General features: G+C 34.2%; 96 protein-coding genes, 4 pseudogenes and 1 riboswitch (1 of these 101 running past the window's edge). Of the genes and pseudogenes, 21 read left to right on the top strand and 79 right to left on the bottom strand.

Translation table 11 applies throughout. The annotated features are described in order from the left end of the window. From ACIGHG_RS18345 to ACIGHG_RS18315, 7 genes are all read right to left on the bottom strand, one after another. A protein-coding gene (locus ACIGHG_RS18345) for a tetratricopeptide repeat protein (RefSeq protein WP_396549781.1) crosses the window boundary here: on the bottom strand, positions 1-1,307 show its 5' portion. It extends 1,222 nt beyond the left edge of the window; the window shows 1,307 of its 2,529 coding nt (coding positions 1-1,307); it begins with the start codon at positions 1,305-1,307; its stop codon lies beyond the left edge, outside the window. A 166-nt stretch (positions 1,308-1,473) separates the two neighbouring features. Further along, entirely contained in the window at positions 1,474-1,779 is a 306-nt protein-coding gene (locus tag ACIGHG_RS18340) for a hypothetical protein (RefSeq protein WP_396549779.1), read from the bottom strand. Between the two features lie 3 nt (positions 1,780-1,782). Beyond that, entirely contained in the window at positions 1,783-2,046 is a 264-nt protein-coding gene (locus ACIGHG_RS18335) for an ArsR/SmtB family transcription factor (RefSeq protein ID WP_396549812.1), read from the bottom strand. 180 nt (positions 2,047-2,226) lie between these two features. Next, positions 2,227-2,949, bottom strand: a complete 723-nt coding sequence (locus ACIGHG_RS18330; RefSeq protein ID WP_396549811.1) for a hypothetical protein — start codon at positions 2,947-2,949, stop codon at positions 2,227-2,229. A 105-nt stretch (positions 2,950-3,054) separates the two neighbouring features. Further along, entirely contained in the window at positions 3,055-3,504 is a 450-nt protein-coding gene (locus tag ACIGHG_RS18325) for a hypothetical protein (RefSeq protein ID WP_396549777.1), read from the bottom strand. 297 nt (positions 3,505-3,801) lie between these two features. Next, positions 3,802-5,970, bottom strand: a complete 2,169-nt coding sequence (locus ACIGHG_RS18320; protein ID WP_396549776.1) for a DNA topoisomerase III — start codon at positions 5,968-5,970, stop codon at positions 3,802-3,804. 251 nt (positions 5,971-6,221) lie between these two features. After that, the gene (locus ACIGHG_RS18315; RefSeq protein ID WP_396549774.1) at positions 6,222-7,505 is read right to left on the bottom strand and encodes an aminopeptidase P family protein; all 1,284 of its coding nucleotides are present in this window, start codon (positions 7,503-7,505) and stop codon (positions 6,222-6,224) included. A gap of 339 nt (positions 7,506-7,844) precedes the next feature. Here ACIGHG_RS18315 and ric point away from each other — a divergent pair, with 339 nt between their 5' ends. Continuing rightward, positions 7,845-8,552, top strand: a complete 708-nt coding sequence (gene ric / locus ACIGHG_RS18310) for an iron-sulfur cluster repair di-iron protein (protein WP_396549772.1) — start codon at positions 7,845-7,847, stop codon at positions 8,550-8,552. A gap of 329 nt (positions 8,553-8,881) precedes the next feature. Beyond that, a complete protein-coding gene (locus tag ACIGHG_RS18305; RefSeq protein ID WP_396549770.1) occupies positions 8,882-9,571 on the top strand; it encodes a Crp/Fnr family transcriptional regulator in 690 nt (229 codons plus the stop codon). A gap of 421 nt (positions 9,572-9,992) precedes the next feature. Here the strand turns inward: ACIGHG_RS18305 and ACIGHG_RS18300 are convergent, their stop codons facing one another. The 21 genes from ACIGHG_RS18300 to ACIGHG_RS18200 form a co-directional block, all read right to left on the bottom strand. After that, positions 9,993-10,307, bottom strand: coding sequence for a DUF3892 domain-containing protein (locus tag ACIGHG_RS18300; protein WP_396549768.1), 315 nt, complete (start codon positions 10,305-10,307; stop codon positions 9,993-9,995). Between the two features lie 388 nt (positions 10,308-10,695). Continuing rightward, positions 10,696-11,550, bottom strand: coding sequence for an alpha/beta fold macrolide esterase (mle, locus tag ACIGHG_RS18295; RefSeq protein ID WP_336473955.1), 855 nt, complete (start codon positions 11,548-11,550; stop codon positions 10,696-10,698). A gap of 712 nt (positions 11,551-12,262) precedes the next feature. Next, positions 12,263-13,735: a protein adenylyltransferase SelO gene (locus ACIGHG_RS18290; RefSeq protein WP_336474009.1), complete on the bottom strand. Its 1,473-nt coding sequence runs from the start codon at positions 13,733-13,735 to the stop codon at positions 12,263-12,265. Positions 13,736-14,106: 371 nt separating this feature from the next. Next, entirely contained in the window at positions 14,107-15,195 is a 1,089-nt protein-coding gene (gene nheC / locus ACIGHG_RS18285) for a non-hemolytic enterotoxin subunit C (protein ID WP_336473956.1), read from the bottom strand. A gap of 276 nt (positions 15,196-15,471) precedes the next feature. Next, complete coding sequence (gene nheB, locus ACIGHG_RS18280) at positions 15,472-16,599, bottom strand: non-hemolytic enterotoxin subunit B (RefSeq protein WP_336474010.1); 1,128 nt, start codon at positions 16,597-16,599, stop codon at positions 15,472-15,474. A gap of 59 nt (positions 16,600-16,658) precedes the next feature. Then, complete coding sequence (nheA, locus tag ACIGHG_RS18275; protein WP_336473957.1) at positions 16,659-17,819, bottom strand: non-hemolytic enterotoxin subunit A; 1,161 nt, start codon at positions 17,817-17,819, stop codon at positions 16,659-16,661. An 819-nt stretch (positions 17,820-18,638) separates the two neighbouring features. Then, the gene (locus ACIGHG_RS18270) at positions 18,639-19,034 is read right to left on the bottom strand and encodes a cytidine deaminase (RefSeq protein WP_336473958.1); all 396 of its coding nucleotides are present in this window, start codon (positions 19,032-19,034) and stop codon (positions 18,639-18,641) included. A gap of 39 nt (positions 19,035-19,073) precedes the next feature. Next, positions 19,074-20,375 (bottom strand): pyrimidine-nucleoside phosphorylase, encoded by a 1,302-nt coding sequence (locus ACIGHG_RS18265; RefSeq protein WP_336473959.1) that lies wholly within the window; start codon positions 20,373-20,375, stop codon positions 19,074-19,076. A 55-nt stretch (positions 20,376-20,430) separates the two neighbouring features. Beyond that, the gene (locus tag ACIGHG_RS18260; protein WP_336473960.1) at positions 20,431-21,612 is read right to left on the bottom strand and encodes a NupC/NupG family nucleoside CNT transporter; all 1,182 of its coding nucleotides are present in this window, start codon (positions 21,610-21,612) and stop codon (positions 20,431-20,433) included. Positions 21,613-21,729: 117 nt separating this feature from the next. Continuing rightward, positions 21,730-22,401: a deoxyribose-phosphate aldolase gene (gene deoC, locus ACIGHG_RS18255; RefSeq protein ID WP_336473961.1), complete on the bottom strand. Its 672-nt coding sequence runs from the start codon at positions 22,399-22,401 to the stop codon at positions 21,730-21,732. Positions 22,402-22,535: 134 nt separating this feature from the next. After that, positions 22,536-23,483 carry a DNA-binding transcriptional repressor DeoR gene (locus ACIGHG_RS18250; RefSeq protein WP_336473962.1) on the bottom strand — a complete coding sequence of 316 codons (948 nt, stop codon included), beginning with the start codon at positions 23,481-23,483 and terminating at the stop codon, positions 22,536-22,538. 233 nt (positions 23,484-23,716) lie between these two features. Then, a complete protein-coding gene (locus ACIGHG_RS18245; RefSeq protein WP_336473963.1) occupies positions 23,717-23,998 on the bottom strand; it encodes a YciI family protein in 282 nt (93 codons plus the stop codon). 149 nt (positions 23,999-24,147) lie between these two features. Continuing rightward, positions 24,148-25,053, bottom strand: coding sequence for a branched-chain amino acid ABC transporter permease (locus ACIGHG_RS18240; RefSeq protein WP_336474011.1), 906 nt, complete (start codon positions 25,051-25,053; stop codon positions 24,148-24,150). Positions 25,054-25,153: 100 nt separating this feature from the next. Next, positions 25,154-26,014: a branched-chain amino acid ABC transporter permease gene (locus ACIGHG_RS18235; RefSeq protein ID WP_396549809.1), complete on the bottom strand. Its 861-nt coding sequence runs from the start codon at positions 26,012-26,014 to the stop codon at positions 25,154-25,156. Positions 26,015-26,190: 176 nt separating this feature from the next. After that, positions 26,191-26,895: a branched-chain amino acid ABC transporter ATP-binding protein gene (locus ACIGHG_RS18230; protein ID WP_090912042.1), complete on the bottom strand. Its 705-nt coding sequence runs from the start codon at positions 26,893-26,895 to the stop codon at positions 26,191-26,193. Then, the gene (locus ACIGHG_RS18225; RefSeq protein ID WP_336473965.1) at positions 26,873-27,646 is read right to left on the bottom strand and encodes an ABC transporter ATP-binding protein; all 774 of its coding nucleotides are present in this window, start codon (positions 27,644-27,646) and stop codon (positions 26,873-26,875) included. Before ACIGHG_RS18225 ends, ACIGHG_RS18230 begins: the two co-directional genes overlap by 23 nt. Before the next feature lie 233 nt (positions 27,647-27,879). Beyond that, a complete protein-coding gene (locus ACIGHG_RS18220) occupies positions 27,880-29,097 on the bottom strand; it encodes a substrate-binding domain-containing protein (RefSeq protein WP_336474012.1) in 1,218 nt (405 codons plus the stop codon). A gap of 266 nt (positions 29,098-29,363) precedes the next feature. Continuing rightward, the gene (locus ACIGHG_RS18215; protein ID WP_396549763.1) at positions 29,364-30,287 is read right to left on the bottom strand and encodes a CobW family GTP-binding protein; all 924 of its coding nucleotides are present in this window, start codon (positions 30,285-30,287) and stop codon (positions 29,364-29,366) included. A 431-nt stretch (positions 30,288-30,718) separates the two neighbouring features. Continuing rightward, positions 30,719-30,922: a copper chaperone CopZ gene (gene copZ, locus ACIGHG_RS18210; RefSeq protein WP_336473967.1), complete on the bottom strand. Its 204-nt coding sequence runs from the start codon at positions 30,920-30,922 to the stop codon at positions 30,719-30,721. A gap of 24 nt (positions 30,923-30,946) precedes the next feature. Then, the gene (locus ACIGHG_RS18205; RefSeq protein WP_396549760.1) at positions 30,947-33,343 is read right to left on the bottom strand and encodes a heavy metal translocating P-type ATPase; all 2,397 of its coding nucleotides are present in this window, start codon (positions 33,341-33,343) and stop codon (positions 30,947-30,949) included. 11 nt (positions 33,344-33,354) lie between these two features. Beyond that, on the bottom strand, positions 33,355-33,666 hold the full coding sequence (locus ACIGHG_RS18200; protein WP_336473969.1) for a metal-sensing transcriptional repressor: 312 nt from the start codon (positions 33,664-33,666) through the stop codon (positions 33,355-33,357). 212 nt (positions 33,667-33,878) lie between these two features. Here ACIGHG_RS18200 and ACIGHG_RS18195 point away from each other — a divergent pair, with 212 nt between their 5' ends. Beyond that, entirely contained in the window at positions 33,879-34,103 is a 225-nt protein-coding gene (locus ACIGHG_RS18195; protein WP_336473970.1) for a hypothetical protein, read from the top strand. Between the two features lie 997 nt (positions 34,104-35,100). Here the strand turns inward: ACIGHG_RS18195 and ACIGHG_RS18190 are convergent. From ACIGHG_RS18190 to ACIGHG_RS18180, 3 genes are all read right to left on the bottom strand, one after another. Then, positions 35,101-35,799, bottom strand: a complete 699-nt coding sequence (locus ACIGHG_RS18190) for an ABC transporter ATP-binding protein (RefSeq protein ID WP_396549758.1) — start codon at positions 35,797-35,799, stop codon at positions 35,101-35,103. Further along, on the bottom strand, positions 35,799-36,863 hold the full coding sequence (locus ACIGHG_RS18185) for an ABC transporter permease (protein ID WP_396549756.1): 1,065 nt from the start codon (positions 36,861-36,863) through the stop codon (positions 35,799-35,801). Before ACIGHG_RS18185 ends, ACIGHG_RS18190 begins: the two co-directional genes overlap by 1 nt. Positions 36,864-37,431: 568 nt before the next feature. Continuing rightward, entirely contained in the window at positions 37,432-37,635 is a 204-nt protein-coding gene (locus ACIGHG_RS18180; protein ID WP_336474014.1) for a hypothetical protein, read from the bottom strand. A gap of 97 nt (positions 37,636-37,732) precedes the next feature. Here ACIGHG_RS18180 and ACIGHG_RS18175 point away from each other — a divergent pair. Both ACIGHG_RS18175 and ACIGHG_RS18170 read left to right on the top strand, forming a co-directional pair. Beyond that, positions 37,733-37,954: pseudogene (locus tag ACIGHG_RS18175) on the top strand (sensor histidine kinase); the annotation flags it as partial. 508 nt (positions 37,955-38,462) lie between these two features. Continuing rightward, positions 38,463-39,758 carry an Nramp family divalent metal transporter gene (locus tag ACIGHG_RS18170; RefSeq protein ID WP_396549755.1) on the top strand — a complete coding sequence of 432 codons (1,296 nt, stop codon included), beginning with the start codon at positions 38,463-38,465 and terminating at the stop codon, positions 39,756-39,758. Positions 39,759-40,134: 376 nt separating this feature from the next. Here the strand turns inward: ACIGHG_RS18170 and ACIGHG_RS18165 are convergent, their stop codons facing one another. The 9 genes from ACIGHG_RS18165 to ACIGHG_RS18125 form a co-directional block, all read right to left on the bottom strand. Next, positions 40,135-41,064 (bottom strand): patatin-like phospholipase family protein, encoded by a 930-nt coding sequence (locus tag ACIGHG_RS18165; protein WP_090912066.1) that lies wholly within the window; start codon positions 41,062-41,064, stop codon positions 40,135-40,137. A gap of 826 nt (positions 41,065-41,890) precedes the next feature. Further along, entirely contained in the window at positions 41,891-42,793 is a 903-nt protein-coding gene (locus ACIGHG_RS18160; protein ID WP_336473974.1) for a M23 family metallopeptidase, read from the bottom strand. A gap of 84 nt (positions 42,794-42,877) precedes the next feature. Next, positions 42,878-43,948 (bottom strand): sensor histidine kinase, encoded by a 1,071-nt coding sequence (locus tag ACIGHG_RS18155; protein ID WP_461781911.1) that lies wholly within the window; start codon positions 43,946-43,948, stop codon positions 42,878-42,880. Continuing rightward, positions 43,938-44,636, bottom strand: coding sequence for a response regulator transcription factor (locus ACIGHG_RS18150; RefSeq protein WP_336473975.1), 699 nt, complete (start codon positions 44,634-44,636; stop codon positions 43,938-43,940). The genes ACIGHG_RS18155 and ACIGHG_RS18150 overlap by 11 nt, the downstream gene beginning before the upstream one ends. A 351-nt stretch (positions 44,637-44,987) precedes the next feature. Then, positions 44,988-46,622, bottom strand: a complete 1,635-nt coding sequence (locus ACIGHG_RS18145; protein WP_336473976.1) for a peptide ABC transporter substrate-binding protein — start codon at positions 46,620-46,622, stop codon at positions 44,988-44,990. A gap of 157 nt (positions 46,623-46,779) precedes the next feature. Next, complete coding sequence (locus ACIGHG_RS18140; RefSeq protein ID WP_396549751.1) at positions 46,780-48,087, bottom strand: bifunctional S-methyl-5'-thioadenosine deaminase/S-adenosylhomocysteine deaminase; 1,308 nt, start codon at positions 48,085-48,087, stop codon at positions 46,780-46,782. A 111-nt stretch (positions 48,088-48,198) separates the two neighbouring features. Then, complete coding sequence (locus ACIGHG_RS18135) at positions 48,199-48,546, bottom strand: YunG family protein (RefSeq protein ID WP_396549749.1); 348 nt, start codon at positions 48,544-48,546, stop codon at positions 48,199-48,201. A 50-nt stretch (positions 48,547-48,596) separates the two neighbouring features. Next, positions 48,597-49,043 carry a GNAT family N-acetyltransferase gene (locus ACIGHG_RS18130; protein WP_396549747.1) on the bottom strand — a complete coding sequence of 149 codons (447 nt, stop codon included), beginning with the start codon at positions 49,041-49,043 and terminating at the stop codon, positions 48,597-48,599. 255 nt (positions 49,044-49,298) lie between these two features. Next, on the bottom strand, positions 49,299-50,222 hold the full coding sequence (locus ACIGHG_RS18125) for an alpha/beta fold hydrolase (protein WP_396549745.1): 924 nt from the start codon (positions 50,220-50,222) through the stop codon (positions 49,299-49,301). Between the two features lie 217 nt (positions 50,223-50,439). Between ACIGHG_RS18125 and ACIGHG_RS18120 the strand changes: the two genes are divergently transcribed. Beyond that, a complete protein-coding gene (locus ACIGHG_RS18120) occupies positions 50,440-51,201 on the top strand; it encodes a DODA-type extradiol aromatic ring-opening family dioxygenase (RefSeq protein WP_396549743.1) in 762 nt (253 codons plus the stop codon). A gap of 450 nt (positions 51,202-51,651) precedes the next feature. Here ACIGHG_RS18120 and ACIGHG_RS18115 read toward each other — a convergent pair whose 3' ends face one another. Continuing rightward, positions 51,652-52,356, bottom strand: coding sequence for a CPBP family intramembrane glutamic endopeptidase (locus ACIGHG_RS18115; protein ID WP_035434439.1), 705 nt, complete (start codon positions 52,354-52,356; stop codon positions 51,652-51,654). A gap of 311 nt (positions 52,357-52,667) precedes the next feature. Next, the gene (locus tag ACIGHG_RS18110) at positions 52,668-53,591 is read right to left on the bottom strand and encodes a GNAT family N-acetyltransferase (RefSeq protein WP_396549806.1); all 924 of its coding nucleotides are present in this window, start codon (positions 53,589-53,591) and stop codon (positions 52,668-52,670) included. A 393-nt stretch (positions 53,592-53,984) separates the two neighbouring features. Between ACIGHG_RS18110 and ACIGHG_RS18105 the strand changes: the two genes are divergently transcribed. Next, a complete protein-coding gene (locus tag ACIGHG_RS18105; protein WP_396549741.1) occupies positions 53,985-55,118 on the top strand; it encodes a CapA family protein in 1,134 nt (377 codons plus the stop codon). Positions 55,119-55,210: 92 nt separating this feature from the next. Beyond that, on the top strand, positions 55,211-55,747 hold the full coding sequence (gene msrA / locus ACIGHG_RS18100) for a peptide-methionine (S)-S-oxide reductase MsrA (protein WP_336473984.1): 537 nt from the start codon (positions 55,211-55,213) through the stop codon (positions 55,745-55,747). Positions 55,748-55,818: 71 nt separating this feature from the next. On the opposite strand, the gene ACIGHG_RS18095 is transcribed toward msrA, so the two are convergent. The 3 genes from ACIGHG_RS18095 to ACIGHG_RS18085 form a co-directional block, all read right to left on the bottom strand. Further along, positions 55,819-56,457: a FusB/FusC family EF-G-binding protein gene (locus ACIGHG_RS18095; protein ID WP_336473985.1), complete on the bottom strand. Its 639-nt coding sequence runs from the start codon at positions 56,455-56,457 to the stop codon at positions 55,819-55,821. A 145-nt stretch (positions 56,458-56,602) separates the two neighbouring features. Continuing rightward, positions 56,603-56,866 (bottom strand): CD3324 family protein, encoded by a 264-nt coding sequence (locus tag ACIGHG_RS18090; RefSeq protein ID WP_090912094.1) that lies wholly within the window; start codon positions 56,864-56,866, stop codon positions 56,603-56,605. A gap of 106 nt (positions 56,867-56,972) precedes the next feature. Beyond that, positions 56,973-57,149: a hypothetical protein gene (locus ACIGHG_RS18085; RefSeq protein ID WP_170857684.1), complete on the bottom strand. Its 177-nt coding sequence runs from the start codon at positions 57,147-57,149 to the stop codon at positions 56,973-56,975. 183 nt (positions 57,150-57,332) lie between these two features. On the opposite strand from ACIGHG_RS18085, the gene ACIGHG_RS18080 reads away from it, so the two are divergent. Continuing rightward, the gene (locus ACIGHG_RS18080; RefSeq protein WP_090912096.1) at positions 57,333-58,967 is read left to right on the top strand and encodes a putative polysaccharide biosynthesis protein; all 1,635 of its coding nucleotides are present in this window, start codon (positions 57,333-57,335) and stop codon (positions 58,965-58,967) included. A gap of 51 nt (positions 58,968-59,018) precedes the next feature. Here the strand turns inward: ACIGHG_RS18080 and ACIGHG_RS18075 are convergent, their stop codons facing one another. Continuing rightward, the gene (locus ACIGHG_RS18075) at positions 59,019-60,236 is read right to left on the bottom strand and encodes an MFS transporter (protein WP_336473986.1); all 1,218 of its coding nucleotides are present in this window, start codon (positions 60,234-60,236) and stop codon (positions 59,019-59,021) included. A 258-nt stretch (positions 60,237-60,494) separates the two neighbouring features. Here ACIGHG_RS18075 and ACIGHG_RS18070 point away from each other — a divergent pair, with 258 nt between their 5' ends. Beyond that, a complete protein-coding gene (locus ACIGHG_RS18070) occupies positions 60,495-61,055 on the top strand; it encodes a GNAT family N-acetyltransferase (RefSeq protein WP_336473987.1) in 561 nt (186 codons plus the stop codon). A gap of 60 nt (positions 61,056-61,115) precedes the next feature. Here the strand turns inward: ACIGHG_RS18070 and hflX are convergent, their stop codons facing one another. The 5 genes from hflX to ACIGHG_RS18045 all read right to left on the bottom strand — a co-directional run bounded on the left by hflX (position 61,116) and on the right by ACIGHG_RS18045 (position 66,361). Beyond that, on the bottom strand, positions 61,116-62,378 hold the full coding sequence (hflX, locus tag ACIGHG_RS18065) for a GTPase HflX (protein ID WP_336473988.1): 1,263 nt from the start codon (positions 62,376-62,378) through the stop codon (positions 61,116-61,118). A 480-nt stretch (positions 62,379-62,858) separates the two neighbouring features. Further along, the gene (locus ACIGHG_RS18060) at positions 62,859-63,410 is read right to left on the bottom strand and encodes a cobalamin biosynthesis protein CbiN (protein ID WP_336473989.1); all 552 of its coding nucleotides are present in this window, start codon (positions 63,408-63,410) and stop codon (positions 62,859-62,861) included. A 235-nt stretch (positions 63,411-63,645) separates the two neighbouring features. Then, positions 63,646-64,440 (bottom strand): polyphosphate kinase 2 family protein, encoded by a 795-nt coding sequence (locus ACIGHG_RS18055; RefSeq protein WP_396549736.1) that lies wholly within the window; start codon positions 64,438-64,440, stop codon positions 63,646-63,648. Positions 64,441-64,691: 251 nt separating this feature from the next. Next, entirely contained in the window at positions 64,692-65,801 is a 1,110-nt protein-coding gene (locus ACIGHG_RS18050; protein WP_396549734.1) for a DUF4179 domain-containing protein, read from the bottom strand. Then, positions 65,786-66,361 (bottom strand): RNA polymerase sigma factor, encoded by a 576-nt coding sequence (locus tag ACIGHG_RS18045; RefSeq protein ID WP_336473992.1) that lies wholly within the window; start codon positions 66,359-66,361, stop codon positions 65,786-65,788. The genes ACIGHG_RS18050 and ACIGHG_RS18045 overlap by 16 nt, the downstream gene beginning before the upstream one ends. Positions 66,362-66,856: 495 nt before the next feature. Between ACIGHG_RS18045 and ACIGHG_RS18040 the strand changes: the two genes are divergently transcribed. Next, positions 66,857-68,680, top strand: coding sequence for an APC family permease (locus tag ACIGHG_RS18040; RefSeq protein ID WP_336473993.1), 1,824 nt, complete (start codon positions 66,857-66,859; stop codon positions 68,678-68,680). Positions 68,681-68,762: 82 nt separating this feature from the next. On the opposite strand, the pseudogene ACIGHG_RS18035 reads toward ACIGHG_RS18040, so the two are convergent. Next, positions 68,763-69,053: pseudogene (locus tag ACIGHG_RS18035) on the bottom strand (protein kinase); the annotation flags it as partial. Between the two features lie 319 nt (positions 69,054-69,372). On the opposite strand from ACIGHG_RS18035, the gene ACIGHG_RS18030 reads away from it, so the two are divergent. Further along, on the top strand, positions 69,373-69,774 hold the full coding sequence (locus ACIGHG_RS18030) for an SMI1/KNR4 family protein (protein ID WP_396549732.1): 402 nt from the start codon (positions 69,373-69,375) through the stop codon (positions 69,772-69,774). Positions 69,775-69,919: 145 nt separating this feature from the next. Here ACIGHG_RS18030 and ACIGHG_RS18025 read toward each other — a convergent pair whose 3' ends face one another. The 4 genes from ACIGHG_RS18025 to ACIGHG_RS18010 all read right to left on the bottom strand — a co-directional run bounded on the left by ACIGHG_RS18025 (position 69,920) and on the right by ACIGHG_RS18010 (position 73,322). Then, positions 69,920-71,194: an MFS transporter gene (locus tag ACIGHG_RS18025; RefSeq protein WP_396549730.1), complete on the bottom strand. Its 1,275-nt coding sequence runs from the start codon at positions 71,192-71,194 to the stop codon at positions 69,920-69,922. 147 nt (positions 71,195-71,341) lie between these two features. Then, positions 71,342-71,503: a hypothetical protein gene (locus tag ACIGHG_RS18020; RefSeq protein ID WP_396549728.1), complete on the bottom strand. Its 162-nt coding sequence runs from the start codon at positions 71,501-71,503 to the stop codon at positions 71,342-71,344. 122 nt (positions 71,504-71,625) lie between these two features. Beyond that, on the bottom strand, positions 71,626-72,204 hold the full coding sequence (locus ACIGHG_RS18015; RefSeq protein ID WP_090912117.1) for a GNAT family N-acetyltransferase: 579 nt from the start codon (positions 72,202-72,204) through the stop codon (positions 71,626-71,628). 569 nt (positions 72,205-72,773) lie between these two features. After that, complete coding sequence (locus tag ACIGHG_RS18010) at positions 72,774-73,322, bottom strand: DUF4241 domain-containing protein (protein ID WP_336474003.1); 549 nt, start codon at positions 73,320-73,322, stop codon at positions 72,774-72,776. 237 nt (positions 73,323-73,559) lie between these two features. On the opposite strand from ACIGHG_RS18010, the gene ACIGHG_RS18005 reads away from it, so the two are divergent. Continuing rightward, the gene (locus tag ACIGHG_RS18005; RefSeq protein WP_396549726.1) at positions 73,560-74,033 is read left to right on the top strand and encodes a hypothetical protein; all 474 of its coding nucleotides are present in this window, start codon (positions 73,560-73,562) and stop codon (positions 74,031-74,033) included. 264 nt (positions 74,034-74,297) lie between these two features. Here the strand turns inward: ACIGHG_RS18005 and ACIGHG_RS18000 are convergent, their stop codons facing one another. From ACIGHG_RS18000 to ACIGHG_RS17990, 3 genes are all read right to left on the bottom strand, one after another. Continuing rightward, positions 74,298-74,810, bottom strand: a complete 513-nt coding sequence (locus tag ACIGHG_RS18000; protein ID WP_302847784.1) for a GNAT family N-acetyltransferase — start codon at positions 74,808-74,810, stop codon at positions 74,298-74,300. A gap of 343 nt (positions 74,811-75,153) precedes the next feature. Next, positions 75,154-76,191 (bottom strand): SDR family oxidoreductase, encoded by a 1,038-nt coding sequence (locus tag ACIGHG_RS17995; RefSeq protein WP_396549723.1) that lies wholly within the window; start codon positions 76,189-76,191, stop codon positions 75,154-75,156. 218 nt (positions 76,192-76,409) lie between these two features. Beyond that, positions 76,410-76,781: a hypothetical protein gene (locus ACIGHG_RS17990; RefSeq protein WP_396549721.1), complete on the bottom strand. Its 372-nt coding sequence runs from the start codon at positions 76,779-76,781 to the stop codon at positions 76,410-76,412. Between the two features lie 501 nt (positions 76,782-77,282). Here ACIGHG_RS17990 and ACIGHG_RS17985 point away from each other — a divergent pair. Beyond that, positions 77,283-77,828: a 2'-5' RNA ligase family protein gene (locus ACIGHG_RS17985; RefSeq protein WP_336471796.1), complete on the top strand. Its 546-nt coding sequence runs from the start codon at positions 77,283-77,285 to the stop codon at positions 77,826-77,828. 67 nt (positions 77,829-77,895) lie between these two features. Here ACIGHG_RS17985 and ACIGHG_RS17980 read toward each other — a convergent pair whose 3' ends face one another. The 6 genes from ACIGHG_RS17980 to ACIGHG_RS17955 all read right to left on the bottom strand — a co-directional run bounded on the left by ACIGHG_RS17980 (position 77,896) and on the right by ACIGHG_RS17955 (position 84,266). Beyond that, the gene (locus ACIGHG_RS17980) at positions 77,896-78,324 is read right to left on the bottom strand and encodes a response regulator transcription factor (RefSeq protein ID WP_396549804.1); all 429 of its coding nucleotides are present in this window, start codon (positions 78,322-78,324) and stop codon (positions 77,896-77,898) included. Between the two features lie 254 nt (positions 78,325-78,578). Further along, positions 78,579-80,552 (bottom strand): ABC transporter permease, encoded by a 1,974-nt coding sequence (locus tag ACIGHG_RS17975; protein WP_396549719.1) that lies wholly within the window; start codon positions 80,550-80,552, stop codon positions 78,579-78,581. 20 nt (positions 80,553-80,572) lie between these two features. Beyond that, positions 80,573-81,322, bottom strand: coding sequence for an ABC transporter ATP-binding protein (locus ACIGHG_RS17970; protein WP_396549717.1), 750 nt, complete (start codon positions 81,320-81,322; stop codon positions 80,573-80,575). Between the two features lie 284 nt (positions 81,323-81,606). Beyond that, complete coding sequence (locus ACIGHG_RS17965) at positions 81,607-82,620, bottom strand: sensor histidine kinase (protein ID WP_396549715.1); 1,014 nt, start codon at positions 82,618-82,620, stop codon at positions 81,607-81,609. Continuing rightward, entirely contained in the window at positions 82,607-83,275 is a 669-nt protein-coding gene (locus ACIGHG_RS17960; RefSeq protein ID WP_396549713.1) for a response regulator transcription factor, read from the bottom strand. Before ACIGHG_RS17960 ends, ACIGHG_RS17965 begins: the two co-directional genes overlap by 14 nt. A gap of 133 nt (positions 83,276-83,408) precedes the next feature. Continuing rightward, positions 83,409-84,266 (bottom strand): LysR family transcriptional regulator, encoded by an 858-nt coding sequence (locus tag ACIGHG_RS17955; protein ID WP_396549711.1) that lies wholly within the window; start codon positions 84,264-84,266, stop codon positions 83,409-83,411. 111 nt (positions 84,267-84,377) lie between these two features. On the opposite strand from ACIGHG_RS17955, the gene ACIGHG_RS17950 reads away from it, so the two are divergent. Next, a complete protein-coding gene (locus ACIGHG_RS17950) occupies positions 84,378-85,625 on the top strand; it encodes an MFS transporter (RefSeq protein ID WP_396549709.1) in 1,248 nt (415 codons plus the stop codon). A 184-nt stretch (positions 85,626-85,809) separates the two neighbouring features. Beyond that, a complete protein-coding gene (locus ACIGHG_RS17945) occupies positions 85,810-86,757 on the top strand; it encodes a phosphotransferase enzyme family protein (RefSeq protein ID WP_396549707.1) in 948 nt (315 codons plus the stop codon). Between the two features lie 164 nt (positions 86,758-86,921). Here the strand turns inward: ACIGHG_RS17945 and ACIGHG_RS17940 are convergent, their stop codons facing one another. Together ACIGHG_RS17940 and ACIGHG_RS17935 are read right to left on the bottom strand one after the other, a co-directional pair. Next, a complete protein-coding gene (locus ACIGHG_RS17940) occupies positions 86,922-87,500 on the bottom strand; it encodes a cysteine hydrolase family protein (protein WP_396549705.1) in 579 nt (192 codons plus the stop codon). A 181-nt stretch (positions 87,501-87,681) separates the two neighbouring features. After that, the gene (locus ACIGHG_RS17935) at positions 87,682-91,050 is read right to left on the bottom strand and encodes a trifunctional glycoside hydrolase family 18/polysaccharide deacetylase/glycosyltransferase family 2 protein (RefSeq protein WP_396549704.1); all 3,369 of its coding nucleotides are present in this window, start codon (positions 91,048-91,050) and stop codon (positions 87,682-87,684) included. A 388-nt stretch (positions 91,051-91,438) separates the two neighbouring features. On the opposite strand from ACIGHG_RS17935, the gene ACIGHG_RS17930 reads away from it, so the two are divergent. Beyond that, positions 91,439-91,894, top strand: a complete 456-nt coding sequence (locus ACIGHG_RS17930) for a GNAT family N-acetyltransferase (protein WP_090912146.1) — start codon at positions 91,439-91,441, stop codon at positions 91,892-91,894. 386 nt (positions 91,895-92,280) lie between these two features. Here ACIGHG_RS17930 and ACIGHG_RS17925 read toward each other — a convergent pair whose 3' ends face one another. From ACIGHG_RS17925 to ACIGHG_RS17900, 6 genes and pseudogenes are all read right to left on the bottom strand, one after another. Beyond that, positions 92,281-93,081, bottom strand: a complete 801-nt coding sequence (locus ACIGHG_RS17925; RefSeq protein WP_336471792.1) for an ABC transporter permease — start codon at positions 93,079-93,081, stop codon at positions 92,281-92,283. A gap of 5 nt (positions 93,082-93,086) precedes the next feature. Then, positions 93,087-93,848, bottom strand: coding sequence for an ABC transporter permease (locus ACIGHG_RS17920; RefSeq protein ID WP_336471791.1), 762 nt, complete (start codon positions 93,846-93,848; stop codon positions 93,087-93,089). Between the two features lies 1 nt (position 93,849). Then, complete coding sequence (locus ACIGHG_RS17915; protein ID WP_396549701.1) at positions 93,850-94,878, bottom strand: ABC transporter ATP-binding protein; 1,029 nt, start codon at positions 94,876-94,878, stop codon at positions 93,850-93,852. Positions 94,879-95,491: 613 nt separating this feature from the next. Beyond that, positions 95,492-98,197, bottom strand: a complete 2,706-nt coding sequence (gene mgtA / locus ACIGHG_RS17910; protein WP_396549802.1) for a magnesium-translocating P-type ATPase — start codon at positions 98,195-98,197, stop codon at positions 95,492-95,494. A gap of 426 nt (positions 98,198-98,623) precedes the next feature. Beyond that, a pseudogene (locus ACIGHG_RS17905) lies at positions 98,624-99,652 on the bottom strand (GH25 family lysozyme); the annotation flags it as partial. A gap of 321 nt (positions 99,653-99,973) precedes the next feature. Further along, positions 99,974-101,206 (bottom strand): annotated as a pseudogene (locus ACIGHG_RS17900) (GW domain-containing glycosaminoglycan-binding protein); the annotation flags it as partial. Positions 101,207-102,293: 1,087 nt separating this feature from the next. Between ACIGHG_RS17900 and ACIGHG_RS17895 the strand changes: the two are divergent. From ACIGHG_RS17895 to ACIGHG_RS17885, 3 genes are all read left to right on the top strand, one after another. Then, positions 102,294-102,872 (top strand): DUF2087 domain-containing protein, encoded by a 579-nt coding sequence (locus tag ACIGHG_RS17895; RefSeq protein ID WP_396549699.1) that lies wholly within the window; start codon positions 102,294-102,296, stop codon positions 102,870-102,872. Between the two features lie 83 nt (positions 102,873-102,955). Then, the gene (locus tag ACIGHG_RS17890) at positions 102,956-104,161 is read left to right on the top strand and encodes an MFS transporter (RefSeq protein WP_396549697.1); all 1,206 of its coding nucleotides are present in this window, start codon (positions 102,956-102,958) and stop codon (positions 104,159-104,161) included. Between the two features lie 218 nt (positions 104,162-104,379). After that, on the top strand, positions 104,380-105,099 hold the full coding sequence (locus tag ACIGHG_RS17885) for an MIP/aquaporin family protein (protein ID WP_336471786.1): 720 nt from the start codon (positions 104,380-104,382) through the stop codon (positions 105,097-105,099). 310 nt (positions 105,100-105,409) lie between these two features. On the opposite strand, the gene ACIGHG_RS17880 is transcribed toward ACIGHG_RS17885, so the two are convergent. The 6 genes from ACIGHG_RS17880 to ACIGHG_RS17855 form a co-directional block, all read right to left on the bottom strand. After that, positions 105,410-106,804 (bottom strand): PepSY-associated TM helix domain-containing protein, encoded by a 1,395-nt coding sequence (locus tag ACIGHG_RS17880; RefSeq protein ID WP_396549695.1) that lies wholly within the window; start codon positions 106,802-106,804, stop codon positions 105,410-105,412. 452 nt (positions 106,805-107,256) lie between these two features. Then, the gene (locus tag ACIGHG_RS17875; protein ID WP_396549693.1) at positions 107,257-109,122 is read right to left on the bottom strand and encodes an FtsX-like permease family protein; all 1,866 of its coding nucleotides are present in this window, start codon (positions 109,120-109,122) and stop codon (positions 107,257-107,259) included. Between the two features lie 12 nt (positions 109,123-109,134). Next, entirely contained in the window at positions 109,135-109,902 is a 768-nt protein-coding gene (locus tag ACIGHG_RS17870) for an ABC transporter ATP-binding protein (RefSeq protein ID WP_090912165.1), read from the bottom strand. A 322-nt stretch (positions 109,903-110,224) separates the two neighbouring features. Continuing rightward, complete coding sequence (locus ACIGHG_RS17865; protein WP_396549691.1) at positions 110,225-111,853, bottom strand: YndJ family protein; 1,629 nt, start codon at positions 111,851-111,853, stop codon at positions 110,225-110,227. Beyond that, on the bottom strand, positions 111,841-112,470 hold the full coding sequence (locus ACIGHG_RS17860; protein WP_396549689.1) for a DUF4166 domain-containing protein: 630 nt from the start codon (positions 112,468-112,470) through the stop codon (positions 111,841-111,843). Before ACIGHG_RS17860 ends, ACIGHG_RS17865 begins: the two co-directional genes overlap by 13 nt. A 4-nt stretch (positions 112,471-112,474) precedes the next feature. Beyond that, positions 112,475-113,383, bottom strand: a complete 909-nt coding sequence (locus tag ACIGHG_RS17855; protein ID WP_396549688.1) for a DoxX-like family protein — start codon at positions 113,381-113,383, stop codon at positions 112,475-112,477. A 189-nt stretch (positions 113,384-113,572) separates the two neighbouring features. Continuing rightward, a riboswitch (Lysine riboswitch) is annotated at positions 113,573-113,760 on the top strand. Positions 113,761-113,986: 226 nt separating this feature from the next. Here ACIGHG_RS17855 and ACIGHG_RS17850 point away from each other — a divergent pair. Then, positions 113,987-115,216, top strand: a complete 1,230-nt coding sequence (locus tag ACIGHG_RS17850) for an aspartate kinase (RefSeq protein ID WP_336471780.1) — start codon at positions 113,987-113,989, stop codon at positions 115,214-115,216. The last annotated feature ends 127 nt before the right edge of the window (positions 115,217-115,343 follow it).

The following is a 115,343-nucleotide window of genomic DNA, read 5'->3' as shown; positions in this document are numbered from 1 at the left end:
TACTTGGACTTGAGAAGTCGTTTAAATTTTTCGCTAGTATACCCTTCTCCCCCCATTATAGGACTTTTAAAAGATATATTTATAAGATTTTTATCAATAACTTCTAAGTTTTTGCTTGTCTTATATACTTTTTTTCCATTTTCAACTAATAATACCCCGTTACTTGATTCATTTTCTTTTACTGTTATTAGTTGGATATTATATTTAGATAATCCTTTAAAATCAATCCTAAACAAAATATAATCGTTTAATTGAGTCCAATTTATTTTCCCTAAACCATAAATCATTTCATGATCGGAAATTAAATAAAGATCATTTTCATTATTGGTCAATTCAAGTAATTTTCTAATCAACTTTGCATCATTTAATGCAATTAAATCATCAGATTGAAACCTAATAGTATAGTCAACAAGATTTACATTACTTTTTAACACTTTACTACTAAAAAATAAGATCGATCCAAATGGGCTTTTTCCTTCATACGTATGATTTGAAATATCATCTATTTTTTCTAACATATTATTAATATAATACTGATTATTCAATTCATTATTAAATATAAGTTGTATTTCTTTAAGCTCGCTCTTTTTAAGTAATATTTCTTGTAATTTTCCAAAATAGAGTCTCGTTATCCTTCTATTAAACTGTATACAGTCTTCATTATACTTTTTATTTATTGTATAATTTTTACCTACGTTTAAAGTATTATTTTTATTCTCAACAAAATAATCAATAAAAAAATAATCTAAAGCCATTCTTAAAAAGCTTAAGTCCGGGGTATTGTAAAATAAGTCAATTACTTCTAGATCTACATTTCTAATTTCAATTATATAATTTACAGTCCCGATTACTTTACCCACCCTGATATTAAAACTATTCATATACAAAATTCTTGAATTATCTTCATGAATGTATGTTGATTTCGTATTAACCTCTTCAACATCAATTAAATTTATATTATCTTGAAATTCAGTCAATTCATTTCTTGAACTCAATTTTTTTTGCTGATTGCAATAATTTTTAAATTCCGTCCTAATTTGTTTGTCCTTAAAAGTAACATCTAATCCCAATTCATTAAATACATATGTCAACTCATTAAGATTTTCCTGACTAATCTCTGTCTCATAATTATTATTAAATGATAGGGTTTTTTTCACTCTTAATATTTCTTTACAACTGTTGTTATTATCTAATACTATAGAATAAATCTTTAAGTCCAATTTTTTATCAAGCATTTTTAATATTTCATTAAGCTGAATGTAAACTAGTTTATTTAATGTTTCTATACCTTTAAAAAATGAAGCCATTTCTAATTCTCCCTTTTTTCATCAAATGAAGACCCTTATTAACCTCAGAGTCCCTCTCTTCTATTCTTCATTAATAATCCTATAACAGGTATATTATAACAAATCATCTTTTCTTGATATGTAAAAAATGGTTAATTCTTTATGTCAAAAATTTTCCTTCTATTGTTTAATTTACGTTTCTTAAAGTATTTATTTTGTGCGAGTAGTGTTTCTTATCTATAAAACTAACTACATCTATACCTTCACAAAAATCTAAATTTCCATCTACCACATTACTACCAACAAAAGAAAAACACTTTAAATTTTTTAATTTTTGTATAAAGCATATCGTTGGTATATCCCCACAATCAAGTAAACGTAGCACCTCTAAGGACTCTAAATATTGAATATCACAAAAATGTTCTATATTTTTACACTTCTCAATTTGTAAATTAACTAACTTTCCACTTACATATTTTAAATCCTCTATCAAAAATTATGACATAGGACGAAAGATGCAGCATAACTGTTCAGATAATAGTGCATCAACTTCTTTTTTATTGATGTCATAATAACTCCAAGTTCCTTTTGTAATAAGATTAGCATCACGTAAAAGCTTCAAATGATATGAAAGCTTGGATTGTGTTAACCCAAGAATATCTGTTAGATCACATACACAAGTTTCTTCGTGTTGGCATAATTCGTACAAAATGTGTAGTCTTTTTTGATCTGCCAGTGCTTTGAACTTCTTTTCATATATTTCAAAAGACTGGGCAGTTTATTCACTATACAATATTATTTTTTTCATGATGGTTTCCCTTCATCAATTTTTTTGATTTATTAGTTGTAAAAGTATTAATATATAAAATAAATTAAAAAGACATTTACTAAAATCATCCGTAAATGTCTTTTTGTGATTAAGTTTACATTATTGAATTATTTATGAAACACAACTACTCACTAGATTTATAAATTGGCCAATCTTAATAGCAAGTTGAGAACCACTTTCCACCGCTGAATTAATGTCCTTCAGAGCTGTTGTTGTTCTTCTAAGAAGAGAGGGTTTCGGTGTCTGACCTTCTTCGATATTCTGTACCACTTCTCCAACAAAATCAATCGCATCTTCTTGTACGTCTTTGTTTTCCATAGAAGTTCCTTTTAAAAGCTCGATTAGTTCTTGAGCTACTTTTTGGAGATCCTTACCTTCATCTTGGTTATTTGTTTGATGAGCTTCAATATTCCCTTGCTCTGCATAGTTAAATTGTCCCACATTACCTTGAATTAATACTTTTGCATTCGGTTTTTCATCAATTCCCAATTCAATTGCCATCTCCTCTAAATAATCTGTAATATGATTTACTAAAAGTCTTACAACCTGATAATTAAATTCACGTACTTGATCTGAAAATCTTGCTCCTTTATAGAAAGCATACCCAAATGTTAATTGATGATAATCATTGAAGTGCACCGTTGCATATTTTAAAAGTTGATAAATAAAGCTGATTTCTTCATTATTATCAATAGGAATATCATACTTTGAACCATATGTCTTTAATCCTATAATTTCCTCTATATTATAATCTTGTGTATGACATTTACGTATAAAGTCATAAATAATAGGTTCACCTTCAATATATGTAATAAACTTTTTAGCCAATCTCATAGTCTCATGTACATCACTTGCATTCAACAAATCTCCAGAGACTCTTCTAAAACTTTTAGATAGAATTTTAAATTTTTTAATAGGAATAAGAACCGCCGTTTCCAACTAATTCACCCCACAGTATGGACAAAATGGAGAATGTCCTGCTTTAGTTAGTATAGTTAACTTGGCTTTTCTATCACAACATAAGAACATCACTTCATCTAAATCATCTTTTTCATATAATGCTCTTGGCTGTTTTGTTGTCATTGGTTTTCCAGCTTTAAATTTCACGCCTTTACTTCCTTTAAAAGACTTTTCTAATCCTTTGAATAGATCATTTACTGCTTGTGCCATTTCATTCTCTGCTAATATCATTGCATTTTCCTTAATATCCTCAGTGCAGTATGTAGAAATTGGACTAGGAATGCCACAACTAGGACAAAATAATTCAATAACATCGTCTTCTTGTACTTCATCAGCCCTTAATTTAAATTCTTCCCTACAAAATGAACACTTAAAAGATGAGAATCCAGTTAGGTCACTTTGTTTAGAGATTCTAAATTTTTTAATCATTACAACAACTCCTTTATTTATTGATGCATTTTTTTATTTTACATACAAATATATTCAAAAAAACGTTTAAATTCATAACTTGTATACTCTTTCAAATTGTGGTTTAAAGTTAAGCCTACTAATAACAATAACTAATTCATAACAAAACTCTAACCATTATTATTTCTTCAAGATTCTCTTAAATCCCTTTTTATATCACAATAAAAAAGCATGCATAAAATTGTCATGCTTTTTTGTATTTTTGCCTAGTAAAGAACTTTATTGCTTAGTAAAGAACTTTTTTCTTTTTTGACATATTTATTTCTCAAACACAAAGTTTATCTTCTCATCTTTCCACTCTAACTTTGCATCAAATGCCTTATCATTTTTCTTAAACCCTTTAATTAAATCCGTCTGTTCACTATTCAATAACTTCTTCATATTCTTTTGTGAGATTGTCTTTCCTAATATCTTTTTCGAAATTGTAAAATCACACTTTGTTGTAGAATAATTCGAGCATCCATAAAAAGTGGACTTATCAACTACATCTCCATCACACTTTTTACATTTCCCAACTTTTGTACCCATTGATGATTTCTTTTTAGAACCTGGTTTACCTTGGAATTTTGTAAGATCAAATTGTTGAAAATCCCATCCTCCGCTTTGTTCTTTTGCATCATCAATAAGTTTTAGTGTAAGTTTCTTTGTTTGTTCCATAAACACACTTGGAGATGCAATTCCATCTCCAATTTCATCTAATCTTTGTTCCCATTTGGCTGTCATCTCTGGCGAAGCTAAAATACTATCACCAATGGCATCTATTAAAAGTTTCCCCTTGTCGGTGGCTGATACTTGGTTCTTCTTAACCTCAATATATTTACGATCTTTTAAAACACCTATAATACCAGCTCGAGTTGCTTCTGTTCCTAGACCCTCCGTCTTATTTAGCACCTTAGTTAACTCTTCATTATCTAAATATTTACCGGCCGTTTTCATTAACGTAATAAGTTGTCCTTCTGTATATCGCTTAGGTGGTTGTGTTTTCCCCTCTTTTACCGTTATTTCTTGAACTACCCCTTGTTCTCCCTTTTCTAACGAAGGCAAATCTTGTTCGTCCTCATCTTTATTTTTTTCTTTCTTATTACCAAAAATCACCTTACGCCAACCAGATTGAATTTCTTCTTTCCCCTTAGATATAAACGTTGCTCTACCGTCAACTAATGTATTAACTGTTGTATAATCAAAAATTGCTTTATCGTAGTGTGCAGCAAGTAATCGTCTAATAACTAAATCATATATTTTTTGTTCTTCTCCAGATAATCTTGAAGGATCCGTTACTTGTTCAGTTGGAATGATAGCGTAATGATCTGTTACTTTTTTCTCATTTACGTAACGTTTATTTTCCATAACTGAAGAAAAAGGTAATGGAAAGAATGAACTATATGCCTCAATATTACTTATTTTCTGTAGAATATCTGGAAACATTGATGCTTCTTCTTTGGTCACAAAACTTGAATCCGAACGAGGATAAGAAATAATTCCTTTGATATACAACTTTTGAGCAATATCTAACGTTTGTTGTGGTGAATATTTAAAGCGTTTATTGGCCTCAGCTTGTAGCGAAGAGAGATTAAATAAAAATGGTGGCTGAAATTCCTTTCTTTCCTTTTCAAGCTCATGAACTTCAGCATCTTTTCCTTTACAAAATTGTGCAATTTTATGAGCCATCGCTGCTTCTTTTATTCTCGAGTCATTATCTTTATGCCATTTACCCATATAGACTTTATCATCCATATTAAATGTGGCATTAACCTCCCAAAAAGGTTCAGACTTAAAGTTCTCAATTTCCTTTTCGCGTTTAACAATTAAAGCAAGCGTCGGTGTTTGAACTCGCCCTGTTGAAAACACATCTGAAATACCTTTTTGTTGCAGTAAAAGTGTATATGCACGAGAAGCATTCATGCCAACCAGCCAATCTGCACAGGAACGACTATACGCTTCATAGTAAAGATTTCGAGTCTCTTTTTCATCTAACAAATTTCTAAATCCATTTGTAACTGCATTTTGAGTCAATGAAGATATCCACAAACGCTTCATCGGTTTATTATTTCTACACAACATCAACGTTAACCTAATAATAGCTTCCCCTTCTCTTTCGGCGTCTCCCGCTATTATAATTTCATTAACTTCATTATGATGTACTAATTCCTTGACTATGTTAAATTGCTTCCATTTTGATTTTGTAACTCTATGATTAAATTTTTCTGGAATAATGGGTAAAGTATTTAAACTCCACTTTTTCCACTTTGGATCATATTCCTCAGGTGGAACCAATTCACATAAATGTCCAACTGCCCAGCTTAAAAATGCTCCTTTAGGAAACACATCATTTGGAGCAATTTCAATATATCCATTTCTTTTTTTATGTGAAAAAGGTGCTGCCAGTTTGGCACCCTGATCTGGTTTTTCAGCTAGTATTAATTTCATTTTAAAACTCCCTATCTAAATTCCAGTATAGCTTCTATAATATCTCTTCAATTTTCATATAAACGCTTTACAGCCTTCACAAATTTCCACATAAAGGGATAACCTACAATTTTGTATACTCTACTATAGACTCCTAATATTATACGCTTAATTTTAACACCTTCACAATAGGAACTCATTATATAACATATTACTTAAAATTCTAAAACAATATGAAAAAGACGCCACAAATTAGGCGCCTTCGTTTCTTCTTATTTTGCAACAATCTGTCTATCCTTCACATTTGGATTGTGTACTCCCATGAAATCCTCAATCTCTTCAACCGTTCTGATTATGTCTTTTGACAGGTTTTCATATCCTTCTTCGGTAACAAGGATATCATCTTCGATACGAATTCCAATCGCCTCTTCTTCAATATACAAGCCCGGTTCCACTGTAATAACCATGCCTGCCTCGAGTACTCTGTCTTTGTACGAACCTACATCATGAGTATCCAAACCGAGGAAATGGCTCACTCCATGATAATAATAGTTGGAGAGTTCCGAGTTTTCTTGGATTAAACCAATTTTCTTACACTCTTCTGCAAGCACCTTTTTCGTATGCTCATTTAATGCAGAGAATTGTAATCCCGGTTTCACAAGCTCAATTGTTTCCCTCAATGCCTTTAGCACAATATTGTAAATCTGTTTTTGGCGATTCGAAAATGTTCCGTTCACTGGGAACGTATAGCTGATATCAGCATTGTAATAATCCTTCTGAGCGCCAAGATCAAGCAGCACTAAGTCACCTTTATTAATTTTAGAATCATTGTCCTCATAATGCAGCACGGTTGCATTTTTGCCACTTGCCAAAATCGTATTGAATGCATGATGTTTAATACCAGATGACTTTAGCGTAAAATCAAAATGAGCTTCTAATTCATATTCCATCATACCCTCTTTGGCATGTTTGAGCACATTATAAATGCCCTCTTTTGTAACCATAATTGCTTCCTTTATCTTTTCAATCTCTTCCTCAGTTTTAAATACTCGTAATTCACAAATATTTGGATAAACGTTACCGATTGAAAGGTGTGGATAATGTTCTCTTACATGCTTAGCAAATGCTAACATCCGTGTCTCTGTCCCTGCCCACTCTCGGCGTTCCAAATCTAAATATACGTGTTTCACATGTTCTGTAAAAAACGTTCGTGCTATTGATGATTCGAAACTTTCTAAGTATACAATCGTTTTTATACCAGAAATGGTTTGTGCTTCTTCTTTTGAAACCGTTTTGCCTACCCATTTTTCAAGAATTGGATCCGCTTTTTCGATGAAAAGCGTTTCTTCTACTGTATCGCCTACCTTTTTTAACACAAAAATAAGATTCGGTTCATCAATACCGGTCATATAATAGAAGTTTCGGTTTGGCACAAATTTATAATGGTCATCGGCTGATTTATAAGGTGCCTGCCCAGCAAATAGAATGGTAACAGATTCATCCGGCAATGTTTCCACTAATCTTTTTCGATTTCGAGTAAAAAATGGTTGCTTCATAACAATCCCCCTTAAGTTCTATAAATTCCCTTTAAGCTGACTATCTAGTTTATTTAATTGTATTATTGTTATAATTTTCCGTCAATTATTTCAGAAACATTAGTGCCATAACGCTCTATCACAATATCGTTATTTACAGTCTTTTCTATATAATTGATTGTTCAGCACAGGTTATTTCAAATTATTAACTCACTTCCTAATGGAGGAATCTTACCGTTATTATACAAACAACGTATGGTGAATTTCACAGGTTATCAGTGAGATATATCACTACATAAACTTAAATTTATTGCTATTTTTAATCTAGATACAAAATTTAAACTTTATGGAGGCATTCATATGGAACATGTATTTACTGAGACTTCTGTGATTGGTGATATTGTTACGAAATTCCCAAAAGCAAGTGACCTTTTCAAATCATATAGAATAGATTTTTGTTGTGGAGGTAACAGACCACTTATCGATGCAATTCGTGAGAGAAATTTATCGGTAGAAGAGGTTATAACAAACTTAAATACTCTTTATTATGAAACAAAAGTATTAAATGAAGCAAAAATTGACTGGACAATCGCCTCTTATAGTGAATTAATTGACTATATTGTGAATAAACATCATCGCTATTTAAACGAAGAATTGCCACAGTTAAGTCCATATGTGACAAAAGTATTACGCGTTCATGGATCAGCACAGCCTCATTTAGCTAAAATTCACAAGCTATTCCATGAACTAAAAACAGAATTAGAACAGCATATAATTAAAGAAGAAACAGAAGATTTTCCGTTGATTTTAGCATTTGAGCAAAATCCAACTGATGAAAATTATACGAAATTACGCAAAGTGGTAGAACTACTGGAAAGTGAACATAGTCATGCTGGTGATATTTTGAAAGAACTTCGTAATATTACGAATGATTTTACTCCTCCAGAAGGAGCTTGCGGTACGTATCGCCTTGTCTATCAACGACTTGCGGTTCTTGAATCCGATTTATTCCAGCACATTCATTTAGAAAATAATATTTTATTCCCTCGTGCAATTGCGAAGGCTTAAGTACAAAAAAGTAAATCAATAGATATCAAATTAAGGCCCAAAACCAACATTTTTGAGCTTGAACAAACAAAAAATTTCTTAAATAGAAACCGCTTATACGTAAAAAATAGAACATAAGCACTATTTGCTCATGTTCTATTTCTTATGTATTTTTCTATTACTGATGAAAGTTTCACTTTATCTTCTCTAAGATCAGTTTTTCTCTTCCTCCTGTAAAGTTGAAAAACGATTCATTTTATCATTAATATGACTTTTTTCACTGCTATAATTAAAAAATTGGTATAAGTTAAATATAGAAATTTGTCTAGAATTATTAAGGAGTTGTATATATGAAAGCAAAAATGATAAAAAAACATTTACAGGAGGTTCCTCTCTTTAAAGAACTTTCAGAAGAAGAACTTCAGCCTATTGTAGATATTTCACAATTACGAATGTATAAGGCAAAATCATTTGTATTTATGCAGGGCGACATACTTGACCGCGTGTTTTTTATCCACTCTGGCAAAGTGAAAATTCAAAAAACAGATGCAGCTGGAAAAGAACAAATTGTTTCTGTGCTTCAAGCTGGAGAAATGTTTCCTCACGCTGGCTTTTTCCAAAAAGGTACCTTCCCAGCACATGCTGAAATACTTGAGACTGCACAATTGATCGTTACTCCAATCGCTGATTTCGAGAAAATTTTGATTCAGCATCCTGAATTATGTATTAAAATGTTTAAGGTTCTTGGAGAAAAAATTGTGGATCTTCAGAACAGATTAGAAGAACAAATCCTTCACGATACTTACGAACAAATTATTATGTTATTACTCCGTTTATGTAAGTCAAATGGTGTAAAAATGAATAACAAATATACATTAACGTCCCAGTTTACGAACCGGGAACTCGCCAATATGATTGGCACATCAAGAGAAACGATTAGTCGCACAATTAATCAGTTAAAAAGAAGAAATTTGATTGCTATTGATGAAAATGGTTATTTCATTATCATTCCAGAAAAATTAAAAGCAGAAATCATCTAATTACATAGTACACCTAACACCCTACTTTTTTCTCTATGTTACATCGTTATTGAGAATTAATATGAATAATTCCCGAGGTAGAGGTAAGGACAAAAATGATTGATTTCAGGAAAACAAGTTTGACATTGGTGTAGCTTTAAAATAAAGTTTGATTAAAAATATTGTGTTAACCCGTATTCTATGGTAAATAAAAAGCATCCATTTTGAAAAAAGTTTGATCAAAATGGATGCTTTTTCAGCAGGTTTATATTTCGGTTTTTTAAAAAAGTTTGATTATTTTCTTCCTGTGTTACTCCACAATCGCATCCTATAATTGAATAACTGATGGTTTTCTTACAGCAAGTTTACGAAGATCACACTAAATTAGTAAAGTAAAGAAGAGAATATCCAAATTAACATTCTCTTCTTTAGGTTTACCCGTTTAAAAAGAAGGTAAGTTATCTAAGTTATTTTCTTTAATACCATCAGGTTCACTACGTATAATATCCCTGCCATACTTATGAAATACGTCCACATGAGCTAACTTCCCTGATTTTGCTTCATCAAGAGCAGTAATATAATCTAATTCTCTTCCACTACTTGTTTTAAAAGCAATAATATCATCCTCATCATTTTTACGAACTGCAACAATTTGTTCTACTCCTGAATCGACTTCCTCAACTGCTTCCAATTGAGCTTGGTCTTCCCCTTGTTGTAAGTATTCATTATAAATTTTTTGAAAGTCTTTTTTATCCATAAAACCCACCTCCAAAATATTTTATTAGTATATTCGGAAGCTATTAGTTTTATGTACTATAATCCTTAACAAAATGTATTGTTTTTACAGTTTTTCATACTTCCATTCCATAAATGCGAACCTAATCCAGCCTTTCAGCTCTTATTCAATATAGTGGCCAATACATAAAGATCGAGCACAATTCTGACTACAGAATTGCGTCCGATTATTGAATAATAAAAATATAAAATTAATAAAATGAAATGGTCATACTTCTTCACTCAAAGACTATCGTGCACTTGGAAATTCCAAAGCATTTTTTAATTAAAAGAAGGGTTACAATCGGAACCAATCGAATATGTAACCCTTCTTGAATTTTCTGTTATGAAGTTTGTTATGCTACGTGAACTTACTTGACTGACGTATGGCTTGAAATAGCGTTAATTATTTTATCCCAATCATCAAAGTGAATTTCATGCCCAGTCCCTTCAAGAGTTAGTAACGATGCATTTGGAAGTTCTTTGGCAAGTGCTAAACCATGCTCATAGGGAAGGATTGTATCTTCTGTACCATGAATCACCAATGATGGAACCTTTATTTCTTTAATTTTACCTTCATAATAATCATTGCCTACAAGTGTTGCGTGATTAAACATACTGAGTAAATTATTTGCTCGTTTAAAATCTTGTGTTGTTAGTTCACGAGCTCTTTTTTCATCAAAGGTATGATGTGAACCACAGAGCATTTTTGCACCTTCAACCAAGTAGTTAATAATTGATTCTTCATCTGACCAATCTAATGTAGCCCCCTTGGCATGATAAGCTAGTAAGCTCTCATCCATTTCTGGTAATCCTCGGTCGTTATCATCGGAACCAAAAAGACTTGATGAAATTAAAGTCATGCTTAAAACTCTCTGAGGATTATGAAATGCAACAACTTGAGCAATCATACCACCCAATGACATTCCGACAATGTGGGCTTGATTAATATTGTAGGCATCTATAACCCCTGTAGCATCATTAGCCATGTCTACTACTGTATAATTTGAAGTCCCAGGCTCATAAGTTATGGAGCGTCCTACATCTCGATTATCATATCGAATAACATACCTTCCTGTATCGGCTAATTTTTGACAGAATTCTTTGTCCCAATAAACCATTGAATTCGTAGCTCCATTTATCAATAAGACTGCTGGTTTAGATGGATTTCCAAAACTCTCTGTACATATATTAATTCCGTTAATTTCAAATATCTTTTCACTCATGATTTGTTCCCCATTTCATTCGAATTTGGTAAATTTGAATGAGGCACACTCAAATAAACCTACTCATTTTATCAAAAAATGAATGGGCATAAATGAAATGTACCTGAAATTAACGGAAACGGATGAACTTAATAATCATGATTTGCACTCTCCTATAAGAAATAAGGGTTTTTATACCAAATTAAATTATAACATGATTCTTATTATTGTGCATTGCCCACATGAGCTTCCAATAATAATTATTCAACAATCTGGCCCTTTAACGGAACAACTTTATGTCACTCAATAATTCCTTAATCCATCTTTCATCCCGCTACTTTAGGGCAGTAAGACCCCCACCTCAAGATTCAGAGAAAGCAAAGAAGATAGGTGGGGGATAACTGCCCATAAGAGCCCGATTGGTTCAGCTAACCATCAGTGGAGGATGACGAAAACCTCCACTGATGGAAGTTTCACTTTATTCAGATGTTCTTTTTCTTTTAGTCATAAAAACACCCCTTCAGACAAAAGTATCCAAAAGGGTAAAGCTTCGCGACTTTATTTAAAATCAACAATTGGGTATTTTAAAGTATCGGCTTGCTTAATACGAGATATGATTTCTACTAAAAAGGAAGAAATGATAACCTAAAAAACGCTACCTCAACTAATGAAGTAGCATTTTTTGTACAAATCATAAACTATATTGTAGAAATCAGTACCCCTAATACTTCTATCATGTACCACAATATGTTTGGTAAGGACAGGCTGAAGGTTCAGGTAGCGCCGCATACTCCTCCTGTTCAGTGGAGTGCGCGTAAGGATTTGAAAGAACATTAAGAAGACGATCCATCACACTATAATCCCCATGCTCCGCTGCAGCTTCTAATGCTTCTTCTACCCTGTGGTTCCGAGGGATTATCGCAGGATTGCTTTTTCGCATCAATAAATGTGAGGAAGCTTTCGATTCTTCTTGTCTACCTAGTCTTTCCTGCCATCTTACATGCCACTCTGCAAACTCTGTAGTCTCAAACAAAGCCATGTCCCCGAGCTTATCAAAAGTTAACGCACGGAAGGTATTTGTATAGTCCGCACGATACTTCTGCATGATAGCAAGAAGATCTTCAATAAGGGCTTGATCCTGTACTTCTTCGTTAAATATCCCTAATTTCGCTCTCATTCCAGCAAGCCAGTTTGATTGATATAACTTATTAAAATTTAAAATTGCATTTTGAGCCATTTCCATTGATTTTGCATAATCACTATGCAATAGCGGTAATAAAGATTCAGCTAACCTTGCAAGATTCCATCCGCCAATATATGGCTGGTTTCCATAAGCATAGCGACCTTGAATATCAATGGAACTGAATACTGTTTCTGGATCATAAGTATCCATGAAGGCGCAAGGACCGTAATCAATTGTTTCTCCGCTTATAGTCATATTATCAGTATTCATTACTCCGTGAATAAAACCAACTAGTTGCCATTTCGCAATCAAGGAAGCTTGACGCTTAATTACTTCCTCAAGCAAGAAAAGATAGCGATTTTCAGCTACATCACCGCCTGGATAATGTCGATCTAGTGTATAGTCAGCTAACATTTGGAGTTCTTCAATAGTCACCCACTGAGCAGCATACTGAAAAGTGCCAACGCGCAGATGACTTGCAGCCACACGAACGAGAATTGCACCAGGCAGTTCCGTTTCACGAATGATTGACTCACCAGTTGTCACTACTGCCAGACTGCGGGTAGTAGCAATTCCAAGCGCATGCATTGCTTCGCTAATAATATATTCGCGTAACATTGGTCCTAATGCTGCTCGTCCATCTCCCCTGCGGGAGTATGGCGTTCGACCAGAACCTTTCAGATGGATATCAAATCTTTCATCTAAAGGAGTAATCTGCTCACCAAGTAGTAAAGCTCTACCGTCCCCTAACCTGTTAAAATGACCAAATTGATGACCTGCATATGCTTGAGCAAGAGGAAACGCACCTTCGGGAATCTGGTTTCCTGCCAGTACTGCTACCCCTTCGTCACTTTCAAGATCCTCGGCATTCAATCCCAATGATGTTGCCAACGAATGATTGAGAATAATCAATTTCGGTGAGCGAACAGGCGTTGGACTGAGACCCGAAAAAAACGATTTCGGTAGACGGGCATAACTGTTATCAAAGTTCCATCCTGTTTCTATTCTTTCTTTCTTCGTCATCGTATCACCGTCTCTTCTTTTATCATTTATACTTAATACAAAATTGAAATGGGATGTTAATTGTATTTCTACACCAATACAAAGCAATCCCCTATAATGTCTACTTCTTCCATTTTATTATACTCTTTCTACAGAAATAAGGAGAAAACAAATCATGTTTTATTCTGCATTACCATAATTTACATATATAAATTTAAATAAGTTTATGTTTTTACAAATAGATTTGGATATTGAAATACATCTCTATAAAAAAACATACAACCTTACCAACAAATACAAGGTTGTATGTTTTTAATATTATTTACATGTATTCAGGTGCAATCCGGTGCCATTTGTATAATTCGTTCTTCTGGTGGGTCTACTTTTATAATCTATTCTCCTTGTACAATCTTAGCACCTTCATATAATTTATCCGCATAATTTTTAAGGTCTTGCCAATTATCCTTCGCTGTATCCAGATCTGCTGTTATCATAAGAGCAAGCAGGTCTGGGCTAATTTGGTCAACACTTTTAAGCAATGATTTATATTTGACCCCGATTACATCCCACTGAGTCTTTATATTTTCAAGAGCAGTAACAGCTGTACCAACTGTTGCAGCCATATGTTCCGTTTTATTTTTGGCATCAGTCAAAATAACTACTTCTGCCTCTGCTCCAGAAATTCTGGACTTTAATTGTTCTATTTCTTGTTGTGCAGATGCGATATTCTTGTCAGTAGTGACAATCAATGGTATACCAATCGGAGGCATAAATACAGATAAAGCTATATAGCCACCACGTTTATCATAGTTTTCTTTAATTGTATTATTACAATTCTCAATTCGTTGTTGTAGAAGCGGAATACCAGCGTTCGTACTTTCTAGAATATTCTCCAATTGATTGAAATCTTCTTTGAAATTTCTTGTATTTTCTGCTATTTCACCTTGAAAATTTTTCAGTTTTTCTAACAGTACATCTAATTTTTGACTATTATACAAAATACTATTGTACAAATTTTCTAGTTCATATTTTAATTTCTCTGTATCTTTTTGCTCTATAGCAGTTAGTAAAAGCTTATAACTTGCTTGAAACGTATCATTATAACTTACAATATTCTGATGCGTGTACATAATACGAGTTTTAAAATACATGAACCAAAAATCGGCATTCTCTATTGCATCCCGTTGATGCTTAATCATGTTTGCTTGTAAATCACCATTTATAGAACTTATTTTACTTAAATCTGTCAGCTGTTGATTACTGATTGTATTGGCATATGAATCCATTGTAAGGATATTTGCCACCATTTTTCCCATTACTTCTTTAAATTCACCAGGACCAAGGGAATAGTTCTTCAAACTTTCTTGCTGTTGGGACACAGTTTGTTCTGCTGCCAAAGTATGAAGTGGAATTACATTACTCGCTGCCATTCCCGTAATGATTGTTGACAAAATAATTTTCTTATATAAATTCTTATTCATCTTTTTCACCTACTCTTTCACATGCATCACATATTTTATTAAATTCATAAGCTTCTATTCTTTACTTCAAATGAATTATGATTATTGCAAATAAAACAACATATTAAAATAGAGGTTCTCATACTTTCTTATTCTATAATCTTTATTAAGTTTCATAACTATATAGGAAGTCTCCTGCTCAAACTTGAACAGGAGACTCACATTATATGTTCTTCAAAAAGGAAACTCAGTATATTATATTTTTCATTACTTCGGCAATTTCTTGAAGTAATATTATTATTTCAAGAAAGAAATCTCACTACTTTGAATATTTTCAGCATACTTTCTAATCTGCTCCCAATGATCCTTCGCTGTATCCAGATCTGCTGTTATATCCATAGCAAGGAATTCTGGGTCAACAGCTTTAGCACTCTTAATCAATGCGTCATATTTTGTTCCCATTCCATCCCACGCAGTCTTTATATTTTCAAGAGAAACAATAGCTTTATCAATTGTATCTGTTAAATTTTTAATATCACTTTGCACTATCGTTAACCTAGCTGACTGTAGTTGCGCCATTGAAATATTTTGTGTTAGCGTTATAATTTCTTCTTGTGCCTTGATTATCTGCTGCTGCGATGAAACTACTCCGTATATCCCGCCTCCTAATATAGGTGCACCAAAGGGCGCAAAAGGTGAAAGAACTAAATATGCACCAGCAGCAGTTGCAACCGACGATGCAATATAAATTTTGTTATTCTCATCGATTACTGCTTTATTTGTTTCGATTTGTTTCTGAAACAGTGGAATTCCAGCTTCTTGACCAGTTAAAATATTTACGATTTCTTCAGCATTCCCTTTTAAATTTTGTGTATCTTTTTCTAATTTGCCGCGAAAGCTTTTTAAATCCTCCACTAATTTGGTCACTTGATCTTTATTCTGTGAAACTTCACCATTCAACTTTGTAAGCAAAGCTGTTAGTTTGACTGGATCATTTTTATATTGTAATAAATAACGAGAATAATTTTGGAATTTTGTATCATAACTGATAATATTTTGATTCGTCGTAACTATCCCTGATTTCAAATTATTTAACCAGTATGTTGCATTTTCTCTAGTAAGATTTTGGTTGGCTTTAATGTCTGTTTTTAACTTATCGCCAACTGAAGGTAAACCATCCAAATTAATATCTGCTTGTTTAAGAATAGTTAAAGCATACAGGTCCATTACCAACATATTGGATTTAGTGTCCTTCATCGCATGATCAAGCCCTGTTGGTCCAAGGTAATAACTAGGGTATTTAAGGTCTTGATTTGCATAAATAGGTGCTGGTTCCTCTGCCGAGGCATATGATGGCATAATGCCACCCGCTACGATTGTTGCTATTAATGTAGATAAAGCCATTACTTTATAAGGTTTTTTCATCACATTTTTCTCTCCTCATATGATATTGTTAAGAATTATAGTTCTTCATTCTACAAATTTCATCCTGTTACTTTTATTTTTGTAACACTCTCTTGATATTCCGTTGTTTGTTTTTTCAATTCATCCGTAAACTGTTTGAGTTCTTTTAATCGTGCTTGTAATGAATTAGAATCTATTTTCGCATCAGTATTAAGACTTGTCCCCGTTTCAGTCACTATGTTATTAAAGGTGTCCCAACTACTTACTAGATTGTCAAAACTCTGAGTTTGCTTTTTAACTGTTCTTGTAAGGTTATTTAATTGCTGCTCAATAAGTGTCATTTGAGTTGCTTGCACTTCAATATTCGCTAAATTTTGTACCAATTGAATTAGTTTCTGTTGCTTCTGAGCAATAGCTTTATTCAGTTCTGTTACTTTATCATTTGTAAGTTGTCCATATTGGTTATAAACTGCTTCCAAATTAGACACGTCTACAGTTTTATCCTTAACTCCATCTTTCAAAATATTAATAATCGACTTTGTAATATTTAAAGAGCCGTCTAGATTTTCTTTTGGTAGAGCTAGAAGTTTTTCAAAATCTTCTTGAATGTCTGCATTAAGGTGTCCAATTTCCGTTCTGAATTTTTCAATGTCTCCGTTTGAACCCTTATAAGATTCAAACGCTCTGCTAACTTTACTAGAAAAATTATTACTATCTTCAACCAATTCGTTTTTAGAATAGTTTAAGTCTTCTGAAGTTATTTTCATATTATACTGAATTCTTTGCACGTCACCTTGAAGTAAATTAAAAATACGTACAAATAATGCCTTTGCTTCCGAATCTTCATTCATTTTTCCAGCTAGTTCAACTAATTTATTGTAATAATTTGTAAATCTCATTTCGAAACTCTGTATGTCTTGATTTACAACGAATAATTTGTGGTTATTTACATCCAGGTAGTCTCGAACATGGTTTCTTACAGTACCTTGATCAGTTGTTATTCCATATATAGTATTTACATCAAGGTCTGGTTGCTGTAATATGATTAGCCCATATCCTTGAATTAATGGCGTCTGTGATCCTAATGTCGTAATCGAATTTGATAACCTATCCATAGCAGGTCCAAGTATACTACTTGGTTGTAAATAAGTTGTCTTACTTTCTGCGAAAGTATTTACAGGCACGAAACAACTGGTAGATACTGCTGTAGCTAATAACCCTGCTACTAACGTTTTTTTCATAGTAATTCCTCCTATCAATTGGTGTTTTTTGATAAAAGAGTTAGACTAATTTTTAAATGTTTCATTTTTATTTCTATGAAAACTAGTCTTAAAACTTTTTATCGTTATAGATTGTTACAAAGATGTTAATTGTGGGAATCTGATTACAGATTATAAATACTTGTACATAATGCCCTACTATAAACTTATTCCCTAAGAAGTTACATAAAAGACACGTCGAAGTTAAACTTGATTTTGTCTCTCATACACTGTAACGATCTTATGCCCTTATTAAAACATTATGTTTTTACCAAGTAAATCATAAAATTTTGTTTATCACCAAATTGTTATTTAATATTAAGATAATAAAATTTAATAATAATTATATTAATAAAAATGTTGTAAACCTATTTATTATGAGAGTTATTAATTTTCATTTGATATTTCTATTAAAATTATAGTTATTATAATTTAATAAAGGTTTTTATTTCCATAAAAATGTTTTTGATATAACAAAATACTATTCTGTATAAAGGTTCCCTATATTTGGGTATGTAAAATTGCATAAAAATAGGGCGTAATTTACACTGTAATAATCTATTTTTTCACAGAATAATTATTTATATTATTATTTTGAAAGCAATGAATATATAAACTTACCACTAAAGGAACTAGTTTATTATGAAGAATGCCTCACCATTTTGATAACCCGTTAATACAAAATAAAGCGAAGCTATGAAAATACAAAAACCCCGAACCATAGACTTTTAAGCGTCCACGACTCGAGGTATAGTTTAATTAGAAAAAAATTTCGTTTATAATTTTCAAATCATACAATACTTATTTTAAATCATCTATCGAAAATGCACCTGGCAACAATTGTTCAACTGTTACTTCTTTTTCATCGCCTTTTTGATTCGTCAATAATACTGGCATTTGCGGATCACAAAATTCTGCAATAACTTGTCTGCAAGCTCCGCATGGTGAAATAGGTCCATCCGTATTACCTGTGATCACCAAATAACTGAAATCACGTTCTCCTTCTGACACTGCTTTAAATATCGCTGTTCTCTCGGCACAATTACATAAACCATAAGATGCATTTTCTATGTTACAACCTGTATAAATTTTACCATCTTTCGTAACGAGTGCCGCTCCAACAGGGAACTTTGAATACGGAATATAAGCTTTTGATAACATCTTTGTAGCTTCTTCAATATATTTTTGTTTATCCATATCATTTCCTCCTCAAAGTAAATGCGATTCTATTTAGTATTAATCAGTGATAACAGTATGGATTAATTTTGGAGCTTCAGCTTTTTCTGAAATAGAAATATTTTCATAGATTTTCGCTTTTACCTCTTCAACATCTTCACGATTTGCATAAATCGTAACTAATGGCTCCCCTTCTTTTACAGCGTCACCAACTTTTTTACGTAACATTAAGCCAACAGCTAAGTCAATTTCATCTTCTTTTGTTGCTCGCCCTGCACCTAGAAGCATCGCAGCAATACCAAATTCGTCTGCAACAATGTTAGATACAACACCTGAAGTTCTAGCTGGAACATCAATTACATATTTCGCTTGTGGTAATTTTTCTGGCTGATCAACAATCGAACTGTCTCCGCCTTGATTACTTAAGAATTGTTTGAACTTTTCAATTGCTTTTCCATTTTTCATGACTTCTTTCAACATTTCACGTGCTTCTTCTAACGTATTTGCTTTTTTAGCAAGTACAACCATTTGACTTCCTAATACTAGTACCAATTCTGTTAAATCTGCTGGCCCTTCTCCTTTTAATGTATCAATTGCTTCTTTCACTTCAAGCGCATTACCAATTGCAAAGCCAAGAGGTTGTGACATATCAGAGATAACAGCCATTGTTTGACGACCAACATTGTTTCCGATTCGCACCATTGCATGAGCTAATTCAATTGCATCTTCTTCTGTTTTCATAAATGCACCGGCACCTGTTTTTACATCAAGGACAATTGCATCAGCACCAGCTGCGATTTTTTTACTCATAATAGAACTTGCGATTAATGGAATTGAGTTTACCGTTCCTGTCACATCACGCAAAGCATATATTTTTTTATCAGCAGGTGTTAAATTTCCAGTTTGTCCAATAACTGCAACTTTATCACGGTTTACGATGTCAATGAATTGTTCTTTCGTAATTTCAACATGGAAACCTTCTACTGCTTCTAATTTATCAATTGTTCCACCTGTATGTCCTAAACCGCGCCCAGACATTTTCGCAACAGGTACATCTAAAGCTGCCACTAACGGCCCTAAAACTAATGTTGTTGTATCACCAACACCGCCAGTTGAATGTTTATCTACTTTAACCCCTTCAATCTCTGATAAATCAATCGTTTCTCCAGATTCAACCATTGCCATTGTTAAATCTGCACGTTCACGGTCAGACATATCTTGGAAAAAGATAGCCATCGCCAGTGCACTCACTTGATAATCAGGAATTGTTCCATCTGTATATCCTTTAATAAAAAATTGAATTTCTTCTGTTGTTAGTTCTTTACCGTCACGTTTTTTCGCAATGATATCTACCATTCTCATCTTGATCACCAATCCTTTTTATTTTTAATTATTAAAAATAAATCCTGTTAAACTCTTAATATATTAAGCCAACAATAGCCGCTGATAAAAAGCTTACTAGTGTTGCCCCGAACAGTAATTTCAAACCAAATCTTGCGACAACATTTCCTTGTTTTTCATGTAAACTTTTAACAGCCCCAGCGATAATGCCGATAGAAGAAAAGTTTGCAAACGAAACAAGAAATACTGACAAGATAGCAGTTGTTCTTCCTGTAAAATGAAAATTTCCTTGAGCTAAATTTGTCATTGCTACAAATTCATTCGATACAAGTTTTGTTGCCATAATACTACCAGCGTCAACAGCTTCATGCCATGGAATCCCTACAATAAAAGCAAATGGGGCAAATACATATCCAAGAATTTCTTGGAATGAGATTCCGATTGCTCCTTTAAAAATAGCATTAATGAAAGTGATTAAAGCAACGAATCCAATTAGCATAGCAGCTACTGTAATCGCAACTTTAAAACCATCTATTATATATTCCCCTAACACTTCAAAAAAGGTTTTTTTCTCTTCTTCTTGTACTTCTAAAATGTCTTCTTCCTCAGTAACCTCATAAGGATTAATAATAGAAGCAATAATAAATCCGCCAAACAAGTTCAGCACTAAAGCGGTTACAACATACTCCGGTTTTAATAACACCATATATGATCCCACTATAGACATAGACACCGTTGACATCGCAGACGCACATAGAGTATATAATCTTCTTTCACTCAATAAGCCTAACTGTTTCTTAACAGAAATGAATACCTCTGATTGTCCTAAAATCGCTGAAGCTACAGCGTTATATGATTCAAGCTTTCCCATTCCATTTACTTTACTTAAAACGAGACCTATGTATTTCACAATGAATGGCAATACCTTAATATGTTGTAAAATACCAATTAAAGCTGAGATAAATACAATTGGCATTAATACACCTAAAAAGAATGAAAACTCATTTTTATTTACTAAACCGCCAAATACAAAATTGACACCATCAGCAGCGTACTTTAACAATTGTCCAAATCCGTCTGCGATACCGCTTATTAGGATGTTCCCTGCACTTGTATTTAATAGCAAAAACCCTAAAATAAACTGCAGAACAATCATCGTTACAATAGGACGGAATTTCACTTTACTTCGATTATTACTAGCAAGCCATGCGATACCTAAAATAATAATGAGACCTAGAATACCAATTATGTACTTCATAACATTCTCCCTCCTTTTCGTATCCGCTTACATATTTTGTTTTATTAAAGTTACAGCAATAGATACACTATGCTTTTTCAACAATCTGTGTATCTATTACTTGCAACTGTTTATCGATTAATAATTACCTGTACCGCCATTTGTGTCATTTAGCACAATTGCAACACTAGCACTTGCTCCAATTCTAGAAGCACCAGCTTCCACCATTTTTTCTGCATCTTCTCTTGTACGAACTCCACCAGATGCTTTTACACCAACGTTTTCCCCAACAGTTTTGCGCATTAATGCAATATCTTCCGCAGTTGCTCCGCCAGTTGAGAATCCAGTTGAAGTTTTTACAAAATCAGCACCAGCTTTTACAGCTAATTCACATGCACGAACTTTTTCTTCATCTGTTAATAAGCAAGTTTCAATAATAACTTTTACAAGTGCTTTTCCTTTTGCAGCTTGCACAACTTCATAAATATCCTTTTCCACGAATTCATTATCTCCATCTTTTAAAGCACCGACATTGATTACCATGTCTACTTCAGTTGCACCTTTTGCAATTACATCTTTTGTTTCAAATACTTTTGTTTCAGTTGTATTCGCACCTAAAGGGAAACCAATTACTGTGCAAACATCTACATCATGTCCTGCTAATTCTTCAGCTGCTAATTTCACCCATGTAGGATTAATACAAACAGAAGCGAAATTATATTTCTTTGCTTCTTCTAAAACTTTTAAAACATCTTCTTTCGTCGTATCCGGTTTCAAGATTGTATGATCAATTAATTTTGCAATGTTCATGTTCTTCACTCCTTATATCTTTTAACACCTTCATTCTAACTCTTGTTTGAACAAATGTAAACATACTTTTGAAATTTTGTTCATAACTCTAAAAAAAAGATCTCTCAAATGAATTTTTGAGAGATCTCTTGTTCCTAATCTTTTTGATAATGCAACAATTCTTTTGCGGTATGTTGATCAATAATTAGCACATTCGCATATCCGCCTCTTAACGCACCGTCGATTGCCTTTACTTTTCTAGCCCCTCCTGCAACTAGAATTGAACGCTCTTTTAAGCGCAGTTCCTCTAAATCAATGCCAATTGTACGTTTATTTATTTCTTCACTACAAATATTCCCATTTCCATCAAAGAAACGTGAACAAATGTCACCAACTGCTTTTGCTTTTAATATGTTCATCTCATTTTGATTTAAGTAGCCTAATCGGAATAATAAAGCCTCGTCCCTAACAGTTCCGACAGTAAAAATAGCTATATTAGCTTGTTTTCCCATCTCAATAATATGATGAATATGTCTATCTTGCTCTACTAATTCCTTTGTAACTGCATTATCAAATATTACTGGAAGTGGGAGGTTTCTTGGAGTTGTTTGGAAGGCATCTGCAAATAAGGTTATTGTTTCATTCGCATACGTATTTACACTTGAATGGCTAATGCCTCCTTTTAATTGGACAACTTCCACCCCCTTCACATGCTGAGGAATAATTTTTCTAGAAACTTCATACATAGTCGTCCCCCAGCTCACACCAACAATATCACCATTTGTAACTGTCTTCTCCATATACTCAGCAGCATACTTACTAATATACTCCGTAATGGCCGTGTACTCTGGTACAGGGGAAAATACGACATGCGCTTCTAATAAATTATATTTTTCTTTAAGTAGGTTACCTACATTATCTAAATCAGCAAATGGATCCGCTATATGAATTTGAACAAACCCTTTTTCTTTCGCATATTTTAACAGTCTTGAAATGGTTGGTCTGGAGATATTCAATTTATTAGCAATTTCTTGTTGACTATAATCGGACTGGTAATATAACCTTGCAACTTCAACGCTCAATTGTTGTTTTTCTTTATCCATATTCGTTATTTCTATACCCCTTCCAAACTTATTCTATCTTAATGGCATCATAACATTTCATGTTGTAAAATTCGACTATCTAAAGTTAGAAATAAATATACCTCTTATCACTACAAAAATCCAAAACCGCGCTTTTATGTCACTTCATTATTTTAGTTTAAATATGTTAAATTCAAAATAAAAAACATGCAACTGCACCATTAAGAATACAATTGCATGTTTCTACTACATTACTAAAATTTCTTTGAAACTAGACGCCATGGGTGAACATTGGCATGAAATATCTTATTAGAAACAGCAGGATCATAACTCGCTAACTCTTTAGCTTCTTCAAGACTCTCCACTTCCACGATAATCAGACCTCCTGTATCATCCATGAACGGACCTCCAGCTATCACCTTTTCCTTTCTGTGCTGGGTCCAATATACTTTATGTTCTTCTAAATCCTGTTCCCAAATGTGTTTTCCTTTCTCCCAATTTTCTCCTTGTGTAAACAAAATAGCAAAATAGTTCATTTTTATACGCTCCTCTATTATTAGAGTAAATTTAAGAACACGTTAGAAGATGAGTTCTTCGAATTCCCTAGATGCGTTTGTAAGTTATTCATATTGGTTCTTTAATTATTAACACCGTGTCCAAATGTCTAATTACATTTTTAATTATATTAAGCACCATGCTCGATTTGCTTCTTTATTTTTTTCTTATGTCGTTTCCAGTTCACCAGTTTCCTAACTGTACCTAACATACCTGTTGGAAGCCCTAATAAGACAATGATATACAATAAACCAAGAAAAATTGTCCATCGTTCAAAGATTGGATACTGCGCAGCAAGCTCTGACAAATAGTATTTCAACGATTCAATGATTCCTGCCCCTATTATCCCCCCTACTAATGTCCCAATGCCACCAATTGTTGTCATTAATAAGGCATTCAATGTCATGTCAATTGAGAAAACGGTCGTATTTACAAAGCGAAGTGTAATAACAAATAAGGCGCCGCTCACAGATGCTACAATTCCAGCTACAACACTCGCAATTACTTTATAGTGAAGAATTTTATAACCAAGTGCTTCCACACGTTGTTCATTTTGCGAAATCGCTTTCAATACTTTTCCAATTGAAGATTTCGTAAACAATTGTAGTAATAAAAAAATAATCACTAAACTTATTAATGTAATATAGTAAAATGTGAAGCGATCTCGAAATATATCAGGTACACGGAATGTAAAACCATCTCCCCCATGCGTGACGGTTCTCCACTTTTCAGCGAGCACAAAGAATAATTGAGAAATTGCAAGTGTTAGCATCGCATAAAAATGACTTTTTAATCGTAAGGAAAGCATACCAATTATATAACTAATAACCGCTGATAAAGTGACTGCTACTATAATCCCTATTAAAAAACTTGATATCGATGCCTCTTGTCGATCGAATAAGAGTGCGACACAATAAGCGCCAATTCCAAAGAACATACAATGTCCAAATGAAACAATTCCCGTATAACCTAATAGAATATCAAAGCTCATCGCGAATATTGCGAAGATGAAAATTTGTGTAAACAAGATTAACATACTCCTTGAATCGTTTAAAAAAGGAAATATGATAAAAAAGAAAAGAACTGCACCCCCAAAATACAAACTAATTCGATTAGATAATGTGTTCATAACAATCTCACCCCTTTTCACCAACAATTCCTGTCGGCTTAACTAATAAGACGACTAACAGCATCAACATGTTTATCGCAAGCGATAAATCAGGGACATAATACGCTGTAAAAGCTCCTGCTAATCCAACGATTAAGGATGCGATTACCGAGCCTTGTACACTACCTAATCCACCAATGATTACAACGATAAAAGCTAAAATAGCATACTGCATCCCCATTTCGGCAAAAATAACGCCCGAATATGGCGCGAGAAGAAACCCACCTAACGCCGCCATTCCAGCTCCTAATAAAAATACGAAAGAAAAGATGGCCTTCACATTAATTCCAAGCGCTTGAACCATCTCTTTATCCATTACACCCGCACGAATCATAAGCCCAATTTTCGTTTTCCGAAGTAACAATACAAATCCGATGTAAACCAATAAACCGATTACAATAACAAATAAGCGATACTTGATTAATATGATTCCATCAAATGTAAAACTTCCTTGTAACCAATTCGGTAATTTAGCTCCTATCGGATTTGGTCCCCAAAATACTTTTATACACTCACTCAACACGAGCATGCCACCAAGTGTAACGAGCAGCTGACGAACATGATTTCCATAAACAGGACGAATGAGAAATCTTTCTAATATCAAGCCAAGGAACATACCAACTACAATCGCACCAAGTAATGCAAACATGAAACTACCTGTTACTTGAAACAACCACACCCCAGTAAAGGCGCCCCATGCAAATAGCCCGCCATGAGCGAAATTAAGAACGTCCATTAAACCGAAAATAAGTGTTAAGCCAGATGCTAATAAAAAAATAAGTACACCTGTCGAAACACCATTTACAAATAAATTAACTAACACATCCACGTTTTTCACCTCTCCCATATAAAGTGAAACTTCCATCAGTGGGGGTTTTCTTCATCCCCCACTGATGGTTAGTTGAACGAATCGGGCTTTTACGGACAGTTATCCCCCACCTATCTTCTTCGCGCTTCTCAAAATCTTGAGGTGGGGTCTTACTGTCCATTAATGCGGGATAAAGGTTAAGAAATCCCTAAATATTTATGACACGTTTCCTTATTTTCCTTCAGCTCACTCATCGGACCATTATGCACAATTTTCCCATTATCCATAATGTAAAAATAATCACCAATTTGACTGGCCATCATAAAGTTTTGTTCGACAAGTAAAACAGTTGTTTTTTCCTTCATTTTCAAAATTGAGATCATCAACTTCTCGATCATGATTGGTGACAAACCTTTACTAGGCTCATCAATAAGCAGTAGTCCTTCGCCATTAATGTAGGCTCTTGCGATAGCGAGCATTTGCTTTTGTCCTCCACTTAATAACCCACTCTTTTTCTGCCAAAATTGTTTTAAGTCTGGAAAAAGATCCAGCATCCATTCCACTTTTTCATCTGTTTCTTCATTTTTTTTCGTTTGAGCAAGAGCAAATGTTTCTTCAACCGTTAAGTCGTAAAATATCCCTTGATTTTCCGGTACATACCCCATACCTTTTCGCGAAACCATATGTGTTGATAGCCCGTTTACTTTCTCACCGCCAAAATAAACAGCTCCGTTAGAAATTGTATGAAATCCCATTATAGAGCGCAGCGTTGTCGTTTTCCCTGCTCCATTTCTTCCAAATAAAACTGTAATTGTCCCTTCCTCTACTCCAAAAGAAACACCTTGTAAAATATGAAACTGATCTAAATATGTTTCGATATTATCCACTTTTAATAGTGTCACTGTATAATCCCCCTAAATAGGCAGTCTGCACACGTTCATCCTTCATAATCTCTTCTGGTAATCCTTCAGCTAATAACTCTCCCTGAAATAACACAACGAGATGATCAGATAAACGAAGAACCATATCCATTTTGTGCTCAATTAATACAATCGTTTTTTTACGATCATTTTTTATATTTTCAATCACTTGTAGAATAGCGGGAACTTCTTCAATAGAAATACCAGCTGTCGGTTCATCTAACAACAACAGATCAGTTTTTAGTGCTAAAAGCATTGCAAGTTCCAATTTTCTCTTTTCTCCATGAGCTAAATCTTTTGCAAGTACTTCTTCCTTTTCATTCAGCAACACAGCCTCAAGTAAATGGCGTGCTTCTTCTTGTTGCTGCTTATATCGAGAAGGCCGCGGGAAGAAACGATAATAATCTTTCGCATAAGACTGTACACCGAGCCGAACATTTTCAAGAACCGTTAATTCTGGAAAAATGTTTGTAAGCTGAAAAGAACGTCCCATACCAAGACTTGTTCGATCTGGAATCGATAGTTTTGTAATGTCACGTTCCTTAAAATAAATCTCTCCTTTTGTCGGAGAAAGTTGACCACTTAACAAATTAAAAAGGGTGGTTTTTCCTGCTCCATTTGGCCCGATAATGGAAATAAACTTTCCTTTTGATATCACCAAATTTACATCTTTAATAACATGATGTTCTCCAAACGAAACATAAAGATTGCGAGTCTCTAACAATTTCTCCACATTATGTCCTCCTCACAAAGGATTCCTGTATATATAAATACAAATTGAAAAAATGACATAAAAAACCCTCAGTGGATGTTTCATTCATCACTCAGAGATATACTAGCTATTATCTCCCATATTTCTTCTTTTCCTCTAAATCTTACACAAGATAAGAAGCTATCCATTCCTTTATAATCAATTGACTCTACTAGATAATTTGTATATCTCTGATTTTTTTCTAATTATTCTGATTATTTATTACGAATTGGCGGTTCTGTTTCTGTCATTTTTAATTCCCGCTCTAAAACTGGAACCGGATAATCGATCCCATCTTGTTTTTTCAATGTAATCGAATAAAGCGTTTGCAAAGCTTGATGATCTTTCGCACGGAATTTCATTATACCTTTTGGTGTTTCAAATTCCATTCCTTCCATTTTCTTAATGAGCGTATCGACATCAGTATCACCTTTTGTTTTCTTTAAGGCCTCAACGATTGAAATAGCAGCTGACATCCCACCAGCTGTAAACAAGTCTGGAACAGCACCATGAAATCGTTTTTTATGTTCTTCTACTAACCAATCATTTACTTTATTTTTTGGAAGCGTATGATAATACACTGAAAATCCTTGCATGCCAACTAACACATCCATCGTTTTTAACGCTGAAATATCAGGTGCACCCGTTGAAATTTTAATGCCTTGCTGCTCCACATTCATATCTTTTAATTGCTTCCATGGGGAATTTGAACCTGCCCAAACAATAAATAAATAATCTGGTTTTGAGCTTATAATATTTTGAATATTTGCCGTAAAATCAGTAGAGTTCGCATCAGCATATTGCTCATTTACAATGTTTGCGCCTAACTTCTTTGCTGCATCTTTAAATGCCGCAATCCCTTCTCTTCCGAATGCATTGTCTTGTGCTAGCGTCGCAATCTTTACATCTTTCTTAGCAATTGATGCTGCACCAGCAATTGCATCTTGAGATGAATTTCGTCCTGTTCTAAAAATATATTTATTCCAGTTCTTTCCCGTAATACTATCAGCTACAGCTGGCTCAACAACCATTATTTTTTCATATTCTTCAGCCAATGGTAAAACTGCTAACGTATCACTTGAACTAGATGAACCTACTAAAAAATCTACTTTATCTTCTTCTAATAGTTTCGTAGCCTTCTTAACAGCCACATCTGCTTTTGTTTCCGTATCTTCTACAACAAACTTAATCTTTTTCCCTTCTACTTTTCCTGTTCCACCTGTTGCATAATCCAAGCCAAGTTCAAATCCATTTACTGTTTGCTTTCCATACGATTCAAGCGGTCCAGTTAACGAGGCAAGAACACCTACCTTAACTGTTTCCTCATTATTTGTACTTGCTTTCTTGCCAGAGCACCCAGCTGACACAAGCAGTGAACCAAGTATACAACCTGTACACACCATCTTTAGCCACTTACGTTTTTTCACTAACATCATAATTCCCCCCCTATCATTTACCTTCCTAGAGAATTGAATACACTGAAGCGAAACACTCGTAATAATGACATTTATCAACTGCTACCATGAAATCAAATTTCTTGAAGTATCTCTAACTTCTCTAACTTTTCCCAAATACCTTCCAGTTCATTGATAAATATTTACTAAGAAAAAGTTATATCTTAAATAAAAAAGGAATGACCAAAAAATTAGTCATTCCCTCTCTATTAAAATATTCTTCTGAAAACACTCGTACATAAACCTTACAACTCAACTTGTTCCAAACTCTCTAGCTCTTTCTTCAGTTTCGTCTTATCTAAATTCTCTCCAATAATTACAAGGTTTGTAGGGAAACCAAAATCCTGTTCCAATAAAGATGGCACACCAAATGAGTATTGCAGCAAGGTTGGGTATTTATCACCATGAAATTTCACAAACCCTTTTATACGATAAATTCCCTCAGGTAGATTAGAAAGCCACTCGTACAAATTGTCCTGATCAATTGATTTTATAAATGAATAGGTCATAGTTTGAATATGTAAATGCTGTTTTACATGTAACTTTTCATGATTTTGATTACTTGCTAGCTTTACCCCTTCGAAATCCTCTAAGGATATATTACAATACTGTGTTTCGTATAATTTTGCATGTCTATTTATTAACGCTACTTCCTCAACAATCCGTTTCTTATCTTCACCCTTAAGCAAATCTGATTTATTGATAAGAATATGACTTCCATACTTCATTTGTTCGTTTAAAAGTTGTTGTACGCTTTTACTTAATGTTTCAAGGTTTAACCACCTGATTGCATCTAATACAACAATAATTGACTTCACCTCAATATAGGGAGCTAAAATAGGTGAGAGACAAGCGTCTAATACCTCAATCGGATGAGCAACTCCAGTTGTTTCTATATAAACTACATCCGGTCTCTCCTCTTGATATAAGGAATGTAGCTGAATTTCTAATTCATCTTTCATCGTGCAGCAAATACAACCTTTTAAAAGTTCTCTTAAAACATTTTCTCGTCCTACAATATCTGTATCTACGGAGTATTCACCTATTTCATTCATTAGTACTGCAACTTTTCGATTTTTCTTCTTTTCCGCTAATAATAGATTTTGAAGCAGCGTTGATTTCCCGCTCCCTAAAAACCCACCTAAAATATGAATTTCTACTTTGTTCATATGATTAACTCTCCATTTCTTTGTTTTTAACTATATACATACAAGTTGAAAAACAGACATAAAACCATTTCTTTTTAAAGTAGGCGAGAGGATCTGGCCATGCATAGAAACGATCAAGTCCTTTTCCTGCCACGTACGGTGGTAAAACGAAGCGTGAAAACGAGTGCGAGTCACTTTTTGTTTACATAGCAGCGACTTATATACTTTACATCACCGTCTACAGCAAAATTATCACGTTTTATTATTCTAGTAAATTCAATTTTATTTGTAGACAACACACAATTATTCCTGTAACGGATTAAGCCTATTCGCTGCCTATCAAATTTAACGATACCATTTATTATCATTATTAATTATACTTTAACAGCAGAAAAGGCCACTTTTAATGAAGTGACCTTTTCTGTTTATTGAGAATAATTGAATATCCCTATTTACTGTACGTCATATCCTTGATCTTCAATAGCTTCTTTCATTTGTTCCACATTTACTTTTGCTTCATCATATTCTACGTTTACAGTTCCTTCTTGCAAGTGTACTTCTACATGTTGTACCCCTGCTAACTCTGAAAGTACATTTGTTACTGCCATTTTGCAATGATTACAAGTCATTCCTTGTACGTTTAATGTAATAGTCATATTACATTCCTCCATTTCATTCATTTATATTTTAACGCGTTTCAAACGAAGTGCGTTCGTCACAACAGATACAGAGCTAAATGCCATCGCTGCTCCGGCTACCCAAGGCTCTAGTAACCCGCATGCTGCCACTGGAATACCGATTGCGTTATAGAATAAAGCCCAAAACAAGTTTTGACGAATATTTTTCATTGTCTGACGACTTAACTCAATTGCTTTTGGTATATGTGATAAATCACCACCAACTAAAGTAACATCTGCAGTTTCAATTGCGACATCTGCACCCGTTCCAATCGCCATACCAATATTAGATTTCGCAAGAGCCGGGGCATCATTAATACCGTCACCCACCATCGCGACATACTTTCCTTGTTTTTGTAAATCCTCTACAATTTTAGCTTTATCTTCTGGTAATACTTCCGCAAATACATGGTCAATACCAACTTGCTTTGCAATTGCTTCAGCGGTACGTTTATTATCACCCGTTACCATGTATACTTCAATTCCCATTTGTTTAAGTGTTTGAATTGCGGTCTTTGAACTTTCTTTTACTGTATCAGCCACAGCGATTATTCCAGCAAGTTCTCCATCAATTGCGACAAGCATCGCTGTTTTACCTTGAAGCTCTAGTTCTTTCATCATTTCTTCATGTTGTGAGATTTCTACTAATTGTTCATTCATCAACTTGCGTGTACCTACAAGAACCTTCTTGCCTTCAATGTTTGCTTCAATGCCATGACCCGGAATTGCTGAAAAATGCTGCAGTTCTTTTAATTCTATCTCATGCTGTTTTCCATACTCAACAATTGCATGCGCTAATGGATGCTCGGAGGCACTTTCAGCCGAAATCGCATAATGGACCATGCCTTCTTGAAATTGTAACACGTCTGTAACTTCTGGTTTCCCTTTCGTTACAGTTCCTGTTTTATCTAATAAGACTGCATTTACTTTATGTGTTCCTTCTAGATATTCACCTCCTTTAAAAAGAATCCCTTTTTCTGCTCCTTTTCCTGTACCAACCATAATCGAAGTTGGTGTAGCAAGCCCTAATGCACACGGACAGGCGATTACTAAAATCGCAATTCCTACTTCCAATGCTTTTGACAAATCTCCCGGTGTGATAAAGAAATACCATACTAAGAAAGCTATGAAAGCAATTGCGACAACGATCGGAACAAAAATACCCGAAATACTATCTGCTAACCGTTGAATTGGTGCTTTAGAACCTTGTGCTTCTTCAACAATTTTAATAATGCCGGCCAATGCTGTGTCTTTTCCAACTTTTTCAGCTTGAATCGTCAGCAATCCGTTTGCATTAATAGTCGCGCCGATGACTGAATCTCCTTCTTTTTTATCTACCGGAATAGACTCTCCAGTAATCATAGATTCATCGACAGAAGATACCCCCGAAATTACAATACCATCTACGGGTATTTTCTCCCCTGGCTTTACAATAATCCTATCTCCAATCACGACATCTTCAAGCGATACTCTTACTTCTTGACCATTCCGCACAACAAGCGCATCTTTCGCCTGTAAACTAAGTAATTTAGAAATCGCTTCCGTTGTCCGTCCTTTTGCCATTGTTTCAAAATACTTCCCGACCAAAATTAACGTAATTAACACTGCACTTGTTTCAAAATATAGATCAGGAACATATTCAGGATTCCCTACTGTTTTCAATGTTTCATATAGACTGTAGAAATAAGCTGCTGATGTTCCTAAGGCGATTAACACGTCCATATTGGCACTTTTATTTCGAAGAGCACGATAAGCTCCTACATAGAAGTGTCCCCCAATATAAAACTGAACTGGTGTTGCTAATAAAATTTGAAACCATGGATTCATAAGAATATGCGGCATTGGTAATCCGGTATCAAATGGCATATGTCCAAGCATTGTATAAAGTAAAGGCAAGGACAAAAGAATCGAAATAATAAGTTGACGCTTTTTTTCCTTAATCATTTCTTGTTTTCTTTCCGAACGCTCTGTATTTTCGTTACGTATTTGCCCTTTATATCCAATTTTCTTTATTTTTTCTAAAATACTTTCTGTAGAAACTAAACCTTCATTATATTCTACAATGGCGCTATTCGTAGCTAAATTAACAGTGGCATGCGAAACACCTTCCATTTTACTTAATACTTTTTCAATTCGAGTAGCACAAGCGGCACATGTCATCCCTTCAATATCAAGGGTAACTTTTTCTGCTGATACACTATACCCTAACTTCTCAATTCTCTCTTTTATATTCGAAATTTCTTGCTGAGACGGGTCATATTTAATACTTGCTTTTTCCATTGCTAAGTTGACGTTAGCTTCTACCCCATCCATTTTATTTAGCACTTTTTCAATACGAGTAGCACAAGCGGCACATGTCATTCCTGTTACTCCAAGCGTAACATGTTTTTGATTCTCCATTTTACTCCCTCCTATTTTGAAAACTGCTTAATTACATTCATTAATTCTTGAATCGATTCTTCCCCATTCCCCTCATGAATTGCCTTTGCAACGCAATGCTTTGTATGGCGCTCCAATAAAGAAAAACCTACCTTATTTAACGCTGCGTTAATCGCTGAAATTTGAATTAAAATATCAACACAGTAACGGTTATCTTCTACCATCTTTTGTACACCACGTACTTGCCCTTCAATACGCTTCAAACGTTTCATCACACTTTGAATTTCCTCTTCTGTTCGAGGAACCATTTTTTGATCTATATGATTTCCTTCACAATGATCCATTGCTATCACCTCATGTATTGTCATTATCAATCTTTGTATACATTATACGGGTAGGGGGTATAAAAGGCAACTGGTTATAAGTATATTTTGGAAATTTTTTTGAACAACATATAGATTTTTTTATAAAGCATTCTCAATAGTTTAAAAGTTGCAATAGTAAAGAAAAGGGCAGAATACTTAAATAAGAAGGTTCATACCATCAATGTAAGGAGATGATTCTTTTGATTAGCCTCTTGGAAAACATATATAAAATATCAATAGCAATACTACTATTATGTTCATTTTTTTATGTTCGACAGTTCAAAAAAATAAGGCGAGAAAGAAAACTTTCCTTCTTTGAATCTGCAATTTATATAATATCTCAAATTGCAATTTTTTTATGGTTAGCAAGTTTTCTCCTTCTTAGATATGGTTCTTATTTTGCTAACGGGAGTTAATTTATTTATGCAATAATTTAATTTTGTATTTTTAAATTATATAATAGGATTCTCCTGGCCAGGGGAATCCTATTTTTTTGCCCTAAGAATAAAGGAGTGTGTTTGCTTGAAAAAAGATAAGGCAATTTAACTTCGTTAATATCAGCTTTTGAAACCATTCATTATCTTCATGCTGTTAAAAAATAAAATACTGTACCCCAATTATTAGTTACGTCTAACAATTGGGGTACAGTTCATTTAAAGAGTTCCTTTTGTTTCATGTATGCATATACATAAAACCTATTTTACATTTAATACATACGATCCATTTTAATTTTCCGACATATATATAAATCTAAATTAAAAGCCTGACATAAACCCCTTTTCTTTTTAGATGGTCGAGAGCGTCTGGCCATGCGTAGAAACGGTCAGGGCCTTCTTCTGCCACGTGAGAAGTTCAAACAAAGAGAGAGAAAGAAAGTAGCAGATTATTTTTTGTTCAGCATGGCGGCGACTTGTGTGTTAGAAATTCAAGTTGGATTTATATAGGTTGCTGCTAATTGGGGGTCAGCTGATATACGTGTAAAACTAGATCACAGCAATATATTATTTACCAATAAACATTTTTCAAGAATCTTCAAAAATAGTTTCATAACTCAAAGGATATGATACATATCCAGGGTTTGAAGGTTGTGGAAAAACCTTTGCATTAGCAATTGGTAATGAACATAAGAATAGTAACATTAAGATTGAAAAAGTTGTAGAAAAAGGGGATACAACACAAATTATCATCAAAAAAAACCTCCACATGTAGTATGTAAGGAGATTATCTTATGGATTATTTATAAATGGCAGGTGGGGAATATTTGACGCTTACTTATAAATACAAACGGATTAAGGCAAACCTAAAAGACCTGAGTCAGGTACAACACCGACTCAGACCTTATCAGCTACCTAACGAAATAACCTATGTCTAACATTATGGGGTCACTTCACTATTATTGTACACTTCGTTTTCTCATAGTAGTTTTCCATCACGAAGTGTTAAAATTCGATCACATACATCAAGCATTTTTTCATCGTGTGTAATCATAATCGCTGCTTTTTTATTTTTCTTCACTTCTTGTTTCATTAATTCAACGACTTCTCTTCCACGTTTTGAATCAAGGCTAGCAGTAGGTTCATCAGCTAAGATTAAGTCTGGGTTATTCATGAACGCACGAGCAATAGCTACACGTTGTTTTTCCCCACCTGAAAGTTGATTTGGATAATGATTTATTCGGTTTGATAATCCAAATGTTTCCAGTAATTTTTTTGCAAATTTACCAGCTTCTTTTTTATCTTTTCCCTTTAATTTAGCGATATACAGAAGTTGTTCCTTCACCGTTAAGAAAGGTACGAGGTTTGCGAATTGGAATATAAATCCGATTTTTCTTAAGCGAATATCTGTCATCTCTTTTTGTGATAATTTCGTTATGTTTTGATCAGAAATATAAACATTTCCTTTCGAAGGAGAGAGCAGTGCACCTGCAATGGAAAGCAAAGTACTTTTTCCTGAACCAGATGGACCAACAATGCCAATGAATTCTCCTTCCTTTACATCCAATGTAATTGGGTGTAAAGCTGTTACTTCTGTATCTCTTTCTCCATATACTTTACTTACTTGTTCGAGCTTTAATAATGATGATGCATTTTCCCATTTCACTTCCGTTACCATTACATGCCACCTCCAATTGCTTCTAATGCATCTATTTTCAATACATGATATAGAGAGAACAATGTACCTAATATACTAATTACAATAAAAATACCTGAAAATTGCGCGATTGTTGTTGCTGTTAATAAAAACGGCATACCAGCTGGCAAAACAGTCCGTACTGCAAGGACTAAACTGATGCTGATTACAAGGGAAATGCTAGTTAAAAATACAGCTTGTACAACTAAAGCCTTTACTAAATATGAATTTTTTGTTCCAATTGCTTTTAATACACCTAGTTGGTGTGTTTTTTGTAATGTAATGACATAGAAAAAAACGCCAATTAATAATGCTGCAATGACAATTAAAAACGCAATAATCATCGTTAATGTCCCTTGTTGTTCTTTATGACCTGGAATACCTTTCAATACTTCTTTTTTATCCACAACTTTTGCATTCTTAATTTCCTTATCCGTATTTAAAGCGATTACGTTATAATCTTTTTGATGTGGCATTGCAATGCTATCCCATACCTCTTCATTCATGCGAACAACAGGTGAATGGCTAAACATTTGATTTTCTGTAAATCCGACAACTTTGAACACTTTATTAGAAATAGGTTCTACAAGTTCGTCTCCAAGGTTTACTCCTTTTTCTTTAATAGATTTATCCGCAATGATTTCATTGTTTTCTAAAGCGTTATGTTTCCCTTCAATTACTTTTGGAGCAATAAATGAATCTGGTTTACTTGAAAAAATAGCAACATCAACTTTTTTTGAACTTCCTTCTTTTTCAAGTGTTGACACTTTCATGTACATTGGAACTGCATCTTTTTCATCAACCTGCGCCAATATGTTATCAACATCTTCTTTTTTCATTTGAGAACGCAACAATTTACCCTCGGCATCGTCGGATAATATAAATTTGTCTGCCTTCATTTCAATAATAGAAGAAGCACTGTCATGAGATAAACCATTTGCTAAACCTGATATGATAAGTACAAGAAATGATAACAATATCATAATTATACCAATTAATCCGTATCGTAATTTCGATTTTTTTAATTCTTTAAGTGCTAAAAACATTAGGTTCGTTCCTCCTTGTTTCCTACTATGTTCTTAATTATAAAGAGAGTAGCCGAGATACATGTAAAAACGGGCCATAGACTGTATTTAATTATAAATAGGAACAGAAAAATAGCCCACATTCAGCCGCAGAAATAACTTGTCCAATTATAATACATCTTTTTTCTTCTCCGTTATAAATGTAACGCCCCAATCCGCCTTATATGTATGTGTCCACTAAGCGGCCCGCTAAGAAAATGTTCCCCACTTGAAATGGTGTAATTTTAATCGTTCATATATATGCATATACTGCTACAACATCTATTGCGACGTAATCATATTGTTACCTCCGTTTTCTTGTTCTTCTTTTCTATCATACTACAATTCCTATATTTGGGAACACAATTATTTTCATATAGTATTTCCTTTGCATGATAAAAAAAGTCAGTTGTCAATGGAAAGCTGATTTTTCTTTTGAGGAATAACGAATTTCTTAACTTGATAGCAATGGAACGATACCCCTAAAAAAACCAATTCACGAATGGATTGGTTTTTTTGTTCATCAAATTGAAATTAAATAACTATAAACCTAATCTTTTTCAGCTGTATATCTAACTTGTTTAAAATTTACTATGTCTCCATTTTCAGTATCATCTTTTGTTTGCAAAAGTTGAACTTTTGGCCTGTAGTCCGTTCTATGAGCATCTTTGATACCCTTAATGATTAAAACTTTTTTATAAAAGAGTGATACATTAAAATATTTTAAGAGCGTGTTTTGATTAATTTTTTTCAAAACACGCTTTTTCTTTTTGTTCGTTTATCAAGGTTATTGGTATTAATTTGTACAAACATTATTCCAAAGCAACACACGCAAGGGTGAAAACAAAGGAAATATTACGATTACAATAGAAGGTGAAGGCATCCCAAAGCACCATTTATCTCATATTTTCGAACGGTTTTATCGAGTTGATAAATCTCGAACTCGTGCAACAGGCGGAACTGGTTTAGGCCTTGCAATTGTAAAAGAAATTGTTGAATTGCACGGCGGTAGTATTTCTGTAACAAGTGAATTAGGCCGCGGGACTATTTTTACTATCTATTTAAAAAAATAAAAAAAGATGGTTTCGGTTTGTACCGGAGCCATCTTTTTTTCACGTCCATTAATAGCGATAAACAAAAAAAAAATACTCTGCGAAGCAATCACAACTATTCTATAAACAGTAAACGTTATTGCTGATATTTTAAATAATCATGGCAAAACACTCTATTCCTTCCACGCTCTGTAAATATTTAATTTATCATTATATGCATGAATAAACTAGCACCATTTTTTCCTAATGTAATATAATTTGCACAAAGGAAAAATTTATGTTCAAATAAAAGAAATAAAATTTATGTATTTAATAAAGTGAAACTTCCATCAGTGGAGAGTTTTTTTTATCTCCCACTGATGGTTAGTTGAACCAATCGGGCTTTTACGGGCAGTTATCCCCCACTTATCTTCCTCGTTTCTCTCTGAATCTTGAGGTGGGGGTCTTACTGCCCGTTAATGCGGGATAAAATCAATAACAAAAATAAAACAAATTGCATCAAGTTAACAAGCAAAAGGGGAAACAAAACATGACAGAAAACACAAAAGAACGTGAACATCTTCCACCAAATAATCGGACGATGCAATCAGCACAGTTAGCTTTAAGCGGTGAAACAAAAGGACTAAAACGATTATTACCTTTTTTAGGACCCGCTTTTATCGCATCTGTTGCTTATATTGATCCAGGTAATTTTGCCACGAATATTGCGGCAGGATCTCAGTACGGTTATTTACTACTTTGGGTAATCCTTATTTCAAATTTAATGGCAGTGTTAATTCAATCCTTATCAGCCAAATTAGGAATTGCTACCGGAAAAAACCTTCCGGAAGTTGCTCGGGAGCATTTTCCAAAACCTGTTTCTATCGGTTTATGGATACAAGGTGAATTAGTCATTATGGCAACTGACCTTGCTGAGTTTATCGGGGCTGCTTTAGGATTAAATTTATTATTTCATATTCCACTGCTACCCGCTGCATTCATTACAGCAGTAGGTTCATTCATTATTCTAGAATTTCAACGCAGAGGATTTCGTCCACTTGAAGCAGTCATTACCGGCATGGTCTTTATCGTCGTTATTGCTTTTGGTGTCCAAGTGTTTTACGCAAAACCAGAACTAAGTCCTCTTTTATCGGGGCTTTTCGTTCCTCATTTTCAAGGTGTAAATAGTATTTTACTTGCAGCAGGAATTTTAGGTGCAACCGTTATGCCACATGCAATTTATTTACATTCTGCTTTAACACAGCGACGCGTAGTAGGAACAACAGATGCAGAGCGAAAACAAATTTTCCGCTTTGAATTTATCGATATTGTAATTGCAATGGTCATTGCCGGAGCAATTAATGCAAGTATGTTAATTGTAGCAGCTTCCCTATTCTTCAAAAACGGACTACATGTCGAAGATTTAGATGTCGCTTTTCATGAATTTGGCCATTTAGTCGGACCTGTATCAGCAGCTCTTTTTGGAATTGGTTTACTAGCTGCCGGTTTATCCAGTTCTTCCGTCGGTACGATGTCCGGTGATATTATTATGCAAGGATTCGTCCGTATGCACATTCCTTTATATGTACGACGATTTATTACAATGGTTCCACCGCTTGTTATTATTGCATTAGGTGTGAATCCAACTCACGCCCTCGTGATGAGTCAAGTCGTTTTATCATTTGGAATTGCATTTGCATTAATTCCACTCATTGTCTTTACAAGTAAAAAGAGCATTATGGGTGGTCTTGTGAATCATCACTTTACAACAGCTCTTGCATGGGTAATTGCCGCATTAATTATCGCTTTAAATATATTTTTGTTGTATCAAACATTTGTTGGTTAAAAAAAGAGAATGCCTTATACAAAGCTAAATGTATAGGGCATTCTCTTTTTTTTCGCTATTTATCGTTGCCTGTTAGGAATTATATTTTGGATTTTTATTACACAATTTCTAAAAAAACCTTGCATTTTAATAAAAGTTGTTCTTAAGCATATTTAGTGAAACAACCGAAATTTTTTAGCTTGTAATATAATCGTTTATTTTGATAAAACCTCAGAGTGAAAATGATTTCAGGTAACACTCCAACTTTTCTTTAATACATACAACTTTTGAATCATCATCAAAAGAACAGAAGAACCCTTTTTTAGTTGCAGAAAACATACCAGTAAGCAATACACAACTTAGCTGGGTACGCTAATAAAGAATGTGTGGAAGCTTTTTAGGTTGAAAAGTTATGATTCATTACATATTTCTTCTTATACTCCTCAAAATCCCATTTTTCAAGAAAACTTTTAGCAGCTTGATAACCAAATAAATAAAGTTGTTCTCTTTCTCTAGGAGTTAAATGAAAATTGGTACTTACAATTTTCCCGGTAGGAATTTTGATGGTACGCGCATTAGCTTCAGGTGTAAGATGCCGAAGATCATGAGCTTGCATCATTGTTTTAAACATAGCTTTATACAAAGAAATAGGATTGCTATCCTCAATAGGTTTTCCAATAATTTCGTCTTTTACTAGGCGAAATCCAAATGTAGGCCATTCTGGATGGTCATCAAAAATCCATATAGGAAAATTACTGAGAATTCCACCGTCAACAATATAACAAGGATATTTTGATTTAGGAATCTTTAATTTTACTGGTTGAAAGAAGAAAGGGATAGTTCCACTCATCCTTACTGCTTGAGCTATTGTGATATCTTTATGTGTTAGTCCATATTGCGGTAAATCGTCAGGTATTACTACCATTTTCCCATTACTAATGTCCGAAACAATAATCTTTAATTTCCCATCATCACCTAGATCGTTAAAATAACGAAATCCTTTTTTTAACAATAAAGATTCTATCCATTCCTCTTCATAATCATTCTTATATAAACCATTTTGAAGAAAGAGGCTTAATCCTCTTCCAATTAGAGGAATATTATATATCCATGTTTTGCTTATAAATTTTGTATAATCTAAATTACCAATGATTTCTTTTAATTCTTTTCCATTGTAACCACATGCCAGAAATGCAGCAATAATGGCACCAGCAGAGGTTCCTGCTAAACGTGTCCATTCATATCCTTCTTCTTCTAATGCACAAACAGCACCAACATGTCCAATGCCTCTGACTCCTCCACCTTCAAAGATGCCATCAAGTTTCATTTTATGTTAAACTTTCCTTTCAGGTTTAATAGTGTATTCATTTATGTAGAGTGTCGATAAAATAAATGTTTATACATATATTAGAGCATTCCTTATGTATATGCCCTTTACTTCAAGTCAGTTGTAGTAGAAGCCTGTTCTGTAATGGTGTCAAAAATACCTTTATATACTCTTGTTATAAAATTCTACTAATTCTTCTATCGTTTTAGCATAGGATTCTTATCCACTATGAAAAACTGCTAAACAAAAAATCAATTGTATTTCTTTCAAAACCCCTGGTAGAAGTACAGTACTTTACTTTTACTATACATTTCATCGACTCGCCACGAGTTATTTGTTTTCTTTAAATGATAACGAACTCACTTATCTAACGTTCTAAAAGATAGTGAGAGGTTGGAGGTCCTATCAGTAGGAACTGATAGGACCTCCTTTGTTTAATAAATCTACACTTATGTAAAAACAGAAAATAACCCTTTCTCTTTTTGCTGTTTCTTGTTAGCAATTATGTTTTTAATTTTTACTCTATAGGAAAAAGAACCTTTGTACAGTGACGAAGATTCTTTTTCCTATAATGCTAATACACATAAAGTGAAACTTTAATCAGTGTGGGTTTTCTTCATCCCCCACTGATTATTAGCCCTCCCAATCGGGCGCATGCCAGCAGTTTATCTCCCACCTAACTTCTTAAGAAAAGCGGAAGTCGCTCGTTCAGAATGTGAGGGGGATGGAGCTTCTGACGTAGAGGGTTTTTTACCTCGTAGGAAGAAACGAAGCCACCGAACATTCTAGCCACTGGAGCGGGACAAACCATACAATTATGAATTTATTATTTTTTATTTGGTGAAATGACCTCCCCTGTCGGTACATCCCTTCCATCTTCTATACGATTTCCCCCTTTTGGCATAGATGGTCCGTCTATATCACGAAAATATAACGGTAATCCTTCAGAAAGAAACATACTCGTCTTAGATGGATCTTGCCGTTGGTGATGAATGTGTAAATGCGGCTCACTAGAATTTCCAGAGTTGCCAACACGAGCAATTACTGCTCCTTCTTCTATGTGTTGTCCTACCTCCACTTTGACAGATCCCTGTTTTAGATGAGCAAGGACAAGATATGTTCCCGTCTCATCTAAGCGTATATAAATATGGTTACCTACCATAGACTTAAAATTATCATTTCCTGGTGTTAAATCAGCTTCTGAATCTTCCACAGATATAACTGTTCCTGATGCAGGCGCTATTACCTCCACTCCGTATATGCCATAATCCTCTAATTGTGAATTTGTTATTTCTTTTTGCGGAGCAATAAAATCATACGCCCAGCGTTGATTTGGTTCGATAGCATGGTAATTTGTTTGAAGTTGCTCTCCTCCCCATCCTACCCGAACAGTTTCATTAAACGGAAGTCGAATTGTTACTTTCGGTGTAGCTGAATTAACATTTACTGGATAAGCAATTTGTCCAATTCCAACAAACCAACATGCTGGCCAAGCAGCTGCTGTGGATAGAATAAACATCGTAACGGTTGTTTTATGTATTTTACTTCTAGAAAACAATTTACCTACTATTACACATAACGTAATTATTACACTAATGAAACCTACTATACTAAAAGCTTGCATTCCCCACCAAGCTAAAGCAGACACAATACCAGTAGCTAAATAAACAGAACCCCAACCTACTGCCAATATTGTAATAAACATGATCATTATCCATTTCTTCCACATTGTATTCCCTCCATTTGTAATGTCTTATATTAAGATCGTACAAAATAATAATTACGACATTTGAAAGAAATACTTACAACTTTCTTACGGTTTCGTTGAATATTGCGGCAAAATGAGTGTAAATATTGTTTCCTTGTCATCGCTGTATACTGTAATATCACCTTTATGTATATTGGCAATGCTCTTAGCAATAGCAAGTCCCATTCCTTTTCCACCAGTATGAGCACTTCGTGACTTTTCTCCCCGATAAAATTTTTCAAATATATAAGGGATATCTTCTTGTAAAATTTTCTTCCCGTAATTTTTAATGTTTATCTTAACATTTCTATTTTCCTGAAAAATTTGTATATCAATGATCTTTCCGGATTTTCCATACGAAATGCTGTTGCTAATTACATTTTGCATTAATCTTACTAATAAACTGATATCAGCTTCTATTTGTAAGTCTTGATTACACTCTATATGAAATTTCATTTGTACTGCTTCTAATTGGGGAATAAAATCAATCATAACTTGTTCCACTAATTGTTTTACTCCTACTATTTCTTTATGTAACTGAATTTCTCTATAATTAATATGACAATACTCAAGTAAATCATCTACTTGATTTTTCAATTCACGGCTTTTACGTTTTACAACTCTTACATATTGCTGACAATTCTCTTTATTTACATCAAAATTACGTTCTATTAAATCCACATAACCAATTAACGATGTTACTGGCGTCCGCAGATCATGAGAAATATTACTAATCATCTCATTTTTCATCTTTTGTGCTAACTTCTCCTTTTCAATTGACTTTTTCAAACTATTTGTCATTTTATTAATATTTGTTGCAAGTTGTCCTATTTCATCGTTTTTCATTGTTTGTATCTGTACGTCTAAATTTCCCTTGCTAATTTCTTTCACATTCTGATTAATTTGTTCTAATCTTGTTATCATATTCTTTGATAATAGAAAGAAAAAGAATGAAATGAAGATAAGAAAAATAACAAAATATAGAAAAGAATACTTCTCCTCTAATTCCGCTGTATTTCCATATACATGACTAATAGCACTTTGAAAGAATACAATACATAAGGTCGCTAATACAATACTGCATATAAAAATGAAAAAAAACCTCATTCTTATTCCTTGAAATAATTTAGCTCTCAATTTTATATCCTACTCCCCATACGTTTTGGATGAATTTTGATTCTCTTGGATTCGCTTCTATCTTCCCTCTTAGTCTTGCTAGATGGACCATCACAGTATTATTGCTTTCATAGGCTGTTTCTCGCCAAACACTTTCATAAATTTCTTCTAGCGTAAATACGCGGTTTAGATGCGTTACCATCAGATATAAAATCTCATACTCCGTCTTTGTAAGATTAATATGTTCTCCATATAACATTACCTTTCTAGAAGCCTCATCTATTTCTAATCCCCTAATTTGTATCTTCTTCTCATGCACTTGTTTTGAAGATTGATTTAAATACCTATATCTTCTTAACTGCGCTTTTACTCGTGCTATCAGTTCAATTACACTAAATGGCTTCCCGATATAATCGTCTGCCCCTGTACTTAATCCGATGACTTTATCTACATCTGTTGATTTCGCACTCAAGAACATAACAGGAATATTATCATTCTCTCGTATTCTCCTACACACTTCAATTCCATCCATAATCGGCATCATAATATCAAGGATCGCCAGTTCAATATCATGTTCCAAAAATAACTGTAATGCTTGTTTTCCGTCATAAGCTTTTACAACTTTGTAGCCTTCTTGCTGCAAATACACTTCAATCATTTGAACAATATCCTTATCATCGTCTACGACTAATATAGATTGTTGTGTCATACTCCATCCTCTTTTTATTTATATTTGAAATATTTCCCACAATTTCATAGTATCATGTTCATAACATAAAAACTTCTAAATATTCTAAACTCCAAACAATCTATATCCATTTTGATCAACATATAAGTCGCTGCTATGCAGAGCAAAACAGGACCTACACTCGCTTTCTCTCTCTGTTTTCATCCTTGCACGTGGCAGGAAATGACCCTGCCCGCTTCTATGCATGGCCAGATGCCCTCGCCCTCCTAAAAAGAAAAAGGTTTTTAGGTTATTGTTTCAATTTACATTTCTATACTTGATAAAAAAAATAGCTAAGGCTTATCTAAAGCTCTTAGCTACTTAATCATTTATCTATTTCTCTTTTTGATTTATATAAGCATGTTTATACGTATAAACACCGCCAAATTGATGTTTTTCAATACCTTTTACATATTCCTTTTGAACGTATGCTGACCCGGTATGGTAAAGCGGTGCAATAGCAGCACCTTCTAATAAGATTTTCTCTGCTTCTTGCATAGCTTTCCAGCGTTTCTGGTCCTCCAATACAAGATCATTTTTCGCATTATTTATAAGCTCATCATAATGCTGATTAGAATAACTCATTTTATTATTTGGATTATCTGTCGTAAATAATTCTAAATAACTAATAGGATCTTTGTAATCAGGTCCCCATACAACCATCGACATATCATACTGCCCTGTTTGTTCAAGTTGTAATTTTTGTTTAAATGGTTGCTGTTTTATTTTTATTGTTAATCCTTGTAAATTCTTTTCAAGTTCTTCTTTCATATATTCCGCTGTTTGCTTCGCTTGGTCCTGTTCAAACGTTAAAAATTCAAGTGTAATATGTTCTACACCAAGCTCTTTTTTCGCATCTTCCCAAAGATTCTTTGCCTTTTCAACATTATATACGGCAAGATCACCGTTTTCTTTTCTAAAATCTTTTCCATCTTTTTCATTTTTATATCCTTCCGGTACAAGTCCTTGAGCCGCTGTTGCACCGTTGTTTAGAAAATGATTTACTACTGCCTCTTTATTTAAAGCCATAGAAAGTGATTGTCGTATTTTTATATTTGCCAGTACAGAATTCTTTTGATTAAAACGCAACATAGCTATAGCAGAATCTTTCGTTGTATGAAAATCTCTTTTCCCTTTATATTTATCAACAAATGAAGAATTAATTGGAGTACGATCGATGCCATTAGTTTCATACAAATTAACGGCTGTCGCTGTATCTTTTACAATATGAAAATTAATTTCTTTTAATTTCACGTTATTTTTATCCCAATATGTATCATTTCTCTTCAACTTAAATTCTTGTTCATGTTTCCATTCCGATAATACAAATGGACCATTGTAAATCATATGTTCTGGTTCTAGTCCATACTTGCTTCCTTTTCCCTCAACAAACGATTTGTGCTGTGGTAAATAAATAGGAAGTGGCAATAAATGAATGAAGTAAGGGATTGGTTTCTCTAACTGTACCTCTAATGTAACATCATCAATAGCTTTTACACCTAGTTGATCTGCAGATAACGTTCCTTTATTTATTGTTTCTGCATTTTTTATATAAAATAACATGTATGCAGATTGTGATGCTGTTTCCGGTTTCACTGTGCGCTGCCATGAATAAACAAAGTCATGCGCTGTTACAGCATCTCCATTCGACCATTTTGCATCTTTACGCAAATGAAATATATATGTTTTTCCATCTGTACTTTTCTCAAAAGATTTTGCAACACCAGGCACTGGATTATCTTTCTCATCAAGTACATATAATCCTTCAAATATATTTTGCATGACATGCGCTGATGTACCGTTCATGGATTTTGCAGTATCTAAGGACGGAATTTCTTCTGATATCGTTACATTTAATACTTGTTCTTCACTTTCCCCCTTCGCTTTACTCGAATTATTGCTACAAGCTGAAATCAATAAAGAGGTGGCAAGTATAATTCCTATCAGTAATCGTTCATGCTGCTTCATAAATCGGCTCCTTTAATTCAAATAATTTATAAAACGTTTTATATTATAACAGAATAGTTATCTTAAAAGTGTTACATTCCACCGAATTTTTATTTTTTTCAAACATAAACAAGAACGCTACCTTTCACTTGATGAAAGTATAGCGTTCTCTTATTACTTACATATTCAATCCTTGTTTATAACGGCTCGCTTCAAAAATAATACGTTCTTCATCTAACGTTTTACACTCACCGTTCCAAACAATGTGTTTTCCATTAATAACAACATCTGAAACATCTTTCCCACTTGCTGCGTATACAAGATGTGATAATACTTCTTCTGCAGGTTGTAAATGTGGCTTTTTAGATGGATCAATTGTAATAAAGTCAGCACACTTGCCTACTTCTAATGAACCTGTTTGGTTCATCCCGATTACCTCTGCCCCTACTTTTGTTGCTAATGTGAGAAGTGTTTCAACAGGTAATGTTGTCGCGTCCTTATGAACACCTTTTTGCAATAAAGTCGCAATGCGCATTTCTTCAAACATATCTAAATTGTTATTAGAAGCAACACTATCTGTTGCAATTCCGACTTTTATGCCGCTCTCTAACATCGCGCGAACGTTTGCAATACCCGATCCTAATTTTAAATTACTAATCGGATTATGAGCAACGCGCACATCATGTTCTGCTAAGAAAATGCGCTCATTATCATTTAGCACAACACCGTGAGCAATTACTGTCGGTCTCTGGAACAATCCACAATCTGCTACATACTCTACTGGACGTTTTCCATATTGCGCTTCAATATCTTGAACTTCACGGTCTGTTTCGGAAAGATGAATATGAACCATCGTCTTATTTTCCACTGCAATTCGCGCACACTCTTCTAACATTTCCGTAGAACATGCATACGGACTATGAGGAGCAACCATCGTTGTTAACATACCATCCTTATTGGCATAACGCTTCACATACTTCTCTGCTTCCTGAATTGCCTTCTTTTCATCGTCTTTCGTTCCGAAGCTAAATAATGTTCGAGAAACAGCAGCGCGCATGCCACTTTTACGAACAGCTTCCATAATAGAATCCTGCTCTACTCCAATTGGATTAAACATATCAGAAAATGTTGTTGTTCCGCTTTTCACCATTTCTAATAAACCAAGCTCTGTGCTAGCAACAGCAAGCTCTGGTGTAAATTGACTCTCAAGCGGCCAAATTCTCGTTTCAAGCCATGGCTTTAAAAGCATGTCGTCACCTATTCCACGTAAAATGCTCATCAAGACATGCGTATGCGCATTCACCAAACCTGGCAATACCCACTTTCCATGAAGATTAATAATTTGATCCACTTCTTTTCCGCTCGGTAAGTCTCCTGATTGTACTTCTATAATTTGATCATCTTCTACAATGATATATCCATTTTTCAACACTTCATTTTTTTCATTCAAAGTCACGATTGTAGCGCTTACATATGCTGTTTTCATAAATATTTCCCCTCTCGACTCTTTTAGAAATAAATATTCTTCTCAAATAAGTTACTACCGTTATAGTAACTTATTTGTGGATAAGAGTCAAAAGATAAATTAATACAAGGTTTATTCCTTTATATGGATACGAACATTTTGTTTTAAAGCATCATATTGCATCTCATTTGTATCTGCAAATGCTTCTTTTCTATTAGAAGGCATGTCCGTATATATAATCTCTTCTAAAAATTGTGGTGCTGTAAAATCATATCTTTTACCATTGATGAAGTTGTAAAAGTGCCAGCCTTCCGAAACCTTTGTCTTCATAATTTCGCCCTCAAATAAATCATGAACTACTAAAGCCGTTACACCACATTGCCCTTTCGCTGGATTGTCTAGTGTCCATTTTGAACTTGTCTCTTTTGACCAAGATTGAAACAAAACCTCTCTCATCTGTTCTATTTCCATATACATCATACTTAGCATCTCCTAACTGAATTCAAAATATCCGATTAGACTGACTCAATTTACACATCACACCGCAAAAGTGGCAATAGGCGATTTTTAAAAACAGTAGAAGGTGTTTCTCCTATTAATTTCGCTCCCATTTTTATGTAATACCCTTTCGCATTTGGATCACTATCAATCGTAAAACTCTTCATATTTAATTCAACTGCTTTTTGAACAACACTTTCCCAAAGAATTCTGCCATAGCCTTTCCCTTTGTAAGTTGGGTGTAGGTATAGAAAATCAAGACTGTCTACTTCTTTTCTCTGAAAGGAAAAAAAGCCAATCATTTCTTGATTTTCTTCTAAAATATAAACATAATTATTCTTAATATATTGTTCTGTAATTGTTAAGTCTTCCTTACACGCTAATATAAATTCTTCACTATAATTCCAAGTTGCTTTTGAGGATAATGCGAGGTTACTTAGCTCGTTTGCTTCTTCTAATAGCGCTTTTCTAACAATCATTGATTCATCTCCCTTTTTTCTTTTATACACACAGAGGATAAAATTCTTTTATTTCTGAATATTAATTTTAATATTATTTTCTATTCCCATTCCAAAAAAGAAACCCCACCTATATAAATAACGGGTTTACTTGTGAGGTGAAAAGCGTAAAATAACACACTATTTTCCAGTACAAAAGTCGCCATTTCTGTTAAGGCGACTTTATTTGAAATATAGGATATCTTTCATAGCAAATTGCTTAGGTAAGTTCCTCTCTTACACAACATGCTCGTCTAACCAAGAAATCACATCCTGGAACACTTCCTGTCTGTTTACCTCATGGAACATTTCATGCCGTCCGTTCTCATATAAACGGATGGTAACATCTTTAACACCACATTTTTTATACATTTCATATACTTCTTGAACCCCTTTCCCCATGTTTCCAACTGGATCACGGTCCCCCGAAAAAATATGAATAGGAAGTTCTTTTGGTGTTTTCTTATATGCTTCAAGTTTGTTCACCATCAGCACACCGTTAAATAATTCACGGTAAAAACTCGTTGTACAAATAAATCCACATAATGAGTCTTCTATATATCTATCAACTTGCTTCGTATCTGAAGACAACCAATCAAACTTCGTACGGTTTGGCTTAAAGTGTGAGTTAAAATTACCAAATGATAAGAAGTTTAGCATTGGACTTTTCATTTTTGCTCCGCGAAGCTTCATTTCAATCGTTGCCACTTTATGGCCAATGACTCCTAAAAATCCTGGATTCCCTCCTGTTCCTGAAATAAGAAGTCCATTATATAGCTCACCGCGAAGCTGCACGGCACGTCTTGATAAGAAAGAACCCATACTATGTCCTAATAAGAAAAGCGGACAAGTATGCTTCTTACGAATAAGCTCTGAAACGAAAATCACATCAGAAACAGCTTGATCCCAACCCACATTCGGCTCAAAATGACCATAATCTTCTTCCTGCTGTACGGTTTTTCCATGTCCGCGATGATCATAAGCATATACTCCATATCCAGCTTTCAATAACGCTTCGATACATTCCGTATATGCACCAACATGTTCTGCCATACCATGTGCAATTTGAACAATTCCACGAGGTTCATTTTTTGGCAACCATTGACGTAAATAAATTTCTGATTCATCCGATGTCATTACGAATCCTTCTTGTCTATTCATTTTGACTCCCCCAAGCCTATAATCTATTTCACAACAATATGAATCTATCCCCCACAAAATGAACTATGATTCATTTTTCTTCCTATAAATTATATGTAAAAGCTTTTCTTATTACAAATCATGAGATTTTTATTTCTGCCACTTTATTCTTGACGAAACAAACATAAAGTTATATAGTTACTTACATAAAGTAATTAAATTATTGGAGGTAATAATTATGATGCCATCATTATTTTTAGCACATGGTTCTCCTATGCTAGCCATTGAAGATACAGACTATACGAGTTTTTTACAAACACTTGGTGAAACATACAAACCAAAAGCAATTGTCATTTTTACAGCTCATTGGGAAAGTGAGATTTTAACTATTTCTTCTTCAGACAGTGCATATGAAACAATTTATGATTTTGGCGGTTTTCCTCCTGAACTATATGAAATAAAATATGCAGCAAAAGGTTCGTCATCTATTGCAGCAATGCTAGAAGAAAAATTTAAAAATCGCGGAATTGCGGTTCAAAAAGATACAACACGCGGATTAGATCATGGCTCTTGGACACTCCTGCACCGTATGTATCCAAAAGCTGATATACCTGTTGTTCAAATCTCAGTAAACCCTTTCCTTCCTGCAAGAGAACAATATGAAATTGGAAAAGCTCTTCAAGGACTTGGAGAAGAAAATATTTTAGTTATTGGCAGCGGTGTTACCGTGCACAATTTGCGAATGTTAAAATGGGAACAAACTACACCTGAACCATGGGCTGTTGAATTTGATGAATGGCTCATTGATCAAATTCAGAATAACAGTACAGACACCCTATTCAACTGGGAAGCTGAAGCTCCCCATGCACGTTTAGCTGTTCCAAGGGCAGAACACTTTGTACCTCTTTTCATTGCAATGGGAAGTGGTAATGCCAAGCCCAAAGTAATTCATCGAAGCTATGAATTCGGAACTTTAAGTTATCTTTGTTTACAATTCTAATTACTATTTTTAAAAGTAAAAAACCGACAGACTCTCTTTCTTTTGGGAGGGCAAGAGCATCTGGCCGCGTATAGAAGCGGTCAGGTCCTTTTCCTACCACATGCCATATTTAAAACAAAAGGAGTAAGCAAGTAGCGATCAAAATGTATTCTGCAAAGCAGCGACTTATGTGTTGATGTAAGTTTGGAATAAAGTTTGATTAAAAACACCTCATAAACCCTTAATTTATGATAAATAAAAAGAAACCATTTTGAAAAAAGTTTGATTAAAATGGTTTCTTTGCTTATTAATTAGTATAGTAATTTATAAAAAAGTTTGATTATTTTTACTCAACTAAAACTCCCCGATAGTTGATTTTGAATATAGTTCACTATCTAAAGTGAAAATAGGATGCTTTAAAAGCATGTATAAAGTAGCATTGGATACTTCACCTGCTTACAACAACTTTTACTATCCCATCGTTGTCAGCAGCACCATAATTCCATTAGTTAGACCATGAATGATGACTGGTGCCCAGATTGAATTGGTTCGTTCATACGCCCATGCAAAGACTATACCACTCAAGAAGTTTACAGGCATCGCGTTATAAGTTGGAATGTGGATAATTGTAAAGATTACTGAGCTTAGAAAAATGGCCACTATCATACCTAAGCGTGTACGTAACCATCGATATAAAAAACCACGATAAAATATTTCCTCATATATTGGTGAAATGACCGCCGCAGAAATAAAGGCAATAAGAACTGTAAAGAAATTTACGTTTTGCTGCATAGCCTCAGTTTTGCTGTTCTCATAAGTATTCCCAATAAAGCTAGTAAGTGCCATCACTATTACATCACCAACCATTAATATAATAGTTAGTAAAACAATAATTTTCCAATCCTTCATAGACAATGACCTGATTCCTACTTCACTCCAAGAAAGCTTCTTTGGACGAAGAACGATAAAATATACACCTAAAACTAAAACAATCGCTATTGTTAACCCTATTAAAGTTCCTGAATATAACTCATTATCAAACCACTGAGAATAAATAGGCTTTACTAAGAATTTTATGCATCCTATAACAAATACAAATTCAAGTAGCATCATTAATAAAAATTCTTTTAATCCCCAATGGTCTTGCTCCTTCCAATTCATGTCGCTTTTCTTCATTTACCATTCCTCTTTCTTTGTATTCTATATCCTAACTATAATAGATGACGTAACGTCACTTACAACCTTCATTTTCATGAGGAATTAAATAAATCGATGGATTACAGGAAGACAGGTATTCAAGCGACATAATTTCACTTCCAGAATAAAAAAACACCCCTTTAGATATGATTACCTAAAGGGATAAAGCATTGCGACTTTGTTAAAAACATCGCATCTTTTTTATAAACATCGTGACTTTATTTCAACCATATATATATGTGTATATATAAAATCAAAGAAGTCCAGCATTTCATCACTGGACTTCTTTTTTATTTTCTAATGGAAACTTCCTTATCAAAGCGAACAAATTTACTCTGCACTTTCATTCCAGCTGTTTCGTATACGCGAGGTGCGCCTGTAATATTCTCAGAATCTACATGTAGATGAACTTTTGTAATTCCTTCTTGTTGCAATTGACCAAATGCATGATGTAATAGCGCTAATCCTAACCCTTGTTTACGCCTAGAATGCCTTACACCTAAGTGAGTAATTTCAGCTTTATTGTCAGTGCCCTTTTTACTAAAGATAAAACCAACTACTTCATCTCCATGCATCGCTAGTGACCATAATGTAGGATGAAAGCCTTCTCTTTCGGTACGTTCCATAAACTCTTCTAGCGTAGAAGGATGCGAATTCCAGTGGTCTGCAAAGACTTCATTAAAAGCTTGATGCAACCTTTCATCGTCCACACCTGATATGTAATGTCGTACAGTAATATCTTTTGGCCATAATGGTGATGGAACATTTGATTTTAATTCCATTCCCATCCCCCACCAAATACGAGTTGGAATAAAACCAGCTTCTTCTAATATTTTTTCCTCATAGTTATTATTTGCTTGCGTTACAATCATACCGTCCAAGCTAGGTGAATACTCTACGAGCTCCGTAGCACGCTCTTCAAGCTTCGACCATAATGAATATTCAATGTCTTGATTGATATAATCAGGATTTATGAATACGGCAGAAGGAAATTGTCTTTCATTTCCAGTAAGAATTCCGTATCCGATTACATTTTCATCTTCATTTATAACTACATAAGAGCTCTTACTCACATCAATACCTTTCCATGAGTTGATAATATCCTCTTCTGTTGTATCAATTTCACCGTAAATAGCTTGATCGTAAGTCGTACATAGCTTTACAATTTGTTGTAAATCTTCTTGTGTTGTTGTTCTAACAAATAGACCATTCACTTTATTCCCCATAAATTCTATCTTCCCTTCAAAAAAGAAAACGAAAAATTCTGGATATTATCCATTGTAAAACAAGATACTATTAATTTCCATTTTTATTTTAATTTCAATACAATCCCCCTCTTTAAATAGCCATTATGACATTGAATATCCCTTCATGTTCTAATATTTTACTTGAAAATTCAATTTTCTTACTTTCCTTCAAATCCATTTTCATATAAAGTTATAAGTAGAATTATAGATTTATAAACATCTAGTTTATTAACCACCCTCATTGCTCTAATTAAACCTCTCGAGTTACCTTAATATTGAAATCATTAAAATTCGATATTTGAATATTTTTTAAAATTAATATCCCTACATACTACTAATTTTATATGGAAAGGACTACTTATGAAAATTCGCAAACGAACATTACTAAAACGTACTATAGTATTAGCCGTACTTTTCACCCCGATAATCTTATTAATCAACTATGCGCTAAATTCAGAAACGAAAAATGAGCAAAATACAGGAGTAAAAAATAAACAAACAGAAAAAGCAAAAGGAAAAGAACAAACAAAAAAACCGAAAGAAGATCCTGAGATTACCCTTACATTCTCGGGTGATACAATGTTTGATTGGCAATTGCGACCTGTTATTCAAAGTAAAGGTGCTGATTATCCATTTCAGCATGTAAAACCGGAAATAGAAAAAGCAGACTACTCATTTGTAAATCTAGAATCTGCGTTTACAACTCACGAGAAAAAATATCCTGGCCAACTGTTTTGGATTAAAAGCGACCCTTCTACACTAAAAGCTATTAAAAATACAGGCTATGATATTGTTAATATCGGAAATAATCATACTCTCGATTATTATCAAGAAGGCTTATTGGATACAATTTCCCATGTTGAAAAAATGGGATTTCCGTATATCGGTGCAGGAAAAAATACAAAAGATGCATATACATCGAGAGAAGTTACAATTAAAGGTAAAAAATTCACATTTCTCTCTTTCGTTCGTTTTATGCCTGACGCTGCATGGGCAGCTACAGATAACAAACCTGGTATTGCAAATGGTTACGATTTAAACCTAGTCACAAAAACAATTAAAGAACAAAAGAAAGATGCCGATTATATGATCGTGTATATGCATTGGGGAGTCGAAAAAACAAATCGCCCTGCTGCTTATCAAAAAGAATATGTTCAAAAAATGGTAGAAGCAGGTGCAAATGCGATTGTTGGAAGTCATCCCCATTGGTTACAAGGATTTGAATATTACGATAAAGTTCCTGTTGCATACTCACTTGGAAACTTCCTCTTCCCTGATTATGTAAAAGGTCATAGTGCAGAAACTGGAGTTCTAACGATTAAATTTAAAGGAAACGACGTCCGCATGTCATTTAATCCTTATATGATTCGCAATAACCAAATTACACCGCTTCAAGATACAGAAAAACAAAACATGCTGCAATATTTACAATCTATTTCAAACGATGTACAAATTAATCAAAATGGAGACATTATGAATAAACGAACACAATAAATTTTTATTATTCTTCCTGACTTTTCTCTTGCGATGATTCAAAACATATACGATACTGTATAAAACATATCAATTTAGGAGAATTAAATACGATGGAAGAAAAACAATATGAACTTGCAACTTTTGCTGGCGGCTGCTTTTGGTGTATGGTCAAGCCATTTGATGAACTGCCTGGTATACATAAAGTCCTTTCAGGTTATGCAGGAGGACATGTTGAAAATCCAACATATGAGGAAGTAAAATCGGGAGAATCTGGACATTTAGAGGTCGTTCAAATTACATTTGATCCTACTATATTTCCTTATCAAAAGTTATTAGATTTATATTGGCCGCAAATCGATCCAACAGATGACGGCGGACAATTTTTCGACCGCGGCCCATCTTACCGTACAGCAATTTTTTATCATAATGAAGTACAAAAAGCGCTTGCTGAAAAATCAAAGTTAGCATTAGCCGAAAGCGGTATGTTTAAAGACCCAATTGTAACAGAGATTCGCCCAGCTGCTCCTTTTTACGTGGCTGAAGAATATCATCAACATTTTTATAAAAAGAATCCAGAAAAATATGCACAAGAGCGGAAAGAATCTGGTCGTGAAGACTTTATTAAAGCAAACTGGCAAAAGAAATAATACAATAAAGAAAAAAGGACACAAATAGCAGTGTCCTTTTTCTTTTCCCTATTCACAACTGTATCCATCACTTATTTTCTCAATCTCTCAATAAAATCATCTAATTTATCAAGTGAAGTCATATTCTGATTACACACTATACTATCTTTGCAAATATAGTTTCCCTTTTTAACAAAGGTACCAGGTACATCACCTTTTATTTCAACAAGAAACATTCCCACTTCTTCATGTTTATGGCACAATGAACAAATGCTTTTTTTATTTATACTTTGAAATGTACCTTGCACACCTACAAGCTTATTATCTTTACGAGCTATTATGAACTTTCTGTTTGATCCTTTATCAATCCAACTTAGATAAGATGTCTCTTTCATATTGATTTCTTCCATTTCAGGCAGTTTAAGCTTTTTAGCCTTAGGAAATAATTTTTTTAATGTTTGCTGTGACATTTCTTGAAACGGTATGACATATGGCGATAACTTGAGCAAAAATGATTCTGCATCCTCTCTATTTTGAATCGTCAAAATCATATCCATTAATTCTTTTTGTTCATCTGTCAGATCTTCAAACAGATGTAGTACTTTTTCTATCGCCAGAGATTTCAGTGCAGCAATAACTCCCCTATCATTCGCAGTTGCATGTCCATTCACTAGAATATAAGCTTGTGATTTTATAAAGTTGTATTGATCACTTCTAATAAAAGCATTCATTTCTATCACTCCATACAAAATTGTTTATCTATTTTTTATTTTATACAATGCATTTGCTTTATAAAATGCAGAAGATAATTTAGAAACAAACTTTACATACAAAAACACTGAGCATTTTATATAAAAAAACTCAGTGCTTTTATCTTTATTTGGAGTATACTATTTTTTTTATAGTTTCAATGGAGAGAAAATATTCTTCAGCTAATTGACAAATTGATGTTCCGTTTTTAAAAGCATCTTTAATTGCTTTATTTCGATCATCAAGTTGCTTTCTCCCTCCAGAGCGCGTGCCCCACTTATGATAAGCATTTTCTTGTTTTGGAATATAAATCGTTTCGCCTTGCACATACTTTTGAATTTCTATAATCAACTTTTCAGGTAAAACAGTCGCTGCTTTTACATATTTCATTTCCGCTCGCCCCTTATTTTTTATGTTTCATCTAAATAAGGTGCAAAGCCAAATATAAGAGAAATGATACAAGTCCATTTAGGCGATTGTATGTTAGATTATTTGTCTACCTCATGCAAAGTATCGCCGTTTCCATACTTGGCTTTGCATGAGACGCTGCAGTATCTAGCAATTTCATTGTAATCGCCATATCAACACCTCCCAATATCTCTTTTGAATCAATCTTATTATATGATAAATTTTTCCTAATTGCATCTTCATGTCTTTTTAATAATTGTGTCATCAAGAATAATCTAAATTATCACACTTCCCTCAAAATTACAATTCCCTACTAAAATTTCGCAAAAAAAACACGCTTTGTAAAAATTATTTAATACTAAATTTAGTATTTTACTTTATAAAATACCAAGACAAGTTTATAGTAGAAAAAGATGATTCTTAAGCAACCAGAGTAGGAGGAAGTATTTTGTCTACTTCAAAAGTATTAAAAGGCACTGCCCTGCTAAGCGGTGCGACAATGATTTCACGTATTTTAGGTTTTATTTATTTCTTCCCATTTCAAGCTTTAGTTGGAAGTGAAGGAGTTGCTTTATATTCTTATGCGTACTCCTGGTATGGAATTTTACTAAGCTTTTCAACGGCAGGTATTCCTATCGCCGTTTCCAAATTTGTTGCCAAATATAACGCTTTAGGAGATTACAGTACAAGTAAAAAATTATACAATTCCAGCTTAAAAGTAATGATGTTTATGGGATTCCTTGGTTTCTTAATTTTATTTTTCGGTGCACCATACGTATCGGAATTAATTATCCGATCTAAAACACCTGAACCTGGATTTGTCGAAAATGTAACATTAACAATGCGTGCGCTAAGTTTTGCACTTATTATTGTGCCAGCAATGAGTGTTACCCGCGGTTATTTCCAAGGTTTTCAATATATGAAACCAAGTGCTGTTTCACAAGTTGTGGAACAAATTGCTCGTGTTATTTTTATTTTAGTTGGAAGCTTTATCGTTTCTAAACTATTAGGCGGATCAGTAGCATCTTCTGTAGCAGTTGCAACATTTGGCGCTGTTATTGGAGCAATTGCTAGTGTTTCCATGCTCATTATGTACTGGAGAAAATACAATGGGCTTCGTCCGCCAGAAGGAGAACTAAAAACCCGCTCTTCTTCATTCTCCTTAACAAAGATTTATATGGAACTGCTTCGGTATGCGATTCCAATTGTCTTTGTAGGTATTGCCATTCCACTTTATACATTAGTGGATCAATATACAGTTGCCGATGCACTGCGGGCAATCGGTACACCGCTTGATAAAGCAAACGCTGTGTTCGCTTACATTACGAACTATGCTCAAAAATTAATTATGATACCAGCATCACTAGCAACAGGCTTTTCACTTACAATCATCCCGGCAATTACACAGTCATTTACGGGTGGTAAATTAGAAGAGTTGCAAAACCAAATTGAAAAGATTTTCACAGTCTTATTATTTTTCACAATTCCAGCATCATTTGGACTTGCGAGCATCGCATACGATGCATTTCGCATGGTATATTTTGATCACAATACAGCATTAGATGGTTCACAATATTTAATCTCATATGCACCATCCGCTGTAATGAGTGCAATCTTCACCGTATCAGCTGCTATTTTACAAGGTATTGATTATCAGCGTAAAACAATGATTGCTTTTACTGTTGGTATTATTGTAAAAGTTATTGTCAACACGCCGCTTCTATACCTACTCGGTGGACACGGCGCTGTATTAGGAACTATACTTGGTTACCTCGTTTCTGATGTAATCATGTTATACTGCATTGTGAAATATACAAAGTTTAACATCGTAAAAACTGGTAAAACAATATTACTTATTACCATTTACTCGGCTGCGATGTCTGCTATAGTAGTTGGCGTAAAAACGTTATTAAAATGGTTAATTCCTGGCCAGTCATATATGGAGTCATTATTAATTGTGGTCGTATGCGGTGCCCTTGGCGGACTTGTTTACTTCGCTTTTGTATTTACAAGCGGCCTTGCTTCTGACATTCTTGGCGATCGTATCAATCGACTACCATTATTGAAAAAATTAAAACTATAGATATTAAAAAGGTGTAACTTATATGTCAAGTTACACCTTTTTATACGCTGACTACAGTCTTTTCATCGTTTTACGGTCATTTGGCAATAACCATGATGATAAGCCAATTAACGGCAGAGTGCTGCATAATATCATAATAAAGTTAAGGCTATATATATCTGCCAATTTTCCAAGTACAACTGCTCCTAGCGCCCCAAGTCCAAATGCAAGTCCGACAATTAATCCAGATACCATACCAACTTTACCTGGAACAAGCTCCTGTGCATACACAACAATCACACTGAAGCTACTAGAACTAATAAATCCAATACAAAGAAACAATGGAACAACCCAGACGAGCGAAACGTGTGGCAATAATAGCGCTAGAGGTGCTGAACCGAGCATGGAAAAAACAATAATATTTCGCTTTCCAAACCGATCTGCTAATGGCCCGCCAAAAAACGTTCCAAGTACGCCAGCAATCATGAAAGCAAATACGTAAAACTGTGCATTCTTAATAGATAATCCATAATGCTCAATTAAATAAAACTGATAAAAGTTTCCAATCCCTGCTCCGTACCACGAGCGAACAAATGTTAAAAATACAAGTAAAACAATGACAAACTTAATTCGGCTGCTTATTACTAAACTTTCAGCTTCTAGTGCAGCACGTTTCTTACTTCTTACAGCCCCGCTTGCTAACTCGCCTTTATACCATGTAGAAACAAAGTATAATAAGATAATTCCAACCATCGCAAAGCCTGTAAACCATACTGTTCCAATTTGACCAAGCGGAACAAATACAAGTGCCGTAAAAATGGGGGCAAGCGAATTCCCTGTATTTCCTCCTACTTGATAAATGGATTGTGCTAAACCACGTTTTGCTCCCGCTGCCATATAAGCAACACGTGCGCCTTCTGGATGAAAGACAGCAGATCCGAGTCCAATAAATAAAACTGATAAAATGATAATAAAAAAGTTCGGTGCAAACGCAAGTCCAATCATCCCAAGCATGCTTGAAAACATTCCTAGTGGCAGCAAATACGGGGAAGGTTTCTTATCTGAATACATCCCAAACACCGGCTGCATAATGGATGATGTCATATTGAGAGCAAAGGCAATCCATCCCACCTGCATATAGGATAAATTCATCGACTTTTCTAAAATGGGAAACAGTGCCGGTACAACTGCCTGCATCGAATCATTCAGAAAATGCCCTAAACTAATCGCAAATAAAATACGGTAAATCGTTGGTGCATTCATCGCATTCGGCTTTGCTATTGTCTGCATGCTACACGCTCCTCTCCTTTTGTGTTCAAAACAACCTCTGCATATGTTTCACACACATTTACTTTTCTGACTTTTTAAACAAAATATATTCTATACCTCTTTTTCATCTTTTTCCACTTCTTTGCTTACTACCATGCAAAATGAATATACCCCCAAAACCTAATAAAACTTCATTTTTATTAAAATTCAGAAAAAACATTTACCATATACATCCATTCATGTATCATAATATAAAATAACAAGTAAGGAGCGTTTCTCATGAATCCACTACTATTAAATTTCCCTTCGGAGTTCTATACGGAAAGACTTCTCATAAGGATGCCAAGACCTGGAGATGGAAAAGAAGTATATAACGCTATCAATGAATCTATTGAAGAATTAAAACCTTGGATGCCTTTTGCACAAAAAGAACAAACGGAACAAGAAGTAGAAGCAAATATTAGAGATTCTCACGTAAAATTTTTAGCGCGTGAAGATTTACGATTACTCATTTTCCTTAAAGACACAGGTGAATTTGTTGCCTCTTCAGGGTTACACCGCATTAACTGGGATATTCCGAAATTTGAAATTGGGTATTGGATTGACTCCCGTTTTAGCGGAAAAGGATACATGACAGAAGCTGTTACAGGAATTGTAAATTTCGCTTTTCATGAATTACAAGCAAATCGAGTAGAAATTCGCTGTGACTCAAAAAATGTAAAAAGTCGTGCCATACCTGAAAGATTAGGTTTTAAATTAGAAGGTATTTTAGAGAATAACAGCGTTTCAGTAGATGGGACGGAATTAAGAGATACATGTATATATGCAACGAAAAGATAAGGAAAAGAAGAGCTACTATCCAGCAGCTCTTCTCTTCTTTTCTTCTTTCAAGTGAACTCTTTAACTTATTACATACCTTTTATACTTTTCCAAATCACTCATTTTACATTCCACGGTAATCTTCGTACCTTCATTTTCATAGTCTGTCGATAAAACATGAGCATGCTCGTTAAAATACGAAATTAACTGTCCTTGATCATAAGGAATTAACATTTCACACTTTGTATAATCCTTATAAATTTGCGTGCGAATCATTTGCACAAGTTCATCGATACCTACTTTTTGTTTCGCAGATAAGTACACGCGATTATCTTGTACTTTTGGAATTTCAATATCAATAACATCTGCTTTATTATAGGCATAAATAGTTGCAATATTTTCTACACCGATTTGTTTTAACGTTTGATTTGTAATCTCAATTAGATGCTCATAGTTCGGATTTGCATAATCCACAACATGAATCAATAGATCCGCCTCCGCTACTTCTTCTAACGTCGAACGGAACGCTTTCACAAGATGATGCGGCAATTTACTAACAAATCCAACGGTATCTGTTAATAAAAACGATTTGTTATCTGGCAATTGAATGTTTCGCACAGCTGTTTCAAGCGTCGCAAACAACATATCTTTTTCAAATACTTGTTTCTCTGCAGATCCGTTAAACATTTCAAGCATCGCATTCATCGTTGTTGATTTCCCTGCATTTGTATACCCTACTAACGCAACAACAGGTACCTCATTTTTCTTGCGCTGTTTACGCTGTGTTTGACGCTGTGCAACGAGCGCTTCTAACTCTTTATTTAACACAGCAATTTGCTCTTCAATCTTACGGCGATCAAGCTCTAATTTCTTCTCCCCTACCCCTTTGTTTTTCGTACCAACACCACCGCTTTGTCTTCCTAACGATTCACGAAGGCCAATTAAACGAGGCATCATATATTGCAAATGTGCTACTTCAACCTGTAGTTGCGCCTCTTTCGTCTTAGCACGCTGCGCAAAAATATCTAAAATTAAGATCGTACGATCAATCACTTTACAATCTAAATCTGCTTCTAAATTTCGAATTTGTGAAGGCGATAACTCATCATTGAAAATGACTAAATTCGCATCTGCTTCTTTTACGAACGCTGACACTTCTTCAATCTTACCCGTTCCAATATAATGAGATGGATTTACACGATGTAAATTTTGTGTTACTTTCCCTATCACTTCAACATCGCACGCTTCTGTTAAATTCGCTAACTCCTCCATTGAATATTCGAAATCACTTTCACTATTTAAATTCACTCCAACTAATATTGCTCTTTGTACTAGCTGTTCCATATATTTATTCCTCCATTTCGATTACGCGCAAACTAAAAAAACACAAGCTGCTGCCTGTGTTTTTCATAAACGGATGAAAGCATAACAAATAAACATAAAAAAGCATCGCTTCTTGCGTGTTCAATGGTCGTCAAATCCAGCATCATACAACATAAAAAATGTTTGTATACATGCATTGCATCATTCTGTTTTAAAGGTAAAACAAAAAGAAGGCGTATTCGTCCTTCCCTCTTTTCACATATAAGTTCAATAGGGTTCCTTTAAAAAGACAGACCAATCCCGTTTACTCTGTACACAGACAGAGCCTTTGAGCGCTATTCAATTATTGGCACAAAGTATTGAGACGTAATCTGATTAAGATCAAAGGAGACCCCTCCGTTCATTAAAAGTTACATAAATTTTAGCATAATTATGTAGCTGATACAAGAATAAACTCCATTTATTAACATAAAGAAAATCGCCATTTTTCTATTTTATTCATCATTTTTTGCGTTTATTTCTTATTATCAATACACCTATACCCATTACAAAGAAAGCTAAACCCAACATGATGATACTTCTTGTTCTATGATTATTCGGCATAGCATGTTCAACATTCACTTGTTTCGTTGGAACTTGTCCCTTCGCAATATGATTTAAAACAGATACATCATTCTCTGCTCTTTGCAGCTGTTTCGTACCGCTACATTCAGACGTATACAACTGACCGTTCGTACCTCTCTTTGAGGAAAAGACAAGATAACTTTCTCCTTTTGTAAAAGGAACCATACACGAGCCTAGATTGGTATAGATAATTATTTGAGATGTATCTGCACCTTTCCAATTTGCCTTCACCTCAAATAATATAGCTTGTCCCTTTTCACTATCCTCTTGAATTTCCATTACTTTCCCTTCAAATACTGCATCATGTTTTCCGAATGATCCCTCCACTGTTGAACCTTTACAGTCACAAGCATAAATATGAGGTGCCAAAGAATTAAAAATACTGCCAAAAGATATGACAAATACAAAAATATATATGATTCTATTCAAATCCATCTACCCCTTCGCAATTCTCTTATCACCAAAAATATAAGATGCAGTCATAATAATTTTTCAAAATGCATTTAATTGCTCTTTTCGGAAGAATAAATAAAATAGAAAGGTGCTAACATGCCACTTCAAAAAAACTTTATTCTGTATAACAGGTAATATGGATCCCAACTTCAACATTAAGAGAAAAACAAAGAAAATAGATTCATTCCAGTCGAATGGAACGACTTAAATCTTATACTTGTTCTGTCTTCTCTTGCTTTTCTTCTTTCATTTCATGATAATATGATGGCAGTTCTATACCATGTTCTAAGAAATAATCTTCAATTAATGAAATGATCACTCTCAATGTTTTCACACGCGCATACAACTTATCATTGCCAGGTATAATATGCCACTTTGCATTTGGTTTGTCTGTTTTTTCAAACATATCTTCTATTGCCTCGACATATTCATCCCACTTTTCACGATTGCGCCAATCTTCATCTGTAATTTTCCATTTTTTAAGCGGATTTTGCTCTCGGTCCTTAAATCGTGCTAACTGTTCATCTTTACTAATATGATAGAAGAATTTTGCTACTATGTAACGATCGTCTGTTAATAATTTTTCAAAATCATTAATTTCATCGTATGCCCTCGTCCACTCTTCCTTTATAGCGAAACCTTCAACGCGTTCGACCAATACACGACCGTACCATGAACGATCGAAAATAGTAATTTGGCCATATTGCGGGATTTTCCGCCAAAATCGCTGCATATAATGATAGCGTTTTTCATGAGGAGCAGGCGCACCAATTGGATTTACTTGCAGGCCGCGTGGATCAAGATGCTCAGTAATTCGTTTAATTGCTCCCCCCTTCCCAGCAGCATCCCAGCCTTCCATAGCCATAATAACGGCTATTTTTTCTTTTCGTAAAATTTGCTGCAACGCCAGTAAACGCATTTGATATTTTTCAAGCTTCTTATTGTATATTTTTTTTGATTCCATTCTTTTCGTTAAATCTATTTTTGCAAGACGACCATTTTTCATAATAAAATCCTCCTTTTCAAACAATTAACAATTATTTTAACATAATTTTCAGTATTTTACGAATACACATATCAAATATCAAAACGTATTAACTATAATCTTAATTATTTATAACATCTAAAAAGAACTTTATTGTGTAAATCAAGGTTTTCCTTATGGCTCCAGGTATTCCATCATCACTCTTATCTACCTTGTTACTAACATACAAAGGACTGTTCTATCTAAATAAAACAGCCCTTTCAATTCATATGTTATTTTTCTAATTCGATAACCATATCTTTTAATACAAGTTCTTCTTTATCACTACCAATTTTTTTTAATAAAGAAAATTGCCTTTCTCCACTTTCAGTCCCTCCATAGTTATCAACATTGTGATTACTTAACATAACACGAGGAGTTATAATAAGTTTTGTAGCATTCTGATTGATTTTTTGAAATGTCTTACTTCCATTCAAGATATTAGAACCTTCATCACTTATACTCCCGTTTCCTTCTCCAGCATAACTATTCCCTAAATCATCTTTAATTCTCAAATCAACATATACTTCATCCCACCTGTTTTTCATATACTCAGAAACTTCTTGTTTATACGAAATGATAAATGACATCGGTGATATGGATAACTTCTCAATAGATACTTTTACTCCATCTTGTTCTACACTACTATGAATGAATTTTTCTTTACTCTCTGTTGCCTTTAGGGTGAGGTCAAAGTTCCAATTCCCTTTTATTTCCTTCTGCGTATCTGAGATTGTAATACTATCTATTATCCATTGCATGTTTACACTATCTTCTGTAGTTGCTTCCAAATTACTAGCAGTTAATAAACCGACATACTTATGTTCATCTACTTTTTTAATCCCATTACTTCCTGACATGGATCCGCTCCCTTTTATTTTTAGAAAGTCCAAAGTAAATGGATTGTCGCCTAAATCTTGATCACTTTCAATAGAATACGTTAAAGACACTGTCTTCCCATCATAAATTGCATCATGTACGGTGAATTTAATTCCGTTACTCTCCTGAGTAAGATTGATTTCATTCGAGTACTTCTTATACTCTTGATGAAGTCCCGTTCCTTCCTCTTTATTTATTTTAACTTCGTCATGAAGTTCAAATCTTTCGTTATCAAAAAATCTAAAAATATCTCTTATAGCAGGAATACTTCCCGCAGAAGCAGAAAGCGTTAGTCCAAACATAGTAGCCACTAAACAAATTGCAACAGAGGCTATCGTAACACGCTGTTTCCAACCGCTCATTTTGTTCTTCTTACTATATAACAGTTGTTCAATATTTACGCGCTGCGGAAATGAAGTTCCATTCACTTTCTCATGAAATGCCTTCTTTATTTGTCGATCCATAGACTCACCTCCGTATCATAGTCTAAAAAAACAGTATGAGCTAAATGATCCTTTAGCTTTTCTTTCGCCTTATAAAGACGCGACTTTACTGTCCCTTCTTTCACATGTAACACTTCTGAAATTTCTAAAATAGACATATCCTGATAGTAAAAAAGAATAATAACAATTTGATGTTTGAAAGATAATTGTTGTACTGCATCGAGAATCATCTGCGACTCTTCTTGTATGAGATAATTATGTTCAGGTGTTTTCCCATCTTTTATACGAAACCATGTTTCAGGTTGCAAAAGAGCAAAACGCTTTTTTCGTTTCTGTTTTAAAGTTGTATGAATTAAAATTTGATGAAACCAAGTTTTAAACGAAGCAATCTCTCCATTAAAACGATGAATAGATTCATATGTTTGTATGAGCGATTCCTGTACCGCATCTTCCGCTAATCCTTTATCATCCACTATGAGATAAGATGTTTGGTATGCTTTTTGTATATACGGTTGTAGTAGTTGATTAAATGCCTCCTTGTCTCCTTGTTTGACTTGTTGAATTAACCGTTGTTCCTCCAAACTCTTCCCTCCTTATTTTTTATTCTATATACTTATTACCATCAAACTAGAAAAAAGTTCACTTTTCCCCAATTTTTTCATAATACATTTACGTCCTCTTGTTTAAAATTTTAATAGAACACATTTTGTCACCCTATTCTCCATAAGGTTTTTGTGAATTTTATCCATACAAAGAAATAGACATTCATCCTTTTATAGATAAACCATCCTTTATTCAAGACAAAAAAAGTGTCCATATTTCTTTAGATATGGACACTTTAAAATAAACAAGGGGGATTTCATGTTAATAGCAGGAGAAATGAGGATTAGAAACATTGAACTCCCTACTTAATAAAGTGAAACTTCCATTCTTTTTACGTAGAAAAAAGGGTATTCTGTCACTGTTTTGTCAATTTACTAAAAAAAAAGAATGAATTCATAATAAAAATATCTATTCACCCACTACCAATTGTGATATTCTTTTCATTGGAAAAATTACATATTGGTGGTGCATCCATGTTTTCAGTATTCAAAAGGTTTTTAATTGGTAGACCTCTTAAATCAAATGCATTAGGTGAACAAAAATTAAATAAATTAAAGGCATTAGCCATTCTTTCATCTGATGCTCTTTCTTCTGTTGCTTATGGAACAGAACAAATTTTAATAGTTCTTGCAACAATTGGATCGGTCGCTTTTTGGTATTCCATTCCAATCGCAATCGGAGTTCTCGTTTTGTTAACGGCACTTATTTTATCGTACAAACAGATTATTTATGCTTATCCACATGGCGGAGGAGCTTACGTTGTTTCCAAAACGAATTTAGGTATAAATGCTGGGCTTGTTGCCGGTGGATCCTTGCTGGTAGATTATATTCTTACCGTAGCTGTAAGTGTATCAGCAGGGACAGATGCACTTACATCCGCATTTCCAGTTTTACATCAGTACACCGTTCTAATCGCTGTAATACTTGTTATTTTTATTACCATTCTGAATCTTAGAGGAGTAACAGAATCTGCTTCTATTCTAGCTTATCCTGTCTATCTCTTCGTATTAGCACTTATCGTATTAATTACTGTTGGAGTCTTTAAAATTGCAACTGGACAAGCGCCAGCAACTTTGCATACACCTATTGGTACGGTAGCACCAGGAATTACATTATTCTTTTTATTAAAAGCATTCTCATCTGGGTGTTCTGCATTAACAGGGGTAGAAGCGATTTCAAATGCAATTCCTAACTTTAAGGCGCCAGCTGCTAAAAATGCAGCCACTACTTTAGTAATGATGGGAGCAATTCTTGCAGTCTTATTTACTGGTATCACCTTTTTAGCATATTGGTACGGTATTGCTCCGAAACACGATGAGACTGTTGTCTCTCAAATTGCTTCGGATATATTCGGAAGAAATTATGTATATTACTTTATTCAAGGAACAACTGCACTTATTTTAGTATTAGCTGCTAATACGGGATTTTCCGCATTCCCATTACTAGCTTACAACCTAGCATCAGATAAATATATGCCTCGCATGTTTTTAATGCGCGGTGATCGATTAGGCTATTCAAATGGAATTATGACCCTAGGAATTGCTTCCATTATTTTAATTATTGCGTTTCAAGGAAAAACAGAACAATTAATCCCGCTGTACGCAGTTGGTGTATTTCTTCCTTTCACCTTGTCACAAACGGGAATGATTATAAAATGGCTGCGTGAAAAGCCAGCAGGATGGTTACCGAAATTACTAACAAATTTAGTGGGCGCACTTATTTCATTATCTGTATTACTTATTTTCTTTATCACAAAGTTTACACATGTATGGTCTGTTATGATATTCCTGCCAATTATTGTGTACATCTTTCATTGTATCTATAAACATTACGATGCAGTTGGAGAACAACTACGTATCGATCCAAATGAAATTCCACACAAAATCGAAGAAAACATTGTCATCGTACCCGTTGCTGGAATTACAAAGGTAGTCGAACAATCCATTAATTATGCTGAGGCTATCGGTGATACTGTCATCGCTGTATATGTGGCCTTTGATAAAGAAAGTGAATTAAAGATGCAGCAAAAATGGAAAGAATGGAAACCTGATGTTCGTCTTATTACAGTTGTTTCTTCTTATAGAAGCTTAATGAGACCTATTACAAAATTAGTAGCAATGATTCAAGAGAAAGCACAAGAAAATCATCATTCCGTTACTGTTCTCATTCCGCAGTTTATAACAAAGAAAAGTTGGCATAACTTTTTACACAACCAATCAAGTGTTTTATTAAGGATATACCTTCTATATAAAAAGAATGTTATTGTTTCAACTGTTCCGTATCGATTTAAAAAATAGAGCAATAGAAACTATTAAAAGTTTCTATTGCTCTATAAAGACGCGACCCCTAACTATAAATAAGTTAGGGGTCGCGTTTTTGTTTATTTGATTCTTCAATCGTCAGTTTATTTTCTTTTAGTTTTTCATGAATGACGGAAAGAGTTAATTTAACAGTGTATTCTTCATCAACTGTGCTACTAAACTCAAATAACTTCCCTTCAATATCATCTATCTTTGCTTTAGACATTAAGGATATCTCAATTATTTCATATGGCGGACTGTCACTTGCTTCAATCACTTTATCACACCATTGAATTACTTCAGCTTTACTCCACAACCCACAGCAAAGCCCTAAGCCATAAATACGGGTTAATTTTTGAACTAAATCCAAAGCTTCTCACCTTCAATTCTTCATACGCATCTTTATTTAATTTTAACTCTAAAATGGGATGAGTTCATTAAGAATTACAGATTTTAGAGAATCAGAACAACAAGTCAATGTTGCTATAAGAAAAAATGAAGTATATAGTAAATTTAAATAGTCCTATTGTATTGTGCCAATAATAGTAAGCCTGTATTTCTAGAATTAATATATATAGGTAACTACAAAAATTACATAATATTTGTGGTTTATAAGAAAAATTAAAGTCAGCGAAAGCCTGTAGAAATATAATATGGGATTTTCAAAAAATTATTTGGAGTGTTGAGATGTGGTATACAAAGAGATCCTAAAAAAAATCCATGATACACCTACTGATTATAAATTTGATAAATTAATTGATTCCGTTATTGATGAAGACTCAATGTTGGATGGTATTCCCCAAGATTATATTGACTTCTTAAAAGAAGTTGGATATGGATTCGTTTCTGATGGATATTTTATGTTCTATGGAGGACTAATCGAAGCTGATGAAATATATGATGCAGATGACAACCCAGAAATAAAAGATATTTTATTATTTGGTGATAACTTTTCTGGTGATGCAATAGGCTTTCAAACTACAAATAACTGGTCAATTGTTGAAATCTGGCATGAGGACTTATCAATTGTACCAAGAGGCGAAAAAAGTTTTAGAGAATTAGCTGAAAGAATATTTTTGAGAGAATTATAGATCCGTTTAATGATCACTTTATTTAAAACAGAAAAAGCATTCCACTAATAACTTTGTGAGATGCTTTTTTAATTAACCCAATTTATTCTCTGCCTCTTCTCTCTTTTTATGTCCATCTACAAAACTTTCTGGCCCTCTACTCTATTTAATGTTCTCCACCTTTTCTAGACCATATCACAACAGGAATAAGCAATAAGGCTAAAGCTCCTCCAGCTAATGATAATGCTGCATAACTTGAATTAGCTACCACCATGCCGGACATCGCTCCACCAGAAGCCCCTGCCAATGCAATAAAAACGTCCACTTTCCCTTGCGTCTTTGCACGTGTTACAGGTTCTGTTGAATCAACAATTTGAGCCGTTCCACTTATTAAACCGAGATTCCATCCTAATCCTAGTAAAGAAAGGGCAACAACCAGAAGTATTAAAGAATCGCTCGGTGCAATAGCAGCTAACACCCCAGCACTAAGTAGTATAACTCCGGAAGCAATGCTCATTGCCATTCGACCAATCTTATCAACAAGAATTCCTGTAACGAGTGATGGAAGATACATTGCGCCTACATGAAACCCAATGACAAGACCCACTTCACTTAAGCCATGACCATGGTGTTTCATATGTAAGGGAGTCATCGTCATAATAGCAACCATGACAACTTGCGTAAGTATCATAACGATTGCCCCAACTGTAATGCCTCTTTTATTTGTTATTGATTTTTTAGCTATCGAATGCTCTTTATATATATGCTTCTGTTTATATGTTTCTATCATGTTTGCTACAAGTAATGGATCTGGACGAAGCATAACGAAAAGTACGAGACCCGCTAAAAGAAATGCAGCTGCTGATAATATGAAAGGACCAGCAAGTTCAGGAATACCAATAGAACGAGCAAAACTCCCCATTACACCTACTAAGTTTGGTCCCGCTACCGCACCAAAGGTCGTCATAACCATTGTAATACTAATAGCAGTTGCCCGTTGCTTCTCATTTGCTAAGTCTGTACCGGCATAACGAGCTTGTAAATTTGTGGCTGTACCTGCACCATAAATCAGCAGGGAAGCAAGTAAGAGAATAATACTATTTGTTAAAGTGGAAATTACCACTCCAATAGCCCCAAGCCCTCCTACCATAAATCCTGTCGCGAGCCCTATTCGACGCCCATAACGTTGCGAAAGCCTTCCTACTATGAAAGCGGCTCCTGCCGATCCCATTGTAAATATAGCAGCTGGCAACCCTGCGAATGCATCTGTCCCAAGCATTTGCTGTGCGAGAAGTGCGCCTACCGTAATTCCAGCAGCTAACCCCGCACCACCAAACATTTGTGAAATACTTACGATTACTAACGTCCGTTTATATAACTTTTGTTGTTCTTCTACTGTATACATATGATTCATTATTGAATCATCAGCTTTATCTAGCATTCCCTCACCTTCCTTATAAAAAATCTCCCCTTTTTTAAATGTACTATGATTACTGTTTCATATTCAATAGCATTTCCATTCGTTCTTTTTGTTCTAAAAGAAAAAAAACAAAAAACTGCCCAAATCCTACGCTTGATATATTATCATTTAAATATAATAATCTTTAACTTCAATAATAACTTTATTATTTATTTTTATCTTAATTCCCTGTACTATTTCAATCATTTCATTGGGACTTACTTCCTGTCCCTTAATATCAATACGGACTGTTTGTTTTATTCCTTCAAGTAGAAAAGGCGCAAATCGCACCTCTTTTCATTATATTTCTCCTTATTTCATTACATAACATATACCAAACAGAATTCTTACTAAAAATAATATGTCGTTTCCACAACTTAAAACCGTAACTTTCACGATTCTATCTAAATTATTTAGTAGTTTTTCTGAAGTAAGAGCTGCAAATTCTCTTTAATAGTAAGCCATTCCTTAGAAATAACACTATAAACACAGGCATCTCTTGTTTGTCCTGTATATAAGGTTCTTTCATTTCGTAAGACGCCCTCCTTTATAGCTCCTAAACGCTCAATGGCTTTCTGTGCCCGCTTATTTTGAAGGTCTGTCTTAATTTGAACTCGAACCATCTGTAATGTTTCAAAAGCATGCCTTAATAATAAATATTTACACTCTGTATTAATACTCGTTCTTTGAACACTAGGAGCATAGAATGTATAGCCTAACTCCAATGTTTTATAATCAGCAGATATATCGTATAGGCGAGTGCTACCAACGATACTGTTAGTAAACTGGTCTACAACAACAAACGGAAGTACAGTGCCTTCTTTATAACTTTCTAGAGCTTCTTTCACCATCTCTTCCATATCATGTTGGCTTCTCATTTGTCTTGGCATATACGACCAAAGAGAAGGTGTCTCCTCAATAATTTTATATAATTGTTCGGCATGTTCTAATTGCATGAGCTGAAGTTTTACCCGATTTAGAGTAAGTTCCATACTAGACTCCCCTTTTCTTACATGTTTAGTCTATATCCTTCTTCATTATGTACTCTGTTTGTACTTCATTGACAGCTTGATCAAATGTAGTCTTGTTTTTTAAATTTCTAACAGTCTAATTAAACATCTGCTATAACATATTCTATCAACTGGATATACAACGGTTGTTTACCATTTGGCTGAAAGTCTTTAAATATTTGAATGAGCCTCCCTTTAAATATTGCCTTAAAAAAGAAAAGAGAAAAAGAACCACGCGGCGGGCTTTTATACCTGCCTGTGGTTCCATATTATGTTATGAGATGAAAATTCCACTTGTTTCTTTACGTGACATTCTTATTTTAACTACAACTTATGTGATGAAACGTCTAATTTATAATACTTGTACCTAATTTGAGACGAAAAGGTGAAGAATTACTTCTTTTACTAAGTCAGACCTCATACTTAAAAGCCCCCTATTTAGAATAATTAATTTCTTCTCTGGTACTAGCTATGTAAAATGTTACTGACATAGTTTATGCTTCATTCAAAAATTCCTCCGTTCTAATGAACCTAAACTCCGTTATCCAACGTTATTCTTCCTCATAAAAATCTATCAGAACACCAACAATTTGATTACTTTCATCACGTTGAATGTGAACTGGATACCAACCGTCTCCTAAACCTGAAACCGATACTGCACCACCTATTATTATTCCCGCCTGATCATCTTCAGCAGTTATATCGCTACAAGCTACATAAAATTTTAGTCCTTCTTCATCCATATCTATATCGAAAGTGTTCTTTACCTCATATGTAATCATCTCATCTTTTCCATAAACGGTTGAATCGAAAATTCCAGCTTGTGCAGCATCAACTCCAATACCTTTATCCAGTTCTATCCAAGCGCTATCTTTATTTGTTTCAATATGAGAAGCAACAAGCTTTGTAACGACTTCATCTTCGGAGTAATATACAGTAGCTTTCCACTTGCCTTGTTTTGCAGGAGTTAGCAGTAAAGATAAATCCTCATCTGCTACATATTCATCTTCCGTAACTGCAAATTCTATTGAATAACAAGGGTCACTCACAACAATCTTATTACTTTTTATCTCAAAGATACCTAATTCTTTTAATGCCATATAAAACACTCCAATTAAAAATTACTTACTTTAATAATACAGTTTAAATCCCATTTTTATAGTGTATGTCTATCTTATACAAGAAAACATTACAGACTCCTCTCTTTTCACATAATCAGTGCTATTGGAAGCAGATATCGTCTAATCCGTATTTTACCACTAATCATTTGATACATATTACCTTTTATTTGAAGAAATAGTAAATAAGATAAAATCCTGTACTTTGGAGGTTGGAATATGCGAAAGATAACAGTTGTTCTTTTTTGTATGGTGTGTTTTATATTCAGTAGCAATATATTAGCGAAAGCTTCTTCGTTTAGTAATCTTCCTATGTCAAAGTCCTCTGAACATTGGCATTTGAAAATTGATAAAGCTGACGATGATCCAAGGCTTTCGAAACCAAAACCAGGCGTAATAAATACATATAGTCTAGATGTGAAGAACCTAGGAGAAGATGTTTATAATTTAGATGTAGATATATACAGTAACTTTAACGATTCCAAAACTTTGCGGGGAAATATGGACGCGCTTGAGACTGAGAAAGCAGTCACCACTAATGAGTGTCATTTTCCTAATTTTCCTGTGTCAGTAAAAGCAAAAGGTATTACGGTTATTGTTACATGGCAAGAGGACCTACCAAAGACGTTAGAAAATGGTCAAAAAATACATGCAAGAAAATATAAAGAAATATTTGTGTTCGATCAAAAATAAATGATAAAAAGCTCTCTTTAAAATTAGAGAGCTTTTATCATTTATTCAAATATGAATATCATATATGTAAAATTGATATAACAAGTGTTATCGTAAGTAAAAAAACGAATCATTTCTTATCCATCTAATGACAATAAGAGGTGCAATTTGTACTAAGCACCAAAAGTTAGACTTTTTTCGGAATGATTCCTCACTCTGATTTTTCTTTTAGTTATTATCCAGTTTCAATACGACTTCAAATATAATTTTTGAAAACTTACTAAATCATAGTTCTATCCAGTAACGCTGAACAATTTCGCCAGTATCAGGGGAAATTACTTCATTTTCTAAGATACCTCCAACTTTTTGAATGGTTTTGGCAGAGCCGATATTTGCTTTGTCACAAGTTATCAACACTTTCTCCAATCCTAATTTTTTTGCTTCAAATAAAGAAAGCCGAAGTTGCTCAGCGGCGTAACCTTTTCGACGTTCGTCAGGGTGCACGCTATAACCGATATGTCCGCTCTCCATCAGTAATTCTGGCGTTAATCGATGGCGAATATTGATTAAACCGAGTAATTTCCCCTTTTCAATACTCAAAAACTGAGTGGATGGAACTCGATTTGGTGGTAAATTTTCTCCTTTTTCTTGAATTTTGACCTTTTCAAGCCATTCATCAATGGAATCAAAGCGTTGTAAGGAACAACTGCCATACGGTTGCTCTCTTGAATTTAGGAATGCCTGCCGATAAGCCATGATTTGTTTGCTATGCTGGTGTGTTGGTTTCACTAACTTCATTGTCATCATCTTTCTCCTATATTATTTTTTATTCCAGTTTATAACATTCAGAATAAATCGAATAGAGTGATAGAAGTTTTTCTTTTTAGTTCATCAGTACCAAAGTTTTTATACAGGTTAATCCATTGTCTAACTCGTTCAAGATATTCTTCAATAATACGCAAATTTAATTCAAAATCATATTTAACCAAAATAAACACCCCGTCTAAATTTAAAACGGGGCAAAAAGATTTTTTGAAATCTAAATTTTATTACACAATCATATCAGATCTTTTGGACTCCCAATTTAGACGAGTCTATTTCCTTGCAAAATTTTTCTCTGCTTGATGAGTATATACTATCATCATAATTTCTCCTTCTGAAACCAAACCTCTAGCAATTCGGCCTCTCTTTCTCTTGATATACCTGCTTTTCGTTCTGTATCCTGCCTCGATTTCTCCCATAGATACACATCACAAATAGTATCTTCAATAGGTCTAAAAGAAAGACCAGCGTTAACAGCTTTTTCTATACTGATGAAAAAACTACCTTTCCACGGTTCTGTCTCTCCTTCTAATGAAAAATGTTCAGGAATCCATAAAGGCAACTCCGTCCATGGCTTTACGTTATTCTCAATTAAAAATTGTTCTTCTACCCATACAAATTCAGCATCACTATTTGTTACTGCTTTACAAGTATTTAATAGTTCCTCTATCGTCAATTCATTATTCGGCCCTGTTACATTAAACTTGCCTACTTTTCTGTTTTCTGCCATATCGAATGCCCAGGTTGCCACATCTTTCACGTCAATCAGTTGAACAGGACGGTCTGAACGCCCTGGCACCATTATTTCCCCACCTTGTGCTACACGCTGAACCCAGTATGGGAGTCGATCTGAATAGTCAAATGGCCCAACAAGAAGCCCTGCTCTTATATGCAAAACACGCCCCGGCCAATGTTTTTCTGCTTCTTCTTCACATAAGACTTTAAGTGCTCCATAATATTCGTAAGGAGATATTTTCCCATCCTCAACCGCTTTCAACTTATCGCTAGGCGGCATAGGCTGTAAATGGTAGCCTTCCTTAATATGAAGTGGAATCCAATCTTTGTAAGTAGAGATACTTGATATAAATGTATAATGTTCGATGTTATCTCCAAGTACAGCAGCAATTTTTTTAATTTGATGCGGAGCAAATCCACATGTGTCCAATACAACATCCCATTTTCGATTTGCTAAACATGATACATCACTGTCTCTATTGCCGGTTAGCTGCTCTACTTCAGGGAATACATCTTTATTCGTGCCACGATTAAATAAGGTAACTTCATGCCCTCTTTTCAATGCTTCTTCTACTAAAGCTCTTCCTAAAAAACGAGTCCCCCCCAATATAAGGACCTTCATAAAATTCCCCCCATTCATTTTCATAACCTATAAAATTAGCATTCACTTTATATAACGATTTTCCTACCGAAAAAGTTACGGGGATGATAAGAAAAGTAATGTCAGGGAATTATAACCTTTGATACCATTCTAAAGGGGCTATTTTGAAGCTTGGGGAAACAGTGGCGAATTAGATAAAAAGGGAGAACTACCTTTTCCGCACTTCTCCACTCTTTGCACTATTCCCTCAAACCCGCTCCAACAACTTTTCCTGACTTCTCATCTACAAGTTTGATGATATCTCCCAATAAACTACTCTTTGTAGAACGGAACACAACCTGTGTCACTTCTTTTCCCTCAAAGGAATAGTCTTTTAAAGCAAATCCCTGAGCATCTGCAACCGTTTTACTTACTTGGGCTTCTTTCCATTCACCAATCACTTCTTTTTTCTGTGAATCAGAAAGTGAATTCCAAGCGATTCCCCGTACATCTTTCGTTGTTTCTGTTGCTTTTGTTTTGCTGCCTGTTTGCTTATCAGTCGTTTGACATCCGCCTAATAATAGTGAAGAAAAAACAACTGCTAAGAGAATTATAGTCTTCATTTGTTTCAAAATGATTCATCTCCTGTTCTATTCATCCATCACAATTTCTATATTTCAGTGTATATTCCTTATTTTTATTCGCACTCCTAGTGAAGAATCCTCTTTTCATAGAAATCTGAACTTCACCTCACAACTCTGTCCAATTCCTATATGCTTTATAATAGAGCAAGGATGTCATAGTTGGATTATTGTCATCACAACTTTACACACCGTAAAATTTAAATTTTATGATTTTTTTGAAATTGTGTTAAAATAATTATAGAAATTAAGATTAGGAGAGATGAATTTAAACTAACCTACAAGAAAATTTTATTTACGTACAAATATTTTAATTAACTATAAAGTGAAACTTCCGTCAGTTGGGGTTTTCTTCATCCCCCACTGACGGTTAGCCCGCCCAATCGGGCTTTTACGGGTAGTTATTCCCCACCTATCTTCTTTGCTTCTCTCTAAATCTTGAGGTGGGGGTCTTACTGCCCACGAATAGCGGGATAAAAAGGGAGAATAAATATGCAATACTTTATTGGGATTGTGCCTCCAGGCGAATATCAAGAGAAAATAATTAAAGTTCAACAACGATGGGAAAATAATTTACTTGTCGATGTTGTTGAACCACACATTACGGTAAAAGCTCAAGGTGGCTTAACTGCCGATTTAGAATGGATTGAAAAATTGAAAAAGGTTTGTGAAAGTTTTTCTGTGTTCAATGTCTCCCTAAATCAACCAATGTTTTTTGGAGAAAGTGTTCTATTCTTGAGTGTTACATCAGAGAAAATTTTTGAATTACATCAAAAAATTATTAATGTCATTTCTCCTGATAATGAATTGATAAAAAAATATATGGAACTAGATAATTATGTACCTCATTTAACAATGGGACAAACACATTGGGGGTTATCTAGTAAGGAATTAAAAAACATGGCTAAAATTACTGAAAAAGAGCTCAGTCCTTATCCTACATTTGAAGTGAGTTTCATAAGGATATATCAAGAAAAAGAAACAAACAGATATGTAAAATATCTAGATATTCCGCTTAAAAAGCATACTCAAATGTAGAGTCTTATTCGCTGTCAATTCATTTAATAAGACTTTGAAAGAATAGTAAATAGTTATCCAAGCGTTTTCAGAGTGCTGTGAGGGTATTATCATTAATAAAATTGTCATCTTCCCAAAGTACCCTCATTAATCTCTGCCTTGATATCGTTTTTCCTCTATTTTTCATAAGCAACAGCATGACCTTAAATTCATTTCTAGTCAATTCTATTTTTTGTTCCTTATAGAAAAGCGTATTGTCCGTTAGATTTAATATAACACCACCGCACTCCAGTAAATCAGAACTCTCCCCACCATAAGAATACGCCCTTCTAAGCAATGCATTTATTTTCGTAATTAAAATATCCATCGAAAATAGTTTCGTTATATAATCATCCGCACCTGTATTTACAGCCATACTAATATCCATATTGGTATCTCTCGAAGAAACAAATAGAATAGGAACCTTTGATATTTCTCTTATCTGATTACACCAATAAAATCCATAAAAATTAGGTATGACTATTGGAAATAGCCATACCTAGATTATACTATATAAACCCACCTTCATTTTTCGACATCTAAATCCCTGCTACGCAGAATAATAAGTAACCTATAACTCGTTTGCTCTTTCTGTTTTTACTTCGCATGTAGCAGAAAAAGGCCCTGACCGCTTCTATGCATGGCCAGATGCTCTCTTCCACCTAAAAAGAGGGTTTTTATGCCGTTTTTTTAATTGGCATTTATATAACCCAAAGGGGGTACGCCATTTTTTTAACTTGGATTTACATAAATTTTATTCATTTGTTTTTTGTACTTACTGCTAGTTAAAATATAAAATATTATTTGAATGATAGAGTATACGCCAAAAACAATTAAACTGTTTTTCCACATATATTCCCCATCATTAATCAAATTATAGATAGTAGATAAATAGTACCCTGTGCATATTAACGCTATTATTGGAGGAACAAGAAATACTGCACCTAATTCTTTCATTGATAACCGATTAATTTCCTTCTTCGTTAAACCTATTTTCATTAATTGTTTACTTCGTTCCCTATCCTCTTCAATAGATGTAATTGTCTTAAAGTATAAAACTGCTGCACTTCCTATTAAAAGCATCATTCCCATAAAGCTAAATATAAATAGCATAAAGCCGTTTTCTCGTATCGTATCATCAAGTATATTTGCTTTAATCGTTAATGTATCGCTAACCTTTTTTCCAAAATTAGCTTCTAACTTACCCTTGATTCCCTTATATCCATTGCCATTCTTTAAATTCATAAGTACATCATAAGTAACAGCTTCGTCCCCTAACTTATTCTTCATTATGTTATAATCTTCATTATTTACAACTAAAACATCACCTCTATGATAATTATCATTGTAGAAAGTATTTACAATCGTACCTATTTGATCTCTTTTATTCTCTCTGGCTACATAGATATACTCATCCATCTTATGCTGTTCTTTATATTCCTTTAAAGACAATTCATCTTTCATTGGTTTTTTCGACAAATCTAACATAAAGCCGCCTGCTAAAAAACTACCTTGTTTTTCAATATGTGAATACAGAATTTCTCCTTGTTTTAGATTTAACTCATGATTCCCTAATGCTCTATAGCTATCTTCACTAATCACTAGTATTTGAGGATCGCGCCACAAGCATTTCCCTTCATAAACCCTGATCTCTGGAATATTTATTCCTTCTAACTCAACATAATTTTTAACTTCCGCTAAGTTTTTTTCAACAAAGTCTTTCATGCTTTTATCTTTCATTTGACTTTTATCAACAATATAACTTATATCATAAGGATACTTTGTATCAATTTGCCTTTCTGTTGACTTATACACGCCATAGGCAATAGAAATAAACATCATTGCTCCAGAAACCATTAATGTAACTACATACAAAACTGTTCGATACGATTTAAACCGATGCGAAAGAGAATTAATAAGTAAAATATTATTGTTATATGTACTTTTAAAATTCCTCAAAATCTTTACGACAACCGTCATGGAAAAGCCGATTAATAAATAAACGGACACGACTGTACCTAGTATAGATAATGTACAAACTAAGCTTACATTATTTTCTACTTCCCCATTCACAGCCATACGAAAAGCAATAAGGGAACTTACAAAAATAATGATTCCGATCACGCCTAAAACAGTGCTTGTACGCCCCACATCTTTCTTTGATTTTGACTTTAATATATTAACAACTGAGTATCTCTTTAAGAAAAACATTTGATATAGGGTTGTAAATAAAAATATTACAGCGGATATGAAAAAGATTGTTCCATAAGCTTTTATACTTAAAGGAATATTTATATGATCTATCTTCAATATTTTTCCGATGGCCATATGAAATAGTCTTGAAAATACGCTGCCCCCAAGAGATGCAAATAGAAATGAGGCCAAAGAAATAATAGCATTTTCATAACAAAGTATTTTTATTATTTCCTTTGAAGTTAATCCAATTGTAAAATATACTCCAAATTCTCTTCCTCTATATTTCGTAAAAGAAACTGTAGTGAAAATGATAAACATCCCTGAAAAAGCTACCATTAATATTACTACAGACATAAAATTTGCTTTGGTACCCGAAGTTTTATCAATTTGTATGAATTCCGGACTAAAAACGATAGTAAAAAACATAAATAAAATACATTGAATAAGACTATTACCAAGAAGATATGCCGTGTAATTTTTAATATTATGCTTAATATTCTTTATAATCATTGAAGAAAAGTCCACTGTTCTTATCCTCCTATAATTAATTGTGCTTCTATAATCTTGTCAAAGAACTCTTTTCTATTTCCATTGGAATTTATTTCAAGCTTAATTATTCCATCTTTTATAAATATAATTCTCTGACAAAAGGATGCTGCAAAAGGATCATGAGTTACCATAACAATCGTCGCTTTTTTCTCTTCATTTATCTTTTTAAAGCTTTCCATTATATTCGTTGATGATTTTGAATCTAAATTTCCTGTTGGCTCATCTCCTAATATTATTTTAGGATCTTTAATTAGTGCTCTAGCTTGTGCCACTCTCTGCTTTTGGCCTCCTGAAATATTATAGGGATAACTATTTTCCACTTTTTTTAAACCAAGGTATTCTATTAATCCATTAACCTTCTCTTCAATAATCTTCGGTTTTATCCTGTCTAATGTTAATGGAAACCCTATGTTTTCTTTAACCGTCAAGCTGTCCAACAGATTAAAATCTTGAAATATAAATCCCATATGATTTCTTCTAAAAATAGCCATATCATCCTTTTTCATCGTAAGAATATTCTTTCCATCTATGAAAATCTCACCTGCTGTAGCTTTATCAATTCCAGCTAAAATATTTAGTAAAGTTGTTTTCCCACTTCCACTAGGTCCCATAACTCCTAAAAACTCTCCATCTTCTATCTTAAAAGATATGTCATTAAGTGCTTTTATAGCTTGTGCTCCTTTAAATGCATCATAAACTTTCGTGACTCTTCTACATTCTAAAACTCTCATGTAAATCTACCTCGTTTCCCTTCAAAACTTTACCTAAAGTATATTCCTAATTATTATATTCTCAAATTGATTTTCCTTACTTAACCTTACACCGATGTAAGGTTTCTTTTGTTTCTAGTTAGCTTCCTAACAGAAGATCGTGAAAAATAATCAAAAAGGGAAATGATGATGGAGTTTTATGAAGAAAAAAACAACAAAGGAAACCAAAGTATACTTGGCTTCCTGTAAAATAGGAGCGTGTTTAGGTAAAGATGGGCATGAAAGGCCTGGGAAGAAGGCATAACCTAACAGAATTTGTCCAAATTTAAGAATTGATCCGTTTTTAAATATGTAATACTTACCATTGTACCTTTTGAAACTTCAGAAGTAATTTCTATTTTATCATTTAGATTATCACAAATGCATTTGCACATATAAAGACCGATGCCAGTCGATTTTTCTTCTTTTCTTCCATTGCTTCCCGTAAAAAACGCATCAAAAACCCTGGAAAGTTCCTCTTTTTTTATTCCTACACCTGAATCTTGTATATAAAGCGTAACTTCATTCTCACTTTCTTTTGCATAAAAACACACTTTCCCTCCTGAAAACGAATACTTTATGGCATTACTTATCACTTGCTCCATCACATATTTACTCCATTTTTTATCTGATAGGATGACATAATCTTCAGGAATATTAATCTCCGGAAATACATTCGCATAAATAAAATTTCTTTTTTGTGAATTAATGCTTTCCTTCACTAAATCCTTTAAATAGATAGCTTCAGGAACATAGTCTTTAGAAAACTCTCCTAGTCTGAATATATTCAATGCACCTTCTAAATTCATTTGCAATAAACTATTTTCATCTCGAATATCCTTAATTGCTTCTTCATTAGGTAATTTTTCTAAAGCCAAATGAATGACTGCTACAGAAGTCTTCATATTATGAATCCACTCTATAAGTAATTTTTCCTTCTCTTCATTGTTAACTTCTAAGGCATATATTTTTGAAATATAATTGTTATGAATCTCCCTTATTTCATCAAATACGTCTTCAAAAGTGCTGCCCTCAGCTTGATTATAAGCAGGACTTTCCTTTATCTCTTCAAGGGACTCATAAAATGATTTGTATATGAAAAATTTATAAACTAAATACACACCCAAACAAAAGCAACATACCAAAATAGGATAAAGAATCAATTTCTTATCATATAAGAAATAATAAAAGAGGATGATACAAAAAGAACTACATAAATAAAGAGAAATCGAAGCTTTCTCCTTTTTCAAAGTAGCTCTTACTAGTTTACTTAAGGACATATCCAATTCCCCTCTTCGTTTCGATAGTTAATTGAATTCCCTTCTCCTTAAGCCTTTTCTTTAATCTTGTTATATTAACTGTTAAAGTATTATCATCTACAAATTCATCTTTATCCCATAACTCTTCTAGCAGTTCCTCTCTTGTAACCACTTTTTCATAATTTGTGAAGAATATTTTAAGAAGCTTGTATTCATTTTTAGCTAAAGGAATACTCTCATGATCTACTCTTATTTCCATACTCTCACAAAAAAGCTTTACGTTTTTGATTTCAATCATATTTTCATTTAAGTTATTTACTCTTCTTAACACTGCATTTATTTTTGCTAAAAGTATACCCATACTAAAAGGTTTTGTGATGTAATCATCTGCTCCTAAATCTATCCCTCTAACTTGTTCTCCCTCTTCACTTCTTGAAGAAACGATAATAATGGGGGTTTGTAGCTCTTTTCTAATTACCTTCAAAAAATAAAATCCATCAAACTTCGGAAGATTGATATCTAAAAGTATTAAATCGCTCTCTGCCTTATATATTTCTTCCTCAACATGATCAAAATCTTTTATTGTCTCAACCAAATAATCATAAGCACCTAGGTATTCTTTCATATACTTTATTAACTTAACATCATCTTCTATAAGTAAAAGTTTTTTTTTCATCTTTATCCTCTTTTATAATAATCTTACGGTTAATATTTACAATTATAGCACACCATATTTGCTTTATATGACAACTCTCAAATTATTATTATCATGGCCTTAGCTATCTACTTTTATTGTAATATACAAAAAATTACATAGTTTTTTCTTTTATCATCTCAACAAATTTCTGAAGAGCAGCCGAAAAAAGTACATCTTTTCTCATGATAAAATAAGTCGGTACTTTGGAATACTTCTCATGTAAATCAGTCATAATTAAAGACTGCTCATGGTCTTTCAAAATTGATTTGACCATGACGGCTATGCCCATTCCAGCTTTCACACAACCGATGATCGCTTCAATCGTACCGAATTCTAATACACGCTTTGGATAAATGCCTTCTTCTTTTAACCACTTCTCTACCCTATTCCGATAGTGACAACCGTTCCCAAATGCTAACATAGTGACTTTATCAAGCTCTTGCAAAGTATGTAATGGTTGGTGACTAATAATCGTTAGTTCTTCCTCACAAAACAGAATTGAAGTTAAATCTGGATGATGAACATTCTCGACAATGAATGCTCCTTCTAGTTTACGTTCGAGCACAAGTTGAATTAGCTCAGTGCTTGTATGGGTTTCCAATACTAATTCGACCTCAGGATAATTTTCATAATAGTTTTTTAGAAGCGGGGGTAAACGGACTGCAGCTGTAGAGTTGGTAGATCCAATTTTCAGCGTACCAAGAGGTTTAGAGTGATTACTTTGTACCAATCTGATTGATTGCTCAGTTAAATCTAGAATCTTCCTAGCATATGTTAACAAAATCTCGCCATTAGAATTTAAAGTAACTCCCTTTCCATTCCGGTAAAATAAAGGAACTCCTAGCTCATCCTCTAGCTGTTTAATTTTCATAGTGACATTTGATTGAACATAGCTTAGTGATTTTGCTGCTTTCGATATACTTCCTTCTTCGGCTACCTTTTTAAATACAGTCAAATCTTTAATATCCACATAACTCACCTCTCATGATATCAATTTTTTTGATACTTTTTATCTTTATTATTTATTTTACATGATACCTCTATATTTATACAATAAGAGCGAAGAGGAGGTAATGATAAAATGCAGAAACAAAAAATAAGAAATGATTCCACTAGCTCTTACAGGTGGGTTATCTTATTGATTGCAACTATTTCACAAACGTTTGCTACGTTTGTTACGTACGGAATTGGTCCTTTAGCTTCTTTATGGCAGCAAGTACATCACCTATCTCAGTTTCAAACAGGGTTACTTGTATCGGCTGTAAATATTGGACCGATCTTCTCGATGTTGCCATTTGGAAACTTAATGGACCGATATGGCGAAAGATGGATTGTAGGTGTAGGGTCTGTCTTTCTTGGAGCGAGTATGTTGCTTGCCTATCCAGTCAACAATTATACATATCTAGTAGTTATTTTACTATTTGTAGGAATTTGGTATGGAACGGCACAACCTGGGGGTAGTAAAGCGATTGTAAAGTGGTTTCCTCCTCAGCGTAGAGGACTTGCCATGGGCATTCGTCAAACTGGAATTCCAATTGGAGGCGCTTTAGCTTCTAGTACGCTTCCTTTCTTTTTTTACAAATATGGACTCCCTTCTGTAATCTTTGTGCAAGCAATTGTAGCTATTAGTGGGGGCCTATTGTTCATCCTATTTTATCGTGAGGAACGTTCCACCATTCAAAAAATAGAAACAGTTTCCTTCCTGACAAAGTTAAAGCAGATACGAAGAAACGATTCTCTCTACCCTATCTTTTTAATTGGAATAACAATGATGTCATTACAAATGGTGCTCGTTTCCCACCTAATGAGTTATCTTACAAATGAAGTTCATACAAATCTTCATCACGCTGGAACATTATTAAGTGTAGTATTGCTGGGCGGAATGATTGGGAGGATCCTTTTAGCATGGGCTAGTGATAACATATTTAAAGGAAATCGTGTCATCCCATTACAAATAGCTATCGGTATCACTATCTTATTGCTCCTTTGCATGTGCTATATCATGTCTTATATGACTTTTTGGTTACTTGTAATCTTATGCTTCTTTCTTGGTTTCTTTGCCATTGGGTGGTTTAGTTTATTTATCGTTTTAGTATCAGAAAGATCAGATCCGCAATTTATTGGTTTAACTGTAAGTTTTGCTTTAACATTAAATCAATTTGCTATTGTGCTTGCACCTGTATTGTTTGGTATACTTGTTGACTATTTACATAGTTATGCTGCTCCGTTTAGTATACTAGCTCTTCTTATTGCTTTGAGTGGAATATGGTTATCTATTACCGAATATCGTAACAAACAATTACATATTCAATTCACTGATGGACTCTAAGGTAATGATTGTTCATGCAGCAGTGTAGTATGCGTCAAATTTCTGTATAATTTCATATTTCATCATAACTTTGTTTATCCATAAAAGGAATCGGGACAGTTTTTGTCGAAAAATAAATAGGCACCTTTATGCAGTATAAACTGACAAACATACGGTAGAAGAAAGATGGAATAGGAGAAGCAAAATGGAGCGAGTATTAGAAGTTTCAAAGTTTTGGATTCAAGAATCTAATTTATCAATCACACCAATTAATCCAAAGGTTACCCTTATAACTAACGAAAAGAAAAATTATGTTTTAAAGAAAAAAGAAAATCTCGATCAAATTATTGCTGAAATTAAACTACTGACAACCCTTTCAAAATATAACATCAAGGTTCAGCAGCCACTACAAACTCTCGAAGGCAATTATTTCGTTTCATACGAAAATACATATTATTGTATGTACGAACACTTAGCTGGTAATGTTCTAGAAGTCAAAGATATAAATCGCCTCAAAGTATTAGCCGGCGATATAGGAAAAGAAATCGCTAAGCTACATCAAGCTCTAAGTCAATTACATACTGAAATGCAATTTATAGAACGTGATTTATACATGACTGTTTATGAATGGGCTATCCCCACAATTGAAGAAAGCTCAAACGTTAGCCCTAAAGTTATAAGACTTATGAAACAGTTAAAACCAGATATGGAAAAAATACTACCCTCTTTACCAAAACAAATGATTCATAGAGATACGCATCTATCCAATTTAGTTTTTGAAGGGAACTCCTTTGTAGGATTTTTAGACTTTGAAATTGCAGAAATAAACATAAGAGTTTTTGATATTTGTTATTGCCTAACGAGTATACTGAATGAACTATTCACCAATGAAAAGTTAAAAAACCAGTGGTTTAGCTTAATTAAGCCCATCATCGAAGGATACAATAATCAAACTCCTCTTACACAAGAAGAAAAAAGCGTATTTTGGCATGTTATGTTAGGAATACAAGTAATCTTTATAGCTTATTTCATAAATTCGCCAGAAATACTAAAAATAAATCAAGACATGTTCATTTGGATTTATGAAAATAAGAAAACTATTGAAGAATGTGTACAAGCGGTAGCAATCCATTCATATATTGATCCTCAATAATATGAAATACCCTTACCAAACAACTTGAAAATAAAGAAAAAGAACACATATTATAAATGTTTAATATGTGTTCTAAGTCTAATCTCTTTTGTTTTATAGCACATAAATTCTTAGCAAATCCTACACATCATTCGATAACAACGTGATGCTATCCCTATAAAAAATTATTTTAAGATTCCCATTCCCATAACTTCTATCATCTCTTTCGTTGTAAGAATGGTAGCAAATTCCTCATGCAAGGTAGCCAATGAAATAGCATGAATTTCTTCTGCACTATAGTAAATATCATTTGTCCCTTTCATTCCAAATGCAGCTGTAGCATCTGAAATAAGATATGTATCAAATCCTAAATTACCGCTCATTCTAGTGGTAGTTGAAACGCAATGAGGCGTAGTTAATCCAACTATAACAACCTTTTCAATACCATTCGAACGTAAATATTCTTCCAAGTTTGTCCCTATAAATGCACTATTTACCTTCTTTTGAATAATGACTTCATCCTCAATTGGTTTTACCATATCTTTAAATTTAGAGCCCTCATGACTAGGGTGCATAATAGAATGAATATTATCTGATAGATGTTGAATATGAATAACTGGATATTTCTTTTTTCTCCATATTTTTAATAAACTCTCAATATTTTGTTCTGCTTCTAAGTTATTTCGTTTCCCCCATTTTTCATGATCAAACGCTTTCTGGACATCAATAATAATTAATGCTGCATTGTCTATTTCATATAGCATGTATATTCCCTCCTAAAATATTCAAATTCTATTAAATTTTAAATTACACATATATATTTTTGCAAATAGAAGCATCTATGTAGGTGCTAGCGATTACCATACTCATGATATCAAGGCTTTTCCTCGATACGGTAAACCGGAACACAACTAACAACAAAAAGAGAGCAGACTTTCCGCTCTCTTATGATGCTTTATTGTGACAAGAGGATTCCTTGACACTTCCCATACGCTTCAGTTTATTCCAGCCTACCGCTATTCCTCGAATAGAAGAAAATATAGATTTGATTACAACATAAGTCATAAATTGACGATAAATAAAGCGTTGTAAAATTAACCAGACTAACGGTTTAGGATTTTCCTTTTCTAATCGAAAGGCAAAGAGTGAAGCTAGAAGGTCAATTGCAAAGAATAAAAGATAAAATCCTAGAACTTTCAAAGGATGACTACTAAATATGCCCATAATCATTAATACATCTGCTAATGGAGAAATCGATTGCAGAATAAATTGGAATAACCACATATTTGGCAGTGCAATAAATCCTAATGTTTTATGTTTTACATTAAATAAAGCTTTTCGGTGCTTCCATAGACACTGAAGCGTTCCATACGACCAACGATATCGCTGTTTAACAAGACTTTTTACATCTTCAGGCGACTCCGTATAAGCATATGCTTTTTCTTCATACACAATTCGATATCCTTGACGTAAAAATGTTAGAGTAAGATCCGTATCTTCCGCAAGTGTATCTTCACTTAAGTATCCCGCTTTTTCCACACGTTTTTTATGCCATGCTCCGATAGCGCCAGGAACGACAGTAATACAATTTAACTCATCAAAAGCCCTTCGTTCTAAATTGAAGCCTGTAATGTATTCAACATGTTGCCATGTAGTCAACAAATTTCGTCTATTTCCTACTTTAACGTTACCAGAAACTGCAGCTACGTTATCATCTTCGAAATGTCTAACCATTAAAGAAATAGCATCTTGAGCAATAACGGTATCGGCATCTAATGAAATAACTATTTCTCCTCGCGATTTTTGGAATCCTACATTCATTGCGGATGCTTTACCACCGTTTTCTTTTTGGATTACATACACTTTAGGATGCTGATGAAATGCTTCTTGAATTACGTTTGACGTACCATCTTTTGACCCGTCATCCACAATAATAATTTCAAAATCCCGATAATCACTATCCAAAATAGAACGAATCGTCTTAGTAATAACTTTTTCTTCATTATATGCTGCTATCACAACACTAACAAAAGGTTGATAGGTAGAATTAGTAGATAAATGGGATGTAGCTTTCTTTTTTTGTCTAAATGCAAAATAAATTAAAAATAGGAACCGAAAAATACCTAATCCAATAGCAATATAAAAAATAGTCGTGAATATGTGATTCACATATCCTGCTCCTGAAAAAACAACTCGATCATAAAATAAATATGGCTTGTCCTCAGAAGAAATAGAAGGCATAACATCATCTCGTTTTTTACCCATTAAATCTGAAACTGTCACAAAACTATATCCATGTTTTTTTAAGTCTTCAATAATAATTGGTAGTGCCTCTACTGTATGAGTACGATCTCCGCCTGCATCATGAAGGAGAATAATATGCCCTTCACCGCTATAAACAGATTTAAGAACACGTTTTACCAATTCATTTGTTGATGGTTTAGTCCAGTCTTCAGGATCAACCTTTTCTCCAACCATTGTATAGTTCATATTTTGAGCACGCAAAATAGGTATTATCTCATTTGGTAAATATGGCTCAGCATCCGCTTCATATGGCGGTCTAAATAAAACCGTCGAGCGGCCTGTTGTTTCTTGAATAAGCCGTTGAGCGGCATTTAACTCCATTTTTGTTCGCATTGAAGAAGTATCCGCTATGTTAGGATGTGTAAAAGTATGATTACCTATTTCATGCCCTTCATCGTATATTCTTTTAAGAATACTAGTATTTAATTGCGCATTTTCACCAACTACAAAGAAATCAGCTTTTACCTTATACTTATTTAATATATCTAAGATTTCCGGCGTATATTTAGGATCAGGTCCATCATCAAATGTTAGTACTACTTGTTTTCCTTTTGGTTGTCCATAACGTTGCACTTGATATGACGATGGAAGTGATTGATACACTTCATCTGTAAGATAATTATCTTTTCCTACTTTAAAATCTCTAAGTCCTTTTTGACCTTCATGCGTAACTTTTAAGATTTCACCTTGCCCAGAATAACTTACTTGATTTATACTATCAATTTTACGTAATGGACTAAGATCCTTTTGTATTTCTATAGGATTTCTTAATGATTTCCATACAGTCGGATCCTCTGCTCCCAATCTCCAAAATGCAAATCCTTTTGCATCATTTTTCAATGCTATTTTCATTTGATTGTAAAGAGTCACACCATCTAAAAACCAAACAATATGATCCTGTGTACCTTCTCGATATCGAAAATAAGGATTTCCACTTATCTTATCCCATTGAATTTTTGCATTCGAATCATGTGTCATCTTCATAATGTCTGAAAAAGTTAAAGGTTTAGCCGGTTTCCTACTATTCCTTTCCCAATCATATCCATAGTTCCCGAAAGCAACTACTAGTTTTTCTGAAGGAATATCTAAATGATTAAGCATATTCTCAAACCATTTATTTGAAGCAATTGGACCTGAACTTCCAGTTTGATGGTGTTCATCATACATCATCACAATCATACGATCTATTTCTTTTGCTAAAGCTCCATAATCAAAAGTATTATCAGCAGCCGGAACATCTTGTGTCACAAGCAAATGATGTTGATGAAACACAGTAGTAAGTTCTTTCATAAATCTTGTTAGTTCATTTCGATCCGCTTCTGGTATTGACTCAAAGTCGATATTAATGCCTGCAAATTCATTGGTTTCAATTTGTTTTACTAAATCATTAATAAACTTTGTCTGTACATTAGCTGGTGCACGCAGCAATTTATGAATTAATGCACTATCCGCGCCAGAACCTTTTTGAGTAAAGTTATTGATTAAAGGTATAATTTTCACATGATTTTCTTTCGCTAACTTTACAATTTCAGGTTTAATCTCACTACTAATTATTAAATCTTCATTTAAGTGATACCACTCTGGTATTAACATAGTTAATGAACGAATATTATCCTTTAAAGAAGTCGTACTGTTTACATCCCAGTTTACATAAAAACCGTAAACTTCTTTAGGCTGCTTATCATTAACTTCCGAATGTTGAGAATATGTATTGTTATCCGTTTTAGGATTAGAGTACTCATATCCTCCATTTTTTAATTCTTTCTGTAACTGCTGATCGTTAAGTTTTTCATTAATAGGTACAATTTTTTTATCTTGAGTTGTAGAAGTTTTCATATACGGGAATTTCGCATCTGATAAAATACTTCGAAAGAAAAAGTAAAAAACAATAATCATAATAATTATTGTAAGACATAGAAACCAATTAAAAAATATCTTCCTTCTTCCTTTAGCATCATAAAAAATGACTTTAGATTGATCTTTCTCTTGCCGCATTGTTTTCTCTATCATTTTTTTGATATACTCCTTTTATTTCCTTCTGGTGCAAGCATAAAGTATTTTAATAAGTAAAGGATTCTAACTTAATTCATCACTTATTAGCATTGCAAATGTATATTCTTTCTCTTTCCTTCTTGAATAACTAGAAATACTACTTACCTAGACTAAGGATAAATACGATATATAATGCACTAACATGATTCTTTCTTTTCCCTAGTATAATATTCGGTCCAATCAAACATTTTGTGGGGGTAGTTTTTTGAAATTTATATATTCAATAGAGTCAGAAAAGTCAAAAAATGATATAATGAGAAATATTAACTGTTAAAGGGGAGGATTTTATGTTTTGTATATCTATTTTCATTGAGGTGATTGCATTTCATAACGAGGAGGAATAATCATGAAATTAGAAACGAAAAGACTAAGCATTATACCGTGTACGGAAGAAACAGTTGAGATTGCTATAAATCAGAAATACGATAACGGGCCGCAAATCTCAAATTATTTGAGGAAGTTAAAAGAAGATTCCTCTCTATTATATTGGGGTACTTGGCTTGTTATTCGAAAACCAGATGGTGTTGTCATCGGTGACATAGGTTTTAAGGGAAAACCAGATAAGAATAAAGAAGTAGAAGTTGGGTATGGTTTCCTTGAAAATTATTGGAATAATGGTTATGCAACAGAATCTGTAGGAGCCTTAATTCAATGGGCTTTTGAAACATCAAAAGTTGATAGAATAATAGCTGAAACACTACATGACAATCATGGTTCTATTCGTGTATTAGAAAAACTAAACATGAAAAAAATAGATACTACAGAAACAATGATTAATTGGAAAATAGATAAATTCGCGTGATTTCAAGCTTTATTTTCAGATTATAAGTGAGGATGTAAATGCAACTTTGTATGAAATTTGCTGATACCAACTTTATCGGGGTGGTTAATAGCGAAAAATACAGATCATTTGTAGATTGGGATTGGGAATTGGATATGTTATTACAACATTTGGCTACATTTTATTAAAACATCCTGCTTTGAATTAATAGCAAGTCGTGTATTATGATATAGTTTTTAATGTTTACTCTGTTAAACAAGATCCTAAAAAATGCTAATAGATTAATAATATAACGAAAAAGAGATCAGCAGAAATGCATTCCATCGAAAGAAAGCATTTTCAGCTGGTCTCTCCATTTCATGAAATATCACAAAGTATCTTTTTGTACTACTATACCATTCTTCAGATCAGCTTCCTGTACTAGTAAATGCACTTAATCCATATTTCCAGAAACGATAAGCAATGAAACATAGTATGATAGCAACGAATGGTGTACATAAAGAAACCCATTTATACCCCTTATCGAAGAAAAAGGCTGCTGGATAAAAGGATGTAAAACTGTAAGGAATAATAAACGTTAAAATAAATGCTATAACTTTATTATAAATCGTAATCGGATACCGTGAAAAATCACTTAAACTGAATACTGCTGATACAACAGGGAGGCTATCTGTCATCCAAAAAGAAAAAGTAATAAAAAACAGGTTTAACGCAACAAAGATAAGACCGCTTGATAGAATCATTATGATGAGTATCAGTACATTTCCAAGTGTAATTGCAATATCTAGATTACTAATGGAATAATAAAGAACAATTCCCCCTATTATCAGTTGTCCTAATCCATCTTGTTGAACACGCTCCGCTATAATTTGGAACAACGGGTTAATAGGACGAATAAGCAAACGATCTAAGTTTCCTGTCCGAATGTATTGCCATCCAATCGTCCATAAATTATCAAAGAAAATATGATGGATTGCCCTTCCTGCAAAAGCAATACCGTAGATTAAGAGAATTTGATAAAAATTCCATCCCTTTAAAGTTTCAATATGATCAAATACCACCTTTATGAAAAAGATGGAGGCAAATTGTTGAATGAAGACGGAAGAAATTCCGATTAGAAAGTCTACTTTATACTCCATCATAACTTTTAAGTGTTGCTTAAAATAGACAATGTATAAGAATGAGTATCGTTTAAGAGTATGCAACAATTCACTCACCCCCCAAATATTGTGATTTTTCGGATTGCTAAAGTCCATAAGAATCTGACAAGTGCTGTAATGAAAATTAACCACATGAATTGTGTCGCAATTGCCATATAAGCCTGAGTACCTGATATAGAACCTGTATAAATAGAAACAGGTATATAGACCATAGACTGAAAAGGTAAAAACATACTAATTTCTTGAAACCATTGTGGATAAAGTGATAATGGGACAAGTGCACCGGAACAAAACTGAACAACAGACTCTCGCAGAAGTCGAAGCCCCCATATATTAACAGTCCAAAAAGCTAATATACCGATAATAAGATCTAATTGCGTTCCAATTAAAATACCTAAAACTACACTTACCGAAAATAATAGAAAAGACTCTAATGATTGTGGTAGTTGAATCCCTACAAACCAAATAGCAAACAGTAGCATAGGAAACGTTGTGCGCATAGAGTTAGAAATTTTTTGTCCTATATCCATCGCTACAAGTTTATCTAACAAATGATATGGCTTCATAAGTTCCATTGCTATGTCACCTTGTTTAATCATTCTCGCTAAATTGTTCCCTACTCCAGATACATATTGTTCCAATAACAAAGCAATAACCATATACGTTAGCATATTAGATAGTGAAAGGGCGCCAACAGTCTCTTTGTTCTCGTAAACAGCATTCCAAAAATAATATAACGTACATAATTTAACGATAATCGCAAACGTACCTGCCCAATACCACGCTGCATATGAGGTATCCAGTTTTATCTGCATTTTAAGCATTTCCCAATATTTCCTCAAGGGATTCCTCACCTCCATGCTGATAAAGGTCTTTAATAATCGTCTCCAATTTAGGATTTGAAATAGTCAAGTCTGATATTTTATTGTGCCTTGCGAGCTCTGAAAGCACAAATTCCGATGAAACATACTTTGTATGAAAACTTAACTCTACGTAAGATTCATTTTCTGCTTCATTTTTCTGTATCACGATGTAATTTTGTAATGATACAGGAATCTCAAACTTTGTACGCTCTTCTAATTCTAAAGATAGAATGCGGTTATAAGAAAAACGATCTTTAAGATCTTGTAAGTCCCCATCATAAATAATAGACCCTTTATCAATAATAATAATCCGCTGGCAAAGCGCTTCTATATCCTGCATATCATGAGTAGTTAATACAACTGTTGCATCTAATTTCTTATTCATTTTCTTAATAAAACTACGTATTTTTTCTTTTACATCAATATCTAAACCAATTGTAGGTTCATCTAGAAACACAACAGAAGGTTGATGAAGAAAAGCGGCAGCCAACTCACAACGCATTTTTTGTCCAAGTGATAGTTGACGAACAGGTAATGGCATTAACGTTCCGAGATCTAGTACATCTTCAAATAAATGCAACATTTCCTGATATTTTGTTTCTGGAATTTCATAAACATGTTTTAATAGTTCAAAAGACTCTTGCACCGGTATATCCCAAGCAAGTTGTGTGCGTTGCCCAAAAACAGCTCCAATATTTTTAGCATTTTCTTGTCTATTTTTGTATGGAATAATTCCATTCACCTTAATTTCACCAGTATCTGGAGTTAAAATTCCGCACAACATCTTAATAGTGGTTGATTTTCCAGCACCATTGAATCCGATATACCCAACCATTTCCCCTTTTTCAACAGAAAAAGAAATCGGTTGCACTGCCTGCTTGTCATAATACTTACGTTTTATTAAAGTCTTTATTGCACCTATTAGACCTGGTTCTCGCTCTAAAATCTTATAACTTTTAGTAACATCCTTTACTTCGATCATTTATAAATCTCCTCCTTCCCCTTTTACAAATATGGGCCGTTATACCGTTAGAGTAATTAAATACATTCCTTCCGCCTCTTACACCTGCCTTCTATAAAATAAGGATTAATTGTAAATTATAAGCTAACATCCCCTCCTACGAAAGCGTTTGCATAAATAGAAACTAGTATAATTTTACAGTAGCATTTAAATATTATCAACAAATTTAAGTATGTCATAACAAACCATATACAAAGACATTCTTTTAATTAAACAGAAATAAGCAAATATGAAAAGCAGGAACTTTTTAAACGAAAAGTTCCTGCTTTGTTATATCTATTTATTTTTTTCTTCAGATCAGTAATAAACAAAGTAATAAAACTCATTATTAAGATGACTGAGTAAGTAGCAACATTATGTTTTTCAAAGAGTAGGAGATAAAAAACTCTCCACTGATGGAAGTTTCACTTTATTAACTACTTCTTTGTTTTCCACTCTTAATAATCTTTAGAAATACTCTCTTGGAATTTAACTGAGATACATATAAAAATAAGTTAAGATATATTTTTTATACCTTAACCTATTTATAATAAAATCTCTATTAAACCAGGTTTACATGTCAAAAAGGAAGATGTTATAACCAACTATGAAATTTCTTAATATATAACCGCTTAAGAAATTGAATCAAAACAGCATATCCTGTTAAAATTCCCAACAGCCACGGGAAATAGCTAAGTGGCAGTGGCTGTAAACCTACAGCAACTCCTAGCGGGGAAAACGGAATGTAAATACCAATCCCCATAATGAGTGCTGTTAATAATAGGACTGGCACAGAAGCCGTACTTTGAATAAACGGAATCTTTTGTGTGCGAATCATATGCACAATTAACGTTTGCGTAAGTAATCCTACTACAAACCAACCGGATTGGAACAAGGATTGTTCCGCAACTGTATTAGCGCCAAACACATTCCACATCACAACAAAAGTTGTAATATCAAAAATTGAACTAATAGGACCAATACAAATAATAAAATTACGCAAGTTTGAAGTCTCCCATTTTCTAGGCTGCTCTAAGAACTCCTTGTCCATCTTATCCCATGGAATAGAAAGCTGAGATAAGTCATATAGCAAGTTTTGAATTAATAAGTGAATAGCCAGCATTGGAAGAAATGGAATAAATGCACTCGCTACTAACACGCTAAATACATTTCCAAAGTTAGAACTTGCTGTCATTTTAATGTACTTCAAAATATTCCCGAATGTTGTACGCCCTTCAATAATTCCTTTTTCCAGTACATTCAGACTTTTTTCAAGCAAGATAATATCAGATGATTCTTTCGCAATATCTGTAGCTGTATCAACGGAGATACCTACATCGGCATCACGCAGTGCAACCGCATCATTAATACCGTCACCCATGTAACCTACAGTATGGCCGTTTGCTTGCAATGCTTTAATGACAAGCGACTTTTGCATTGGATTTAATTTCGCAAATACAGTTGTTCTTTCTGCTAATTGTGCTAATTCCTTTTCAGGTAAATGATCAATTTCATAACCAAGTACAGGTTCCCCTATTTCTAATCCTACTTCTTTACATACTTTACGCGTTACAATTTCATTGTCACCAGTTAAAATCTTAACTTGTACACCTTGTTCTTGCAATGTTCGAATTGCATGTGCCGCTGATGATTTGGGAGGATCTAAAAACCCAATATATCCTGCAAAAATCATATCCGATTCGTCTTGAATAGAATAAGCTTTCTCGTTATTAGCTGCTTCAAGCTTATAAGCCACTGCAATTACACGCATACCGTCCTCATTTAATTGTTCACTAAGATGTTTAATTTTGGTCGTTGCTTCTTTCATAAGAGGAAGTATTTCATCATTCATATCCGTGTGTGTACAAATAGATAAAATTTCTTCTACTGCTCCCTTACAAACCATTAAGGTCATATTGCTTGTATCTTTAACAACAACGGACATACGACGCCGAGCAAAGTCAAATGGAATTTCATCTACTTTATGAAATTCCTTCGTATCTAATCGATGTTTCTCTTCTGTATGCTTAATAACAGCTTTATCGATAAGATTTTTTAATCCTGTTTGATAAAAACTATTTAAATAGGCTAGTTGTAATACACTTTTAGATTGGTTTCCTATTGGATCAAGATGACGGACTAATACGACTTTATCTTCAGTCAATGTTCCTGTTTTGTCTGTACAGAGAACATCCATTGCCCCAAGGTTTTGAATCGAATTTAGCTGTTTCACAATTACTTTCTTTTTAGACATCTGGACAGCTCCTCTAGCTAAGTTTGCCGTTACAATCATTGGAAGCATTTCTGGTGTCAATCCTACAGCAATTGCAATCGCAAAGAAGAACGCTTCTTTCCAATCACCTTTTGAAATCCCGTTAATTAAAAATACAACTGGCGTCATGATAAACATAAATTTAATTAAAAGCCAACTTACTTTATTAACTCCTTTATCGAAGCTTGTTTCTGGACGCTTTCCAACTACACTCTTGGCTAATGAACCAAAATAACTATTTGTACCTGTTAATACAACGACAGCCGTTGCAGTTCCACTTACGATATTTGTTCCCATAAAACATAAATTGTCCATTTCAAGTGGGTCATCATTTCTTTTTGTATTAGTACTGGAATTATGGAAATTTTCGTGTTTTTCAACAGGCAAAGCTTCTCCAGTTAGAGCAGATTGGTTTACAAATAAATCTTTAGCTGAAAGGATACGAACATCAGCTGGAACAATATCACCCGCGGAAAGCGTGATAATATCACCAGGTACAAGATCTTCAATAGGAAGTTCTAATAGTTGGTTGTTATTTATATCAACGTTTTTATCTATGTTATTTGTGAATTCTTTTGTTCTTAAAACAGTAGCTGTTGTACGGACCATTGCCTTTAATTTTTCTGCTGCTTGTTGAGAACGAAATTCTTGTAAAAAACGGATGGTAGCACTTAAAACAACCATTACAGTTACAACAACTGTTCCCTTCATATCATCAGTCAAGAAGGATAAAATTCCTAAAGCTAATAATACGAAAATAAATGGATTTTTAAATGCAAGAAGGAATTGAAGATACCATGCTGGTGGCTTTTCATGTACCACCTCATTTCTTCCATGTGTATCCATACGCCTTTCAGCTTCTTTTTCAGAAATTCCGTTTGGAGTTGTTTCTAAAAAAACGAATGCTGATTGAACATCTCTTGTAGCAACTTCCACCAATATTTCATTATTTAGCTTCATCATTTCTTGATGATGAGAAGTTTGTTTGTTTCGTTTTGGTGTACCTTTATTTGTTTGATGGATGTCCATTTGTTTTTTTGTACGTAACATTGGTAGTTTCCTCCTTTATACACGCAGGAGGAAATTCATTGTTTCTCGACTATCTATTTTGTAGAGAGGGAGGAACAAGTCGTTTCCTACCTACATGATGAAATATAAATGTACAACATATGGGTATCGGGCTTGGGTCTCCATGTGACATCGTTCCCCACCTCCTTATCCGAATCAAATTTCTTGAATATATTATGTAAGGTTTGAGAGAAAAGTGTATCATTCCAATAAAAAAGGCCTTTACTCATAGACGAGTAAAGACCTGAATACACAAACAAACACTAATAAAACCACTAGTTCAAGTAGTCTATAAAAGAAAGCAGACCTTTTTCTAAAAAGGTCTGCTTTTTCATTAAGTTTCGTTCTTGCTTCTCCTTGATTATACAGGCAAGAAATCCGTTATGGTCTAAGTCCATCTAAGGAAGTAGTAACGTTAATATCAACCGCTCCTTCTACTCCATTTACATTCCCGCTTTCTGTATATTGCCAAGCATTCCAGTTTTTCCAATCACTTAATGTAGTTGGAGTAGTAGAGTTATATCTAGAAAGCCAAAGAGGTACATCGCCAAGTCCGGATAAGTTAAAGCCATTTACATACCAAGGTCCTGTATAAATCATAACACGTTTTCCTGTTGTCTGTTGTACGTAATTAATAAAAGTACGTGCCCAATTTGATACATAAGGTCCTGTTATGTTGCCTGTCGGCCCAGATGGTGATTCCAGATCAAGGACAGGCATTAAATCCGTATGGTATCGATTCAATACATCAACAAAATGTTTTGCTTCCACAATCGGGTCATTTGATTCTGGACGAGCAAAATGATATGCTCCAACTAAAAGACCTGCTGCAGATGCATTTTGTACATATTGTGCATAGGTTGGATCTGTATATGAAACACCTTCAGTTGCTTTCATATAAGCAGCATTAATACCAGACTGCTTTACTTGATTCCAATCTATATTTCCTTCCCAGTGTGAAACGTCAATAAATGTATAAGAAGGTTTCAGGGTTGTCGTTACTTTACTATCTTCTGTACCTTGCATATATTCCACTTCAATCCAGTGAACATCTGTCAATCCATTTGCTGCATTTGGGTTATCTTGAATATCCATTCTTAATGCTTTTTCATTGTAACCATGATATCCCCATGCATCTACAACTTTTTTTCCATCTACATATACACGAATTCCATCATCCGCTCCCGTATACAGAAGATACTGTCCAGCTTTCAAACGCTTAGCTGTGACATAGCGTGCTGAGAAATGGGTTCCTGATACACCTGTAGCCGGTGAGCGTTCAAATCCATTATCTTCTTGCAAGCCGCCATTTGCTGCTTGTGAAAGAACCTTAGCTGCAACTGGATATCCAGAAAGAGATTCATTCGGATAGTAATATGCAAGCCAACTACCAAATGGTACTACATCTGAAAACACAGCTGCTTGTCCACCCTCTTGATAATATTGGGTGTGAATACTATGAGAACCTGCTGCTAGGTTTGGTAATAATGCACGATTCGTTTCACCAGCAGCTGCTGACCAGCGATTAATGACTAAATTATTATCAACTGAAACCTTTACGCCATCATCTGCAAACGATTGAACAAAATAATCCCCTCCAGACAGTTGCTTATTCTGAACAAAATCAGCCTGAAACTGTTGAGAAGGAAAACCAGCAGGACCTCCTGATCCCCAGTTATAATGAACTTCACCGTTTTGGTCCAGCTGAGTGTAAGCAAGTTGCGAAGATAGTATATTCGCATCAACCCAGCCTAAAATACGATCGCCTTGCTTAATTTTATTCCAAGTGGTAGAACCTATTGTAGCACTTTGTACAACTTGCACCATTTGGAATTTATAATCATTTGTAGGCGCTACGAACTTCGCTCCATATTCCCCATAAGGTACTGTCCATATACCATCACCGTTCGTTGATGGCTTTATAACTGCTGCTCGATTCTCATCTTTAATATTAGTTAAATCTGTAAGCGCCTTTCCGCTATCAAGCCAGCCTAATATGTTACCGTTTTTCGCTACTTGATACCAAGTAACATTTCCTATTGTTGCAGTCTTTACAACTTGAAGCGTTTGATAAGCATAATCATTTGTACTTTGTACATATTTTGCGCCAGCAAGGCCGTACGGTACTGTCCATATGCCATTGCCATTCGTACTTCCGATAGTAACAGAAAAGTTCGCCGGCTTTGTTATACCTGTATTGTCTAATGCATAACTGCTAATCCAGCCAATAGCTTGACCATTTACACTAAACTTATACCATTGTACACCTTGATATGTAGCGCTCTGGATTAACTGCAGATCTCGCAAAGCATATTGATTGGTAGATCCTAAATAATTTGCACCTGGAAGACCATATGGCATGCTCCATATACCATTGTCATTTGTCGCCCCCATAACGGCCGCTTGATTGATAACTTGTATATTTGTCAAGCTACTTAACACACGACCATCGAGCCAGCCAATGACTTGATTGTTTACGCTAAATTGATACCATGTGACATTTCCAAGCGTTAATTTCTGAATCAACTTTACGTCTTTTCCTACATAATTATTAGCGGAAGCAATATAGCTCGCGCCGTTTAGACCATATGGAACAGACCAAACTCCGTTCCCAGATGTAGAGACGATTAACTGATTCTGATTAACATTCGTTGTAGTATATAGAACTTTACTATCAAACCATCCTCCATCTTTTCCATCTACCTGCACATGATACCAAAGCACACCTCCAGCCTGTACACTACCAATAACATGAATCACCTTACCACTATATTTGGTAACGTCTCCAAGGTAACTAGCTCCTTGTAAACCATATGGTACTGTCCATATACCATTACCATTCATGTTATTTTTAAGCAAGCCATCGAAATTGACTGCTTGTTCATTTGTAACTGTACTAGCTGCCAAAGCAGTGCTTGGATTTCCAACAGTTACTGTCTGGGCACCACAAACCGTAATCGCGGTACACACAGATAACCAAATTTTTTTCACTTCTAGACACCCTCTCCTTAAATTGTAATAATCTTGTAGCTGAAAGAGGTCTATTTTTATGTAATCTTTTAATATATGTTCTAATAATTAAAATCCCTAACATTTATGTCCCTCTTTACTACTTTTACATATTACTATTTTTATAGAAATTTTAATATAGTATTTTTGACAAGTGTTTTGAAATATTTTTAACATACACACTCATCAAAAACCTTTATATGGAAACGTTCATTCGTGTTTTACACAAACGAACGACACCTTCTAATACACATAATTCTATTATTCTAATATACATAATCTATTCCATATATTATGTAATTGTACTTTCTTTAGCGAATATTAATGTATCCCGCTATTTCTAGGTCTTAGTCTCCTACTTTAAAATTTAAGAGAATTTACCCATGGCTCATCCAAGGGCAAGGTAATGAAGAAATAATCTATTCATAGAAACATAAAATAAGAGGCACAGTGAAAGATGATAAAAAAAGGTTGTACCCATTATACTTCTTGATTTCCCCATTGAATGCTTTACTTCTTCTTACATCAAAGCAAGAACATCAATTACAAAGAATAAATAATAAAACCTTCAAAACTTTTAAAAGACCACTACTAAAAATCTCTAGAATCATTAATAAATCTGCTAATGAAGAAATTAAGCGTACAATAACACATTGTAACATCTTTACATTCAATAACACAATAAATTAAGGTATTTCATACTTTAATAGATTCAGAATGAGTATCTTATACCAAGTATTACACTAATTCCTCCTTCCCTATATAATATTCGAACCGACTAATCTTTTTGTGGGGGTAGTTTTTTGAAATTCTTTCAATAAAATCGAAAAAACTTCAAAATATATGATTTTGCGAAGATATCTATACAATACACTCCTTTTGTATCTCTTTGCTCCCCTCTTTCCACTGCCAGTTGTACTCACTTTAAACAGAGTAGAAAAATAAGCCTACCTACCGTTATTAACACCTTTATCATTTCATTACTTGAATGCCAAAAGTAATTCGATTATAATCTAATTAGATAAACATGAAAGTAGGTGATTTCTACATGCAATTAAATAAAATTGTTGAGTTTCATAAAGCGTTAGGTGATCTTACACGTGTTCGTATTATCGCCTTGCTACAGCAAGGGCATTTGAGTGGACAAGAGATTGCTGGAAAGTTAGGACTTAAGCCACCAACAATTACCCACCATATGACAAAGCTGCGAGAGGTTGGACTTATAAAAGAACGCCGTGATAAAAATACTATCTATTTTTCTCTTAACACAAAAATATTGGAGATGAATGCTAAGGCTATTTTTACTGTAGGAACAGGAGGCGATTCAAATATGGAAATGTCAGTTACTGAAAAGGAACGTTCAGCTATTATCAATAACTTCTTCACAAAAGATGGAAAACTAAAAACCTATCCTGCACAACGAAAGAAAAAACTTGTCGTACTTGCACATATGATTAAAGGATTAGAATTTGGGAAAATTTACCGAGAGAAAGAAATGAATGAATATTTAAAGCAATTTCATGAGGATTATGCAACATTAAGACGTGAACTCATTATGTGCCAATATATGTATCGAGAAAATAATCAATATGAGTTAAACCCTGTTGAGTTATGGTGGTTAAAATAAAGGGCGTTACCTAGCGCCTTATTTTTTAACCATCTAATTAGATGGTTATGAAATTAGATACTTATAAAACAAGGGGAATAGCTATGAATATTTCATTTGTAAATGAAGAAAAACAATATCGGCGGTTATTTTTAGCTGGCATTGTAAATGGTATTGGAGATCGATTTAGTTCCGTAGCTGTGCTAGCGATGCTACTACATTTAACAGGTTCAGGATTTGCTGTGGGAATGACTTTAGCAATTCGTCTCATCCCCTCTTTATTTTTTGGACCAATAGGCGGAATGTTGGCTGATCGATTTTCAAGAAAAACAATATTAGTTGTAACAGACCTTATAAGAATTCTATTTGCCTTGTCCTTTCTATTTGTTCAAAGTAAAGAAGATATTTGGATCGTTTATTTTAGTTCATTTATTTTGGCGGCAGGAGAAGCTATATATGGACCAGTAAGAAAATCAGCAATCCCTAGGCTTGTTCATAAGAAACATCTTGTAAAAGTAAATAGTTTAGAACAAGTAATGATAGGGATTGTTTTAATCATTGGAGCACTTTCAGGCGGAGTAGTTTCGTCTATTTTCGGACCTAATGTGACTTATTGGTTAAATGCAGGATCATTTTTAGGGGCTGCCGCCATCAACTATACGATTAAGTTTCCAGAGAGTGAAAATGGAAAAAAAGGAGAGAAGTCAGAAAATCTAATCTTCACCTTCAAAAAGGTAATCTTGATGTCGATTACGGTACAAATTCTTTTTTTCTGTGAGATATTAATTGCCTCAATAAATGGAATTGATAATGTTTTAATTAGCGTTTATGCGATTAACGAGTTCCATCTTGGTGATGTAGGTGTAGGTCTTTTTTATGGTGCATTAGGTATTGGCTTAATCTTAAGCTTTTCTGTTGCAAATCAACTACGAAAAAATTTTCTTGTTGCAGGCTTAGTATGTCTATTGCTTGAGGGGATACTTCAGCTGTTATTAAGTCAAACACATTTAGTCGTTTTTGCATTTCTTATCTTTTGCGGGATTGCCTTTATGTCTGGGATTGGCAATGCATGCTTTGATACCATTCTTATGAAAGAAGTTCCTGAACAACACCAAGGAACCATGTTTGGATTATTAGCAACAATCATAAATACCGTATTGGGAATATCTATGTTTATTTCTGGATTGGCATTGCAATACCTTACGCCACGTGCCTTAGGTTTGATTGGAGGTATCGCCTATATTCTTATTGCCATTTCCCTAATTATAACTATTTCAACAAAAGCATATCGAAAAAGAGGTACCATTTGACCAGTACCTCTTTTCCAAGTCCCTTTTATGCCTCTTCATTTGTAGTAAGAAAAAAATGTTGACCCTATCATATTCCTACATTTTTCTTACTACGATTGTCAAAAGTTACTTCTCTTTCGTAAATGTGTTTAGAAAACATTTATTTTTTACAATAATTCCCGCCACTTTTAAACAAACTATATTTAGCATTTCATTTACGTATCTAGAAAGGAGCTACTATGACAGCATACATCGCAGAAATATTTGCGACCGCTTTACTTATTATATTAGGAAACGGCGTTGTCGCAAATGTTCATTTAAAAGGAGCAAAAGGGCATAAAACAGGCTGGATGGTGATTGCTACCGGTTGGGGGTTCGCAGTCGGAATTCCTGCTGTTATATTCGGAGGTATTAGCGGAAATCATATTAATCCTGCTTTTACCATTGGTTTAGCACTTAATGGAAAATTCCCATGGGAGAAAGTGGTTCCTTACATCATTGCACAGCTCATTGGTGCGTTTATTGGCGCTGTTATTGTTTGGTTGATGTATAAACCTTTTATGGATGATACAGAAGACACTATAGAAGTGCTAGGCTGTTTCGGCTCTGTCCCTTCTTACAAAAAAACATATTTTAACGCATTCATAACGGAATTCATTGGTACGTTCATCTTAATTTTTAGTGCATTAGGGATCGTACATTCTCCGCTTATGGGAAAGGAACATCTAACAGCTCATGTAGTTATTGGCTTTTTAGTATGGGGACTCGTTCTTTCAGTAGGAGGTCCAACTGGCCCTGCTCTAAATCCCGCCCGTGACATTATGCCTCGTCTGGCTCACACACTTTTGCCAATTAAGGGAAAAGGAAGCTCACACTGGCACTATGCATGGGTACCTGTTATCGCTCCAATTGCCGCCTCTATTATAGCCGTATACACCTACTTTCATCTATTTAAATAATGAATATTGAACTACCTCCACCTACCGTTGCAGAAGTGCACGCTTGAGGTGGGGGTCTTCTCGCCAGATATGATAAAAAAACTTTCGCAAATACAAGTGCGCTTTCTTATTTCCCTTAAAATAATCTACTATTTTCAGTACTCTACTTGTTGGTATGGCAAGGCGGTGTATCTGTAACTTTTGTTTCATACGTTTTATGATGGCCTATATATAAATATATACCTATTATTAATAAAACACTCACTACTATATATGAAAAGATTTTCTTTTTCATTTCATTCTCCTTATTTTATCAATCATGTAACCTACATTAACCAAACCATTTTTTCAAAGTTGGCACTCTCTTTATTACCAGCCAGTCAAGCATCAAAGCCACAAGCAACGAAATACCTACTAGCGGGAACAAGATCCCCAGCATGATAATAAGTATTACTGCTCCTTTCATTAATTTAAAGTTCTTCGGTAAAGAAGGTGCACCTAACGTACCAGATGGCTTACGTTTCCACCACATCATGCAGCCTGTTACAGCAATTCCGATTAATACAAGACAAATTACAAGATCCAATAATTGATTAACTAATCCGAAATAACGCCCTTCATGCAGCGCAATCCCAATAGAAATCGCTTTAGCTAATATTCCATAATCTGCAAATCGCAAATTTGCTAATACCTTTCCGCTGTACTGATCAATATGCAGCGTTGCTTCCCCTTTTGGATTGTCAGGTTTAACGGATAATGTGTACACACCTTTTTCTCCTTTAGGGAATGTAATCGTGTATCCATCTTCTAAATGATTTTTTTCTGCTATTTTCATAATGTCTGCCACTACAAGAGGGGCTGTTTTATTTTCCTTAGATTCTGGAACTGGTAACTTTTCTGCTGCCCAAGGAACATCCGCTACCGCTTTAGATGGAACAGTAGACTGTGGCAAATTACCATCCCATAGTCCTGTCGGGTATCCTGTTTTTGTAGCCGTTGCGATTTTATTAATATAATCTCCCCATAATCCAGACCAAGGAAGTCCTGTCAGTATAAATAGAGAAATGAACAGTGAAAACCAAAACGCTGGAACAGAATGTAAATCCCTTAGCATGATCCTCTTTCCTTTAGAAAACCTTGGAATCAATGTACCAAAAATTGATTTTTTATTGCGCGGCCACCATAAATATAAGCCGGTAATTAACAAAATCATGGCCCAGCAAGCAGCCATTTCTACAATCCGATCTCCTGCCTTACCAATCATCAGCTCGCCGTGCATCCGCTCCACTTGGCTCATAAATTTCTCTTCTTTCTTTAAATCACCTAAGACCTTTCCATTATGTGGATTTATGAATACCGTCATTGGAACTTTCTTATCTACGATTCCTACTTCTGCTGAACGATCTGACACAAAAGATGGCTTGTACTTTGTAACAGAAGCACCAGGATACGCTTTTTTGACTGCTTCTATTTGTTCTTCAGCAGTCAACTTTTCTTTTGTAGCTTGTACATAGTAATAATCTTTGTATATAATATTTTCAATTTGTGGTTTAAATAAATAGATAATACCTGTAATTGCTAATAAGATTACAAAAGGTGCAAAAATAATACCAGCATAAAAATGCCAGCGCCACACAGCTCGATATAAAAATTGTGCTTTTGAACTGTCTACCTGAGCTTCATGATCTTCAGTAGAATGATTTACTGTTTGTTGTTTTGCAAACATATTTCGTTTTCCCCCTAAATGATACTCGTCCTTCCTTATTTATCCCGCTATTTGTGGGCAGTAAGACCCCCACTGACGGGAGTTTCACTTTATAAAAACTTATAAGACTATAATTCTGATTTTTAATATATCGAATATATGTGAACATTTTGTGAGGATTCTTCAAACTTATTTGCAAGATTTCTATATAAATACAAATTAAAAAATCGACATAAAAAAACTCTTTCTTTTTAGGCGTGAGGGAGTATCTAGCCATGCATAGAAGCGGTCAGGGCTTTTTCCTACCACATGCAAGGTTTCAGACAAAAGGAGAAAGCAAGTAGCGGTCATGTTGTATTCTGCATAGCAGCGACTTATATGTCGAAAAGTTAAAATAGATTTATATACGTTCACTTGCAATAAGCACGAAAGACCTTACATACACGATCGTACATAAGGTCTTTCTCTCAGCATTATATTTTCGGTAATACCATACCTTTATACAATTGTACTGTTATCCAGTAATATGCAAGATAAATGAAGACAAATAAACTAATTGGCATCCAAATTTTCACATACGGATCAAGTAAAATGAATGAAAATAGATTCATGCCAACTAACACATGAGCAATTCCAACAATCCCAGGAAATAAGAAGATGAAGAATACTTCTTTATAGATGCTGCGAGAGAGCACTCCTTTTCGAACACCAATTTTTCGAAGCATGGCATAGCGGCGTTTATCTCTAGATGCTCCTGTTAAAATTTTAAACATAAGCGAACTAGCCATCATCGCAAGAAAAGAAGCGCCTAGGAAAAATCCCATAAACATTGTACCGCTCATAAAAGTATACATATACTGATACGTCGTCATTTTCGTTTGCATTGGTACTTCTTCCCCGATATTTTTTTGTGCAACTTCTTTTTGTCGTTGATCTATTTTTGTAAGAATCGGTTTATATTTTTGCAAATTATCTACGCGAATTAAAAGGAGTGAGTGCACTGTTCCTTGTAATTTTTCATAATTTTCTTTATCAGCGATGCGAAGCGGCTTTCCGCCAAATTGATTGTAACTAATTTGAAATTCACGAACGAGTGCATCCTCCCATTGCCCAGGCATACTTGGATATTGCTGCGTTTCCCGCTTCTCAAGCGATGTGTATATTGGTTCAGAAAGTCCCTCACTTACACGAACACGGATTGGCTTTTTACTTTTCTTTGCACTTTTGTGCTCCGAAATAAGCGGTGGCTGATTAAGTAAATCGTCACGTAAAAAGTAAACCGCTTCGTTATTTTCTTTATAAGAATATTTCTTTTCTTCTATAATGTTCATTTGCTTTAATTCTTTTATCTCTTCTGCATTTGGATCATGAATCGTCGCATCATACACTCGCGAAAATTCCGTTGTCATTCCAACATTTTTTTGAAACGCCATCCCAGCTGTCATCGCACCAGCACCTAGTGCAATCAACATAGAAACTGTCCCTAATACTCTTGATAAACTATTAATTCGAAAACGTAGCTGTGCAAGTGTAAAGCTATTAAGTCCTGCTTCGTTTCTTTTTTTATTTCTTTTTAACATCGTAACAAATAAAGGCAATAATGAACCAAATATAAAATAAGTTCCAATTGTCGTACAAATTGTTGCAACTATAAGTCCCATTTCCTGCAATTCATTCACATGAATGATCGAGTAATATCCAATGCCTAGCATCAATATTCCAAGCACCGTAAAAACCGTAATACGAAGTTTACTTTTTTCTACCTCATCTTGCGTTTCATCTTCTCGTATAAGCTCTAATTCTGTTTTGCGCAGAAGACGAATGCTATTAATCATCCCTGTCACTGCAAAAAGAACAAAGAAGAAAAGTAACGTTGCAATTAAAGCAGGAACATAAAACGCCTCGTATCCCTTCGCTGATACATCCATACCTTTTATAAGAACCTTCCCTACCGCACTTGCTAATCCAATCCCCACTATATTTCCAATCATTAAAGCAACCATTCCAAGCCCCAATGTTTCGATAAAAAGCAGCTGTGCAACCTTTTTCTTTTTTGCACCAAGCATCATATACATTCCTAATTCTTTTCGGCGCAGTGTAAGCAAAAATGAATTTGCATAAAGAATGTAAAATAAGGTAATAAACGAAAGCAACACAGAACCAATCCCAAAGACAATACGGATGCTGCTAATAATACTATTTTCTTTCGTAAATTCAGTATTTAAAGCCATCGTTTGAAACATATAAAAAATACTTATACTAACGATAAGACCAATTAACAAAACAAGATAATCTTTCATCATCTTTCGTATACTATGTATCGATAATTTCAGTAACATGTCCTCATCTCCTTATATCGCTTCCTTGGAAGAACTCATTTTTCCAAGCACATTTAAAATATCTTGATAAAATGCTTCTCTACTTCCATTGCGGTGAATTTCCTTATAAAGCAATCCATCTTGGATAAATAAAATACGTTCACAATAACTTGCACTAAACACATCATGCGTTACCATCATAATGCTAACGTGATGATTTTCATGTAAATCATGCATCGCTTCTAATAAACTTTTCGCATTTTTACTATCAAGTGCTCCTGTTGGTTCATCTGCAAGAATAATTGCTGGATTATGTACGAGTGCACGAGCTGCTGCTGTACGCTGCTTTTGACCACCAGAAACTGCAGTTGGGTATTTCTCTAAAATTGCTTCTATCCCAAGTTTTATCGCTACCTCTTGTACTTTTCCTGCAATTTCTTTTGAAGACACTCCTTGCAGTGACAACGGCAATGCAATATTTTCATAAATTGAAAGGTTTTCAAGAAGATTAAAATCTTGAAAAATAAATCCTAGCTTTTGCGCTCTAAAATCAGATAATGCATTTCCTTTCATATTCACAATATCTGTTCCAGCAATTTCCACCGTACCACTAGTCGCTTGATCAAGTGTCGAAATCACATTCAACAACGTCGTTTTCCCTGATCCCGATGGACCCATGATCCCAACAAACTCACCTTCTTTTACCGATAACGTTATTCCTTTTAATACCCTTGAGTGGTTTTCATTTCTCTTCCCATATACTTTTTCTACTTGATTTACCTCTACTACAGCACTTTTCATAACTTCATCCCCTATCTCTTAGTATCTATTCGTATCTTCTCAGAAATTTTTTAAGTTTCTTGTAGGTAAATTCTTAAGAATTCTTAAGATTCACTATATATAAGTTAAAAACCCCTTTCTTTTTTGGGGGACGAGAGCATCTGGCCGCGCATAGAAATGGTCAGTGCCTTTTCCTGCCACATGCAATGTTTAAAACAAAAAAGCAAGTAGCGATCATGCTGTATTCTGCATAGCAGAGACTTATATATCAAAAATTTAAAATAAATTTATATAGAACACCTAACAAAAAATGAGCTTGGCATCATACCAAACTCATTTTTTATTATGCAATATTCTCTTTTTGTTCTATTTCATAATCAATCTCTAGAAACTTCGCGCCAAACAGCCACATTTGATGATGTGCTGTTAACGTTGTTGCATCCTTCTCTTTTATCGTAAACGTTTCTGTGAGTGGCAAGCGAATCGTAAAGAAGCGGCTATGTAAATAAATCCCCTCATCCCCTCTTGTACTATTCCTCAATCGACTCGTAATAATAAGATTGTTTTTATCATTACGCAATTTTAATATCCCCGTCATATTTGCATACGGTAATGGCAACGCAATATTCATGTATGTTTCCTCGTTATATTCGTGCTGAGAGTAGAGTGCGACAAAGATTGTTTCATTTTGTTCATTTTTCCGAACCCAGGCTCTAACGTCATTTCTACCGTCTTTTTCATCTTTTATAGCAACAATTTCTCCTTCCATCCTCTCTAAGCGATCTCCCATTCCTAAATGAATTTGTTGTACACGTCGGCTTATTTTTTCATACAAAAAAGCAAATGGCCAAAACCAGCGTGACCAGTGAATAGTTGCTTTTAACTCATATTCTTTCGTGTTCTCATAAAAATCAATAATAAGTGGTGATACATTCTTTATATTAAACTGTTTACTATCAAAATCTATCACTTTATTTATAAGGCCTGTATATTCGTTCTCCTCTATTAAGTTATTTTCTAATAAAACATTTTTTCCAATTTTCATCTTACCTTTTATACGACTCATCGGTTTTCCATAACGCATATATGTCGGTGCAGCTTTTTCAATCATCCAGCCAATACAACCAGGGAATGCTACACCCATTCCATTCACAACTCCATGAATCCAAACCATTTGCGCAATCGTAATCGTCATGACATGCTTAAAGTTGCCATATGAATAGAAAAGCGAGAAAAGAATAGTTACCATAAGTGTACTAGACGAGATGATAAGAAGAATTTTTGCACTCTTTGAAGTAAACTTTGTTTTCCATACAAAAATCCCGTAAATATAAAGGGAAATAAGATAGAGTAACACTGCAAAAAATTCAAACGTTCTTGAATATGTAATCCCGATTGCAACTGTCATTGGTGAAATAATCATAATGAACATAGCGGTTGTATACAACTTACTTTTCTCTTGTTGTTTCCTCCCTAACAAACCGGCAAACAAGGGAAGTAAAAAAGCAGAGTAATGAAAATGAGCCGCTGTGAGTAAAACAATATCTGAACTAAACTGCATAATTGGTATATTTGCTACAGAGGCAAAGAACCAAAATCCACCTAAAAATAAATATATAAATCCACTATCAATTGCAGTTTCTTCTAACGGTTTCCATCCTCTTTCTAACAATCGGGATACTCCAAACAGTGCGACAATACCGGTATATAAAAACCAAATTATCGCAAATAGAAAATAGTCTGTTACAAAAGCAAGCATTGCACTTATTGCTGCAATCGGATAAAAAAATGCTGCGGGCTTATAACAAAATAGTTCGTCTCCATTTCTTTTTTTCTTATCTACAATAGAAAACGCCATCGGGATAAATACAAGAATAGACAATAATATAATCAATTCAACAGGGTGCAGATTTGGCCATTCTAATATAAGAAAAATAACATAATAGATGCAACCAATTATTATATTTCGCATAAATTTATATCCCTTTCTCTAAACGTTCCCTTATAGGAGAAAAGCGGTCCTAATAATGGATTTTGTACTTGTACTTGTATTCGATAACACTCTAATTCATCATCATAACTTTCTATAATCTTTGCCTGTCCATATAAAAACTTTGGCAACGGAATCTTCATTCCGCATAAGTAGAACCATTGTTTTTTAGATGAAATATGCATCGCTCCTTTTGCATCAACGTGAAACGCTAACGTCGATACGAGCAAATGCGGTTCACCAAAATAATCGACAATTTCATTTTGTTTACCATTCAAATACATAACAGCATGAAAATAACGCTTTTTTTCACCGAATAAAAACATCCGATTCCATCTTACAAATGTCTCTCCTTTACTGTCTTTCTCTGCTTTATTTTGGATAATAAATGGTACTTCTGTCCCTCTTTCTGAAAAGAACATCCGGAATTTTGCTGCTACTTTTAAAAACATTCTTACAGCAGCAGAACCTTCTGTAATTTCGTCCATCCTCCCTTCACCTGTAAAACTATATTCTTCTGTAATTGCATACCGTTTTTGTAACTTTGGGTGTAACTGATAATAGGATTCTTCTAATAATGTTTCGTAAATGGAAGTCAATTTTCTACTCCTTTCTACTTCTCTTACAATTCTTCGCTTGCGGTAAGTTATTGCTATTCATATAACCGATTATTGAGAGTCCAATTAATATGATGTTTAACGTAATCGGATTAAAAGGTTGCATAAAGCTAACGATATTTGTAAATCCCGCCGCAGCTGTCAATATTAATATTATAAAAGTGTGAAGAAAAAATAATTTCTGTTTTTGGAAAGGTAACAACCAGATCACCCCAAACACAATTTCCAAAAATCCAACCATTTTAATCATTGCGGCAGCGTAATTTTCTGAACCAATAAGCTTGGAAAGCATCTGTACCTCTTCTGGATGAGTATATAAAATTTTCGGAATAAGACCTTGATAGATCCACACAAAAGACAACAAAAAGCAAATGAGATAATATGTAATAGCTCTTTTTAATAATAAACGCGGATGAAATCCTTTTTCTAACCACAATTTCAAGGCATCAAAACTCCAAGCTGTTGCCCACCCTAATAACGGACGAAATATATATGAATCTATAAATCTTCCTATACCTCCAAACCTCGTTTCATAATCATACTGCGTTTCAAAGCGAACCTTATTCTCATTCGGTTTATACTTCCAATAGCCTCTCCCTACCGAAATTAACGAAAGCTTACTATCTGTCCAAAATTTCAGTGACGAAATGCGTTCCCCGCCTTCTTTTTGTAATTCTCCTATTGATTCTCCTTCTCCAGCAATTTCAAGTCCGAAACCAATTTTTGTTTTATATAAAAAACGCTGTGGTTCGCCTTCGTTCTTCTCTAAATACGATATTTCTGTAAACCGTGCATCCCATTCCGTATGTATCTTTGGATCCTGTGTATACTTCCAAAGTTCATCCATTGTAGTTTCTATTTCGGTTTTTACATAAATGGGGTTTTGTTTTTTCATTCCCACTCCTCCATCCATATGTGAAATTTGTAATATTTACCCCTTTCAACCACATATCATTTTCATTTTACCAATAAACCATTTTAATTTTCAAAATTTTTATAACCCACTTGATTTCTCTCAACATTTTGATTACTATAGAACAAATGTTACAAACAACTTCATACAACCAATTACTCTCGCCTAATGACGTGAGATAGAGGTCGCAACTTTTATGAGTATTCTATAGGAGACACAGAGATTGTCAGTGAATGTAGATGAAAGGAAAAGTTGCCGAAATGTATATGTTCCTCTGAGCATATACATTGGGGCTGTTTTCGAATAGAAACAGAACTGTCATATATACAGCGGTGTATATATGAAGAGCTATCTACAAAAAAGAGAGATCATGTTTTTTTATGATCATCTTCTTTTTTGGCGGTTTTTTTATTAGCTCCGTTTTCTGTTTCCTTTTTCCTGTAACAGCACCATCCTCACCTATTTGAGATGGTGTTTTTTATTTGCTTTCGATAACTTACAGGAAGATCTATACTTCCCATCTTATGTTTAACAACATTTTCCCTAATTTATTTATCTATATTAACTTGAAAGAGGGCTCTTATCATGGAGATTATTGTTCAAAAATTTGGTGGTACATCTGTCGGAAATATCGAACGGATTCAACATGTTGCCGATTTAATCATTGAGGAATATGAAAGAGGACACGGAATTGTAGCGGTCGTTTCTGCAATGGGACATAGTACAGATGAATTAGTATCTTTAGCTGCTAGTATTACAGATCAACCTAGTAAACGAGAAATGGACATGTTACTTACAACAGGTGAGCAAATTTCAATTTCTTTATTAACAATGGCCTTGCAAACAAAAGGGTATGAGGCAATTTCATTCACTGGCTGGCAAGCTGGTATTACAACAGAGCCCGTACACGGCAGCGCAAGAATTATCGACATAAATATAGAGCGCATTCAATCTTATGTACAAAAAGGAACGATTGTTGTTGTAGCTGGTTTCCAAGGATTAAGCAGAGATCAGGAAATTACAACGCTTGGCCGCGGCGGTTCCGATACAACTGCAGTTGCATTAGCTGCAGCATTACAAGCAACAAAATGTGATATTTATACTGATGTAACAGGTGTTTATACAACTGATCCTCGCGTTGTAAAAGACGCTTACAAATTAGATGAAATTTCCTATGATGAAATGTTAGAACTTGCAAATTTAGGCGCTGGTGTACTTCACCCAAGAGCAGTCGAATTTGCAAAAAATCATAATGTTATGTTAGAAGTTCGCTCAAGCATGGAACAAGAAAACGGAACAATCGTAAGGGGAGAATGTGACATGGAACAACAATCAATCGTAAAAGGCATTGCATTTGAAGATAATATTACACGTGTAACAATGAAAGGCCTACAAGCAGGAAAACTTTCCGCAGTCTTCTCTACATTAGCAAGTGCTCATATTAATGTAGATATTATCATTCAAAGTATTACAAATGAAGGAACTGTACATTTATCCTTCTCTATTCATTCAAATGATTTAAAAGAAACACTAGCGGTTTTAGAAGAAAATCGTGAATCTATGCAATATGAATCTGTAGAGTATGAAAACCATTTAGCAAAAGTATCGATCGTTGGATCAGGTATGGTATCTAATCCAGGTGTCGCTGCGAAAATGTTCTCAACATTACAAGAAGAACATATTCACATTAAAATGGTAAGTACATCAGAAATTAAAGTATCTGTCGTAATCGACCGCCTTCATTTAGTAAAAGGTGTCGAAGCACTTCATGAATCGTTTATGGCAAAAATTGAGCGTTTTGCATCAGTAAATTAAAAAAACAAGGAACCAACTCCAAAAGTACGTAGTGAAGTGAACCCAAAAAGTTAGACACATATTTTAAGCAGCTAATGAGGAATGCGTTCTGTATTGTACAGGGCTCATTCCTTTTAGTTTTGTTTTG

This window comes from Bacillus sp. NPDC077411 (assembly GCF_044543425.1).
GTDB classification, from domain to species: domain Bacteria; phylum Bacillota; class Bacilli; order Bacillales; family Bacillaceae_G; genus Bacillus_A; species Bacillus_A bruguierae.
The sequence above is the reverse complement of the archived record's forward strand: the minus strand, read 5'-3'. Positions and strand labels throughout refer to the sequence as shown.

Excerpts from the sequence above, each read along its gene's own strand:
- ACIGHG_RS17985 (WP_336471796.1), top strand. The coding sequence starts at position 77,283 with ATGCAATACTTTATTGGGATTGTGCCTCCAGGCGAATATCAAGAGAAA.
- ACIGHG_RS18320 (WP_396549776.1), bottom strand. The coding sequence starts at position 5,970 with ATGAAATTAATACTAGCTGAAAAACCAGATCAGGGTGCCAAACTGGCA.
- nheC (WP_336473956.1), bottom strand. The coding sequence starts at position 15,195 with ATGAATAAGAATTTATATAAGAAAATTATTTTGTCAACAATCATTACG.
- ACIGHG_RS18195 (WP_336473970.1), top strand. The coding sequence starts at position 33,879 with ATGATTCTTTTGATTAGCCTCTTGGAAAACATATATAAAATATCAATA.
- ric (WP_396549772.1), top strand. The coding sequence starts at position 7,845 with ATGGAACATGTATTTACTGAGACTTCTGTGATTGGTGATATTGTTACG.
- ACIGHG_RS17875 (WP_396549693.1), bottom strand. The coding sequence starts at position 109,122 with ATGTTACTGAAATTATCGATACATAGTATACGAAAGATGATGAAAGAT.
- ACIGHG_RS17870 (WP_090912165.1), bottom strand. The coding sequence starts at position 109,902 with ATGAAAAGTGCTGTAGTAGAGGTAAATCAAGTAGAAAAAGTATATGGG.
- ACIGHG_RS18105 (WP_396549741.1), top strand. The coding sequence starts at position 53,985 with ATGAAAATTCGCAAACGAACATTACTAAAACGTACTATAGTATTAGCC.
- ACIGHG_RS17855 (WP_396549688.1), bottom strand. The coding sequence starts at position 113,383 with ATGAAAAAACAAAACCCCATTTATGTAAAAACCGAAATAGAAACTACA.
- ACIGHG_RS18315 (WP_396549774.1), bottom strand. The coding sequence starts at position 7,505 with ATGAAGCAACCATTTTTTACTCGAAATCGAAAAAGATTAGTGGAAACA.
- ACIGHG_RS18085 (WP_170857684.1), bottom strand. The coding sequence starts at position 57,149 with ATGACACAATTATTAAAAAGACATGAAGATGCAATTAGGAAAAATTTA.
- ACIGHG_RS17930 (WP_090912146.1), top strand. The coding sequence starts at position 91,439 with ATGAAATTAGAAACGAAAAGACTAAGCATTATACCGTGTACGGAAGAA.
- ACIGHG_RS18005 (WP_396549726.1), top strand. The coding sequence starts at position 73,560 with ATGCGAAAGATAACAGTTGTTCTTTTTTGTATGGTGTGTTTTATATTC.
- ACIGHG_RS17865 (WP_396549691.1), bottom strand. The coding sequence starts at position 111,853 with ATGCGAAATATAATAATTGGTTGCATCTATTATGTTATTTTTCTTATA.
- ACIGHG_RS18150 (WP_336473975.1), bottom strand. The coding sequence starts at position 44,636 with ATGACACAACAATCTATATTAGTCGTAGACGATGATAAGGATATTGTT.
- ACIGHG_RS17995 (WP_396549723.1), bottom strand. The coding sequence starts at position 76,191 with ATGAAGGTCCTTATATTGGGGGGGACTCGTTTTTTAGGAAGAGCTTTA.
- ACIGHG_RS17890 (WP_396549697.1), top strand. The coding sequence starts at position 102,956 with ATGAATATTTCATTTGTAAATGAAGAAAAACAATATCGGCGGTTATTT.
- ACIGHG_RS18040 (WP_336473993.1), top strand. The coding sequence starts at position 66,857 with ATGTTTTCAGTATTCAAAAGGTTTTTAATTGGTAGACCTCTTAAATCA.
- ACIGHG_RS18245 (WP_336473963.1), bottom strand. The coding sequence starts at position 23,998 with ATGAACTATTTTGCTATTTTGTTTACACAAGGAGAAAATTGGGAGAAA.
- ACIGHG_RS18305 (WP_396549770.1), top strand. The coding sequence starts at position 8,882 with ATGAAAGCAAAAATGATAAAAAAACATTTACAGGAGGTTCCTCTCTTT.
- ACIGHG_RS18050 (WP_396549734.1), bottom strand. The coding sequence starts at position 65,801 with ATGGATCGACAAATAAAGAAGGCATTTCATGAGAAAGTGAATGGAACT.
- ACIGHG_RS18025 (WP_396549730.1), bottom strand. The coding sequence starts at position 71,194 with ATGCTAGATAAAGCTGATGATTCAATAATGAATCATATGTATACAGTA.
- ACIGHG_RS18125 (WP_396549745.1), bottom strand. The coding sequence starts at position 50,222 with ATGAATAGACAAGAAGGATTCGTAATGACATCGGATGAATCAGAAATT.
- ACIGHG_RS17970 (WP_396549717.1), bottom strand. The coding sequence starts at position 81,322 with ATGAGAGTTTTAGAATGTAGAAGAGTCACGAAAGTTTATGATGCATTT.
- ACIGHG_RS18055 (WP_396549736.1), bottom strand. The coding sequence starts at position 64,440 with ATGAAAAATGGTCGTCTTGCAAAAATAGATTTAACGAAAAGAATGGAA.
- copZ (WP_336473967.1), bottom strand. The coding sequence starts at position 30,922 with ATGACTATTACATTAAACGTACAAGGAATGACTTGTAATCATTGCAAA.
- deoC (WP_336473961.1), bottom strand. The coding sequence starts at position 22,401 with ATGAACATTGCAAAATTAATTGATCATACAATCTTGAAACCGGATACG.
- ACIGHG_RS18270 (WP_336473958.1), bottom strand. The coding sequence starts at position 19,034 with ATGGATAAACAAAAATATATTGAAGAAGCTACAAAGATGTTATCAAAA.
- ACIGHG_RS18115 (WP_035434439.1), bottom strand. The coding sequence starts at position 52,356 with ATGAAGAAAAGCGACATGAATTGGAAGGAGCAAGACCATTGGGGATTA.
- ACIGHG_RS18075 (WP_336473986.1), bottom strand. The coding sequence starts at position 60,236 with ATGCAGACAATAGCAAAGCCGAATGCGATGAATGCACCAACGATTTAC.
- ACIGHG_RS18130 (WP_396549747.1), bottom strand. The coding sequence starts at position 49,043 with ATGATTGTTAGAAAAGCGCTATTAGAAGAAGCAAACGAGCTAAGTAAC.
- ACIGHG_RS17915 (WP_396549701.1), bottom strand. The coding sequence starts at position 94,878 with ATGATCGAAGTAAAGGATGTTACTAAAAGTTATAAGATTTTAGAGCGA.
- ACIGHG_RS18010 (WP_336474003.1), bottom strand. The coding sequence starts at position 73,322 with ATGGCATTAAAAGAATTAGGTATCTTTGAGATAAAAAGTAATAAGATT.
- ACIGHG_RS18325 (WP_396549777.1), bottom strand. The coding sequence starts at position 3,504 with ATGATTAAAAAATTTAGAATCTCTAAACAAAGTGACCTAACTGGATTC.
- ACIGHG_RS17880 (WP_396549695.1), bottom strand. The coding sequence starts at position 106,804 with ATGTTTGCAAAACAACAAACAGTAAATCATTCTACTGAAGATCATGAA.
- ACIGHG_RS18135 (WP_396549749.1), bottom strand. The coding sequence starts at position 48,546 with ATGATGTATATGGAAATAGAACAGATGAGAGAGGTTTTGTTTCAATCT.
- ACIGHG_RS18265 (WP_336473959.1), bottom strand. The coding sequence starts at position 20,375 with ATGAGAATGGTAGATATCATTGCGAAAAAACGTGACGGTAAAGAACTA.
- ACIGHG_RS17935 (WP_396549704.1), bottom strand. The coding sequence starts at position 91,050 with ATGATAGAGAAAACAATGCGGCAAGAGAAAGATCAATCTAAAGTCATT.
- nheB (WP_336474010.1), bottom strand. The coding sequence starts at position 16,599 with ATGAAAAAACCTTATAAAGTAATGGCTTTATCTACATTAATAGCAACA.
- ACIGHG_RS18260 (WP_336473960.1), bottom strand. The coding sequence starts at position 21,612 with ATGAAGTACATAATTGGTATTCTAGGTCTCATTATTATTTTAGGTATC.
- ACIGHG_RS17920 (WP_336471791.1), bottom strand. The coding sequence starts at position 93,848 with ATGCAGATAAAACTGGATACCTCATATGCAGCGTGGTATTGGGCAGGT.
- ACIGHG_RS18015 (WP_090912117.1), bottom strand. The coding sequence starts at position 72,204 with ATGGAACTTACTCTAAATCGGGTAAAACTTCAGCTCATGCAATTAGAA.
- ACIGHG_RS18205 (WP_396549760.1), bottom strand. The coding sequence starts at position 33,343 with ATGGAGAATCAAAAACATGTTACGCTTGGAGTAACAGGAATGACATGT.
- ACIGHG_RS17940 (WP_396549705.1), bottom strand. The coding sequence starts at position 87,500 with ATGCTATATGAAATAGACAATGCAGCATTAATTATTATTGATGTCCAG.
- ACIGHG_RS17885 (WP_336471786.1), top strand. The coding sequence starts at position 104,380 with ATGACAGCATACATCGCAGAAATATTTGCGACCGCTTTACTTATTATA.
- ACIGHG_RS17965 (WP_396549715.1), bottom strand. The coding sequence starts at position 82,620 with ATGTCCTTAAGTAAACTAGTAAGAGCTACTTTGAAAAAGGAGAAAGCT.
- ACIGHG_RS18140 (WP_396549751.1), bottom strand. The coding sequence starts at position 48,087 with ATGAAAACAGCATATGTAAGCGCTACAATCGTGACTTTGAATGAAAAA.
- ACIGHG_RS18070 (WP_336473987.1), top strand. The coding sequence starts at position 60,495 with ATGAATCCACTACTATTAAATTTCCCTTCGGAGTTCTATACGGAAAGA.
- ACIGHG_RS18095 (WP_336473985.1), bottom strand. The coding sequence starts at position 56,457 with ATGAATGCTTTTATTAGAAGTGATCAATACAACTTTATAAAATCACAA.
- hflX (WP_336473988.1), bottom strand. The coding sequence starts at position 62,378 with ATGGAACAGCTAGTACAAAGAGCAATATTAGTTGGAGTGAATTTAAAT.
- ACIGHG_RS18165 (WP_090912066.1), bottom strand. The coding sequence starts at position 41,064 with ATGAAACTTGATGGCATCTTTGAAGGTGGAGGAGTCAGAGGCATTGGA.
- ACIGHG_RS18090 (WP_090912094.1), bottom strand. The coding sequence starts at position 56,866 with ATGAAATATGTAAAAGCAGCGACTGTTTTACCTGAAAAGTTGATTATA.
- nheA (WP_336473957.1), bottom strand. The coding sequence starts at position 17,819 with ATGAAAAAAACGTTAGTAGCAGGGTTATTAGCTACAGCAGTATCTACC.
- ACIGHG_RS18170 (WP_396549755.1), top strand. The coding sequence starts at position 38,463 with ATGACAGAAAACACAAAAGAACGTGAACATCTTCCACCAAATAATCGG.
- ACIGHG_RS17895 (WP_396549699.1), top strand. The coding sequence starts at position 102,294 with ATGCAATTAAATAAAATTGTTGAGTTTCATAAAGCGTTAGGTGATCTT.
- ACIGHG_RS17945 (WP_396549707.1), top strand. The coding sequence starts at position 85,810 with ATGGAGCGAGTATTAGAAGTTTCAAAGTTTTGGATTCAAGAATCTAAT.
- ACIGHG_RS17960 (WP_396549713.1), bottom strand. The coding sequence starts at position 83,275 with ATGAAAAAAAAACTTTTACTTATAGAAGATGATGTTAAGTTAATAAAG.
- ACIGHG_RS18000 (WP_302847784.1), bottom strand. The coding sequence starts at position 74,810 with ATGAAGTTAGTGAAACCAACACACCAGCATAGCAAACAAATCATGGCT.
- ACIGHG_RS18300 (WP_396549768.1), bottom strand. The coding sequence starts at position 10,307 with ATGGATAAAAAAGACTTTCAAAAAATTTATAATGAATACTTACAACAA.
- ACIGHG_RS18240 (WP_336474011.1), bottom strand. The coding sequence starts at position 25,053 with ATGTTAATCTTGTTTACACAAATTTTCATCTTCGCAATATTCGCGATG.
- msrA (WP_336473984.1), top strand. The coding sequence starts at position 55,211 with ATGGAAGAAAAACAATATGAACTTGCAACTTTTGCTGGCGGCTGCTTT.
- ACIGHG_RS17950 (WP_396549709.1), top strand. The coding sequence starts at position 84,378 with ATGCAGAAACAAAAAATAAGAAATGATTCCACTAGCTCTTACAGGTGG.
- mgtA (WP_396549802.1), bottom strand. The coding sequence starts at position 98,197 with ATGGACATCCATCAAACAAATAAAGGTACACCAAAACGAAACAAACAA.
- ACIGHG_RS18220 (WP_336474012.1), bottom strand. The coding sequence starts at position 29,097 with ATGTTAGTGAAAAAACGTAAGTGGCTAAAGATGGTGTGTACAGGTTGT.
- ACIGHG_RS17975 (WP_396549719.1), bottom strand. The coding sequence starts at position 80,552 with ATGATTATAAAGAATATTAAGCATAATATTAAAAATTACACGGCATAT.
- ACIGHG_RS18145 (WP_336473976.1), bottom strand. The coding sequence starts at position 46,622 with ATGAAGCAGCATGAACGATTACTGATAGGAATTATACTTGCCACCTCT.
- ACIGHG_RS18200 (WP_336473969.1), bottom strand. The coding sequence starts at position 33,666 with ATGGATCATTGTGAAGGAAATCATATAGATCAAAAAATGGTTCCTCGA.
- ACIGHG_RS18215 (WP_396549763.1), bottom strand. The coding sequence starts at position 30,287 with ATGAACAAAGTAGAAATTCATATTTTAGGTGGGTTTTTAGGGAGCGGG.
- ACIGHG_RS18330 (WP_396549811.1), bottom strand. The coding sequence starts at position 2,949 with ATGAGATTGGCTAAAAAGTTTATTACATATATTGAAGGTGAACCTATT.
- ACIGHG_RS18185 (WP_396549756.1), bottom strand. The coding sequence starts at position 36,863 with ATGTTTTTAGCACTTAAAGAATTAAAAAAATCGAAATTACGATACGGA.
- ACIGHG_RS18120 (WP_396549743.1), top strand. The coding sequence starts at position 50,440 with ATGATGCCATCATTATTTTTAGCACATGGTTCTCCTATGCTAGCCATT.
- ACIGHG_RS18290 (WP_336474009.1), bottom strand. The coding sequence starts at position 13,735 with ATGACGAAGAAAGAAAGAATAGAAACAGGATGGAACTTTGATAACAGT.
- ACIGHG_RS18160 (WP_336473974.1), bottom strand. The coding sequence starts at position 42,793 with ATGTGGAAGAAATGGATAATGATCATGTTTATTACAATATTGGCAGTA.
- mle (WP_336473955.1), bottom strand. The coding sequence starts at position 11,550 with ATGAGTGAAAAGATATTTGAAATTAACGGAATTAATATATGTACAGAG.
- ACIGHG_RS18190 (WP_396549758.1), bottom strand. The coding sequence starts at position 35,799 with ATGGTAACGGAAGTGAAATGGGAAAATGCATCATCATTATTAAAGCTC.
- ACIGHG_RS17850 (WP_336471780.1), top strand. The coding sequence starts at position 113,987 with ATGGAGATTATTGTTCAAAAATTTGGTGGTACATCTGTCGGAAATATC.
- ACIGHG_RS18250 (WP_336473962.1), bottom strand. The coding sequence starts at position 23,483 with ATGGATAAAGAAAAACAACAATTGAGCGTTGAAGTTGCAAGGTTATAT.